This window comes from Streptomyces sp. NRRL S-455, from assembly GCF_000717875.1.
Taxonomy (GTDB): Bacteria; Actinomycetota; Actinomycetes; order Streptomycetales; family Streptomycetaceae; genus Streptomyces.
In genome coordinates this window covers 282,786-395,530 of the sequence record NZ_JOCT01000004.1, presented here as the reverse complement: position 1 = coordinate 395,530, position 112,745 = coordinate 282,786, and the positions used below count along the sequence as shown (strand labels likewise).

Here is a 112,745-nt window from a genome sequence, read left to right as displayed (position 1 = left end):
GCGGCGGACCGGGGCCTCGCCGTGGTTGCGGCTGTGACCGCCGAAGCGGCGCTGGTCGATGGTGCCGTTCGGGGTGCGGTTGAACGGCAGGCCCATCTTCTCCAGGTCGAGGACGGAGTCGATGGCCTCCTTCGCGAGGATCTCGGCGGCGTCCTGGTCGACCAGGTAGTCACCGCCCTTGACCGTGTCGAAGGTGTGCCACTCCCAGTTGTCCTCCTCCACGTTGGCGAGCGCGGCGGCCATGCCGCCCTGCGCCGCGCCCGTGTGGGAGCGGGTGGGGTAGAGCTTGGTGAGCACGGCGGTGCGGCTGCGCTTCGTCGACTCGATGGCGGCGCGCATACCGGCGCCACCGGCGCCGACGATGACGGTGTCGTACTTGTGGATCTTCATGATTCTCGCAGCCCCGTGCCTAGCGGATGTTCGGGTCGAAGGTGAAGATCACCAGCGTGCCCAGCAGGATGGTGAACACCGTGGCGGTGTAGAGCAGAGCCTTCAGCCACAGCCGGGTGTTCGCGCGCTCCGCGTAGTCGTTGATGACCGTGCGCAGGCCGTTGGCGCCGTGCAGCATCGCGAGCCAGAGCATCAGCAGGTCCCAGACCTGCCAGAACGGCGAGGCCCAGCGGCCGGCCACGAACGCGAAGCCGACCTTGGAGACGCCGCCGTCCAGCACGAGCTGGATCAGCAGGTGGCCGATGACGAGGACGACCAGCACGACGCCGGACAGGCGCATGAACAGCCAGGCGGCCAGCTCGAAGTTGCCCCGGGTGGTCTTCGGGGTCTTCTTGGTGCGCTTGCGCGGGGCCTCGATGAGCGGGGCCGGGTTGTCGACGGTGTAGACGGCGCCGCCCTCGACGGGGCCGACGCCGGCGGTCTTGTCAGTCGTGGACATTGGCGTCAGCTCCCGAACAGTTCACGAGCGGCGTGGCCGAGGACGGGGTAGATCGCCCCCAGCATCAGCACGACCCATACGGCGACGACGGTCCAGAGCATCTGCTTCTGGTACCGGGCCCCCTTGATCCAGAAGTCGACGGCGATGACACGCAGGCCGTTGAGCGCGTGGAAGAGGATGGCGGCGACGAGGCCGTACTCCAGTAGCGCGACGATCGGCGTCTTGTACGTGGCCACGACGTTGTCGTAGGCCTCCGGGGACACACGGACGAGTGCGGTGTCCAGCACGTGAACGAACAGGAAGAAGAAAATGAGGACGCCGGTGACTCGGTGAGCCACCCAGGACCACATTCCTTCCCGGCCGCGGTACAGCGTTCCAGCCGGCACGGAAGTTTCCTCCGGGAGCGGGGATTGGGGCCGCGCCGGCTTGGTGTGTCGGTCGGGCCCGGCCGGGTACGGTCCACCGGCCCCCAGCATCGTAGCGAGGCGCTGCCGCCGGGCTGAGCGGGGGTCTGGCTGTGTGATCAAACTGGCATGCGTACGGGCTAGCCTCGCGGCTTCTGAGGTGGGGTGTCCTCTTATCGACCGGGTGCGGGTTCGTCGTGGTCGCTCGCGCCCACACGGCGGTAGCCGCATATCGATTACAGCCCCGCGCCCCTGAGGGCGTCCACCAGCCGTTCCCTGGCCAGGCGCCGGAGCTCGTCCGCCACCACCACCCGTTCCTCCTCGGGATCGTTCGTCAATCGTGACCGGATCCCTTCCAGGAGGTGGTCCAGAACCTCGTTCGGTGCCACACCGTCCAGGCAGATGACGAACACGTGTCCGAAGCGGGCCTCGTAGGCGGCGTGGGCCGCGCTCAGGGCCGTGTGGGCCGCCGAGTAGGTGTCCTCGGGGAGGCGCGGGAGGGGCTCGGCCGCCAGGGCCTCGATCAGGTCGGGCCAGGTCAGGTCGTAGGCCGCCTCGTCCGCCGCGGCCAGCAGGGAGTCCAGGTCCGGATAGGGGCGGTGTTCCGCGACGCGGCTGGACCACCGGGGGCTGTGCAGGCAGCTGAGGAGGATCTGGTGCAGGTCCTCGTCGGAGGCCGCGTTGACGTGCTCAACCGGTATGGCGAGTCGGCCGGGGAGGTCTGGGAGACGGTGCGCGGGCAGCGTGGGTCCTCGTGGGCGTCACGTGTGTCGGAAGGGCAATGTTGTGAGAGTTGTGGCGTCACGCTATCGAGTACGACCATGACGTGTCCGTCGGATGCCCGAATTTCACCCGGGAGAGAGAGTTTCGGAACCCAGGGTGGACGCGCGTGGTGGACGCGCGCCGGGACGCCGGGGGTTTTAGGTTGGCGGTGTGAGTCAGCACAGGCGTCGGATACCGGCGAAGCAGACGAAACAGCGGCAGGTGCTGGTCGTGGCCATGGCCGTCGCCCTGGTCGTGGTGGCGGCCGGGGTGAGTCTCGGGCTCTGGGCGGCCACGGGTGGCGACGGCGGGTCCACGGAACCGGAGGCCAGACCCTCCCAGGGCGGGACCGCCGCCGCCCCGCGGGGCACCTCGCCGGAGGACGGCCCCAGTCCGAGTCCGAGCCGCTCGTACGCCCTGTCCGAGGCGCCGCGGACGATCCCCGCCGTGCGCGACCACACCCCGGCGCGCGGCCCGGGCTGGCAGCCCGAGGACGGCAACCGCGTGGTCGTGGACGATCCGGCGCTGGCCGACGAGGGGCGGCTGGTCGCCGGTGAGCTGGGGCTGACGTACGCGGGGGAGAAGAACGACAGCCGGGCCGGGGACCTGCGCCTGACGCTCGACGGCGACAAGAAGGCGAACCCCGAGTCGTACGTCATGACCGTGCGCGACGGGCGGGTGGAGATCAGCGGGCCCGCCGACGCGGGCGTCTTCTACGGCACCCGCACCCTCAAGCAGGAGGTGCACGACGGCGGCACGGCCCCCGAGGGCGTGGTGCGGGACGAGCCGGCCAAGGAACAGCGCGGGTTCATGCTGGACATCGCGCGCAAGAACTTCACGGCCGGCTGGATCGAGGACCGGGTCCGGGAACTGGGCGACCTGAAGTTCAACCAGCTCGGCCTGCACTTCTCCGACGACCAGGGGTTCCGGATCGAGTCCGACTCGCACCCGGAGGTGGTGTCCCAGCAGCATCTGACCAAGGCGCAGGTGCGGAAGATCGTCGACCTCGCGGAGAGCCGGCACATCACCGTCGTGCCCGAGATCGACTCGCCCGGGCACCTCGGCGCGGTCCTCGACGCCCATCCCGACCTCCAGCTGCGCACCGCCCAGGGATCGGCGGTGCAGGGCGCCATCGACATCTCGAAGACCGAGAGCGCCGAGATCGTCGACGACCTGCTGAACGAGTACGCGGGCCTCTTCCCCGGCCGGCCCTGGCACCTCGGCGGCGACGAGTACCAGGCGCTGGTCCGCTCCGACCCGGAGGCGTCCTTCCCGCAGCTGGCCGCCGCCGCGCGGGAGAAGTACGGCTCCGGCGCCACCGTCGCCGACCTCACCACGGGCTGGCTGAACGACCGGGCTGCCACCGTCCGCGAGAACGAGCGGACTCCGCGCGCCTGGAACGACGGCTTCTTCCGCGGCACCTCCGTCGAGGCCGACGAGGACATCCAGGTCGCCTACTGGACCGGCAAGGAGATCGGCGCCCGGGAGCCGGCCGAGTACCTGAGCGCGGGCCGGAAGGTGATCAACTACAACGACGAGTTCCTGTACTACGTGCTCGGCGAGCCGCAGACCTTCGTCTATCCGACCGGGCAGCGGATCTACGAGCAGTGGACACCGCGGGTGCTGCGCGGCACCACGGCCGTCCCCGAGCGCTACGACGGCCAGATCCTCGGCGGGTCCTTCGCCGTCTGGTGCGACCTCGCGAACTCCCAGACGGAGGACCAGGTGGCGGCCGGGATCCGGATGCCGCTGCGGGCGACCGTCCAGAAACTGTGGGACCCCGGCGAGCCCCGGATGTCCTGGGCGGAGTTCCGGGCCCTGGCGAACCGGCTCGGCTAGCCCGCCCGAATCGACCCGTACGGCTGCGGACTCCGCTGCCGCTGTGGTGGTCTTCTCAGGCGAGCCGAATCGAATATGCCGGGGGGAACCGGGACATGGGCTACTGGGGATACTTCGTCGTGGGCCGGGGGGAACGGCCACTGGCGGAGCTGGACGCGCTGGCGGGGGCCGCGGACGGGATGACGCGGCGCGCCTCGGCGCCGGGTGGGTGGCAGGTCTGGGAGTACCCCAGCAACGACGGCGACATCGGCACCATGAACGCCGTCGCCCGGGAGACCGGGGCGCCCGCGCTCTTCGGATACGTCATGAACAGCGAGTGCGTGGCGCTGGAGGCCGCGGCGCCGGAGAGCGGGGCCTGGACGACCTGCCTCGGGCGGGCCGCGATGGCCGGGTATCTGGGGGCCGGCCGGGAGGGACTGACGATTGAGGACTACTTCCTGGAGCCCCGTGACGCCGCCGAGCACGCCGTCCGCTGGGCGGCCGAAGCCGGCCATGAGGTGAACGCCGGGGTCGTCTTGGACGTACTCACTTCAGACCCTGATTCCCTGGCCGAAAACCTCTTCTTCCGCTTGCTCGACAGACTGGGTGTGGTGCCCCTGTGACACTCCGGGGCCGTCGCGCGCAGTAAGGGGAAGTGCGGGTTCCGTGAGGGGTGAGGGCTGGTAGCGGCCTGACAGGGCCCCGGAGAAGGCCCGCGGAGGGAGGCGTGGATGAGCCTGGTGGAGTTGATCGCACAGGCCGACGAACGCGGGCTGGCCGCGAGCGGGCTGGCTTGTTTGGATCGGTGCGTGCCCCTGCTGGGCGGCGACGACGAACTCCTGCGACCGTTGTGGGCGAGCCTCACGGACGACGCCGACGCCGACGCATGGGGCGAACGGCTGGAGCAGACGCGCGCGAAGCTCGACGCCGCCGCCAGCGAGGACGAGGCGGTCGTGCTCGCCCACCGGATGCTCGAGGCCGCTCCCGCCGAGCGGTCCGCCGCCGAGGTACGGATCTGGGCCGACGCCTGCTCCGTCGCCTCCCTCCAGATCCACCGCCTCCTCGACACCCTCGCGGACGACGCCTCGTCCGTCGACGCCCGCCGTGAGGGCCGCACGGACGGCATGTCGCCGCTCGTCGCCGCCGAACTGCGCCGGCAGATCGTCGTCCTGGAGGTCCTGGCCGGACACGGCCCGGCCGGGCTGCGGCGGGCGCTGGAGGTGTCGGTGGAGGGCCGCCGGGTGCTCCGCGCGGTCGTCTCCCGCCGGAGCCGGCAGCAGGGCTGAAGGTATCCGGCCCCGGGAGTGCCGCCGAACGCCCCGCCAGAGCGCCTGACCGGCCTAAACCCCCCTCCTGGGGGAGTCCTGTGACTGTCGTGAGGCCGCGTTGGGGCGGTCCTGCGCCGCTTCGGGGAAGCCGCCGATTCCGGGTGACGAAACGCTTCTCCGCAGCGCTTTCCCGGATGTGACGACTCAAGCGGAAACCAGGCCCTCGGCTGCGGCGAAGCCGCTGCGGTGGGCGGCGGACACGGTGGCCACGATGCGCGAGGGAGCACGGCTGCGTCTCGACTACTCGGCACAGAGTCTGTGGAGCATCGACCGGATGATCGAGGGGATACGCCGGGAAGGAGCCCCGGCCGCCGCCGTGCAGGAGGTGCTGCGCGGGTTCGGGGCCTACGCCGGTGAGGTGATGGCGCGTCAGACCGGGGCCGAATGGTGGGCCACCGGCGGCGACCACTGGATCCGTACCCCCGACGGCCGCCTCTTCGACCCGATCGACGAGGCCCGCCGCTGCTACGCCGGGCACGGCTCGCTGCGGCTGCTGTGCCGGGACGCCACCAGCGGCGCGCCCCGGGCGTAGCGTCAGCGCCCGGACAGACCTGCGGACCCGGGCCCGGCCGACACCGGCAGACCCTCGGACCCGGGCCCGGCCGTCGCCGACAAGCCATCGACCCCCGGCTCGGCCGGCTCCAGAACGGGCGCGGTGACTGTGCTCGCGTTCCCCGCGAGGGTGCGGATCTCCGGCAGGTCGCCGTAGAGGTTCTTCCCGGGGCACTCGGTCGGGTAGCCGTCGCGGTGCCCCGAGACGCGGTGCAGCGTGACCTTCTGGCCAGACGTGTACTTGCCGTTGTCCGCGCCGGCCGTCAGCACCACCGTCCCGGTCGGGTCGATGCCGTACAGGCCGAGCTTCCAGGCCGCGACCTTGGCGATCGACGCGCGCACCGCGGAGTTCACGGTCGTCTTGCCGTAGTCCCCGAGTACCGAGACGCTGCTGGTCGCGGTGTTGAAGCCGTAGGTGTGCGCGCCGAGGACAGGCTTGTCGATGCCGCCCGCCCGGCCCTCGAAGACGGTGCCGCACTTGTCGACGAGGAAGTGGTAGCCGATGTCGTTCCAGCCGTTGCTGCGCACGTGGTAGAGGAACACGCCGCGTACGACCGACGCCGACTCGGAGCAGGTGTAGTCGTTGGTGCCCGCCGTGTGGTGGACGAACATCGCCTTGGTGGCGCTGGTGTAGGTCGGCGGGTCCTTCACCAGCGACTCGTCGGCGCCCCAGGCGGAGCGCGACGTCACCGGGGGGCGTGGTGCGGCCAGGGGCACTCCGGCGGCCGGCCGGACGACGTCCGGGTCGACGACCGTGGTGTGCACGGTGTCCGGACCGCCGTCGGGGTCGACCAGTTCGACGCGCAGCCCCTCGGGCAGGGCCGGGCCCGAGACGCGTACCTGGATGCCGTCCGAGGGCCCGGTCCACAGCGGCTGGGTGCCGCCGCGCACCCCGGCACGGTCGCGGTCGGGCCCCGACTCGGGCGTACGGACATCGGTGTCCAGTGCGCGCCACGCGCTCCACACGCCGCTCTCCCGCGAGCGGGTGCGCACGTGCACGGTGCCGTGCAGGGCGGCGTCCGGATCGTCCCAGGTGACACCGATCATGCTGAACGGCTCGGTGGTGCGCGGGGCGAGGGACCGCTCGTGCGGATCACCGTCCGGCACCCGGAGGGTGTGCACGCCGTCCGAGGAGGCCCGGGCGGGCTGGGCCAGGCCGAGGGCACCGAAGGCCAGGGCGGTGGCGACGGCGGTGCGCAGGAGCAGGGACGGCATACGGCGCTCGCCTTTCGTCGGGCGGTGGTGTCGCGTGCAGAGCTCCCCGGTACGTCGCTCGGCACAAACCTCCCCGGGCCCGCGCTCCCGAGGACGGCGGCCCGGGATGACCCGAACGGTGGCGGGCGCCGGGCGGGCTGCCTGGGCGCGGCCGTCGCGCGGGCGCAGCAGGGCGACGAGGCGGCCTTCGCGGTCGCCTACCGGCTCGTGCAGCCCGGCCTGCTCGGCTATCTGCGCGGGCTCGTCGGGGACGACGCGGAGGACGTGGCGTCCGACGCCTGGCTGGAGATCGCCCGGGACCTCGGGCGGTTCAAGGGCGACGGGGCCGGGTTCCGGGGCTGGACGGCGACCATCGCCCGGCACCGGGCACTGGACCATCTGCGCCGGCAGCGGGTACGGCCCCGGTCGTCCGCGCTGGAACAGGACCTCCTGGACCTGCCCGGGCCGCAGAGCACGCACGACCAGGCGCTGGAGGCCATCTCCACCGAGCGCGCCCTGGAGCTGGTCCGCGGGCTGCCGCGCGACCAGGCCGAGGCCGTGCTGCTGCGTGTCGTGGTCGGCCTCGACGGCCCCGCCGCCGCGCGGGTCCTGGGCAAGCGGCCGGGCGCGGTACGCACGGCCGCGTACCGGGGGCTGAAACGTCTCGCCGGGCGGCTCGGAGCGGAGGGTGTGACGGAAGAGGCTCCCCGGACGCTGGGTGAGTCGACGTGAACATTGTTCACCTTCGCGGGCCCGGGCCGGCGGGACCGCGCGGACGCGGCGCCGTGAACGAGGCGGACGTGCGGGACGTACTGGTGGGGCCGGACGGGCCGTGCGGGGCAAGTGGATCGAGCAGGGACGGAAACGGACATGGGTGAGCGGCAGAGCGAGGGCGGGCTTGCCGGCCGTGATCCCCGTCATGCCCTTCTCGAATCCGAGGTCGAGGCGCTCATCGTCGCCTCCCTCGTCCGCGACGGCGTGGACGCCGAGTCCGAGCGGCGGGCCGTGGCCGCGTTCCGGGTCGCCCGGGGCGCCGGGGTCCGGAGGGCGCGCACCCGCCGCCGGGACGACTGGCGTCCCCGGGAGCATCGGCGGTACCTCGGACGGTCGCTGAGGACGACGCTCGGCGTGCTGCTCGCGAGTCTCACGCTGGGCGGTGTCGCCGTGGCGGCGATCGGCGCGGCGGGATCCTCGGCGGACGGTCCGGGCGACGACGGCCGCGAGCACCCGCCCGCCTCCAGCAGCGCCCCGCGCGACCCGGCCCGGACCCCTCCCCGCGACGGCGACGCCGGCCACAGCCCCGGAACCGGCACCGGCTCGGCCCCGGCACGTCCCGACCGCCCGGCCCCCGCCCAGGACACCGAGGCCCACTGCCGCGCCTACCAACAGGCCGATGGCCGGGGCAAGGCCACGGACGCGACGGCCTGGCGGCGTCTCGTCGACGCCGCGGGCGGTGAGAGCAAGGTCACGGAGTACTGCGCCGAGCAACTGGCACCGGCCACGCCCGAGCCCAAGCCGGGCAGGAGCGGCGGTTCGGAGAACCCGGAGAACAAGGGGCCGGCCGAGAACGACGGCACGGGCGAGAGTCGCGACAAGGACACCCCTGCCCGGCCCAACGGCCGTTCCCGATAAGGGATCCGGCGAACCCGACGGCGCCGCCATGGCAACGGCCGGGGCCGCCACCCCCCACAGGAGAGGCCCCGGCCGTCGCACGGCACGGGCCGCGCGGCGACCCGTACTTCCTACAGCGCCCGGTGTGCGCTTTGTGTCACACCCCGCCGTGTCACGGCATGGTTCCATCTCCAGCGGACATGGACGGGGAGTGGTTTGAGGTCGTAACGTGCCATTCGCGCCAACAGCGGAGGCGGCAAGACCACCGCAACCACCTGCGGCCTTGCAAACCGCAACCACCAATTGAGCAACCACGACGGCGAGAACCCGGTCCGCGAGAGCGGCGCCGGTTGAGGCGCAGAAGGGCGCGCGGTGCTGGGGGACGACGCGGAGCTGACCACCGCGGTGCGTGCGGCACAGGACGGAGACGAGAACGCGTTCCGGACTGTGTACCGCACCGTGCACCCGCGGCTGCTCGGGTACGTACGGACGCTGGTCGGCGACCCCGACGCCGAGGACGTGACGTCCGAGGCGTGGCTTCAGATAGCCCGTGACCTGGAGCGGTTCACCGGCGACGCGGACCGCTTCCGCGGCTGGACCGCCCGTATCGCCCGCAACCGGGCGCTGGACCACATACGGATGCGCGGGCGCCGGCCCGCGATCGGCGGTGACGAGACCGAACTGACCAGCCGGGCCGCCGAGTCCGACACGGCGGGTGAGGCCATCGAGGCGCTCGCCACCGACGGCGCCTTCTCCCTCATCTCCCGGCTGCCGCAGGACCAGGCCGAGGCGGTCGTGCTGCGGGTGGTCGTCGGACTCGACGCGAAGACCGCCGCCGAGACCCTCGGCAAGCGCCCGGGCGCCGTGCGGACGGCGGCACACCGGGGCCTGAAGCGGCTCGCGGAGCTCCTCGGTGACGGCCCGGAGGCCGATCCGGAGTCGGCCGGGGTGCTCGACGCGCTGCCGCCCCAGCGAGCACCGCGCGGTGGTGCCATGACGTCCGCACGTGTGACGCACAGCGTCGCGCGGACGCAGAAGGATGTGTGATGGCCGACGAGCAGTACAGGTGGCTGGACCGCGAAACGGCGGAGCGCTTGCTGAACGGAGAGCCACTCGAAGGCGTCGACGGCGCCGACCGCACCCGGGCCGAAAGGCTCTCCAGGACACTCGGCGCGCTGTCCGCGTCACCCCCGCTGACCAGCGAGGAACTCCCCGGTGAGGCCGCCGCGGTGGCCGCCTTCCGCAAGGTGCGTGCGGAACGCGCCGACGCCGGGGCGGCCCGTTCCGGCACCGGCGGGCAGACCGGCGATGAGGTCGTCGAAGCGGGCCTGGTCCGGATCGGCACCCGGCACGGCAGTGGCTCCGGCGATGTCCGGCGGCCTCGTCGGGCCCGTCCCGCGCGCTTCGTGCTGGCCGCCGTGCTGGCCGTCGGCATGGTCGGTGGTGTCGCCGTCGCGGCCGGAACCGGAGTCCTGAGAGCGCCGTTCGGCGGCGACCGGCCCGACCCCGGCGCCTCCGTCTCGGCCGCTGTCACTCCGTCCGGGCGTCCGCTGGTGTCGCCCTCGCCGAGCGTCGACGGACAGGGCGGGTCCCAGCACGGCAACACACCGAGCGGCACCGCGACGGGCGGATCCCGCGACCCCGGACGGACCGAGGCCCGCGACGACCCGGCGCGGAAGCCGGGTTCCGGCGCTGAGGGCGACCGTCCCGGCGACGGCCGCGGGAAGATCGCGTCCGCCTGCCGCGACCTGCGCGACGGCAAGCGGCTGACCCCAGACCGCCGGCGTGCCCTGCGCGACGCGGCGGACGGCACCCGGGTGCGCGGGTACTGCAAGGGCCTCCTGGCCGGCATCGACGGCCGCTCCGCGCAGCGGCACGACGAGGACGCCGACCCGGGCAAGCGCGAGGGCGAAGCTCAGAAGCACGACAGGAAGCAGGACAAGGCCGAGAGGCGGGCCGAGCGGAAGGCCGGGAAGCGGGCCGAGCGGAAGGACGAGCGGCACGGCGACGACGCTCACGACGCCGACCGCACCCGGTCCACACGGTCTCTGCAGCCCCTCCGACCTGCGATTTCGTACCCCGCGAAAATCTCCTGGCCGAGGGTGTGACGTTTTCTGCGGCCCCGGCGCAGTAATAAGTGGGCCGACTGGTCATCGGCCGTCGCACTGAGCCGGGGTTCCCCCCGTACCTACGGCTCGTGCACCTGAGCGCGGGCGGGACACGTTCCCCCGGTCCCGCCCGCGCCCCAATCTCCCGCACGCCTTGCTCACCAGGACACGACGACCTTGTCGCCGTCCCGGACCTGCGCGTACAGCTCCGCGATCGCCTGCTCGTCCCGTACGTTGACGCAGCCGTGCGAGGCGCCGGCATAGCCCCGGGCCGCGAAGTCGGGGGAGTAGTGCACGGCCTGGCCGCCGCTGAAGAACATCGCGTAGGGCATGGGCGAGTCGTAGAGCGTCGACACGTGGTCGCGCGACTTCCAGTAGACGGAGAAGGCGCCCTCCCGGGTCGGCGTGTACTGGGAGCCGAAGCGCACCGCCATCGTCGACACGGTCCGCCCGTCGACCATCCAGCGCAGTGTCCGGCTGGTCTTGTCGATGCACAGCACCCGGCCGGTTCTGCAGCGCGCGTCCGGCGGGTCGGCGGGCTGGCCGCCCATCAGATACAGGTCCCACCGGCCGGGCTGGCGCGTCATCCCGAGCAGCCGCTGCCAGGTGACGGTGTCGGTCCGCCCGGTGCGCGGCAGTCCGCGCTTGCCCTGGAAGCCGCTGACCGCCCGCTCCGTCGCCTCGTCGTACGTCCCGGTCGGCCCGTCGAAGAGCCAGGCGACCTGCCGCAGCCGGGCCTGCAGCTCGCGGACGTCCCGGCCGGTGTCGCCGGGGGACCACAGCACACGGGCGGGCGCGGGGGCGGTTCTCGGTTTGTCGTCGCCGGTGGGGCTGCGCGGGGGCGACGGTGTCCCGCTCGGCAGCTCGATGTGCACCGGCGAGCGGGGCTTCCCGCCCCCGTCGGGAGCCTGCACGGTACAGCCGGTCAGCGTGGCCAGCACGGCCAGTCCCGCTGCGACCGCCCTCCCCATACCCGTGGTACGCACACGACCCCCCTGTCGTCTCACCGGTGTACCCGGATGCCACCCGAGATGTTCCCCGGGCGTGACCCCTCGCGAACCAGGGGGCATGGTGGTGAGCGAGGCACTGCTCTGCGGGAGGCATCAACCATGACGCGTGAGTCGGAGTCCGGACTGCCCATCGCACCGGTCTACGGGCCGGAGGACCTCCAGGGCTGGGACCCCGCGCAGAAGCTCGGAGAGCCGGGGGCGTACCCGTTCACCCGCGGCGTGTACCCGAACATGTACACGGGCCGTCCGTGGACGATGCGCCAGTACGCCGGTTTCGGCACGGCGACGGAGTCCAACGCCCGCTACCGGCAGCTGATCGCCCACGGCACGACGGGCCTGTCCGTCGCCTTCGACCTGCCCACCCAGATGGGCCACGACTCCGACGCCCCGATCGCACACGGCGAGGTCGGCAAGGTGGGCGTGGCGATCGACTCGATCGAGGACATGCGGGTGCTGTTCGGCGGGATCCCGCTGGACCAGGTCTCGACGTCCATGACGATCAACGCCCCGGCCGCGCTGCTGCTGCTCCTGTACCAGCTGGTGGCGGAGGAGCAGGGGATCCCGGCGGACCGGCTCACCGGCACGATCCAGAACGACGTGCTGAAGGAGTACATCGCCCGGGGCACCTACATCTTCCCGCCCAAGCCCTCGCTGCGCCTGACCGCCGACATCTTCAAGTACTGCAAGGCCGAGATCCCGCGCTGGAACACCATCTCGATCTCCGGCTACCACATGGCCGAGGCGGGCGCGTCCCCGGCGCAGGAGATCGCCTTCACCCTCGCCGACGGTGTCGAGTACGTGCGCACCGCGGTCGCGGCCGGCATGGACGTCGACGACTTCGCGCCCCGCCTGTCGTTCTTCTTCGTCGCCCGGACGACGATCCTGGAGGAGGTCGCCAAGTTCCGTGCGGCGCGCCGTCTCTGGGCCCGTGTGATGCGCGAGGAGTTCGGCGCGAAGAACCCCAAGTCGCTGATGCTGCGCTTCCACACACAGACGGCCGGCGTGCAGCTGACGGCCCAGCAGCCCGAGGTCAACCTGGTGCGGGTCGCCGTCCAGGGGCTCGCGGCGGTCCTCGGCGGCACCCAGTCCCTCCACACCAACTCCTTCGACGAGGCCATCGCCCTGCCCACCGACAAGTCCGCCCGCCTGGCACTGCGCACGCAGCAGGTCCTGGCGCACGAGACGGATGTGACGGCCACGGTGGACCCGTTCGCGGGTTCCTACGTCGTCGAGACGATGACCGACGACATCGAGGCCGCGGCCGTCGAGCTGATGCGGAAGGTCGAAGAACTGGGCGGCGCGGTCAACGCCATCGAGCACGGCTTCCAGAAGAACGAGATCGAGCGCAACGCCTACCGCATCGCCCAGGAGACCGACTCCGGCGAGCGGATCGTGGTCGGCGTCAACCGCTTCCAGCTGGCCGAGGAGGAGCCCTACGAGCCGCTGAGCGTCGACCCGGCCATCGAGGCCCGGCAGGCCGAACACCTGGCCAAGCTGCGCGCCGAACGCGACCAGCCGGCCGTGGACGCGGCCCTGGTGGCCCTGAGGAAGGCCGCCGGGGGCGAGGACAACGTCCTGTATCCGATGAAGGAGGCGCTGAAGGCCCGGGCGACGGTGGGCGAGGTCTGCGACGCGCTGCGCGAGGTGTGGGGGGCGTACGTCCCGTCGGACGCCTTCTGACCACGGTCTGTGCCATGGCGTGAACGAACGCGCCCGCCTGACAACCGACATTTCCTTGTCGGCCCAGGCGGGCGCGGAGATCTTCGAGGACTACGAACGGCACTACGAGGAGGGGCTGGCCCTCGTCGTCGAGGGGATCGGGGCGCGCTACGGCGTCTCATGACGCCCGGCGTCAGGAGCGCTTCGCGCGGGCCCGGCGCACGGCCCGGGTGACCACGGGCGGCAGCAGGTCCTTGGCGATCCGGCGGGCCCGGGACGGGGCGGGGCGGGCCGGGCGTGCCGCGCGGGACTCGGTGACGCGGGCGGCCGGGACGCTCGCCGGCGCGGGGGCCACGTAGTGCCGGGAGGTCGGGAAGGGCGGCGGCTTCATGCCCCTGGACCGGGCGCGGACCAGCCGGTGTCCCGCCGCCTCCTGCACGCTCAGCCCGCAGTCCTGGCGCTGCCTGAGCATGTCGAGCAGCTCCTCCTGGATCGGCCCGGGGTCGCCCCAGGTGCCGTACAGCTTCTGCGTGCTGAGGCAGATCGGGCGCAGCCCCCGGTTGAGGACGGCCTCCCAGGCGGCGACCGAGACGCCCGGCGTGTGCTCGGAGCGGAAGTCGTCGAGGACCACGATGCCGTCGGGCAGCAGGATGTCGTGGGCCGCGCCGATGTCGCCGTGCACGTGCTCGTACAGGTGCGAGGCGTCGATGTGGACGAAGCGGCAGGTGTCCGGGGCCACCTTCTCGGACACCACGGAACTCGGGGCCGCGATCACCGTCGGCAGGGTGTCGTGGAAGGAGAGGTAGTTCCGCTCGAAGGCCTGCTGGGTGAGCGTGGCGTAGGACTTGGTGGACTCCGCCTGGTTGGCCTCGTCGGGGGCCTCGCCCTCGAACAGATCGCAGACCGTGAACTTCTCGCCGTCCTGGAGGTGGTGGCCGAGGAGGATCGCGCTCTTGCCCATGTAGACACCGAGTTCCAGCAGGTCACCGCGCATGCCCTGGGCCTTCTGCCGCTCCAGGAACCAGGTGAACAGTATCTGGTCCAGCGGCGGGAACCAGCCCGGGACGTCCGCGAGTTCGCCGGGGTGCTTGTCGGTCGCTTGTGCGTTGGTCATGAGGCGAGCCTTCTCCCTCAGCGTTGCCGGAACCGACGGTTGGTTGAACGCCGCATGAACAGCCTCAGCGGGCTTTGGTCAGCACCCCACGCAGCCGGGGGGTCAGCGGCTTCTCCACATAGTGGTTCAGCAGCCACGCCACCAGCAGCATTGAGGCGGTGGTCAAGGCGAATGTCGCCCCGGATGGCAGGTCCAGGCCCCGGTGCAGGGCGTGGATCACGACCCAGCCGAGGTGCTCGTGGACGAGGTAGAACGGATAGGTCAGCGCCCCGGCGACCGTCAGCCACCGCCAGTTCGCCCAGCGCAGCCAGCCCAGCGCGATCGCCGCGACCGCCACGAAGCCGAAGGTCACGACGGCGACGATGCCGAGCGAGGAGCGGTACGAGAAGCCGTCCGCGTCGGGCGCGTGCCACAGGCTCTGCACCGCGTAGTGCTGCCCGATCAGCCAGCTCACGGCGACGATGCCCCAGGCGTAGGCGTCCCGCCGGTCCTGGTGGACGAGGTAGAGGCCGACGCCGCCGATGAAGAAGGGCGCGTACTCGGGCATCACGACGATGTCGAGCAGCGGCATGCTCGCGTTCTCGGTGATCACCGTCGCCAGCATCCAGACCGCGCAGAACATGATCACCCGGCGGCGGTTCGCCCCGGGAAGCACGACACACAGCGCGAACAGCGCGTAGAAGCGGACCTCCGCCCACAGCGTCCAGCAGACGCCGAGCACCCGGTCCACGCCGAGCGGCATCTGAAGCATGGTCAGGTTCACCAGCGCGTCGCTCGGCGACACCGCCTGGTACGTCACCACCGGCAGGGCGAACACCGCCGTCACGAGCAGGACCGCCACCCAGTAGGCGGGCAGCAGCCGGGAGGCGCGGGAGGCGAAGAACGACTTCAGCGGCCGGCCCCAGCCGCTCATGCAGATCACGAACCCGCTGATCACGAAGAAGACCTGGACGCCGAGGCAGCCGTAGGCGAAGTACTCGTGGAGGGTCGGGAACTGCTCCTTGGGCGAGGTGCCCCACGCCTCGCCCACTTCACCGTCACGGCCGCCGTAGTGGTACGCCGCCACCATCAGCGCCGCCACCAGCCGCAGCCCGTCCAGGGCCCGCAGCCGCCCGCCGGAGCCGCTCCGGCGGCGCGGGACGGTCGTGACGCCCGGTGGTTCGACCAGCACGGCGACACCGGGCTGGGGCTTACGGGTGCTGACGACCGTCTCGGTCACGCTGAAAACCTCTGTAGCTCGTCTGTCCTTCACCTGAGCCGCCTGTGGGCGGGCAGGGCGCCGGGTGTCACCCTAGGACGAAGATTGACGCTAAAACGTTCGACAGAGGCAGGCTTCGCCTTACGGTCTCCGTGGGTTCATCTGGATGTCGCCGATTCAGCGCCGTACCGCCTTGCGCAGTGCCCGGGCCCGGCGCACCACCCTGCGGGCCGTTGAATTGCGGGGCAGGAACGCAAGCCGCTGCGGAATTCCGCCGGGAAGTCCGAGCGCGGTGAGGCGGCGCTTCTTGAAATAGCGACGCGTGCGCGGACCGAGGTGCCGGGAGAGATACTGCTCCGCCCGTGGACGCAGGTCGGGGTAGATCTGCGGCTGCATCGTGAATCCGACGGCGGTGACCAGGTCGGACAGCCGGCCGGCCGGCAGGACGTCGCCTTCCTCGCCGTCCTCCAGGCCGGGCAGCAGCGCGTCCGCCAGGGTGGTGGGGATCCGGTTGCTGTTCTGGTAGGGCGTCAGCCGCTCCAGCAGCAGCTCGGTGCCGATGCGGGCGACCGGCAGGTCGTAGAGCGCCGAGGCCGTGAACAGCGCCGTCGAGAAGCAGCCGATGACCAGGGCCGGCCGGGCCCGGTCGAACAGCACCTCGGCGAGCACGGGCGTGTCCAGCACGGTGAGGCCGACGCCGAGCCTCTCGGCCTCCGACTCCAGGGCTCGGCTGTACCGGGCCGGTGCGGTCGGGTGCGGCTTGAAGACGACCGTGCGGTGGCCGCGGGCGACGGCGCCCCGCAACATCCGCACGTGCAGGTCCTCTTCCTCCTCCGGGGAGAGGATGTTCAGCGCCGACAGGTACTGGCCGAGCAGCAGCGCCGCGTCGCCCGGCACGTCGGGCAGCTCCGCGACGGTCTCGGTGACCTCGCCCAGCACCTTCAGGAACGCGGGCGTCGGCACCAGGTGCGCCGGCACGTCGAACTCGGTCAGCAGCATCGGCGTGAGCCCCGGCACCAGATCCAGGTGCAGCAGGCGCCGCACGCGCGTACCGACCAGCGGGTCGATCTTGTTGCGGGTGGGGCCGTAGCTCATCAGCCCGTCGGCGTACACGTCGACGGGCGCGTCGGTGAACAGCTGGGCCACCGTGAGGGCGGGCGCGACCTGGATGGACTCCAGGACCAGGCTCACCCGGTCGTCGCCGAGGCCCCACAGCATCCGCAGGTAGCGCTCGAAGAGCGGGATGTCGTCGGAGCGCGGCGTCCAGGCCCCGGGGTGGAAGGGGCGGATGGCCTCGTTCCAGGACAGCACCTCGTCGAAGTGCTCGCGCAGCGGAGCGAAGCCCGGCATCTCGTCCAGGGCCGGGGTGGTCTCCGGGTTCGCCGAGTTGTTGAACACCAGCAGCACCCGGCGGTCCGGCTCGTCGAAGAGGTCGGAGTCGATCGCGGCGGCCAGAGTGGCGACGCCGTACAGCGTCGAGGCGCAGAAGATCTGTGTGGTCCCGGGCATCAGGCCGCCGCTCCCGTCGTGGTCACCCGGCGCCGCAGCCGCCGCAGCTTGGCCGAGCGGTCCATGTCCATGGCCTCCAGTGCGTCACTGAGCACGTCCTGCGGCATGCGCTTGATGGCCGCCGCGCTCATCGACCGCAGCTGTCTGGCCACGGCCGGTTCGAACCTGTCCTCGTTGGACAGGTGGTGGGCGATGATCGCGCAGTACGTCCGTACCGCCTTGGGCAGCAGCCGGCCGGCCTCGCGGTCCGCGGCCGTCTCCTCGATCACCTGGTCGAAGGCGCGGATGAAGTCGAGCTGGCGGACGTCGCCGATCTGGGTCAGGGACGAGGCCACCCCGCGCCGGTAGAACACGCCCAGCAGGCTCACCACGGCGAACGACTCCGCCTCGCGGTGCAGCTTCCAGATCCACGGCCGGTCCTCGGCCGTGCGCAGCCCGTCGGTGAAGTGCAGCACGCCCTTGTCGAGCAGGCGCCGGTGGTAGGCGCCGGCCCAGGCGTACGCGTAGTCGACGGAGGTCGAGCGGTGGGCGGGCAGGATGGCGTCCCGCGGGCTGAACGCCTCCCAGCGCCGGCCGACCGGGACCCGGCTCACGGAACGGGCCCGGGCGGTCGCCTGCACATGGTCGGTGCGGACGAAGTCGCAGCCCAGCTCGTCCATCGCGGACACCAGTTCGGTGAGATAGCCGGGCGCCAGCCAGTCGTCGCCGTCCAGGAACGTCAGGTACTCGCCCTGCGCCGCGTCCAGGCCGGTGTTGCGGGCCGTGGCCAGCCCGCCGTTCTGCTCGTGGCGGATGTAGCGCACGCGCGCGACATCCGAAAGGTCCTCGGCCGCCCGTTCCAGGATGGCCGGTGTTTCGTCCTTCGAATGGTCGTCGACCAGGATGAACTCGAAATCCCGGTCGGCGTTCAGCCGAAGGCTTCTGAGGGTGTCCGGGGCGTATTGCTGCACGTTGTAGAACGGCACGATCACGGAAAGCTTAGGCACCCGCAAAACGTTAGGAGCCCGTCCGGCAGTGGAACTTTCCGGTGAACATACACTGGGTGAACTCAATGTGTCGGAACGGTGCACCGCGTGTACTTCCCGCTTTCCAGCAGGCCAGTTCGGCTCTCGGTGGGGTGTTGTTAACTTTTCGTTGAGTCCCGGTTCCGCCATACCTAGGAATTGCTTCCTAGCGTCATCGACGTGCCAGCAAGTACACCGAAGCGTCCGCGCATCGCGGTCCTCGCCGACTCCGACACCCGGTGGAAATGGGGTGCGCTCACCGCGCGCCGCATCGCCCCGGGACCGTCCATGGAAACCGGAGCGCGCGAGGACGCGCAAGTGGACGCCGTCCTCGACGGCTTCCTGCTGCGCGGCCGGGCCACGCCCACCCCGCGCCAGCTGGAAGAGGTGGGCGTACGCGCCGACTCGCTGCGGGAGGTCACCGCCGTCGAGTTCCTGCGCACCATGGCCGAGGAGCCGTACGACCTCCTGGTCCTCTCCCTCGTCGGCGGCGGTGTGCAGGCGATGCTGCACGGCCTGAAGCGGGTCTGGGAGAACCGGACCTCGCGCCCCGTGGTGGTCACCGGCTACGTCGGGGTCGTCTACGAGAAGCTCGCCGACGGCCTGCTGCTGCGGCACGGCGCGGACCTCGTCCTCGCCAACTCCCGCCAGGACGCGGACCGTTTCCGGGCCGTCTACGAAGGGGTGGGCGCCGACGCCTCGTCGGTGACCGAGGTGGCCCTGCCGTTCCTCGGCGGCGCCGCCTACGAAGGTGAACACGACCCATACACCGTCGTCTTCGCGGCCCAGCCCTCCGTGCCGGACAGCCGAAGGGACCGTACGTACCTGCTGAACCGGCTGGTCCAGCACGCCCGCAAGCACCCCGAACGCGAGGTGCTGCTGAAGCTGCGCTCCAAGCCGGGCGAACACACCACCCACATCGAGGAACTGCCCTACCAGAAGCTGGTGCAGCGCCTCGATCCGCCGGCCAACTTCCGCCTGGTGTACGGCAACATGGGCGAGGTCCTCGACCGCACCGACCTGCTGGTCACGGTCAGTTCCACGGCCGCCCTGGAGTCGCTGCACCGCCGCATCCCGACCGTCGTACTGACCGACCTCGGCGTACGCGAGTCCCTCGGCAACCACCACTTCGTCGGCTCCGGCTGCCTCGCCTCCTGGGACCAGCTCGACGCCGGACACCGACCGGTTCCCGACGAGGAGTGGGTGGCCCGGCAGGGCGTCGTCGCGGACGGCTCCTACGAGTCCGCCTTCGACACGGCGCGCGAGCGCATCGCCAAGCTGCTCGACCGGCCCGGCGGCCTGCCGCCGCTGACCCCCTACTACACACCCGTCACCGCGCCCGGCTACCTGCCCGGGATCCTCGCCCGCCACCACCTCGGCCCGGACGGCACCCCGCTGCCCGGAGCGCCCGCCGCCGACAAGGAGCCCGGACCGGTCCGGCAGATCGTGCGCCGGGCGGCGCGCGGCGCCTACCGGCACGGCGTGCAGCGCGTGGCGCCCGTCATCCGGCGGATGGGCGAGCTGTGAGCCGCCCGATCCCACGTCAAGGAGCTAAGACCATGTCCAACCCGGAAGCGGGCCACAGCGCTTCGGTTCGCCGCGTCCTCGCGGTGATCCCCGCGCGCGGCGGCTCCAAGGGCGTGCCCGCGAAGAACCTCCTGCCGGTCGGCGGCGTCCCGCTGGTGGCCCGCGCGGTGCGCGAGTGCCTCGCCTCCCGGCGGGTGACCGACGTCGTCGTCTCCACGGACGACCAGGCCATCGCCGCTGCCGCCCGCGAGGCCGGCGCCGAGGTCGTGCTGCGCCCCGCCGCGATCGCCGGGGACACGGCGACCTCCGAGGCCGCGGTGCTGCACGCCATGGACGCCCACGAGGCCCTGCACGGGGCGCCGGTGGACGTGGTGCTGCTGGTGCAGTGCACCAGCCCGTTCATCATCCGCGAGGACGTCGACGGAGTCGTCGAGTCCATCGCCGAGAACGGCGCCGACACCGCGCTGACCGTGGCACCGTTCCACGGCTTCGTGTGGCGCGACGCGGACGACGAGGCCACAGCCGGGAAGGTCGCGGAGGCCGACGCGGCCACCGGCGGCGGCTACGGCGTCAACCACGACAAGTCCTACCGCCCGCGCCGCCAGGACCGCCCCCAGGACTTCCTGGAGACCGGCGCCGTCTACGGCATGGAGGCGACCGGCTTCCGCAAGCACCAGCACCGCTTCTTCGGCCGCACGGAGCTCGTGCGCACCGACCCCGCCCGGGTCCTGGAGATCGACGATCCGCACGACCTGGCCCGCGCCCGGGCCCTCGCCCCGCTCTTCGACGCGGACCGGCCCGGCGCCCTCCCGACCGCCGACGACATCGACGCGGTCGTACTCGACTTCGACGGCACCCAGACCGACGACCGGGTGCTCGTCGACTCCGACGGACGGGAGTTCGTCTCCGTGCACCGCGGGGACGGACTCGGCATCGCGGCCCTCCGCAGGAGCGGCCTTCGGATGCTGATCCTGTCCACGGAACAGAACCCTGTGGTCGCCGCCCGGGCCCGGAAGCTGAAGCTCCCGGTGCTGCACGGCATCGACCGCAAGGACCTCGCGCTGAAGCAGTGGTGCGAGGAGCAGGGCATCGCGCCGGAGCGCGTGCTCTACGTCGGCAACGACGTCAATGACCTCCCGTGCTTCGCCCTCGTCGGCTGGCCCGTGGCGGTCGCGAGCGCCCACGACGTCGTACGCGGCGCCGCACGCGCGGTCACCACCGTCCCCGGTGGCGACGGCGCGATCCGAGAGATCGCCGGCTGGATCCTCGGCCCCTCTCTCGAAGTCCCCGCCAAGTCCCACACGTAAGGACATCTCTGCCATGAGCACCAACTCCCGTATCCGCCGGTTCGGTTCGCGCGAAGTCGGCCCGGGCCGTCCGGTCTACGTCTGCGGTGAGATCGGCATCAACCACAACGGCGAGCTCGAGAACGCCTTCAAGCTGATCGACGCCGCCGCCGAGGCCGGCTGCGACGCCGTCAAGTTCCAGAAGCGCACCCCCGAGATCTGCACCCCGCGCGACCAGTGGGACATCGAGCGCGACACCCCCTGGGGCCGGATGACCTACATCGACTACCGCCACCGCGTGGAGTTCGGCGAGGACGAGTACCGCGCGATCGACGACTACTGCAAGTCGAAGAACATCGACTGGTTCGCCTCCCCGTGGGACACCGAGGCCGTCGCCTTCCTGGAGAAGTTCGACGTCCCCGCCCACAAGGTCGCCTCCGCTTCCCTCACCGACGACGAGCTGCTGCGCGCCCTGCGCGCCACCGGCCGCGCGGTCATCCTCTCCACCGGTATGTCGACGCCGAAGCAGATCCGCCACGCGGTCGAGGTCCTCGGCTCCGACAACATCCTGATGTGCCACGCCACGTCGACCTACCCGGCCAAGGCCGAGGAGCTCAACCTGCGCGTGATCAACACCCTGCAGCAGGAGTACCCGAACGTCCCGATCGGCTACTCCGGCCACGAGACCGGCCTGCAGACCACCCTCGCCGCGGTCGCCCTGGGCGCCACCTTCGTCGAGCGCCACATCACCCTCGACCGCGCCATGTGGGGCTCGGACCAGGCCGCCTCCGTGGAGCCGCAGGGCCTCACCCGCCTGGTCCGTGACATCCGCACCATCGAGGCCTCCCTCGGTGACGGCGTGAAGAAGGTCTACGAGTCCGAGCTGGCCCCGATGAAGAAGCTGCGCCGCGTCGCCGGTGTGGTCGCCGAGGCGGAGATCGCCGACGCGGCGGGCGAGCCGGTCGGCGTCTGAGCGCACACCCCCCACATCCCCCATACGACGGGACGGTCGTACGTCGATGAGCCCCCGCGCCGGGAACGCCGGCCCCCACACTCTCGCGTTCGTCGAGAGTCCGGTACAGCTGCTGAACGTGCTGGAGTGGGCGCACGCGCATGCGCCCGGCGTGGGGCTCACCCTCGTGGTGCTGTCACCCGTCGACCCGATGACGCGTGGCCAGCTGCGGCGGATGTCCGACCTGGCCCGCGACGAGGGGCACCAGGTCCGCTGGGAGGAGGCGCGCGGCGGCCCGCTCGCGCCCTTCCAGACCGTCGGCGGCCTCTCCGGCCTGCTCCGCAGGGCCCGCCGGGTGGTGCTGGGGGACCCCTTCTCCCGCTACGTCCAGCTGCTGCTGACCATCACCCGCGCCCGTGACCTGGTCGTCGTCGACGACGGCACGGCCACCATGGAGTTCGTCGGCCAGCTGGCCCGGGGCGAACGGCTGGTGCGCTGGCACCGCAAGGGCGGCCGCCCCGGCCCACGGGATCTGATCTTCGCGCCGGTCTCCTCCTCGGCCCGCCGCCGGCTGACCCCCGGGGGCAAGCGCCGGGTGGAGATCTTCTCCTCCATGCCGATGCGGGAGACCCCCGAAGGCGTCACGGTCAGTGCCAACGCCTTCGCCTGGACCCGCGCCCGCTTCGGCCCGCCCCGCATCACCAAGGGCGCCGACATGGTCGGCACGTCCCTGGTGGAGACGGGCGTCGTGGACGACGACCACTACCTCGAGGCGGTCCGTGCCCTGGCCGCCGCGCACGGCGCCACCCGCTACTTCGCCCACCGCCGCGAGAGCCCGGACAAGCTGCGCCGCCTCGCGGCCGAGACGGGCCTGGAGATCGTCCGCCCCGAGCTCCCCCTGGAACTGATAGCCCGCCGGGGTCCCGTCGGCAGCACGATCCTCAGCTTCCCGTCCACGGTGGTCCACACCCTGCCGCTCGCCCTGTCCGGCACGGAGGTACGCGTCGCGGTGTGCGACATCGACCCCTCGTGGCTGACCCAGCACGCGTCCCCGCGGGCCCAGGGCTTCCTGTCGGGAGTCACGGGGACGGCGCGGGACGTGCAAAGCACTGGCCCGGCGGACGCGGCCGGGGCGGCGGGCTCGCCGCGATCGGCCGGTTCAGCGAGCATGGCCGGCCCGGCAGGTGCCGCGGGCGCGGTGGCCGCGGGTTAGGTGCCGGGCGCCGGGTGCTGCGGGCGGGGGTGGTCGTGGGCTGGGTGTCGGGTGGCGCGGCGTGGTGGCCGCAGGCTGAGTCTCGGGTGCCGCAAGCACTGGCCCGGCGGACGCGGCCGGGGCGGCGGGCTCGCCGCGATCGGCCGGTTCAGCGAGCATGGCCGGCCCGGCAGGTGCCGCGGGCGCGGTGGCTGCGGGTTAGGTGCCGGGTGCCGGGTGCCGGGTGCTGCGGGCGGGGCGGCTTGGTGACCGCAGGGCGGCCGTCCGGTGCCGTCGGCGCGGTGGCCGCCGGCCGGCTCTCACGACTCCCCGGTGACCACGGCCGGCCTGCGTGCCAGCAGGAACGTGCGAGGACGCTTCTCCCCGTCCACGGCCTCTCGCAGCACACAGGCGTGCAGCTCCAGGCCGGCCCGCGTGAAGTGCGACGCGACGGTGTCCGGGGTGCGCCAGTAGTAGTCGAGCGAGATCTCCTGCCCGAAGCGCTCGGTCAGCCGCTCATGGCCGTCCTCGTCGCCGCTCTGGAAGCCGAGCAGCACGGGCGCGCCCGGCACCAGGACGCGGTGGAACTCGGCGAAGACCGCCGGCAGATGCCCGTCCGGCACATGGATGATCGAGTAGAGCGCGATGATGCCGCCGAGCGTCTCGTCCGGCAGGTCCAGGGACGTCATCGAACCGACGTGGAACCGCAGCTCCGGGTGCGCCTTGCGGGCCAGGGCCACCATGCGGGGTGAGACGTCGACCCCGAACACCGGCAGCCCCAGCTCGTGCAGCCGCGCCGCCACGTGTCCGGGACCGCTGCCGATGTCGGCGACCGGGGGCTGCTTCGGCGCCCCGGCGGCCCGGACCAGATCGACGAAGGCCGTGAGGAGGGCCCGCTCCAGGGGTCTGCCCGCCAGGCTGTCCGGGAACTCGGCGGTGTAGGCCTCGGCGATGGCGTCGTACGAGGTCTGGGTTGCCTGGAGGAACTCGGGAGAGTCGGCGCGCACGGGGCGCAGACTATCGGGGCGGGCGTCCGCCGGACGAGCGCGGCGGTGTTCCCCGCGCAGGGCGTGGTATCCGTGGAGGAGGATGGATGGATACCGGAGCCGTGACTCAGACGGTGTGGTCGATGTCACACTCCGGGGGATGTGGTGACTTGCCCGGCCCAAAAGGCAGGCAGCTTACCCGTCTCAGTTGATAGCTATGCGCCCGGCGGTCATATTTTCTTCCCCCAACGGGTTGAAGTTTTGTTGATCGAGGGTCAGCCGACCGCCCCGGCGCCCTACCCTTCAGAGGGTGAAGCAACTGATGTCACTGGAGTCCGAGGTCGATCTTCCCGGGGGAGCCGTGCTTCCCGGTGCGCTGCCCGACGCTCTGCGCGCCGAGCTCATCGCGTTCCGGCGCGACCTGCACATGCACCCGGAGCTGGGCAACCAGGAGTTCCGCACGACAGCCGCGATCAAGGAGCGGCTCGAGAGGGCCGGCCTCAAGCCGCGCGTACTCGACGTCGGAACCGGGCTCGTCTGTGACATCGGCGTGTCGGGCGAGCAGTGGGACGGAGGGCCCAGCATGCTCGCCCTGCGGGCCGACATCGACGGCCTGCCCATCCCCGACACCAAGGCCGAGTGCCCGTACCGCTCGACCGTGCCCGACCGGGCGCACGCCTGCGGCCACGACGTGCACACCACCGTGGTCCTCGGCGCCGGCCTCGTCCTCGCGGAACTGCACAAGCAGGGCCTGCTGCCGCGCCCCGTCCGGCTGATCTTCCAGCCCGCCGAGGAGGTGCTGCCCGGCGGCGCCGCCGACGCCATCAAGTGCGGGGCGCTGGAAGGGGTCGGCGCGATCATCGCGGTGCACTGCGACCCCCGGGTGGACGCGGGGCAGATCGGTCTCCGCGAGGGGCCCATCACCTCCGCCTGCGACCGGCTGGAGATCGCCCTGAACGGCCCGGGCGGCCACACCGCACGCCCTCACCTCACGACCGACCTGGTCACCGCCGCCGCCCGCGTCGTCACCGACGTACCCGCCCTGGTCGGCCGCCGCTTCGACAGCAGGAGCGGAATCGCCATCACCTGGGGCCGCGTCGAGTCGGGGCACGCGCCCAACGTGATCCCGCAGCACGCCGAACTCTCCGGCACGGTGCGCTGCCTCGACATCGAGGCGTGGCGGCAGGCCCCCGACGCCGTGGTCGCCGCGATCGACGAGATCGCCAACCTGTACCGCGCGAAGTCGGAGATCAACTATGTGCGTGGCGTCCCGCCCGTCGTCAACGAACCGGGCGTGACCGAGCTGCTGCGGGACGCCATGATCGCCCGGCGCGGTGTCGACTCCGTCGTGGGCACCGAGCAGAGCCTCGGCGGCGAGGACTTCTCCTGGTACCTGGAGCACGTCCCCGGCGCCATGGCCCGCCTGGGCGTCCGCACCCCCGGCGAGCGTCACGTGCGAGACCTCCACCAGGGTGACTTCGACGTCGACGAGTCCTCGATCACGGTCGGCGTGGAACTCTTCACCGCCGCGGCCCTGGTCAACGGTCTCCGGTAGCTCCCTCCTGCCCCCTCGGGCCGCAGCCGGAGGGGGACAGGGACGGCCCCTCCGTCGTGGCGCGGACGTCGCCGCTTCCCCGGTGCACCTTTCGCCCCCGTTCGATCCCGTGGTTCACGCGGGCGTAACGCCCATCGGCACGAATGGATAACGGCCCTACGGCACCCCGTTCCCAGGAGTTTCTACGCGCGTTAATGTGCGCCGGACCGAGCTCCCACTGCAGGGGCTTTGGAGAATGGGGAACTTCAGATGCGTCGGATATCCAAACTGACCCGGGTCGCGGTGGGGGTCGCGTCGCTCGGGCTCGTCGCCACGGCCTGTGGTGGCACCAGCAGTGAGAGCGGCGGCGACAGCGGCGACGGCGGCGACAAGGGCCTCGCCATCGCCTACGACGTCGGCGGCAAGGGCGACCAGTCGTTCAACGACGCCGCGTACACCGGCCTCGAGAAGGCGAAGCAGGAGTTCGGCTACAAGACCGCCGACATCGAGCCCACCGAGGGCGAGACCGACGCCGACAAGGAACAGCGCCTGTCCTCGCTGGCGAAGCAGGGCTACAACCCGGTCATCGGCGTCGGCTACGCCTACGGCACGGCCATGAAGGCCGTGGCCGCCAAGTACCCGAAGACCACGTTCGGCATCGTGGACTCCGAGGTCGAGGGCAAGAACGTCGCCTCCCTCGTCTTCGCCGAGGAGCAGGCCTCCTACCTCGCCGGTGTCGCCGCGGCCAAGGCCACCAAGTCGAACGTCGTCGGCTTCGTCGGCGGTGTCGACATCCCGCTGATCCACAAGTTCGAGGCCGGCTACAAGCAGGGCGTGCAGGACACCAACCCCAAGGTGAAGGTCCTGTCGCAGTACCTGACGCAGACGGCGGAGGAGGGCGGCTTCGCCAGCCCCGACAAGGGCAAGGCCGCCGCCGAGGGCCAGATCGAGAAGAAGGCCGACGTGGTCTACGCCGCCGCCGGCCTGTCCGGTCAGGGCGTCATCGAGGCCGCCGCCAAGGCGAAGGTCTGGGCGATCGGCGTCGACTCCGACCAGTACAAGCAGGAACCCCTCGCCAAGTACAAGAACTCCATCCTCACCTCCGCCCTCAAGGACGTCGGCGGCGCCGTCTACGCGCTGGCCAAGTCCGTGCACGACGACAAGCCGCTGAACGGCACCCGGACCTTCGATCTGAAGGTCAACGGGGTCGGCCTGTCCGAGTCGAACCCGGAGTACGCCAAGGTCCCGGGCCTCGCGGACGCGGTGAACAAGGCCAAGGAAGGCATCACCGGCGGCTCCATCAAGGTCAAGACCGAGTAGCGGCCACCAGGCGCTGAGCGGTCCGAGCGGGCGGGCACCAGGGGTGCCCGCCCGCTTCCTGCTCTGCCGGACGTCAAATCACCCAGCGCCACCCCTCGTTTGCGGTCGGCAACGCCCGGCCAAGGCGTGGTGAGGGCTTGGCCACGGGCGCATAACAAGGTGGACAGAAGGGGTTTTCAGGCAGGTCTACGCGCGTTAATCTGCGGCGAAACCAGCGCCGTAGCTTTCAGCTGTCCGTCCGGCGCTTGTACGACAGGAGCCCCACACATGCGCCGGATTTCCCGGATCACGGTCGCAGGCGCAGCGACCGCTTCCCTGGCCCTCGCTCTCTCCGCCTGCGGCGGCACCTCGACCTCCGCCGGGTCGTCCGACTCGAAGGGCGACAAGGGCCTCGCCATCGCCTACGACGTCGGCGGCAAGGGCGACCAGTCCTTCAACGACGCAGCCTACGCGGGCCTGGAGCAGGCGAAGAAGGAGTTCGGGTACGAGACGGCCGACGTGGAGCCCACCGAGGGCGAGACGGATGCCGACAAGGAGCAGCGCCTGGTCTCGCTCGCCAAGCAGGGCCACAACCCGGTCATCGGCGTCGGCTACGCGTACGCCTCGGCCGTCAAGGGCGCCGCGGAGAAGTTCCCGGACACCACCTTCGGCATCGTCGACGACTCCACGATCAACGCCAAGAACGTCGCCGACCTGGTCTTCAACGAGGAGCAGGCCTCCTACCTGGCCGGTGTCGCCGCCGCCAAGAGCACCAAGTCGAAGGTCGTCGGCTTCGTCGGCGGTGTGGACATCCCGCTGATCCACAAGTTCCAGGCGGGCTTCGCGCAGGGCGTCAAGGACACCGACCCGAAGGTCAAGGTCCTCTCGCAGTACCTCACCCAGACCGCCGAGGAGGGTGGCTTCGCCAGCCCCGACAAGGGCAAGACGGCCGCCGAGGGCCAGATCGAGAAGAAGGCCGACGTGGTCTACGCGGCCGCCGGTCTGTCCGGTCAGGGCGTGATCGAGGCCGCCGCCGCCAAGAAGGTCTGGGCGATCGGCGTCGACTCCGACCAGTACAAGCAGGAAGCCCTCGCCAAGTACAAGGACTCCATCCTCACCTCGGCGATGAAGGACGTCGCCAAGGCCGTGTACAGCCTGGCGAAGTCCGTTGAGGACGGTAAGCCGGAGACCGGTATCGTTCGTGGCGATCTGAAGACCGGCGAGGTGAGCCTGTCGAACTCCAACCCGAAGTTCGCGGACGACGCCGAGCTCCAGGAAGCCATCAAGACGGCCAAGGAGAAGATCATCAGCGGCGAGATCAAGGTCAAGAGCAGCTGACGAGCGACTGCCTCGAGCAGGTAGTAACCCGGGGGTTACGCCTGCGGGGCGGGGTACGGGGAGGCTGCTCCCCGTACCCCGCTGCCGCGGGGCGCGGCCCCTTTGTATGCCGTAGGGGCGCTACGCGCGTAGACGACCCCCGTCCCCAGGAGAGTGCGTTATCAACGCGTCCAGCAGCCCTCCGGCCGGAGCGGCGGTCAACGGATCGGTGACCGCCGTCGAACTCGCCGGGATCACCAAGCGTTTCCCGGGCGTCGTGGCCAACCACGACATCCACCTCAGCGTCCGCAAGGGCACCGTCCACGCCCTCGTCGGTGAGAACGGCGCCGGCAAGTCGACACTGATGAAGATCCTCTACGGCATGCAGAAGCCGGACGAGGGCACCATCGCCGTCGACGGCGAGCAGGTGAGCTTCTCGTCGCCGGCCGACGCCATCGCCCGCGGCATCGGCATGGTCCACCAGCACTTCATGCTCGCCGACAACCTCACGGTCCTCGAGAACGTGGTGCTCGGCAGCGAGAAGCTCCACGGCATCGGCGCCAAGGCCCGCCGCAAGATCAGGGAGCTCTCCGAGCGCTACGGCCTCGGCGTCGAGCCCGACCTCCTGGTCGAGGAGCTGGGCGTCGCCGCCCGCCAGCGCGTGGAGATCCTCAAGGTCCTCTACCGCGGCGCCACCACCCTCATCCTCGACGAGCCCACGGCCGTCCTGGTGCCGCAGGAGGTCGACGCCCTCTTCGCCAACCTGCGCGAACTGAAGTCCGAGGGCCTGTCGGTCATCTTCATCTCCCACAAGCTCGGCGAGGTGCTCTCCGTCGCCGACGAGATCACCGTCATACGCCGCGGCACCACCGTCGGCACGGCCGTCCCCGCCGAGACCACCCCGCGCCAGCTCGCCGAGATGATGGTCGGCAGTGAGCTGCCCACCCCCGAGACGGCCGAGTCCACCGTCACCGACCGCGCGGTCATCACCGTCGACCGGCTCCGCCTGACCGCCCCCGGCGGCAAGGCGCTCCTCGACGACATCAGCTTCACCATCCACGCGGGCGAGGTCCTCGGCATCGCCGGCGTCGAGGGCAACGGCCAGACCGAGCTCGTCGACGCGCTCATCGGCCTGCGCCATGCCGAGTCCGGCACCATCCGGCTCGCCGACGAGGAGATCACCGCCTGGCCCACCCGCAGGCGCCGCGAGCAGGGCATCGGCTACATCCCCGAGGACCGGCACCGCCACGGCCTCCTCCTGGAGGCGCCCCTCTGGGAGAACCGCATCCTCGGCCACGTCACCGAGAAGCCCCTCGCCAAGGGCGTCTGGCTGGACCCCAAGGCGGCCCAGGAGGACACCCGCCGCATCGTCGAGACCTACGACGTGCGCACCCCCGGCATCGACGTCACCGCCGCCTCCCTCTCCGGCGGCAACCAGCAGAAGCTGATCATCGGCCGCGAGATGAGCCACAAGCCGCGCTTCCTCATCGCCGCGCACCCCACCCGCGGCGTGGACGTCGGCGCCCAGGCCGCCATCTGGGACCACATCCGCGAGGCCCGCCGCGAGGGCCTGGCCGTGCTGCTGATCTCCGCCGACCTGGACGAGCTGATCGGTCTGTCCGACACGCTGCGCGTGATCTACAACGGCAAGCTGGTCGCGGACGCCGACCCGGCCACCATCACCCCCGAGGAACTCGGCTCGGCCATGACCGGTGCCGCGACCGGGCACCTCGAGCACGAAGAGACCCCCGAGATCTCGAAGGCCGACGCCCCCGAGTCTCCGGAAGACGAGGCCCGCTGATGAAGAAGTTCGACAAGGAGCGCGTGCTCCTCGCCGTGGCCGGACCGGTCATCGCGCTCGCCGTGGCCTTCGTGCTCAGCGCGATCGTGCTGGTCGCGTCGGGCAAGAACCCGGTCGAGCCGTTCGCCGTGATGTTCGAGCAGGCCGGCTTCTCGGACATCCAGGTGCTGATCATCAACCAGGCCTCGATGTACTACATCGCGGCGCTCGCGGTGGCCATCGGCTTCCGGATGAACCTGTTCAACATCGGTGTCGACGGCCAGTACCAGCTCGCCGCCATGATGGCCGCGGTCGTCGGCGCCCACGCCGACCTGCCGGCCGCCCTCCAGGTCCCGCTGCTGCTCCTGACCGCCGTCCTCACCGGCGCCTTCTGGTCCGGCATCGCCGGTGTCCTCAAGGTCACCCGCGGCGTCAGCGAGGTCGTCGCCACCATCATGCTCAACGCGATCGCCACCTCCGTGATCGCCTACATGTGGCTGCCGGACGTCTTCGGTGTGAAGGTCGGCAACAACAACACCACCGGCGAGATGTACGAGTCCGGCTGGATCCCCGGCATCGACCTGGGCGCGGCCGGCGAGATCTACGGCCTGGTCCTGCTCGCCGTCCTGCTCGGCATCGGCTACTGGGTCGTCCTCAACCGCACCCGCTTCGGCTTCGACCTGCGCGCCTCCGGCGCCTCGTCGACCGCCGCGGCCGCCAGCGGCGTCGACCCCAAGCGCATGGTGCTCACCGCCATGCTGCTCTCCGGCGGCATCGCGGGCCTCGCCGGTCTGCCGATCCTGCTCGGCGACACCCACACCTACAGCCTGAACTTCCCCACCGGCATCGGCTTCCTCGGCATCGGCATCGCCCTGCTGGGTCGCAACAGCCCCGTCGGCATCGCGTTCGCCGCCCTGCTGTGGGCCTGGCTCGACAAGGCCTCGCCCGAACTCGACTTCCACGGCTACGACAAGGAGATCGCGGTCATCATGCAGGGCCTGATCGTGCTCTCGGTCGTCGTCTCCTACGAGGCCGTCCGCGAGTGGGGCCTGCGCCGCCAGCAGCGCCGGGTCGGCGCCGAACTGGCCGCCGGTCACGTCCTCGGCGCCCACAACAACACCACGAAGGAGGTGGCTGGCCGATGACCGCCCCCGTTACGGCGACCGACCTCAACCAGCCCACGCTGCAGCCCGCGGCGCCCACCGGCCGCCGGCTGTCGTGGCCCGTCCTGCTGCTGATCATCGCCGCCGGCCTGGCACTCACCTCGATGGTCCGCCTCATCACCGGCGCCGACGGCATCACCAACGTCAGCCAGATGTCCACCGCTCTCCAGCTCGCCGTGCCGATCGGCCTCGCCGGCCTCGGCGGCCTGTGGGCCGAGCGCGCGGGCGTGGTCAACATCGGCCTCGAGGGCATGATGATCCTCGGCACCTGGTTCGGCGCCTGGGCCGGATTCCAGTGGGGCCCGTGGACCGGTGTCCTGGTGGGCATCGTCGGCGGTGCGCTCGGCGGTCTGCTGCACGCTTTCGTCACCGTCACCTTCAACGTCAACCACATCGTCTCCGGTGTGGCCATCAACATCCTCGCCCTCGGCGCCACCCGCTACCTCGCGCCCCTCGCCTTCGAGGGCCACACCGGCGGCTCCGCCAAGCAGTCCCCGGCGATCGACTCCCTCGGCCACTTCACGGTGCCGGGCCTGTCCGACGCGCTCCGGGACCTGAACAACCAGGGCTGGTTCTTCGTCTCGGACATCGCCGGACTCCTCGGCGGCCTCGTCACCAACGTCTCCTGGCTGACCCTGATCGCCGTGGCACTGATCCCCGCGACCTGGTGGATCCTGTGGCGCTCGGCGTTCGGCCTGCGGCTGCGCTCCTGCGGCGAGAACCCGGTCGCCGCCGAGTCCCTCGGCGTCAACGTCTACAAGTACAAGTACATCGCCGTCGTCATCTCCGGCGGCCTGGCCGGCCTCGGCGGTGCCTTCCTGTCGATCGTCGCCAACCCCTTCTACCTGGAGGGTCAGGTCAGCGGCCGCGGCTTCATCGGCCTCGCGGCGATGATCTTCGGCAACTGGATGCCGGGCGGCCTCGCCCTCGGCGCGGGCCTGTTCGGCTACACCGACAGCCTCAACCTGCGCGGCGGCTCCGCCAACGTCCACGCCCTGCTGCTGCTCGGCGCGCTGCTGCTGATCATCGGCGCGATCTGGCTGGCGGTCCGCAAGAAGTACGTCCCGGCCGTGTGCACGCTGATCGCCGGTGCCCTGGTGCTCACCTGGTACGCGACCACCGACGAGGTGCCCAACCAGGTCGTCTCCGCCACGCCGTACGTCATCACCCTGGTGGTCCTCGCACTGTCCGCCCAGCGCCTGCGCATGCCGAGGGCGAACGGCATGCCGTACCGGAAGGGGCAGGGCAAGTGACCGGCACCGGCCCCGCCGTCGACTGGGAGCGGCTGCGCGCGGTGGCCCGGGACGCCATGTCCCGGGCGTACGCCCCGTACTCCGGCTACCCGGTCGGCGTGGCGGCCCTGGTCGACGACGGGCGGATCATCTCCGGCTGCAACGTCGAGAACGCCTCGTACGGACTGGGCCTGTGCGCCGAGTGCGGTCTGGTGTCGGAGCTGCACAACACCGGCGGCGGCCGTCTGACGCACTTCACCTGCGTCGACCGGGACGGGGAGTCGCTCGTCCCGTGCGGCCGCTGCCGCCAGCTGCTGTACGAGTTCGGCGGCCCGGACCTCCTGCTGGACACTCCGGCGGGCATCGTGCCGCTGTCGGAGATGCTGCCCCAGGCCTTCGGCCCCGGCCACCTCGGCAACTGACTCCGTACGGCCCCTCCCAGCCGCTCAGGAGGGGCCGTACGGCTTTTTGAAACCTCGGAAGGAAGCCCACCCCATGGCCATGGACGCCATCTCCGTCATCCGCACCAAGCGGGACCGCGGCGAGCTCAGCGACGAGCAGATCGACTGGGTCATCGACGCGTACACCCGCGGGGAGGTGGCCGACGAGCAGATGTCGGCCCTCGCGATGGCCATCCTGCTCAACGGCATGAACCGCCGTGAGATCGCCCGCTGGACGGCCGCCATGATCGCCTCCGGCGAGCGCATGGACTTCTCGTCCCTGTCCCGCCCGACGGCGGACAAGCACTCCACCGGCGGTGTGGGCGACAAGATCACTCTCCCGCTGGCCCCGCTGGTGGCCGCCTGCGGCGCGGCCGTCCCGCAGCTGTCGGGCCGCGGCCTCGGCCACACCGGCGGCACTCTGGACAAGCTGGAGTCGATCCCCGGCTGGCGTGCCCTGCTCTCCAACGACGAGATGCTGTCGGTGCTGGACGGCACCGGCGCGGTGATCTGCGCGGCGGGCGACGGCCTGGCCCCCGCGGACAAGAAGCTGTACGCGCTCCGGGACGTCACGGGCACGGTCGAGGCGATCCCGCTGATCGCCTCGTCCATCATGTCCAAGAAGATCGCGGAGGGCACGGGCTCGCTGGTCCTGGACGTGAAGGTCGGCACGGGCGCCTTCATGCGGACGCTCGATGATGCCCGCGAACTGGCGTCCACGATGGTCGGCCTGGGCACCGACCACGGCGTGAAGACGGTCGCGCTGCTCACGGACATGTCCACCCCGCTCGGCCTCACCGCGGGCAACGCCCTGGAGGTCCGCGAGTCGGTGGAGGTCCTGGCGGGCGGTGGCCCGTCGGACGTCGTCGAGCTGACGATCGCCCTGGCCCGCGAGATGCTCGACGCGGCGGGCGTCAAGGACGCGGACCCGGCGAAGGCCCTGGCCGACGGCTCGGCGATGGACGTCTGGCGCCGCATGATCAAGGCACAGGGCGGCGACCCGGACGCGGCCCTGCCGGTGGCCCGCGAGCAGCACGTGATCAAGGCCCCGGCCACGGGCGTCCTCACCCGCCTCGACGCCTACGACATCGGCGTCGCCGCCTGGCGCCTGGGCGCGGGCCGTGCCCGCAAGGAGGACCCGGTCCAGGCGGGCGCGGGCGTGGAACTGCACGCCAAGCCGGGCGACACGGTGCGCGAGGGCGAGCCCCTGCTGACCCTGCACACGGACACGCCGGAACGCTTCGAGTACGCGTTGCAGGCGGTGGAGGGGGCGTACGACGTCGCGGCCCCGGGGACGGACTTCACGGCGACGCCGGTGCTGCTGGAGCGGATTGCCTGACCAGGCGCTTTCCCATTCGGGTGAACGGGATCGGTGGACCCCCGCGGGTCCCGTTCGGCATGCTGGGATCGGTGACGCACCGATTGGAGAACCGCCATGAGCGCACTCACCGTCGACCACTCCACGGCCAGCGGCCACGAGTGGGACGACCTCGTCCGGATCTGGCAGGAGACGGACGCGCCGGAGGGCTGCAAGGTGGAGATCATCGAGGGGATCGTCACCGTGGCACCACCGCCGTCCAATGCCCACAACGACATCGCTGACTTGGTTCAGCGAGCCCTGTACGAGGTCATCCCCAGGCACTGGGGCATTTATCAGACCCTGGGTACGGCGGTCCCGTCGCGTGACGGGCTCTACATCCCTGATCTCGCAGTCGCCCCCAGGCAGGTGCTGCGTGACGAGGTAGGCAACTTCATCTCAGCGGCCGCCGCCGAACTCATCGTCGAGATCACGTCCAAGTCCAATGCGGCGCACGACCGGATCAAGAAGGCTGCGGGCTATGCCCAGGCCGGTGTCCCGCTGTACCTGCTCATCGACGGCTGGGCCCCCGGCGGCCCCACCATCACGCTTTACGGCGAACCGCAAGGAGACGTCTACCGGGTGTTGCACGCGGGGAAGTTCGGCGAGCAGATCGAGTTGCCGGAACCCTTCGACCTCAAGCTCGACACAGACGACTTCCTCGCACGCTGAGGAGCACGACCTCACGCGCCAGAAGGTCCCCACCCAGGCAGCCGACATCCCCCGGAACCGTCACCACGCACCGTCGCGATGAGTTACCGCCGCCCGCGCGGTCTACCGATCGTGGACGCCATGACACCGCCCGTGCTCGTACTGCCCGGACCCGTCACCCGGGACGAGGTGAGAGGGCTGAGCGACGACGTGCGAGCACTGCTGGGAGCCGGCCGTGCCCGGGTCGTGGTGTGCGATGTCGGGGGCCTGGGGCCGCCGGGACTCGCCACCGTCGATCTGCTCGCGCGGCTTCAGCTGGCCGCCCGCCGGGCGGGAGGCCGGATACGGCTGCGTGACCCCGACCCGGCCCTATGCGCTCTGCTCGACCTGGTCGGTCTCCGCTTCGAGGTGGAGGGGCAGGCCGAAGAGCGGGAACCAGCGCTTGGTGTCGAGGAAGCAGTGGAACCCGGTGATCCGGCCGTCTGAGATCTCCAGCACCTGGACCGCCCAGGGCGTGAAACCACCGCCGCCCTCCGGGTCGGGCTTGTACTGGGCGAAGCCGGGCAGGCCGTTGACCTGGACGGGGACGAGCCGGGAGCCCGCGCAGGGCGCGCCGAGCGTGGTCATGAACCCGGTGATGTCCCGCGCTCCGGTCAGCCACAGGTCGAACGGCGGCATCGTCATGATCGCGTCCTCGTGCAGCAGGGCCGTCAGCGCCGTCATGTCGTAGCCCTCGAAGGCCGCCACATAGCGGTCCAGCAGCTTCTGCTGGTCCTCGTCCAGCGGGTCGGAGACGGCCGCGTCGGCGCCCGGCTGCTGCCGCTCGGCCAGGGTGGCGCGGGCCCGCTGCAGGGCGCTGTTGACCGATGCCACCGAGGTGTCCAGCAACTCGGCGACCTCGCCGGCCTTCCAGGCGAGCACCTCGCGCAGGATCAGCACGGCCCGCTGCTTGGCCGGCAACTGCTGCAGCGCGGCCATGAAGGCGAGCCGCACCGACTCCTTGGCGACCGCCGCCTCGGCCGGGTCGTCGGTCGTGGGCAGCACACGGCCGTCCGGCATGGGCTCCAGCCAGGTGTTGTCCGGGCGGGGGGAGAGGGCCGCCTGGGCGAGCGGCGTGGAGTCGGTCAGGTCCATGGGCCGGGCACGCTTGTTGCCCGCGGTCAGCATGTCCAGGCACACGTTGGTCGCGATGCGGTAGAGCCAGGAGCGGAGGCTGGAGCGGCCCTCGAACTTGTCGTAGCTGCGCCAGGCCCGGACCATCGTGTCCTGCACCGCGTCCTCGGCCTCGAAGGAGGAGCCGAGCATCCGGTAGCAGTACCCCGTCAGCTCGGTGCGGTACGCCTCCAGTCTGGTGTCCAGGTCCGTCGGTGTCGCCGTGCCGTTCGTCATCGCCCACCCACCCCTGTGGAATCTCTGTCACGCGCCATCGCGCCCAGCACTTCGGAAGCTACCGCACGGCACTGACAACGGCCCCCCGAGCGCACGAACGCGCAGGTCGAGCAGCCGGTTCAGACCAGTTGCTTCACCGACATGAGCAGGTGCCGGTGCTCGTCGGCCGCCCCCTCCCCGGCGCCGCCCGGCACCGCGTGCAGCAGCGCCCGCTGCCCCGCCCCCAGCAGCTCCAGCCGTACGCGCGTGCTCTCGAAGGACGTCAGCGCGTCCAGCAGGTAGGCCGGGTTGAACGCCACCGGCATCTCCTCGGCGCCGGTCAGCGTGGCCGGGAGCCGCTGGACCGCCACGTCGTCCCCGTATCCGGCGCGCAGCAGCACGGATCCGTCGGCCGAGAAGTCCAGCCGCACCGGACTGTTCGCCTCCGCCACCACCGCGACCCGCCCAACCGCCTCCGCGAGCCCTTCGCGGTCCACCTCGGCGACCGCGGCGCCGGCCATGTCGAACAGCGACCTGTACGTGGGCAGCCGCCCGTCGAGCAGCCGCAGCGCCGTCCGCGTCCGTCCGCCCTCGAACCCGATCAGCCCGCTCCCGGACGGGTCCCAGCCGATCCGCACGTCCCCACCGCGCCCCAGCGACCGCGCGAGGTCCAGCAGCCGCCGCGCGGGCAGCAGCGCCTCCACGGCGTCCTCGGAAGCCGCCGCCTCCGGCTTCCACTCCAGCCGCCGCACGGCATACCGATAGCGGTCCGAGGCCGCCAGCGTCATGTCCCCGCCCTCCAGCTGCAGCTGGACGCCCGTCAGCAGCGGCAGCGTGTCGTCACGGCCGGCCGCGACCGCGACCTGGGCGACGGCCGTCGCGAACGCGCCGGCGTCCACCGTCCCGTACGGCGGGGGCGGCGCCGGCAGGGCCGGGTACTCGGCGAGCGGCAGCGTCGACAGCCCGAACCGGGTACCGCCCGCCTCCACCGTGAACCGCGACGCCTCCAGCGCACAGCTCACCGGCCCGTCCGGCAGCACCCGGCAGACATCCTGCAGCCGCCGCCCCAGGACGAGCACCCGCCCGGGCGCCGTGACCTCGGCGTCGGCCTCCACCCGTACCGCCGCCTCGAAGTCGAAGCCCGTCACGGCCAGCCGCCCCGCGTCCGCGTCCAGCAGCAGCCCGCCCAGCACCGGCACCGGCGTCCGCGCCGGAAGTGCCCGTACGGCCCGCCCCACGGCCTCGGCGAACGCCGTACGGTCGATGCGGAAGTCCATGAAAAATCCCCCTGCCCGGTCCGGTGGTCAGCAGACGCGGACGTTATCCGCGCCCACTGACAACCGGCCCCGACCAGGGGGAACAGCTGGGCTTCGGGCTCAGGCGGCCGTGGCCAGCCGTCGCTGCAGTCGCGCCGCCCGCGTTCCGAAGACCGTGATCGTCACGACGCCCAGCACCGCCAGCAGGCCGACCCCGACCGTCCCGGCCCAGCCGCCGACGTGGAAGGCGATCGCGCCGACCGTGCTGCCCGCGCTGGAGCCGATGTAGTACGCGGACTGGTACAGCGCCGAGGCCTGCGCGCGACCGTGCGCGGCCGTCTTGCTGACCGCCGAGGAGGCCACCGCGTGGCCCGCGAAGAAGCCCCCCGTGATGAGGACCAGGCCCAGCAGGACCAGCGGGAGCGAACCGGCGAGGGACAGCAGCAGGCCCGCCGCCGTCGTACCGCCCGCCGCGTACAGCGCGCCCCGGCGGCCCAGCCGGCCCACCAGGCGGCCGGCCGTCGACGCCGACACCGTACCGACGAGGTACACGAGGAAGATCGAGCCGATGATGCCCTGGGGCAGGGAGAACGGGGCCTCGGTCAGGCGGTAGCCGATGACCGTGTACACGCCGCCGAACACCGTCATGAACAGCGCGCCGATCGCGTACAGCCGGCACAACAGCGGGTTGGACAGGTGGTCACGGACCGTACGGGCCAGGACGCGAGGACGCAGCGAGCCCGCCTTGAAGTTCCTGGGGGCCGGAAGCAGCGCCCGGAAGGCCACCGCGCAGGCCACGGCGATCGCGCCGATCACACCGACGGCGATCCGCCAGCCCCACTCCTGCGCGACCCAGCCGGTGATGACCCGGCCGCTCATCCCGCCGACACTGTTGCCCGCGACGAACAGCCCGATCGCGGTGACCAGGGCCTTGGGGCTGACCTCCTCGGCGAGGTACGCCGTCGCCGACGCCGGCAGCCCGGCCAGCGCCGCGCCCTGCAGCGCCCGCAGCGCGACCAGGACGCCCAGCGACGGGGCGAAGGGCACCAGCAGTCCGATCGTCACCGCCACGGCCAGCGAGGCCGTCATGACCGTACGCCGCCCGAAGCGCTCCGACAGGGCGCTCATCGGCAGTACGAACAGCGCCAGCCCGCCCGTCGCGGCGGCCACGGTCCAGCTCGCGTCGCTCGCCGCCACCCCGAACTCGCCGGAGATCAGCGGGAGCAGCGCCTGTGTGGAGTACAGCAGCGCGAAGGTCGCGACACCCGCGAGGAACAGGGCGAGGCTCATCCGGCGGTAGCCGGGCCCGCCCGGTGACATACGTGAGTCGGAAGCAGAAGGGACAGAGGCGTCGGCGCCCACGGTGGTGGACGCCCCGGTACTGGCGGGAGACATGCCTCGAAATTACGTACGCCCCTACTGATCCGTCCAATGCATGGAACCCCCATAATCGTTCCCATGGTGCATCAATACAGTTCAGCGGCTCGGCTGTCACCATCCAGTGACACAGAAGACATGGTGATGTTGCTGGCGCCACGCCTCGCGTACTTCGCCGGCGTGGCCCGCACCGAGCACGTCACCCGCGCCGCCCAGGAGATGAGCGTCCCCCAGTCGACCCTGTCCCGGTCCATGGCCCGCCTGGAGCAGGACCTGGGCGTGGACCTCTTCGCCCGTCGCGGCCGCACCGTCTCCCTCACCCCGGCCGGCCGCACGTTCCTCACGTCCGTCGAGCGCGCCCTGGCCGAGATCGAGCGCGCCGCCGAGGAGGTGCGCGCCGACGCCGATCCCACCACCGGGAAGGTCGCCTTCGGCTTCCTGCACACCATGGGCGCGGAGACCGTACCCGGCCTCCTCCAGGCCTTCCGCGCCGCTCACCCGCGGGTCCGCTTCAGCCTCGTCCAGAACTACGGCGAAGCCATGCTCGAGCGGCTGCGCGCCGGCGAACTGGACCTGTGCCTGACGTCCCCCGTCCCCGACGCCCCCGACCTGGTCGCCCGCCGCCTCGACGAGCAGAAACTGCGCCTCGTCGTCCCCGCCGACCATCCCCTCGCCACCCGCCGGCGCGTCCGTCTCGCGGAAGCGGCCGACGAAACCTTCGTCACCCTCGAACCCGGCTACGGCATGCGCCGCATCACCGACGACCTCTGCAAGGAGGCCGGCTTCAAGCCCCGCATCGCCTTCGAGGGAGAGGAGGCGGAAACGCTGAGGGGCCTGGTGGCGGCGGGCCTCGGCGTCGCCCTCCTGCCCCCACCGGCCGTCCCCCGCCCAGGAGTGGTGGAACTGACGGTCACGGCCCCCCGAGCGGTGAGGGAGATCGGCGTCGCCTGGCTGGAGGGCCACCCGGACACACCCCCGGTGGCAGCCTTCAAGAAGTTCCTGCTGTCAAGGAGGGGAAGCCTGCTGCCCTGATCTTGGGGGCGCGGGGCTGTATCGATCTGCGGCTCCGCCGCGTGGGCGCGAACACCCCCCCACGACCCGCACCCCGAAAGCCACAGGCGCCCCGATCGGCGCTACCGCCTCGAAGACCCGAACCCCGCGGCCAACGGCATCCGCAACCCCAGCGGCGGTGGCGCGGCAAGCGCGTCCCGCACCGGCCGGGAAACAGCCCTACCGAACAGAGCCCCCATCACGAAATCCTCAGCCAGCGCCAGCACTTCGTCCCGGTACTGAGTCAGCCCGTGCCCGTCCGCATGCACCTCGAACCGGCACACGTCCCGGTTCGCCTTCTTCGCCCGCGCCGCCAGCCGGAACGACAACTCGGGATCCGTCCGCCCGTCGTTCGTGCCGTGCACGATCAGCACCTGCCTGCCCACCAGCTGCTTCACCGGTTCGGGTGATGCCTCCGTGCCCTCCTCCGGCAGCCAAGGGGCGAGCGCCAGCACGGAGTTGACGGCCTCGTGGCCCCCCGCGCGCAACCCGGCCCGGCCGCCCATGCCGATACCGGCGAGGCAGACCGGGACGTCACCGTAGCGCCGTACGACCTCGTCGGCCGCCCAGGCCGCGTCGCGCGCGAGGTTGGCCTCGCTGCCGTTCCAGCCGCGGCAGCGGTAGTGCACCACGTGCGTGACGAGGCCCTCGTCCCGGCCCGCGCGGGCCAGGCGGCGCCCCAGGGCGCGAACGGAGGCGGTCGCCAGCAGGGGGGACGGTCTGCGGCCGGAGACCTCGTCACCGCCGGGGAGCAGCAGCACCGCGCCGCTCACCGCCGTCGGTTCCGGACCGAACGTCCTGCCCAGCCGGGCCCTGCGAACCGGCGTCGCTTGGAGTGCCATGACAGAACAGTGTCAGAAGCGCGGGTGTACTCAACCCGTCCTCGGGGTCACCGTTACGTATCGGCGAAAATGTAAAGGGAACGGGAACGTCCCATCTACGCGCGTAGGAGTTAGAGTGCGGAAATGACGAGCCAGACCATCGCGAACACCCCGACACCGGACCAGATCCGCCGGGCGCCCAAGGTTCTGCTGCACGACCACCTCGACGGCGGACTGCGCCCCGCGACGATCGTCGACCTCGCCCGCGCGAGCGGATACACCCAGCTCCCCGACACCGACCCCGAGAAGCTCGGCGTCTGGTTCCGGGAGGCCGCCGACTCCGGTTCCCTGGAACGGTACTTGGAGACCTTCTCGCACACCGTCGGCGTCATGCAGACCCGCGACGCCCTGGTGCGGGTCGCCGCCGAGTGCGCCGAGGACCTCGCCGCGGACGGCGTCGTCTACGCCGAGGTGCGCTACGCCCCCGAGCAGCACCTTGAGGGCGGCCTGAGCCTCGAGGAGGTCGTCGAGGCGGTCAACGAGGGCTTCCGGGAAGGGGAGCGGCGCGCGCGGGCCGACGGGCACCGCATCCGCGTCGGTGCCCTGCTCACCGCCATGCGGCACGCCGCACGCGCCCTGGAGATCGCCGAACTCGCCAACCGCTACCGGGACCTCGGAGTCGTCGGTTTCGACATCGCGGGCGCCGAGGCCGGCTACCCGCCCACCCGGCACCTGGACGCCTTCGAGTACCTCAAGCGCGAGAACAACCACTTCACCATCCACGCCGGCGAGGCCTTCGGACTGCCGTCCATCTGGCAGGCCCTGCAGTGGTGCGGCGCCGACCGGCTCGGGCACGGGGTGCGGATCATCGACGACATCCAGGTGCACGAGGACGGCCGGGTCGAACTCGGGCGGCTCGCCTCGTACGTCCGGGACAAGCGCATCCCGCTGGAGCTGTGCCCGAGCTCCAACCTCCAGACCGGGGCGGCGTCCTCGTACGCCGAGCACCCCATCGGGCTGCTGCGCCGGCTGCACTTCCGCGCCACCGTCAACACGGACAACCGCCTCATGTCCCACACCAGCATGAGCCGGGAATTCGAGCACCTTGTCGAGGCGTTCGGTTACACGCTCGACGACATGCAGTGGTTTTCTGTCAATGCGATGAAATCGGCGTTCATTCCTTTCGATGAAAGGCTGGCCATGATCAATGACGTGATCAAGCCAGGATATGCCGAGCTGAAATCCGAATGGCTGTTCCGCCAGACCTCTCCCACCAGCGGTTCTTCCGCTTCGGATGGCTGATCCGGGGGTAACTGGCACACGGGGAATGCGGGCGGCGTTCACAAGCCGTCCGCATTTCGATGTTTGCGGCGGACGGAGTCGCGTGTCTACGGTCGCCGGACCGCCACACACCACGTCATCCCATTGCGAGGACGCGTTTTCATGAAGCAGTCTGCTGCCAAGTCCCTCGGTGTCGCCGCTCTCGGTGCCGCCTTCGCCGCCGCCGGTGCGGGCGTCGCCAACGCCGCCCCGGCCGTCCCCGACACCGCCCGGACGCTGGAGACCGTCACCCAGGCGCTCCCGGCGGAGCAGCTCTCCCGCACGGTGCCGGACTCGGGCGAGGCGCTGGGCCAGGGCAAGACCTTGGCCGGCGGCGGTCTCGCCGGCGCCAAGCCCTCCGGCAAGCAGGCGCTCCCCAAGGACCCGACCGGCCAGGCCGGCAAGCTGCTCGGCGGGCTGCCGACCAAGGGCGTCCCGGCGAAGGGGCTGCCGGTGAAGGGCCTTCCGGTCGCCTGAGCCTCCCACCCGCGGACACACGCCGATGGGGCGCACCCCTGGAGACAGGGTGCGCCCCATCGGTGTTTCCGCGACGGGCGGCTACCAGGCCGTCTGGGCCTTGCTCTGCACCTTGCTCTCCGAAGGCAGCAGGATCCACAGCGCGATGTACAGCAGGAACTGCGGCCCCGGCAGCAGGCACGAGACCAGGAAGATCACCCGCATCGTTGTGACGGAGGTGCCGAAGCGCCGTGCCAGTGCGGCGCACACTCCGCCGATCATGCGGCCGTCGGTGGGGCGGGTGAGGCGGGACATGTGCGACTCCTTCGTGAGCGTCGGTGTGAGGCCTCTCATCCGAGTACCCCATCTGCACTCCACGCTACGGGGACGAAGGGGGTAAAGCGTCACTCCACGGGGCGATCCCGACCCTGGGAATCGTCGGGGTCCGACCCTGAGCCGGCTCCTCCGGAGGGAGCGCCGTACGCGGCAGGCGCGCGAGGGTACGGCGGCGCAGCCAGGAACGTCCGGCCGGGACGAGCGCGACGTGCGCGAGGGCCACGCCCGCGGTGTTCAGGAACAGCGAGTCGATGTCGACGACCTGGCCGGGAACGCCGGTCTGGAGCAGTTCGATGCCCAGCGACAGCAGGGCGCCGGCGGTGACGGTGTTCAGCAGGGACGCCCACGGTGAGGCGGTCAGTCTGCCGCTCGCCATGGGCAGCAGCACGCCCAGCGGAGCGAGCAGGACCAGTCCTCCGCCGATCCGGCGGGCCGCCTCGGCCCAGCCCAGGGCGAGATCGGCCCGCAGGCCGTCGAACGGCCGCAGATTGGCGGGCATCACCCAGGGCACGTCCAGTGGCCGCAGCGTGAACCAGGCGACGAACGCGAGGTGTGCGACAAGGAGGACACCTCCTGTCACACGGATGCGGAACGCGGCGCTGCCGCCGATGGAGCCTTGACGCTGCACGTCCCCCTAGACGCGGTCTCCGGCACGATCGGTTCCGGGACCACCCCCGGCAGCCCTGTGAGGCATGCGCCACAGCCCGGCCGTGTCACTCCCCGGCCACGTCCCTGGACGGCGGTTCCTTGCTGCCCGGGCGGGCCCGTACCTCGTCGGTGCACTCGTAGCGCCGCGGGGGCCCCGTGCCCGGGCCGCCCAGCACCACGGAGCCGTCGCCCTCGGCGGCCGTGGAGTCGGAGAAGGTGCAGACGATCTGGGCGAGGGCGTACGAGGTGAGGCGGCCCGGGGCCATGCTCAGCCGCAGCGTGTCCTCCGGCTCGCCGCCCCGGGGGCCGCCGACGGTGATGCCGTCGCGTACGTCCGTGCTGTAGCCGGCCTCCTTCTCCGCGGGTGACGGCGGTGCCGCGAGCTCGTCCAGCAGGCCCTGCGCCACCAGAACGCGCCGCTCGGAGTCGGCCGCGCCGCCCGGGACCCGCACGGTCCGGTCGACGGTCACGAGCGAGGACCCGCACAGCAGGAACACCTGCACCGGCAGCCCCCGGGCGGCCTGCGCCGCCAGGTCCGGTTCGCCGAGCGAACACCGCACCCGCGACGGGGCGGGCCCGTAGTTCGTCGGCACCTCCGTGGCCCGTATCCCGCACCCGGCGAGCAGCACGGCCAGCCCGGACACGGCACCGAGCCGCGCGGCGGCCACGAGACGCTTCCGTGGGATCCGCGCGGCAGGGGAGGCGGTCGGTGAGCGGCGTACGGTCATCAGGCGTCCCTCTTCGCGTCCTCGCCGCCCGTCCGGCCGGCGTCGGCGTCTTCCCCGGGCTGCCGCTCGCCCTCGGCGGGCCGCTCCTCCGGAGCGACCGTGCCGCGCGGGAGCCGCAGCGTGAACACCGCGCCCGAGTCGGCTGAGTTGGCCGCGGTGATCTCACCACCGTGGATGTGGGCGTTCTCCAGGGCGATGGACAGACCCAGGCCGCTGCCCTCGGAGCGCGGCCGGGAGGCGCTGGCCTTGTAGAACCGGTCGAAGACGTGCGGCAGGACGTCCTCGGGGATGCCGGGCCCGTGGTCCTGCACCTCGATGACGAGCGAATCGTCGTCCTCGCGTACGGACACCCGGACCGGCGAGCCGCCGTGCTTCAGCGCGTTGCCGATCAGGTTGGCCAGGATGACGTCCAGCCGGCGCGGATCCAGGCGGGCGTGGATGCCGCGCTCGGCGTCCAGTTCGACCGCGTCCAGCCAGGCCCGGGCGTCGATGCACGCGGTGATCTGGTCGGCGATGTCGACGTCGTCCAGGACCAGCCGGGCGGTGCCCGCGTCGAAGCGGGTGACCTCCATCAGGTTCTCCACCAGGTCGTTCAGGCGCCGGGTCTCGCTGACCACCAGCCGTACGGCCGGTTCGATCATCGGGTCCATGCTCCCGGTCTCCGCCTCCAGCTCCTCCTCCAGCACCTCCGTCACGGCGGTGATCGCGGTGAGCGGCGTCCGCAGCTCGTGGCTCATGTCCGCCACGAACCGCCGGGACGCCTCGTCCCGCGCGGCCATGTCGGCGACCCGCTTCTCCAGTGCCTCGGCCGCGTTGTTGAACGTCCGGGACAGATCGGCGAGTTCGTCGGTCCCGGAGACCCGCAGCCGGGTGTCCAGCTTGCCCTCGCCGAGCCGCCGCGCGGCCGTCCCGAGCCGCTGCACCGGCTTCAGCACCGTCGTCGCCGCGGCCTGCGCGAGCAGCGCCGAGCCGATCAGCGCGAGCCCCGTGGCGATCCCCAGCGACCAGGCGAGCGAGTTCAGGTCCTTGGCCTCGGGTTCCAGCGACTTCAGCATGTAGCCGGTCGGACCGCCGCCGATCACCCGGGACCCGGCCACCAGGTACGGGGTGTCGTGGTCGACGACCCGCTGCCAGTACAGGTGGTACGGCTGCTTGTTGCCCCCGTCGACCTCCTGCTTCTTGTTCACCGCCGTGCGCAGCGAGGCCGGAACGTCCCGCAGCGAGAAGCTGTTCAGTCCGCCGGAGCTGCCGTAGACGGACCTGCCCTCGGCGTCCGTGGCGACCAGCAGCACGCTGAAACGCTGGTCGCTGCCCGCCATCTGGCCGGCGGTGTGCTGCAACTCGTCCTGCGTCGGATGCCCGGGCAGCGCGCCCGCCCGGTTCTGCATCTCCTGCTCGAAGTCGCGCAGCACCGCGTCCTGGGCCCGCGTCAGCACGGCCTCACGGTTGAGCCAGTACGCGATGCCGGACGCGGACACGGCGGCCGTCAGCGCCACCAGTCCGAACACGACGACCAGCCGCAGTCGCAGGCTGGTGAAGCGCAGCCGCGACCAGACCCCCTTGCGCGCCGCGGTCCAGCCGCGGGCCCCCCCTTGGTGCCCCTGTGTCACTGAGGCGCGTCCAGCCGGTAGCCGACCCCACGCACGGTACGGATCAGGGTCGGTGAGGACGGCACGTCCTCGACCTTGGCGCGCAGCCGCTGGACGCAGGCGTCCACCAGCCGGGAGTCACCCAGGTAGTCGTGCTCCCACACCAGCCGCAGCAACTGCTGCCGGGACAGCGCCTGCCCCGGCCGCCGGCTCAGCTCCAGCAACAGCCGCAGCTCGGTCGGCGTGAGCTGGAGGTCCTCGCCGTTCTTCGTCACGGTCATCGCCGAGCGGTCGATGACGAGACTGCCGAACGTCGCCGCGTCGTTGGACTCCCGTTCGCCGCGCCGCAGCACGGCCCGGATCCGGGCGTCGAGCACCCGCCCCTGCACCGGCTTGACGACATAGTCGTCGGCACCGGACTCCAGTCCGACGACCACGTCGATGTCGTCGCTGCGCGCGGTCAGCAGAATGATCGGCAACTGGTCCGTGCGCCGGATACGCCGGCACACCTCGAACCCGTCGATGCCGGGCAGCATCACATCCAGCACGATCAGATCCGGCCGCTGCTCGCGAAGCAGCTTCAGACCGTCCTCACCGCTGGCAGCGGTCGCCACACGGTGCCCCTGGCGCGTCAGAGAGAGCTCCAGGGCCGTCCGGATGGCGTCGTCGTCCTCGATCAGCAACAGGGAAGGCACGGGCTCATTCTGGCCCATGGAGGGGGCGGGGTTCGACCCGTGGGCCGAGATGACGGCCGCGCCTGCCGCCGGCGCCTGTGTACGACCCGGGGCCACCCTGTGGCCGGGCCCTGTGACAGCTCTGTGACAGTCGGCGGACACGGCGATGAAAGTGCCGCGGCAATCTATTCGGCACAAGCAGGAAAGCCCGCCCGGACGGCGGGCCGCACACCGGAAGTCCACGACGGGGGGCGCGAGATGAGCACACTGCACGGCACCACGACCAGCGCAGTGATCACGCGTCTGCACGACGTGAACGGGGGCCGGGGGACAGAGAAGTCCGGTGCCGTGAGCGGGCGGGGGTGCGCTCGCGGCACCGGGCGTCAGCACACCGGGTTCATGACGGTGGTTGACGCTCGTACGGGGGACGGCAAGGGGGCTCACGGGGGAGCCGCGTACAGGGAGGACCCGGGGGAGCGCCGCTCGCTGTCGGAGGCGGAGTTCACCGCCTACGTCCAGGAGCGCCGCGCCTCCCTGTACGCCACCGCCTACCACCTCACCGGCGACCGCTTCGAGGCCGAGGACCTGCTGCAGAGCGCGCTGTTCTCGACCTACCGGGCGTGGGACCGGATCAGTGACAAGGCCGCGGTCGGCGGATACCTCCGCCGCACCATGACCAACCTGCACATCAGCGCCTGGCGGCGCCGCAAGCTCAACGAGTACCCGACCGAGGAACTGCCGGAGACGCCCGGCGACACGGACGCGATGCGCGGCACCGAGCTGCGCGCGGTCCTGTGGCAGGCGCTGGCCCGGCTGCCCGAGCTCCAGCGCACCATGCTGGTCCTGCGTTACTACGAGGGCCGCACGGATCCGGAGATCGCGGAGATCCTCGACATCAGTGTCGGCACGGTGAAGTCCAGCATCTGGCGGTCGCTCCGCCGGCTGCGCGAGGACGAGGTCCTCAGCTTCGGCCGTGACGAGGAGGACGCCTTCGGCGAGCTCGTCGCCTGAAGGCTGGGGGAAGCACCAAGAGGGGCCCACGGGGGAACGAGGGTCCACGGGGGACCTGAAGAGACGCTGGGGGGCGTCACCTTCGGGAAAGTGCAGGAAAGCGGGGGAATCGGGGGAGGACAACGGGGGAACACAGGAGCGGGACTGGAGGGCCGGGGGGTCCGTCCAGTCCCGCTTCCTTTTCGTCCGTGCGCCGCTCGCTCAGGCCGCCGTACGCAGACTCGCGCACCGGCCCGCCGCTGCCGCCGCCAGCCGGCCCATCGCCTCGTCCCGGTCACAGGCGTACGCGCCGAGCGCGGTCTGCCTGGCGATGATCGAACGCTCCTCACGCATCAGCCGCCAGCCGCGCCGCAGCAGGAACGGCACCGACTTGCGGCCTTCCCTGAGGTCCCGCAGGAAGCGGCGGCGGAACGTCTTCACCGGGCCGCGGCTCAGGCACAGCGCGTCGGCGAGGACCCCGAGGTCCCGGCAGCGCGTGACGATCTCCGCGGCGAAGATGCCCTCCGCGATGAACAGCGGGGTCCGTCCGATGTCGAGCGTCTCCTCGCCGGTCCGGGCGCTGAGCGCGATGTCGTAGACGGGCACGTCCGTACGGCCCGTGCGGCACAGCCGGGTGATCGCGGCGACGGCGGTGTCCGCGTCCCACGAACCCGGATGATCCCAGTCGATGTCGGAACTCCCCGCCACCAGCGGCAGCGTCGGGTCGTCGCCCTCCTTGTAGAAGTCGTCGAGCCGCAGCACCGGGAGGCCGGAGCGGGCCGCGAGGAGGGACTTGCCGGAGCCGGAGGGGCCGCAGAGCAGCACGACTCGCGTCGGTATGGGGAGAGGGGAACTCACGGGACACCAGTGTGAGGCATCCACCGGGCACCGTACGACCCCGCGGGGTGCCTTTGATGCGCGCGTCACATCTCAACTACGCTGTGTGCCGCTCCGATCACCCCGTGCGTCAGAAGGTGGCAGCGATGGCCCGACACGACTCTCCCGGGAAGCCGGCCGCCCGGCACGCCCTGGCCGTCCTCGCGCTCGCGGGCGCGGCACTGGGGGCGGGCGCGGCGACGGCCGCGGCGGACGCCGCCCGGACCGCGACCGACACCCTGGGCCACATCACCGGCCCGGTCGCGGACCTCAAGCCCAACCCGCTCGCCGGCACGGGAGTCGACCCGCTCGACAACGGGGTCGGCACCCAGGTCGCGGACTTCAAGCCGGTGGAGTCCCGGGCGGTGACGGGGCCGGTGGCGCAGGCTCCGTCGATCGGGAGTGTCCCGGTGGCGGGGCAGGTCACCAAGCCGCGCTCGCGGTAGTTCACCGCCCCGGCGGGGCCTCTGACGGGCAGCGCTCGCCCACGCGAGAGTCCCGGCTCTCCTGGACGGCGGAGGGCCGGGACTTCCCTATGGAGGCGGCGGACGCGGGGCTAGTACGAGGAACCGGACGCGCCCAGTGACCCCGTGGGGTGCCAGACCGTTTTCGTCTCCAGGAACGCCGTCATGCGCTCGATACCGGGCGTCTCCGCGTAATCCACAGGCTGTGGACGGAGAACGCGCTTGAGGTTGTCGGTGGCCGCGATCTCCAGTTCCTTCGCCAGCTCCTCGTCGGCGCCCGCCAGGTCGATCGCGTTGACGTCCTGGTGGGCCGCCAGCGGGGTGGCGATCTCCGCCGTGCGGCCCGAGAGGACGTTGACGACGCCGCCGGGGACGTCCGAGGTGGCCAGCACCTCGGCCAGGGACAGGGCCGGGAGCGGGGCCTTCTCGCTCGCCACCACGACCGCCGTGTTCCCCGTGGCGATCACGGGGGCGAGCACCGACACCAGGCCCAGGAACGACGACTCCTGCGGGGCCAGCACCGCGACCACGCCCGTCGGCTCGGGGGAGGAGAGGTTGAAGAAGGGGCCCGCGACCGGGTTGCCGCCGCCGATCACCTGGGCGATCTTGTCGGTCCAGCCCGCGTACCAGACCCAGCGGTCGATCGTGGCGTCCACGACCGCCGCGGACTTGGACTTCGACAGCCCTTCGGCCTCGGCCACCTCGCGCACGAACTGGTCGCGGCGGCCCTCCAGCATCTCGGCGACCCGGTAGAGCACCTGGCCGCGGTTGTACGCCGTCGCGCCCGACCAGGCGCCGAACGCCTTGCGGGCCGCGACGACCGCGTCCCGGGCGTCCTTGCGGGAGGAGAGGGGGGCGTTGGCCAGCCAGTTGCCCTTCGCGTCGGTCACCTCGTACACCCGGCCGCTCTCGGAACGCGGGAACTTGCCGCCCACGTACAGCTTGTAGGTCTTCAGGACGGTGAGCCGATCAGACATCGAGGTACGCCTCCAGGCCGTGGCGGCCGCCCTCGCGGCCGAAGCCCGACTCCTTGTAGCCGCCGAACGGCGAGGTCGGGTCGAACTTGTTGAACGTGTTGGACCAGACGACGCCCGCGCGCAGCTTGTTGGCGACCGCCAGGATGCGGGAGCCCTTCTCCGTCCAGATGCCGGCGGACAGGCCGTACTGCGTGTTGTTGGCCTTGGCGACCGCCTCGTCCGGGGTGCGGAAGGTCAGCACCGACAGCACCGGGCCGAAGATCTCGTCGCGGGCGATCCGGTGCGCCTGGGTGACGTTCGTGAACACCGTCGGGGCGAACCAGTAGCCGCTCTCCGGCAGTTCGCACGCCGGCGACCAGCGCTCGGCACCCTCCGCCTCGCCCTGCTCGACGAGGGAGGTGATGCGGGTGAGCTGCTCAGCGGAGTTGATCGCGCCGATGTCCGTGTTCTTGTCCAGCGGGTCGCCGAGACGGAGGGTGGACAGGCGGCGCTTGAGGGAGTCGAGGAGTTCGTCCTGGATCGACTCCTGCACCAGCAGGCGGGAGCCCGCGCAGCAGACCTGGCCCTGGTTGAAGAAGATGCCGTTGACGATGCCCTCGACGGCCTGGTCGATGGGGGCGTCGTCGAAGACGATGTTGGCGCCCTTGCCGCCCAGTTCGAGCGTGAGCTTCTTCCGCGTGCCGGCGACCGTGCGGGCGATCTCCTTGCCGACGGCCGTGGAGCCCGTGAAGGCGACCTTGTTCACGTCCGGGTGGGCGACCAGCGCCGCGCCCGTGTCGCCGTAGCCCGGCAGGATGTTGACGACGCCCTTCGGCAGGCCCGCCTGGCGGCAGATGTCCGCGAAGAACAGCGCCGAGAGCGGGGTGGTCTCGGCCGGCTTCAGGACGACCGTGTTGCCGGTGGCGAGGGCGGGGGCGATCTTCCACGCCAGCATCAGCAGGGGGAAGTTCCAGGGGATGACCTGGCCGGCCACGCCGAGCGGCTTCGGGGCCGTCCCGAACCCGGCGTGCTCCAGCTTGTCGGCCCAGCCCGCGTAGTAGAAGAAGTGCGCGGCGACCAGGGGCAGGTCGGCGTCCCTCGTCTCCTTGATCGGCTTGCCGTTGTCGAGGGTTTCGAGGACGGCCAGCTCGCGGGAGCGCTCCTGGATGATCCGCGCGATGCGGAACAGGTACTTGGCGCGCTCCGAGCCGGGCAGCGCCGACCACTTCTCGAAGGCCCTGCGCGCGGCCTTCACCGCACGGTCGACGTCCTCCGCACCGGCCTGCGCGACCTCGGAGAGGACCTCCTCGGTCGACGGGGAGACCGTCTTGAAGACCTTGCCGCCGGCGGCGTCGGTGAACTCGCCGTCGATGAACAGGCCGTACGAGGGCGCGATGTCGACGACCGAGCGGGACTCGGGGGCCGGGGCGTATTCGAATGCGGATGCCATGGTGATCAGTCCACCGTCACGTAGTCGGGGCCGGAGTAGCGGCCGGTGGCCAGCTTCTGGCGCTGCATCAGCAGGTCGTTCAGCAGCGAGGAGGCGCCGAAGCGGAACCAGTGGTTGTCCAGCCAGTCCTCGCCCGCCGTCTCGTTGACCAGGACGAGGAACTTGACGGCGTCCTTGGAGGTGCGGATGCCGCCGGCCGGCTTCACGCCGACCTGGATGCCGGTCTGGGCCCGGAAGTCCCGTACGGCTTCCAGCATCAGGAGGGTGTTGGCGGGGGTCGCGTTGACGGCGACCTTGCCGGTCGAGGTCTTGATGAAGTCCGCCCCCGCCAGCATGCCGAGCCAGCTCGCGCGGCGGATGTTGTCGTAGGTCGACAGCTCGCCCGTCTCGAAGATGACCTTCAGGCGGGCGGACGTCCCGCAGGCCTCCTTCACGGCGGTGATCTCGTCGTACACCTTCAGGTACCGGCCCGCGAGGAACGCCCCGCGGTCGATGACCATGTCGATCTCGTCGGCGCCCGCGGCGACGGCCTCACGGACGTCGGCCAGCTTGACGCCGATCGGGGCGCGGCCCGCCGGGAACGCCGTGGCGACGGAGGCGACCTTCACGCCGGAACCGGCCACGGCCTCCTTGGCCACGGGCACCATGTCGGGGTAGACGCAGACGGCGGCCGTGCTGGGCGCCGTACGATCGGTGGGGTCGGGGTTGACCGCCTTCGCGCCGAGCGCCCGGACCTTGCCCGGGGTGTCCGCTCCTTCCAGCGTCGTCAGGTCGACCATCGAGATGGCGAGGTCGATGGCGTACGCCTTCGCGGTCGTCTTGATCGAACGGGTACCGAGGGAGGCCGCACGCCCCTCCAGTCCGACCGCGTCGACGCCGGGGAGCCCGTGGAGGAAGCGGCGCAGCGCGCTGTCGGACGCGGCGACGTCCTTGAGGGGGTGAGCTGCGGTGAGTGCAGTACTGGGCATGGTCACCAGACGAGCATATCTACGCGCGTAGCGGCTGTACAGCCCTCCGGTTCTCTCGGGGCGATGACCGACGTACGGACGGGTCCGGCAGAATCGAGGCATGACGAGCCCCGAGTCCCAGTCGCCAGCGCCGCAGCCTTCGGAGCCCGAGTCCAAGGACCGGGTGTACCGGTCGGTCCCGGCCATCGCTGGCGGTGTGCTGCTGCTCGCCATCACCGCATGGCTCGGCCTGGACGCGGTGTTCTCCGGTGATGGCCGCACACCCTGGCTGGCGCTCGCGCTGATGCTGCTCATCGTGCCGCTGGTGACCGCCTTCACCCTGCGGCCCGCGGTGTACGCGGGCTACGACCGGCTGCGCATCCGCAACCCGTTCCGCGTCATCGCGCTGCCCTGGGGGCAGGTCGCCATGCTGAAGTCCACCTACTCCAACGAAGTCATCACCGAGTCCGGCACCAAGTACCAGCTCTGGGCCGTCCCCGTCTCGCTGCGCGCCCGCAAGAAGGCCGCGCGGCGTGAGATGCGGGAGACGGCCGACGCGCGGCGGGCCATGGGACGGGACGACGGGCGGGGCAGTGCGCGCGGGATGGGTGCCGGGGCGGGGGCCGGGGCGGGGACCAGGGGGCGCCCGGGCCACGTGTCCGACGGGCCGGTGCGGGCGGAGACCGACCGGATCATGGACGAACTGCGCGGGCTGCACGAGGCGCGGCATGGGGCGCCGACGGCGCAGGGCGAGGTGAGCGTGCGGTGGGCCTACGAGGTGATGGGGCCGGCGGGTGCCGGCGCACTGCTGACGCTGATCTTGCTGTTGGTGGGGTGACCCCGGGGGGATCACCCGGGGGGGGAGGGGGGAGCTGAAGACCCTCGAAGACCACTGGGGTGCCTGTTCGGGCACCCCAGTGGTCTTTTTGTTCCGGGCGTTCTCAGATTCCTGCCGCCGTCGACAGGTCGCGCTTGATCGACTCCAGCAGTGTCGTCGCCCGGGTGCGGGACGCGGGGAGGTCGGTGTGGGCCGTGACCGGGACGATCACCTCCAGGTAGCACTTCAGCTTCGGCTCCGTGCCGCTGGGGCGGACGATCACGCGTGCGCCGTCGAGGGTGTAGCGCAGGCCGTCGGTGGGCGGGAGGCTCTCCGTGCCCTGGGTGAGGTCCTCGGTGCGGGTGATCGGCAGGCCGGCGAGCTCCGTCGGGGGCTGTTCGCGCAGGCGGCGCATCGCGGCCGTGATGAGGGAGAGGTCCTCGACGCGGACCGAGAGCTGGTCCGTGGCGTGCAGGCCGTGTTCCACGGCCAGGTCGTCGAGGAGGTCGAGGAGCGTGCGGCCCTCCTCCTTCAGGACGGAAGCGAGTTCCGTGATCAGGAGCGCGGCCGTGATGCCGTCCTTGTCGCGTACGCCGTCGGGGTCGACGCAGTAGCCGAGGGCCTCCTCGTAGCCGTAGCGCAGGCCCTCGGCCCGGGCGATCCACTTGAAGCCGGTGAGGGTCTCGACGTGCGGGAGGCCCGCCTTCTCGGCGATCCGGCCGAGGAGGGAGGACGACACGATCGACTCGGCGAAGGTGCCGGTCGCTCCGCGGCGGACCAGGTGGGCGGCGAGCAGCGCGCCGACCTCGTCGCCGCGGAGCATGCGCCAGGCGTCGTCGCCGTCCCGCACCGCGACGGCGCAGCGGTCCGCGTCCGGGTCGTTGGCGATGACCAGGTCGGGGGTGGTTTCGCGCGCGGTGGCGAAGGCCAGGTCCATCGCGCCGGGTTCCTCCGGGTTGGGGAACGCGACGGTCGGGAAGTCCGGGTCGGGTTCGGCCTGCTCCGTGACGAGCTCAGGCTCCGGGAAGCCGGCGCGGGCGAAGGCGGCGAGGAGGACGTCCTTGCCGACGCCGTGCATCGCCGTGTACACCGTGCGGGCGGTACGGGGGGAGTCCTTGGCCAGGACCGCGTCCGTGCGGGCGAGGTAGGCGTCGAGGACGGCGTCGTCGAGAGTGTCCCAGCCTTCGGTGGGGCGGCGGACGGTGGTGAGGGACGGGATCGCGGCGATCTCCGCGGCGATGTCGGCGTCGGCGGGCGGGACGATCTGGGAGCCGTCGCCGAGGTACACCTTGTAGCCGTTGTCGCGGGGCGGATTGTGGCTGGCGGTGACCTCCACGCCGGCGACCGCGCCGAGGTGCCTGATGGCGAAGGCCAGGACGGGGGTGGGGAGGGGGCGGGGGAGGACGGCGGCGCGCAGGCCCGCGCCGGTCATGACGGCGGCGGTGTCCCGGGCGAAGTCGTGTGACTTGTGGCGGGCGTCGTAGCCGATGACGACGAGGCCGTTCTCGTGGCCCTGCTTCTTCAGGTACGCGGCGAGACCGGCGGCGGCGCGGATGACGACCGAGCGGTTCATGCGCATGGGGCCGGCGCCGAGTTCGCCGCGGAGGCCGGCGGTGCCGAACTGGAGGGTGCCGGAGAAGCGGGCGGCGAGTTCGGTGTGGTCCTTGGCGTCGATCAGGCGGGCGAGCTCGGTGCGGGTCTCCGGGTCGGGGTCCTCGGTGAGCCACGCCTGGGCCTGTGCGATGAGTTCGTCGTGCACGGTTTGGGGTCAGCCTCTCCGTTGTCGGTGGGTGCGGTGCCTGCGGCGGCCTGTGGCTGTCGGATACCGACTGACTGTCCGTTGACGCGCCAACCAGCTGCGGGCGGACACCCCCCGACACGTCCCCTTCCGTGCGACGGCGGCTGCGGGTGCGCGGGCCTCCAGCCCGCTTAGCTGCGGGCAGTCGTGCCGCTGGGGGCGGCACGGGTGGGCGTGGGGGTCCCCCCTGTTCGAGCGAAGCCGAGAACTTGGGGGAGGCACCCCGTACCGCCGGGCTGCGGACCCACCCGGCCTCAGCGTGGACGCCGGGTTGCTTACAGGCGTTCCAGGACCTGGGCGAGCAGCGAGCCCATGCGCGTCGCGGAGTCGCGGCCGGCCTGGAGGACCTCCTCGTGGTTCAGGGGTTCCCCGGTCATCCCGGCCGCCAGGTTGGTGACGAGGGAGATGCCGAGAACCTCCGCCCCGGCCTCACGCGCGGCGATCGCCTCCAGGACCGTCGACATGCCCACCAGGTCCGCACCGATGACCCGGGCCATCCGGATCTCGGCCGGAGTTTCGTAGTGCGGGCCGGGGAACTGGGCGTAGACGCCCTCCTCCAGCGTGGGGTCGACCTCCTTGCACAGGGCGCGCAGGCGCGGGGAGTAGAGGTCGGTGAGGTCGACGAAGTTGGCGCCGACGATGGGGGAGGTGGCGGTGAGGTTGATGTGGTCGCTGATCAGGACCGGCTGGCCGGGGCGCATGCCCTCGCGCAGGCCGCCGCAGCCGTTGGTGAGGACGATCGTCTTGCAGCCGGCCGCAACGGCGGTGCGGACACCGTGGGCGACGGCGGCCACGCCGCGGCCCTCGTAGTAGTGGGTACGGCCGAGGAAGACCAGGGCGCGCTTGTCGCCGGTCCGGTAGGAGCGGATCTTGCCGCCGTGCCCTTCGACCGCCGGCGGCGGGAAACCGGGCAGCTCGGTCACCTGGAGCTCGGCCTCGGGAGCGCCGAGGGCGTCCACGGCCGGGGCCCAGCCGGAGCCCATCACGAGGGCGACGTCGTGGGTCTCGGCGCCCGTCAGTTCGCGCAGGCGGGCCGCGGCGGCGTCGGCGGCGGCGTGCGGGTCGCCCTGGATGTCGTCCGGAAGAAGAGATGCGTTCACGCCGTCGAGGGTAGCCGGTGATTGCCTACGCGCGTAGATGGTGGAGCTCACGGGGTAGCGATCGTTGTCTTGTCGTTTCCAACGAGGAGAGGGGAGGAGGGGGAGGTGTCAGCAGGGGCGCTTGCGGAGTTCCATGACGTAGTCGTGGGGGGCACCGGCCGATTCGGCCGCGTCGGCGATCTCGCCCAGGTAGCGGGCGGAGGGCAGGCCGCCCTCGTACGCGTTCAGGGTGAAGGCCCACGCCTGCTCGTCGCCGTCCAGGGTGTGCACCCGTACGCGGGTGCGGCGGTAGATGTCGAGACTCACGCCCTCCCAGCGGTCGAGTGACTCCTCGTCCATGGGGGCGATGTCGTACAGCGCGACGAAGACCTGGGAGGCGGGGTCCTCGACGATCGTCGGCAGGGCGCCCTCCCAGCCCATGTGCTCGCCGCCGAACGTCAGCCGCCACCCGTTCAGCCAGCCGGTGGCGCGCAGCGGCGAATGCGGGGCGCGGCGGGACATCAGCCGCGCGTCGAGGTTGCCGGCGTACGCGGCGTAGAGCGACATGGGGAGAGGGTACGGCAGGTGGCCCGGCGTCACTCGCGTAACAGAGCCGCATCGGGGGCGGGCCCCGGGGCGGTGTCCCGTTGATGGGTGCGGGACAATGGAGTACGTGACTCGGATCGTGATCATCGGTGGCGGACCCGGCGGATACGAAGCGGCGCTGGTGGCCGCTCAACTCGGCGCGGAGGTGACCGTCGTCGACAGCGACGGTCTGGGCGGGGCGTCGGTGCTCACCGACTGCGTACCGTCGAAGACCTTGATCGCCACGGCCGAGGTGATGACCACCTTCGACTCCTCGTACGAGGAGCTGGGGATCATCGTCGCCGACGACACCCCGCACGTGGAGCAGGCCGCCCGGGTGGTGGGTGTCGACCTGGGGAAGGTCAACCGGCGTGTGAAGCGGCTGGCGCTCGCCCAGTCGCACGACATCACCGCCTCCGTGACGCGGGCCGGCGCGCGGGTCATGCGCGGGCGCGGGCGGCTGGAGGGCATGCAGGCGCTCGACGGGTCGCGCAAGGTCGTGGTGCGTGCCGCCGACGGCAGCGAGGAGACGCTGACGGCGGACGCGGTGCTCATCGCCACCGGTGGGCATCCCCGTGAGCTGCCCGACGCCCTGCCCGACGGTGAGCGGATCCTGAACTGGACCCAGGTGTACGACCTCCACGAGCTCCCCGAGGAGCTGATCGTGGTCGGGTCGGGTGTGACGGGTGCCGAGTTCGCGGGTGCCTACCAGGCGCTGGGGTCGAGGGTGACGCTCGTCTCGTCGCGGGACCGTGTGCTGCCGGGCGAGGACCCGGACGCGGCCGCCGTGCTGGAGGACGTCTTCCGTCGGCGCGGTATGAACGTCATGGGGCGGTCCCGGGCGCAGTCCGCCAAGCGCGTCGGGGACCGGGTCGAGGTGACCCTCGCCGACGGGCGGGTGATCACCGGGTCGCATTGCCTCATGGCCGTCGGTGCCGTTCCCAACAGCGCGGGCCTGGGCCTGGAGGAGGCCGGGGTCAGGCTGCGCGAGTCCGGTCACATCTGGACCGACAAGGTGTCGCGTACGACCGCTCCCGGCGTGTACGCGGCCGGTGACGTGACGGGTGTGTTCGCCCTCGCCTCGGTGGCCGCCATGCAGGGACGTATCGCCATGTACCACTTCCTGGGCGACGCCGTGGCCCCGCTGAACCTGAAGACCGTCTCGTCGAACGTCTTCACCGACCCGGAGATCGCCACCGTCGGCTACACCCAGGCCGACGTCGATGGCGGGAAGATCGACGCCCGGGTGGTGAAGCTGCCGCTGCTGCGCAACCCGCGGGCGAAGATGCAGGGCATCCGCGACGGCTTCGTCAAGATCTTCTGCCGGCCGGGGACCGGGATCGTGGTCGGTGGTGTGGTCGTGGCGCCGCGCGCCTCGGAACTGATCCACCCCATCTCGCTCGCGGTCGACAACAACCTGACGGTCGAACAGATCGCGAACGCCTTCACTGTCTACCCCTCGCTGTCGGGCTCGATCGCCGAGGTGGCACGGCAGTTGCACACGCGCAAGGAGACCGCCGAGAGCTGAGGCCGAAACCGACTCCCCGCTGGTCACGGGGAGTGTTCGACCTTGTGTGCGACGCGGGCGGCCTGGCTAGGCCCTATATCACTTGGCGCTGCTCCGTGCGAACATCTTCTGCTATTCAGCGCAAACTGCTGAAAGCAGACGGTCGTCGGCGTTACTGTCAGTTTCGTGTTCGCTGCAGAACGTCGCCAATTGATCCTCGAAATGGTGCGAGCGAACGGGGCTGTGTCGCTCCGTGAGCTCGCCCGCGTCGTCCAGACCTCCGAAGTGACCGTACGGCGGGACGTGCGCGCTCTGGAGGCAGAAGGACTCCTCGACCGCCGGCACGGCGGTGCGGTACTGCCGGGCGGTTTCACGCGGGAGTCCGGCTTTCCGCAGAAGTCTCATCTCGCGACCGCCGAGAAGACCGCCATCGCCGACCTCGCCGCGAATCTCGTGGAGGAGGGCGAGGCGATCGTGGTCGGGGCGGGTACGACGACCCAGGAGCTGGCCCGCCGGCTCGCCCGGGTGCCCGGGCTGACCGTCGTCACCAACTCACTGCTGGTGGCGCAGGCCCTGGCCCACGCCAACCGGGTCGAGGTCGTGATGACCGGCGGGACACTCCGCGGTTCGAACTACGCCCTGGTCGGCAGCGGTGCCGAGCAGTCCCTGCACGGACTGCGGGTGTCGCGGGCCTTCCTCTCCGGAAGCGGTCTGACCGCGGAGCGCGGGCTGTCCACGTCCAACATGCTGTCGGCGTCCGTGGACCGGGCGCTGGTGCAGGCCGCGGCGGAGGTGGTCGTGCTCGCCGACCACACGAAGCTCGGTACGGACACCATGTTCCAGACCGTGCCGACCGATCTCATCACCCGCCTCGTGACGGACGAGCCGCCCGCGCATGACGAGCGCGCGGCTACGGAGCTTCAGGCTCTGGCCGACCAGGGCGTGCAGATCGCCGTGGCCGGGGGGCAAGGGGGTTCGGCGGGGGCGGCGGCCCCTGGGGGTGAATCCGTCCCCGGGCGTCAGCATCGGCGGGATGTGCCGTTGCCGGGGCCTCGGCGGCAGGTGCCGGGGGGTGGGGGCCAGGGGGGATTGAGGTCCGCCGCGATGCTCGGGGAGCAGGGGGGCGGGGCTGAGCGGGCGCGGGTGGCTGATCTGCGGAGGCGGTGACGGGGGCCGGCGGTGGGGTGAGCCGCTGTTGGCTGATAGGTACCCGGTGTTGCTGTCGGCACGGGGCGTCCGCAGCTGGTTGGCGCGTCAACGGACAGTCAATCGGTCTCCGACCCCATCGCGCCGTTCCGAGGACGGACACCCCCCGGCGCGGCCCCGACCCACCACCAGTGGGCAGGCGCTCGCGCCAGGGGACAAACGGCGTCAGTCCTTGATCTCGCAGATCGCCCCGCCCGAGGTGACCGACGCGCCGATCTCGGCCGACAGGCCCTTGATCGTGCCGGACTTGTGGGCGTTGAGGGGCTGCTCCATCTTCATGGCCTCGAGGACGACGACCAGGTCGCCCTCCTTGACCTCCTGGCCCTCCTCGACCGCGACCTTGACGATGGTGCCCTGCATCGGCGAGGCGAGGGTGTCGCCGGAGGCGACGGGGCCCGACTTCTTCGCCGCGCGGCGCTTGGGCTTGGCCCCGGCCGCGAGGCCGGTGCGGGCCAGGGACATCCCCAGCGAGGACGGGAGGGAGACCTCCAGGCGCTTGCCGCCGACCTCGACGACGACCGTCTCGCGGCCCGGCTCCTCGTCCGTCTCCGTGTCGGCCGGCGCCGCGAACGGCTTGATCTCGTTGACGAACTCCGTCTCGATCCAGCGGGTGTGGACCGTGAAGGGCGCGTCCGAACCCGTGAGTTCAGGGGCGAACGCCGGGTCCTTCACCACCGTGCGGTGGAACGGGATCGCCGTGGCCATGCCTTCGACCTGGAACTCCTCCAGCGCTCGCGCGGCCCGCTCCAGGGCCTCCTTGCGCGTGCGGCCGGTGACGATCAGCTTGGCCAGCAGCGAGTCCCACGCGGGGCCGATGACCGAGCCCGACTCGACGCCCGCGTCCAGACGGACACCCGGGCCGGACGGCGCGTCGAACTTCGTGACCGTGCCGGGGGCCGGCAGGAAGTTGCGGCCCGGGTCCTCGCCGTTGATGCGGAACTCGAACGAGTGGCCCCGGAGCACCGGGTCGTCGTAACCCAGCTCCTCGCCGTCGGCGATACGGAACATCTCCCGGACGAGGTCGATCCCGGCGACCTCCTCGGTGACCGGGTGCTCCACCTGCAGGCGGGTGTTGACCTCCAGGAAGGAGATCGTGCCGTCGTTGCCGACCAGGAACTCGACCGTGCCGGCGCCGACGTAGCCGGCCTCCTTCAGGATCGCCTTCGAAGCGCTGTACAGCTCGGCGACCTGCGCCTCGGAGAGGAACGGCGCGGGCGCCTCCTCGACCAGCTTCTGGTGCCGGCGCTGCAGGGAGCAGTCACGGGTGGAGACCACCACGACGTTGCCGTGCTGGTCGGCGAGGCACTGCGTCTCCACGTGCCGCGGCTTGTCGAGGTAGCGCTCGACGAAGCACTCACCCCGGCCGAACGCGGCGACCGCCTCACGGACGGCCGAGTCGTACAGCTCCGGGACCTCTTCCAGCGTCCGCGCCACCTTCAGGCCGCGACCGCCGCCACCGAAGGCCGCCTTGATCGCGATCGGCAGACCGTGCTGCTCGGCGAAGGCGACGACCTCCTCGGCACCCGAGACCGGGTCGGGCGTGCCGGCCACCAGCGGGGCACCCGCGCGCTGCGCGATGTGCCGGGCCGCGACCTTGTCGCCCAGGTCGCGGATCGCCTGCGGCGGCGGGCCGATCCAGATCAGGCCCGCGTCCAGGACCGCCTGCGCGAACTCCGCGTTCTCGGAGAGGAAGCCGTAGCCGGGGTGGATCGCGTCCGCCCCGGACTCACGGGCGGCGCCCAGCACCTTCTCGATGTCGAGGTAACTGGTGCCCGGGGTGTCACCGCCCAGGGCGAACGCCTCATCCGCGGCGCGGACATGCAGAGCGTCCCGGTCCGGGTCGGCGTAGACGGCAACGCTCGCGATCCCGGCGTCCCGGCAGGCCCGGGCCACGCGGACAGCGATTTCGCCACGGTTGGCGATGAGCACCTTGCGCACGATTGAGGCTCCCTCCTTGAAACAAGCCGAGTTTAGGGACTGCCGACACGGCACTTCGACCCGTCCCCAGTGGTGAGCTTGCCCACACGGAGCGTGATGCGAGGCTCGCTCGACCCGCAGAATCCCTTGTCGCACCGTGGTACGCAGCACTCCTCCGGGAAACCCTAGCCGTCCCCTGTGGTCAAGGTCTCTGTCATCACGTGCTGCGGGCCACTCGGTTTCTTTGTGGAGTCCCTACGAATGGCCCAATGATTCTTTGCCGGCCGCCGAGCCCTTGTCCCTGGGATTACTGGTTAGTAGCCTTCGCGGCGTTCTCGAACGTACTAGGGGTAAGTGGGTGGGCCCGGTGGTGCGCAGGCCGGTGGCGTGGATCGTGGCGGTGGTGCTCTTCGGCGAGGCGTTCGGCATCGCCGCGCTGAACTGGTTCCTCGGAGTTGTCGTCGACCGGCAGGACATGTCCCTGGCCGGGCTCGACCCGCACATGATGTCGGTGTCGTCGAAGATCGGCGGCGTCGTCTTCGGCCTCTACTTCGCGCTGTGCGGCCTGGTCGCCCTGCTGGTGGCACTGCGGAACCGGCGCCCGGCGGGCCTGGGGCGCGTGCTGCTGATCAGCGCGGCGGTCGTGCACGGGCTGCTGGGCGCGTTCACCTGGGGGCCGGTCGGCTGGCCGGCGTTCGTGTACATGGAGCTGGTGCTCGGCCTGATCGTGCTGCTGCTGATGACGTACGACGGTCCGGCCGAACCCGCCGACGCCGAGCCCGCCGACGCCGTGCCCGGGGACGGGGCGGGCGACAGCGGGGCCCCGGTCACTTCTCCGCCGGCGCCCACAGCTCCGTGATGCCGACGCCCAGGTCGGCGAGGAGCCGCCGGACGAGGGGCAGGCTGATGCCGATCACGTTGCCGTGGTCGCCGTCGATGCCGTCGATGAACGGCGCCGAGCGGCCGTCGAGCGTGAATGCCCCGGCGACGTAGAGGGGTTCTCCGGAGGCGACGTACGCGGCGATCTCCTCGTCGGTGGGGTCGCCGAAGTGGACGACCGTGGACGCGGTGGCGGAGGCGTACCGGCCGGTGACCGTGTCGTAGACGCAGTGGCCGGTCTGGAGGGTCCCGGCCCGTCCGCGCATCGCCTTCCAGCGCGCGGTGGCCTCCTCGGCGTCCGCCGGCTTGCCGAGGGCCTGGCCGTCCAGGTCCAGCACCGAGTCGCAGCCGATCACGATCGCGCCCCCGACGTCGGGACGGGCGGCCACGACGGAGGCCTTCGCCTCGGCGAGGGCGAGCGCCAGCTCGGCGGGGGTCGGGGCGGTGACGGCGTCCTCGTCGACGCCGCTCACGATCACCTCGGGGGCGAGTCCGGCCTGGCGGAGCAGTCCCAGCCGGGCGGGGGACTGGGAGGCGAGGACGAGTCGGCGGCGCGGCTGATCTGTCATGCGTTCAGCGTATCGGCGTCACCTGACGCCGATCACGAGCATGGCCAGGAACATGGCCAGTGCCATGAGAACGCCCAGTCGCCGAAGCTTGTCCTGCATGTCGCGCAGTTCTTTCGGCGGTTCGTTCTCGGGGTCGGACCACAGCATGTCACCAGCGTGCGGCGGGTCCGGGCCCGAGCGCCTGAGTACGAGTACTCAAGTTGCCGGCCCGCAGCCGGTTGGTGCTCCGGCTGCGGGCCGCGGGACTGTCAGGCCGGCCAGTAGGTGCGGCCCCACGACGCGGGCCCCGGCTGGGGCAGGCGGTGTGCCGCGATACGGGACGGGTCGGACCAGGAGTCGCGGGTTGCCGGCGCGCCGGGCGGCGTTGCCGCTGCCGCCGCGGCGCGGGCCCTGACCACCGCCAGGGCGGCGGCGAGCTCCTCCGGGGTCGGGTTGCCCCGTACGACCTTGATCGTCATCTGGGCTCCTGGTGGCTAGAGGGGGATGTTTCCGTGCTTCTTCGGAGGCAGGGATTCCCGCTTCGTCCGCAGTTGACGCAGACCCCGTACGACGTGCCGACGGGTCTCGGACGGCATGATCACCGCGTCGACGTAGCCGCGCTCGGCCGCGACGTACGGGTTGAGGAGCGTGTCCTCGTACTCCTGGATCAGCCGGGCCCGGACCGCCTCCAGGTCCTCGCCGCCCGCCTCCGCCTCGGCCAGGGTGCGGCGGTGCAGGATGTTGACCGCGCCCTGGGCGCCCATGACGGCGATCTGGGCGGTGGGCCAGGCGAGGTTGAGGTCGGCGCCCAGGTGCTTGGAGCCCATGACGTCGTACGCCCCGCCGAACGCCTTGCGGGTGATGACGGTGATGAGCGGGACGGTCGCCTCGGCGTACGCGTAGATCAGCTTGGCGCCGCGCCGGATGATGCCGTCGTGCTCCTGGCCCACGCCGGGCAGGAAGCCGGGGACGTCGACGAAGGTGATGACCGGGACGTTGAAGGCGTCGCAGGTGCGCACGAAGCGGGCCGCCTTCTCGCTGGCCTTGATGTCCAGACACCCGGCGAGCTGCGTCGGCTGGTTGGCGACGATGCCGACCGGGCGCCCCTCGACCCGGCCGAAACCGGTGACGATGTTCGGCGCGAACAGCGGCTGCGTCTCGAAGAACTCGGCGTCGTCCAGGACGTGCTCGATCACCGCGTGCATGTCGTACGGCTGGTTCGCGCTGTCCGGGACGATCACGTCCAGCTCGCGGTCCTCGTCGGTGAGCTCGAGGTCGGCCTCCTCGGGGAAGGACGGCGGCTCGGAGAGGTTGTTGGACGGCAGGTACGACAACAGCTGCTTGATGTACTCGATCGCGTCCTTCTCGTCCCCGGCCATGTGGTGGGCCACACCGGAGGTCGAGTTGTGCGTCCGGGCGCCGCCCAGCTCCTCGAAGCCGACGTCCTCGCCGGTGACGGTCTTGATGACGTCGGGCCCGGTGATGAACATGTGCGAGGTCTGGTCGACCATGACCGTGAAGTCGGTGATGGCGGGGGAGTAGACGGCCCCGCCCGCACACGGGCCGACGACCAGGCTGATCTGCGGGATCACACCGGAGGCGTGGGTGTTGCGGCGGAAGATCTCGCCGTAGGCGCCCAGCGAGGCCACGCCCTCCTGGATACGGGCGCCACCGGAGTCGTTGATGCCGATGACCGGGCAGCCGGTCTTCAGCGCGAAGTCCATGACCTTGACGATCTTCTGCCCGTAGACCTCGCCGAGGGCTCCGCCGAAGACGGTGAAGTCCTGCGAGAACACGGCGACGGGGCGGCCGTCGACGGTGCCGTACCCGGTGACGACCCCGTCCCCGTACGGCCGGTTGCTGTCGAGGCCGAAATTGGTGGAGCGGTGCCGGGCGAACTCGTCGAGTTCGACGAAGGAACCCTCGTCGAGCAGGAGCTCGATCCGTTCACGGGCCGTCAGCTTGCCCTTGGCGTGCTGCTTTTCGACGGCGCGTGCGGAGCCGGCGTGCGTCGCTTCCTCGATGCGGCGCTGCAGATCCGCGAGCTTGCCCGCGGTCGTGTGAATGTCAGGCTGCTGCTGCTCTTCCGGCTCGGACATCGGGATGCGGCTCCCTGCCTGCTCAAAAGGGGGGACGGTTACTCATCCGTAGACTAGTGGGGTGCCTTCGCATCGGCAGTGCGGCGTTTACCACACCGTCCCTGTCTTCCCAGGAACGCCGATGAGATCTACGGGGCCGGGCTGGGATCCGTTCCCTCTGCGGGATGGGGGATGTCAAACCTAGGGTGGCTTGCATGAAGACGCCACCAGGTGCAGATGGAAACCCCCCGGACGGGCCCCGTGAGCCGAGGCCCAGCCGATGGTCCGACCTCGATCGCCCGCCCCTCAACGCCACCGCCCTGCGCCGGGGCCTGGTGCGCGAGGGAGCGCTGTGGTCGGAGGTGGACGTGGTGCAGTGCACCGGCTCCACCAACTCCGACCTGGTGGCCCGGGCGGGCGAGGGCAGGGCCGCGGAGGGTGCGGTGCTGGTCGCCGAGGAGCAGACCGCCGGGCGGGGGCGCCTCGACCGGCAGTGGACGGCTCCGCCGCGCTCGGGCCTGTTCTTCTCCGTGCTGCTCACGCCGGGCGAGGTACCGGTGGCGCGGTGGGGGTGGCTGCCGCTGCTCACGGGGGTGGCGGTGGCGACGGGGCTGTCCCGGGCGGCGGGTGTGGACACGGCGCTGAAGTGGCCGAACGACCTGCTGGTCACGGTGGGGGGAGAGGAACGCAAGGCCGGGGGCATCCTGGCCGAGCGGGCCGGGGACGGCGGGGTCGTGATCGGCGTCGGCGTCAATGTGTCCCTGAAGGCGGACGAGCTGCCGGTGCCGACGGCGGGGTCGCTGGCGCTGGCGGGGGCCGTGAGTACGGACCGGGATCCGTTGCTCCGGGGAGTGCTTCGTTCGCTGGAGGAGTGGTACGGGAAGTGGCGTGCGGCCGGGGGTGATGCGGGGGCATGCGGGCTGCAGGAGGCGTATGTGGCGGGGTGCGCGACGCTTCGGAGGGAAGTGCGGGCGGAGTTGCCGGGGGATCGGGCCGTTGTGGGGGAAGCGGTGGCTGTGGACGGGGACGGACGATTGGTGCTGGCTACCGGGGAGGGGGTGCAGGAGCCTGTCGGGGCCGGGGACATCGTGCACCTGAGGCCGGTATGAGCTGAAGTGGGGGTGGGGCCGCAGCCCGGCGGAACGGGGTGCCGCTGCGCCCACCCGTGCCGCCCCAGCGGCACGACTGCCCGCAGCTAAGTGCGCCGATCAGCGTCATTCAGGCCGATCGGGGGTCCAGGGGGCGGAGCCCCTTGGGGGCGGTGGGGCAGCGCCGAGTGCCTTCCCAGCGCCGGGCGCGCACCCATCGGCTGAACCTAACGGAGTGAGCTGGCGCACACCTGCCGTAGAGTTGAGGCCGGTCGATACATGACCGTGACAGATCGGAAGGGCAACACGCGTGACCGTCGACGACTCGGGTTCCGGCGAGGACGCGCAGGGCGCCGACTCCGGCGAGGATCCGCTCGCCCTGCGCCTCGAAGGGCTCATCCTGGGCGCCGAGCGCCGCTACACCCCGTTTCAGGCGGCCCGCAGCGCCGGCGTCTCCATGGAACTGGCGTCCCGCTTCTGGCGGGCGATGGGTTTCGCCGACATCGGGCAGGCCAAGGCCCTCACCGAGGCGGACGTCCTGGCCCTGCGGCGGCTCGCCGGCCTCGTCGAGGCGGGCCTGCTGAGCGAGGCGATGGCCGTACAGGTGGCCCGGTCCACCGGGCAGACCACCGCGCGGCTCGCCGAGTGGCAGATCGACTCCTTCCTGGAGGGGCTGACCGAGCCGCCCGAGCCGGGCATGACGCGCACCGAGGTGACGTACCCGATCGTCGAGCTGCTCCTGCCCGAGCTGGAGGAGTTCCTTGTCTACGTCTGGCGTCGTCAGCTCGCCGCCTCGGCCGGACGGGTCGTGCAGGCCGCGGACGACGAGGAGATGGTCGACCGGCGGCTCGCGGTCGGTTTCGCGGACCTGGTCGGATTCACCCGGCTGACCCGCCGGATGGAGGAGGAGGAGCTCGGAGAGCTGGTCGAGGCGTTCGAGACCACGGCCGCCGACCTGGTGGCCGCGAACGGCGGTCGGCTGATCAAGACCCTCGGTGACGAGGTCCTGTACGCCGCCGACGACGCGGGCACGGCCGCCGAGATCGCCCTGCGCCTGATCGAGACCATGGCGCACGACGAGACGATGCCGGAGCTGCGCGTGGGCATGGCGTTCGGGACGGTGACCACCCGAATGGGCGATGTCTTCGGTACGACCGTGAATCTGGCCTCCCGGCTCACCTCGATAGCCCCGAAGGACGCCGTCCTCGTCGACAGCGCCTTCGCCGAGGAGCTGATCCGCACGCGGGACGCCCCGGCCTCCGAGGCGGAGGCGGCCGAGGAGGCCGCCGCGGCGGAGAAGGAGGGCGAGGAGCCGCCGGTGTACCGGTTCGGGTTGCAGCCGATGTGGCAGCGGCCGGTGCGCGGGCTGGGCGTCGTGGAACCGTGGCTGCTCACGCGGCGGGACGGCGGCTGACGGGGGTCCGTCGGGGGCGTTTCCGCGACGCGGCAAGGACCCCTCAGTCACGGCGCCACGGGCTGTCCACGCACAGGCCGATGGCCGGGAAGCACAGTCCGGGGTCGTGCGGCTTCTTCGGCTCGCCGGGCTGCTTCGGTGCCGGGGTGGGAGCCGTTCTGCCCGGTGGCGGAGCTGGTGCCGGCGCCGGGGGCGTGCCCGGGGTTTTCGGCACCGGGGCGTTCGTCGTGTCCGGGACGGTCGTGGTGTCCGGGGTGGTCACGGGCGGGTGAGCCCCGGCCGTACGTGCCTCTCGGGTGCCGGTCGCCTGGGACCTGGTGACCGGGACGGCGGCGGCCGGGCCCCGGGTGACCGGTGACGGGGTCAGGCCTCCCAGTGCGGTGGGCGACGAGGGGCTCGCGTCGGGGCCGGCCGGGACGATGGTGGCGGCGGTGCTGGTGGCCTGGTCCGTGGTGGTGGTGACCGGGTCCGGGCGGGGCCCGGCCTCGACGGTGCCGGCGCCCTCGGAGCCGGGACCGGCGGTCAGGCGTACGAGGCTCAGGGCTCCCGCGGCCAGGGCGAGGCCGCCGACGGCGAGCAGGGCCTTGCGGGGGCGGGGCTTGCGGTGCCGGCCCCGGACGCGGGGAGCGACCCCGGTGTCCCGCTCCGGCCTCATCAGCGTGTTCGTCGTCCTCACGGTCCCTCCCGATGCGCAAGCGCCCCCTGTGCGCCGTGGCGGACGCACGCTATGCGCTCCCATGGGCGTTCAGGGTGGAGTTGGGTGGATGTCACTCGAACGGGTGGCCGGGCGGTGGTGGGGGAACCGCTCGCGTCCGCTCTTTCGCCGGTGAGGTGCGGCTGCGATGATCGGAGCGGCGATGCAGTTAACCCGCGTTAACCGGAGGGTGTCATGAGTGAGGAACGGTTCGGGGAGTTCGTGCTGGTGCGGCGGCACGAGCAGGGACATGTGGCGGAGCTCGTCCTCGACCGGCCGAAGGCCATGAACGCGGTGTCGACCGAGATGGCCCGGTCCATCGCCGGGGCGTGTGCGGCGCTGGGGGAGGACCGGGACGTGCGGGTGGTCGTCCTGACCTCGACGCATGAGCGGGCTTTCTGTGTCGGGGCCGACCTGAAGGAGCGGAACTCGTTCAGTGACGCGGATCTGGTGCGGCAGCGGCCGGTGACCCGGGGGGCGTACACGGGGGTGCTGGAACTGCCGGTGCCGACGGTGGCGGCGGTGCACGGGTTCGCGCTGGGGGGCGGGTTCGAACTGGCGCTGGCGTGTGACGTGATCGTGGCGGACCGTACGGCGGTGGTGGGGCTGCCGGAGGTGTCCGTGGGGGTGATTCCCGGGGGCGGGGGGACGCAGTTGCTGCCGCGCCGGGTCGGCGCGGCGCGGGCCGCGGAGCTGATCTTTTCCGCGCGGCGGGTGGAGGCCGTCGAAGCGGGGGAGTTGGGGTTGGTCGACCAGCTCGTGGAGGAGGGACGGGACCGGGAGGTGGCGCTGGAGCTGGCCGCCCGGATCGCGGGGAACTCGCCGGTGGGGTTGCGGGCGGCGAAGCGGGCGTTGCGGCTCGGGCAGGGGCTGGAGTTGCGGGCCGGGCTCGAGGTGGAGGACGCGGCTTGGCGGGCGGTGGCGTTCTCCGGGGACCGGGCGGAGGGGGTGGCGGCGTTCAACGAGAAGCGCAAGCCGAAGTGGCCGGGGGAGTGAGCCCGGGTCCGACTGCCCGCGGTTTCGCATCCCCGTTCGCGTCGTAAACAGGTCAGTCTGGCTGGAAACTCCCTAGCCTGGAGTGATGGGTGAGGACAGACGGCTGGTGGCCGTCGTCGCGTTGGCTCAGGGGATGGCGGCTGCGCACGGCTCACGTGAGGCGTGGCGTGCGGCGGCTGTCGGGGCGTGCCGGGCGCTGGGCGGGAGTTTCGCCGCGCTGTCGGTGTGGGAGCGGGAGCTCGGGCGGCTGAGGGTTCTCGTGAACGTGGGTGAGCTGGCCGAGGGGGAGGAGGAATTCCCGGAGGACGAGGCCTACCCGGTGCACCAGTTCGCCGAGATCACCGAGTTCCTGCACGAGCAGTGGGCGGGCGGCGGGGAGCCCGGGGCGTGGGTGGAGACCGCCGAGGGGCCGGCCGCGGGGCGGCGTCCCGGGTATTGCCACCAGCGCGTCGCCGCCCTGCGTCGCCGTGGCCGCGGCTGCTGCGTGGTCGCGCCCATCGTGCTGCACGGCCGGGCCTGGGGCGAGCTCTACGTGGCCCGGCCGGCCGACGAGCCCGTCTTCGAGCGGGCCGACGCCGACTTCGCCACCGTCCTGGCCGCCGTCGTGGCCGCCGGCATCGCCCAGACCGAGCGGCTCGAGGAAGCCAGGCGCCTGGCGTACACGGACGCGCTGACCGGGCTCGCCAACCGCCGTGCCGTCGACGTGCGCCTGGAGCGGGCGATCGAACGGCACCGCCGGGACGGGGCCGTCGTCAGCCTCGTGGTGTGTGATCTGAACGGGCTCAAGCGGGTCAACGACACGCACGGGCACGCCGCCGGCGACCGGCTCCTGGAGCGCTTCGGCTCGGTGCTGTCGCTGTGCGGGGCCATGCTGCCGGGGGCCCTGGCGGCACGGCTCGGCGGGGACGAGTTCTGTCTGCTCGCGGTCGGGCCGCCCGCGGACCAGGTCGTGAAGGCGGCCGAGGAACTGTGCCGCCGGGCCGCCGAGTTGGAGCTCGGGGACGGCGTTGCGTGCGGGATCGCCTCCACCGAGGACCCGATCGGGCCGGTGCGTTCGGCCCGCCGGCTGTTCCGGCTCGCGGACGCGGCTCAGTACCGGGCCAAGGCGGAGCGGGCGTCCCGTCCGGTCGTCGCCGGCCGGGCCGGGCCCGACGATCCGGTCGTGCGGCTCGCGGACGAGCCGTCCCAGGAGGCCGACGGCGAGCGCCGGCGGTTCCGCGGGCGGCACGCGCCCTGACAGGGCCCGGGCGGTGTGACGCATCGGTAAGGGGCGCAGGCCGTCCCCAGTGGTGACATCGTCGAATTCACTGCGTACGCTCCTGAATATGGATATGCACACTGTGGTGGTGGGGACGTCCGGCGTGACCGCGTCCGACGTGCTCGCCGTGGCGCGCGGCGGCGCCCGCGTCCGGCTCTCCGAGGAGGCGGTGGCCGCCCTCGCCGCGGCCCGCGAGATCGTGGACGCACTGGCGGCCAAGCCGGACCCCGTGTACGGCGTGAGCACCGGCTTCGGGGCCCTGGCGACCCGGCACATCAGCCCCGAGCTGCGCGCACAGCTCCAGCGCAACATCGTCCGCTCGCACGCCGCCGGGATGGGGCCCAGGGTGGAGCGTGAGGTCGTGCGCGCCCTGATGTTCCTGCGGCTGAAGACCGTCTGCTCGGGGCGCACCGGCGTCCGGCCCGAAGTCGCGCAGACCATGGCCGACCTGCTCAACGCCGGGATCACCCCGGTCGTGCACGAGTACGGCTCCCTCGGCTGCTCCGGCGACCTCGCCCCGCTCTCCCACTGCGCGCTCGCCCTCATGGGCGAGGGCGACGCCGAGGGCCCCGACGGTGACGTACGCCCGGCCGCCGAACTCCTCGCCGCGCACGGCATCCAGCCGGTCGAACTGCGCGAGAAGGAAGGCCTGGCCCTCCTCAACGGCACCGACGGCATGCTCGGCATGCTGGTCATGGCCCTGGCCGACCTGGAGACGCTCTACCGGTCCGCCGACGTCACGGCCGCCCTGTCCCTGGAGGCCCTGCTCGGCACCGACAAGGTCCTCGCCCCCGAACTGCACGCCATCCGGCCGCACCCGGGGCAGGCCGCCAGCGCCGCCAACATGCTGGCCGTGCTGAAGGGTTCGGGCCTGACCGGGCATCACCAGGACGACGCCCCGCGCGTCCAGGACGCCTACTCGGTGCGCTGCGCCCCACAGGTCGCCGGCGCCGGGCGGGACACCCTGGCGCACGCCCGGCTGGTCGCCGACCGCGAGCTGGCGTCGGCTGTGGACAACCCGGTCGTGCTCCCCGACGGGCGTGTGGAGTCCAACGGCAACTTCCACGGGGCGCCGGTCGCCTACGTCCTGGACTTCCTCGCCATCGCCGCAGCCGACCTCGGCTCCATCGCGGAGCGCCGCACCGACCGGCTGCTCGACAAGAACCGCAGCCACGGCCTGCCGCCGTTCCTCGCCGACGACGCCGGTGTGGACTCGGGCCTGATGATCGCTCAGTACACGCAGGCCGCGCTGGTGAGCGAGCTGAAGCGGCTCGCCGTACCGTCGTCCGCCGACTCGATCCCGTCCTCCGCCATGCAGGAGGACCACGTCTCGATGGGCTGGTCGGCGGCGCGCAAGCTGCGCACGGCCGTCGACAACCTCACCCGTGTCCTCGCCGTCGAACTGTACGCGGCCACGCGCGCGATCGAGTTGCGCGAGGGGCTGGCCCCGGCGCCCGCGACGCGGGCGGTCATCGACGCCGTACGGGAGGCGGGAGTTCAGGGGCCCGGCCCGGACCGGTTCCTGGCGCCCGACCTGGCCGCCGCGGACACGTTCGTGCGGGAGGGGCGGCTGCTCGCGGCCGTGGAGACGGTCACCGGGCCGCTCCGGTAGGACCCCGGTGGGAGAGGACGGCGGCCGGGGCCCTGCCGGCAGGGCCCCGGCACGTGACGTCAGAGACCGAGCCGTTCCCGGCGGACCGAGTACACGACGAAGCCCGCGCCCAGCGTGAGGCAGAACGTGCCGCCGACCACGTACGGCGTGCTGTCGAAGCTGCCCGTGTCGGCGAGGCGGGTGCCGGCGACGGAGGCGTCCGCGGTCGTGGCCGCGATCCGCGCCTGCTCCGTGACCTGCGGGGACGGGTTCGTCGAGACCACGTCTCTCACTGGGGAGTCCGACGTCGCGTTGGCGGACGGGACGAACCACAGGGCGCCGAGCAGAGTCGCCGCGGCGGTGGCGGTCAGCAGCGGACGGCGAGCGGATGACACGGAATATCGATCCCCTTGTGGCGCTGGCGAATTGGCCGTGTGGGGCGATGTTAATGAAAGTCGCGGGTCACGGGAAAGTCACGGGAGGTTTTGGATTTACTCTCGCGGGATGAGCACTGCAGAGACATCACGGTTTGTACGGGTTCGGGTGGAGCTGGTCCTCGAGGTCGAGGACGCGGACGCGGTCACCAAGTCCGCGCTGCGCCGGATCGCCGGCGAGGCGGAGATGCCGCCGGCGGAACGGGCCCACGTCGAGAGCACTGTGACGGAAGACACCGCGGAGGCCCTCGCCTACCTGGTGGATCCGTTCGACCTGGTCAGCCAAGTGCCAGGGGTGGAGCTCCAGCAGGCATCCTGGAGCAGCGAGCGGATCGAGTACGACCCCGACTCGCCGGACTGGGACCTCGACGAGGATGATGTCGAGGACGAGGACGACAACGGCGGCTGAGGCTGTCCGGGAAGATCCAGGGACCCCGGACGGCAACCGCCCTCCGGGGTTTCCGCGTCTCAAGTCGCGCACCGGCCGCACCGGCACCGCCCGCACCACGCGTCGCGGAGGTGTTGATCACCACACCTGTGCGGCATGGGGAACCGGACGAACCGGTCGTAGCGTTGAACGTTCCGACGGGGACTCACGAGTCCCGACGGGGGCACTTGACTGTGACGGGGACACTCGGGGTTTGGGGAAATCGGCAACGATGGAGAAGCGTGTGATAACGGTCAGTAAGCGGCGCAAGGGCCTGACGGTCGCGTCCGCACTGCTCGGCGGAGTTCTGGTGCTCTCGGCCTGTTCCGGCGGCGACGACAAGGCGTCCGGCGGCGGTGACAGCTCCCAGTCGAAGGTCGACGAGGCCGCGGCCGAGAAGGCCTCCGAGGCCCAGATCAAGATCACGCCCGAGGACGGCTCCGACAACGCCTCCATCAACAACTCCGCCTCCGTCACCGTGAGCAAGGGAACGCTCACGAGCGTGAAGATGACCACGAGCGACGGCAGCGAGGTCGGCGGCGAGATATCCGCCGACAAGAAGAGCTGGAAGCCCAGCGCACAACTGGAGCGGTCCACCACCTACAAGCTGGCGGCGGAGGCGAAGGACTCGGACGGCCGTGTGGCCCACGAGAACGCCTCGTTCACCACCGTCTCCCCGGCCAACAGCTTCATCGGCAACTTCACCCCGGACGACGGCACCACCGTGGGCGTCGGCATGCCGGTCTCGATCAACTTCGACAAGGCGATCACCAACAAGGCCGCCGTCCAGAAGGGCATCACGGTCAGCACGACCAGCGGCCAGGAAGTCGCCTGCCACTGGTTCAACGCCAACCGCATGGACTGCCGCCCCGAGGAGTACTGGAAGGAAGGCTCCACCGTCACGCTGAAGCTCGCGCTCGACGGTGTCGAGGGCGCCAAGGGCGTCTACGGCGTCCAGCAGAAGACGGTCACCTTCAAGGTCGGCCGCAACCAGGTCTCGTACGTCGACGCGAAGACCAAGCAGATGAAGATCACGCAGGACGGCAAGGTCGTCCGGACGATCCCGATCTCCGCCGGCGCGCCCGAGAACAAGACGTACGAGGGCCAGATGGTGATCTCCGAGAAGTTCAAGGAGACCCGGATGAACGGCGCCACTGTCGGCTTCACCGACGACGACGGCAAGGGCGAGTACGACATCAAGGACGTGCCGCACGCCATGCGCCTGTCCACCTCCGGCACCTTCATCCACGGCAACTACTGGGGCGCGAAGTCCATCTTCGGCAACGTGAACACGAGCCACGGCTGTGTCGGCCTCCAGGACGCGAAGGGCGCCGACGACCCGAACACCCCGGGCGCGTGGTTCTTCAAGAACACGATGATCGGTGACGTGGTGGTCGTCCAGAACACCGGCGACAAGACCGTCGCACCGGACAACGGCCTCAACGGCTGGAACATGGACTGGGCCCAGTGGAAGGCCGGTTCGGCAGTCTGACGATTCGGCAGCGGCACGCGAACAGAAACCGCCGCCCGCCCCGGGAAGGGGCGGGCGGCGGTTTCTGTTCGCGGAGCGATGTCAAGGAGAAAGCGGACACGTAACCGCCCAACCCTGTAACGGAGTTCCGGCAGCCGTGTAACAGTCGGCCGACGGCTTCCCCGCCTTCCGCTCATCTATTGAGCACCTGATCACCCCTCGGCATACTGCGTGTTCCGGGGGGTGTACGGCCACACGTACGAGACCACCCCCGGCCGGGTGAACGGGGAATTCACCCGGTTCTTCTGCAAGGGGGAAACTTGCGCAGACAAGTGAAAAGGGCGTGCGCGGCCACGGTCGCCACAGCGGCAGCCGTAGCCCTGGCGGCGGGTATGACCAGCCCGGCGTCGGCGAACGGCGAACAGCCGGCCGCCACCGCCAAGCAGGCGTCGGTCACCGCCAAGCAGCGCATCACACTGATCACCGGCGACCGGGTCGTGCTGGACGCCAAGGGGCGGGTCGTCGGCCTGGAGCGGGCCAAGGGCCGTGAGGACATACCCGTCCAGGTCCGCAAGCTCGACGGCCACACCCTCGTGATCCCGGCCGACGCGGCCCGACTGGTCGCCACCGGCAAGCTCGACCAGCGGCTCTTCGACGTCACCGAGCTCAACAAGTCAGCGACCCGCAAGGCCCAGAAGAAGGGCCTGAAGGTCATCGTCGGATACAAGGGCAGCGCCGCGGCCGCCAAGGCCGACGTCCGGGACGCGGGCACCCTCAAGCACACCCTGAAGACGCTGAACGCGGACGCGGTGCAGGCGCCGCGCGAGGACACGCCCGAGCTGTGGGACGCGGTCACCAACGGCGACAAGACCGCCTCCGGCATCGCCCACGTCTGGCTCGACGGCGTCCGCAAGGCCAGCCTCGACAAGTCCGTCCCGCAGATCGGCGTCCCCAAGGCGTGGTCCGCCGGGTACGACGGCAAGGGCGTCACGATCGCCGTCCTGGACACCGGTGTCGACGCCACCCACCCGGACCTCAAGGGCCAGGTGATCGGCGCCAAGAACTTCACCACCTCGCCCGACACCTCCGACAAGGTCGGCCACGGCACGCACGTCGCCTCCACCGCCGCCGGCACCGGCGCGAAGTCCGGCGGCAAGTACAAGGGTGTCGCGCCCGGCGCGAAGGTCCTCAACGGCAAGGTGCTCGACGACAGCGGCTTCGGCAGTGACTCCGAGGTCCTCGCCGGCATCGAGTGGGCCGCCGCGGAGGGCGCCGACGTCGTCAACATGAGCCTGGGCGGCGGCGACACGCCCGCGATCGACCCGCTGGAAGCGGCGGTGAACAAGCTGTCCGAGGAGAAGGGCGTCCTGTTCGCCATCGCCGCCGGCAACGAGGGCGAGTTCGGCGAGCAGACCATCGGCTCCCCGGGCAGCGCCGCCGCGGCCCTGACCGTCGGCGCGGTCGACGACAACGACAAGCTCGCCGACTTCTCCAGCCGCGGCCCCGGCATGGACGGCGCCCTCAAGCCGGACGTGACCGCGCCGGGCGTGGACATCACGGCGGCCTCCGCCCCGGGCAACCAGATCGCCGCCGAGGTCGGCGAGAACCCGGCCGGCTACATGTCGATCTCCGGTACGTCGATGGCGACCCCGCACGTGGCGGGCGCGGCGGCGATCCTCAAGCAGCAGCACCCGCAGTGGAAGTACGCCGAGCTGAAGGGCGCCCTCACCGGCTCCACCAAGGGCGGCAACTACACGCCGTTCGAGCAGGGTTCGGGCCGGATCCAGGTCGACAAGGCCATCAAGCAGTCCGTGATCGCCGAGCCGGTCTCGGTGAGCTTCGGTACGCAGCAGTGGCCGCACACCGATGACAAGCCGGTCACCAAGCAGCTCACGTACCGCAACCTCGGTACGAAGGCCGTGACCCTGAAGCTGACGTCGACCGCCACCAACCCGAAGGGCCAGGCCGCCCCGGCCGGCTTCTTCAAGCTCGGCGCCACGTCGGTGACGGTCCCGGCGGGCGGCGAGGCCTCCGTCCCCTTCACCGTCAACACCAAGCTGGGCGGCACGGTCGACGGCGCGTACTCCTCGTACGTGACGGCGACGGGCGGCGACCAGACCATCCGCACGGCCGCGGCGGTGCAGCGCGAGATCGAGTCGTACGACGTCACCGTCAAGCACCTCGGCAGGGACGGGCAGCCGACAGACGGCTATGACACCCTGCTCGCGGGCTACGAGGGCCTGGCCAAGGACCGCTTCTACCAGGTGCCCGTCGCCACGACCGGCACGACGACCCTGCGCCTGCCCAAGGGCACCTACCTGCTGAACGGCTTGGTCGCCGAGAGCATGGAGGACTTCGAGGGCGGCGTCGACTGGTTGGTCCAGCCGAAGCTGGCCGTCACCAAGAACACCTCCGTGACGATCGACGCCCGTAAGACGAAGGCGGCCGACATCAGGGTGCCGGACGCGCAGGCCAAGCCGCTGTCCGCGATGATCGAATACAGCTACGCGTCGGTGGGCGGCTTCGGTGTCGGTCTGGACTCGTTCGCCGATCTGCGCATGGCCCACCTGGGCCCGGAGGCGGTCTCCGGACTGAGCCAGACCTGGAGCGGCCAGTGGACCAAGGGCGACAACGCCGAGTACAACGTGGCCACCACCGCCAAGCTCAAGAAGATCGAGGGCAGCAAGGTCCGGCACTTCAAGGCCGGCGAACTCGCCACCGTGAAGCACGACATGGGTGCGGCGGCGTCCGGTAAGACCGGAGACATGTTCACCGCCGGCATGCTTCCCGAGACCGTCACGTTCGGCGTTCCCGTGTCGCAGAAGCTGCCGAGTTCCCGCACGATGCACCTCTCGACGTCGGACAGGATCCAGTGGACGTTCGACTTCACGCAGTACAAGGGCAGGGACGCGGACGGCAACCCGATCCCCGAGGCCGGCTACACGCTCGGTGACCCGCAGACGTTCAAGGCGGGCCAGAAGTACACGAAGACCTACAACACGGCGGTCTTCGGCCCGCGCCTGAACGGGGACTTCGGGATCTTCCGCCGGGGCAACGCCCTCTACGGCTCGCTGCCGCTGTTCGCGGACGGCGCCGGCCACGCCGGCTCGTCCGACTTCACGTCGGTGGCCACGACCCTCTACCGCAACGGCAACAAGGTCGGCTCCAACGCCGACCCGCTGTTCGGCGAGGAGTTCACGGTTCCGTCCGCCGACGCCGAGTACAAGCTGACGACGTCCGTCAAGCGCAGCGTCAAGCTCGCGGCGGCCTCCACCCGCATCGACGGCAGCTGGACGTTCCGCTCCAAGAAGACGTCCGGCGACACGGGCGTGAAGCTGCCCGCCTCGACGGCCCGCTTCCACGCCAAGACCGGTCTGGACAGCCGTGTCGAGGCCGGCAAGAAGGTGTCGGTCCCGGTCACCGTCGAGGGCGCGGCCAAGGGCAGCAACCTGAAGTCGCTGGCGGTGTACGTGTCGTACGACTACGGCAAGACCTGGAACAAGCTGACGGTCAAGGACGGCAAGATCACCGTCAAGAACCCGGAGAAGGGGAAGGCCATCTCCTTCCACGCCAAGATCGCCGACAAGCAGGGCAACAAGTCGACGATCTCGATCTACAACGCGTACTACGGCAAGTAAGCCGTAGGACCAGGTGCCGAGGTGCCCGCCGGAAGCAGTGGTTTCCGGCGGGCACCTCGTGTTCAGTGCGGCGAACTCTGGGATCCCGCCCGGGTCGCGTCCGCCCCCCAGCTCGCCAGCAGCCTCAGCGCCTCCGCCGACGGGGTGCCCGGCTCGGCGTGGTACGTGATCAGGGACTGCTCGGCGTCGTCGACGAGGCGGAACGTCTCGAAGGACAGGGTCAGCTCCCCGACCAGCGGGTGCCGCATCCGCTTGACGCCGTAGCTCTTCTCCTTGACGTCGTGCGCGGCCCAGAGGCGGCGGAACTCCTCGCTCTTCACCGACAGCTCGCCCACCAGGGCGGACAGCTGCGGGTCGTCCGGGTGACAGCCCGCGTCCAGGCGCAGGTAGCCGACCATGTCCTTGGCCTTCTGGTCCCACTCGACGTACAGGTCGCGGTACTCGGGCCGCAGGAACACCAGCCGCGCCCAGTTGCGCTCCGCCGGCGGCAGCTCCGCCCAGTCGCCGAAGAGGGCCGCGGCCATCCGGTTCCAGGCCAGGACGTCCGAGCGACGGCCCACGATGTACGCCGGGACGCTGTCGATCGAGTCCAGCAGGTGCCGAAGCGCCGGCCGCACCTGCTGGCTGCGCGCCGGCGGCTTCTTCTTGTGCTGCTTCGGCTTCGCCAGGTGCGTCAGATGCGCGTGCTCGGCGTCGCTCAGCCGCAGGGCGCGCGCGATCGCGTCCAGCACCTCCGCCGAGACGTTGCGGCCGTTGCCCTGCTCCAGGCGCGTGTAGTAGGCCACGGACACCCCGGCCAGCTGCGCCAGCTCCTCGCGGCGCAGCCCCGGCACCCGCCGCCGCCCGAAGTCGGGCAGCCCGACGTCCTCCGGCTTCAGCCGGGCCCGCCGGGTGCGCAGGAACTCGCTGAGCTCGGCACGCCGGTCCAGGCCGCCACCGGCCGTCTGTGCGGGTTCGGGCTGTTCGTCCATGCCCTCCAGTATTCATGGTCGTACGCACACGAGCCTGACCCCGCCAGTGGTACGCACGCTGTGCGTACGCAAAACCGTGGTCTGGGTAACCGCTCGCGGCCGGGGCACGCTGGTGATCGTGCCCGGACAGATACATCCCGAAGGCAACCGGGCACGGAACCTGCTAGGAGAGACCCCGGCATGACCACTGTCGCCGCGTACGCCGCACCCGCACCGAAGGCTCCGCTGGAGCGCACCACCATCGAGCGCCGCGAGGTCGGCGAGTTCGATGTACTGATCGACATCAAGTTCGCCGGAATCTGCCACTCCGACATCCACCAGGCCCAGGAGGGCTGGGGCGAAGGGATCTTCCCGATGGTCCCCGGCCACGAGATCGCCGGCGTCGTCTCCGAGGTCGGTCCGGGCGTCACCAGGTTCGCCGTCGGCGACCGCGTGGGTGTCGGCTGCATGGTCGACTCCTGCCGCGAGTGCGAGAACTGCAAGGCCGGACGCGAGCAGTACTGCGTCGAGGGCAACGTCCCCACCTACAACGGCATAGGCAAGGACGGCGAGCCCACCTATGGCGGCTACTCGCAGAGGGTCGTCGTCGACGAGAACTTCGTCGTCCGCATCCCCGACGGCCTCTCCCTCGACGTCGCCGCCCCGCTGCTCTGCGCCGGCATCACCCTCTACTCCCCGCTGAAGCGCTGGAACGCCGGCCCCGGCAAGAAGGTCGCGATCGTCGGCCTGGGCGGCCTCGGCCACATGGGCGTGAAGATCGCGCACGCGCTCGGCGCCGAGGTGACCGTGCTGTCGCAGTCCCTGCGCAAGCAGGAGGACGGCCTGCGGCTGGGTGCCGACCACTACTACGCCACCAGCGACCCGAAGACCTTCGAGGAGCTGGCGGGCACCTTCGACCTGATCGTGTCCACGGTGTCGGCCCCGCTGGACTTCAACGCCTACCTGTCCCTGCTGAAGACCGAGGGCACCCTGGCGAACGTCGGCGCCCCCGAGGAGCCGGTCGCCCTCAACCTGTTCTCGGTGATCGGCGGCGGCAAGACGCTCGCCGGTTCCATGATCGGCGGCATCGCGGAGACCCAGGAGATGCTGGACTTCTGCGCCGAGCACGGCATCGGATCCGAGATCGAGCTGATCCGCGGTGACCAGATCAACGAGGCGTACGACCGCGTGGTCGCCAGTGACGTGCGCTACCGCTTCGTGATCGACACGGCGACGATCTGACGCTCCGCTCCGGACGCTCCGGCACGAACCAGGGCTGGTCTGCCCCGGTTCGTGCCGGAGTATCGTGGTTGTGGAGGGGAGGCCCGCCATGACCGTGCAGCTGAACCACACCATCGTCGTCGCCCACGACAAGCGCGCCTCGGCCCGGTTCCTCGCCGACATCCTGGGACTCGAGGTGAGCCCGCCCTACGGTCCGTTCCTCCCGGTCGAGATCCCCAACGGGGTGACGCTCGACTACATGGACAGCCCCGGCGCCATCACGCCGCAGCACTACGCCTTCCTCGTCACGGAGGACGAGTTCGACCAGATCTTCGCCCGGATCCAGCAGGCCGGTCTGACGTACTGGGCGGACCCCTTCCACAGCCGTCCCGGCGAGATCAACCACCACGACGGCGGCCGCGGAACGTACTTCGACGACCCGGACGGCCACCGCCTGGAGATCATCACCCGGCCGTACGGCAGCGGCGGCTGAGCTCCCTCCCCCTCCCGGCCGGGCCTTACCGGGCCCCTGGGTCAGGCTCCTTGGTCCAGAGCCCTTGGCCGGGCTCCTGCCCGCCCTGGTCGAGCCGGAAAGGCGGGTACCGGTCGGTCATCAGGGAGGCGTAGGCGACCACGCGCGCGCACCAGCGGACGAGGCCGAGCAGGAAGTCGAACAGGTGCCGCGGGTAGCGGGCCGTGAACAGCAGCACGACCACCGCGACCAGGGACAGGAACGAGATCAGTCCACCGCCCTGCCAGCCGCCCTCCTCGCCGCCGCCCCAGCCCCAGCCGCCGCTCACGAAGATCCCGACGACGATGTACTGGGGGATCGCCAGCAGCCACCACTTCACCAGCACCAGCCCGCGCGACAGCCGCTCCGGGTACGCGACGTCGAAGCGCGCCGGATAGTCGGGCACGTCGGCGAGGGTGAACGGCGGGTACCGGTCGGTGCCGAGTGCGGTGTGGGCGTAGTAGCCGACCCTCCAGTTCCACCGCAGGACGCCGACGTTGAAGTCGAACAGGGGCCGGGGGTACCGGGCGGTGAACAGGATGGCGAAGAAGGCGACGACGGTCACGACGGCGAAAGCGATCCACAGGAAGCACAGCACGATGTAGTGCGGGATGGCGAGCAGCCACTTCACCAGCCACATCCATCGGGACAGCCGGGCGTCGACAGACGCCTCGAGACGCACGGGCGACGCGGTGACAGGAATCATGGGGCGGCACTCCTTCCGCCTGCAGACTCGCAAGCGAGGAGGAGCCCCGCGACCTGGGCGCGGCCGTTCGCGCGCCCTGGTGCGTCACGAGGAACGCGTCAGGGACCGCTAGGGGGATTCGGGCGTGCCCGTGCCGGACGGGTCGTTCCCCGGCTCTTCGGCCGGATCTTCACCGAGCTGCTCTCGGATGTAGTTCCAGACCACGGCGATCAGCGCGGCGACGGGAACGGCGAGCAGACTGCCGACGATGCCGGCGAGACTGCCGCCCAGGGTCACCGCCAGCAGCACCACGGCCGCGTGCAGGCCGAGCCCGCGGCTCTGGATCATGGGCTGGAAGACGTTCCCCTCGAGCTGCTGCACCACGATGATGATGGCCAGCACGAGCAGGGCGTCCGTCAGGCCGTTGGAGACGAGGGCGATGAGGACCGCCACGAACCCGGCGAACAGGGCGCCGATGATCGGCACGAACGCGGAGACGAAGGTCAGCACCGCCAGCGGCAGCACCAGCGGCACACCGAGGATCCACAGGCCCAGCCCGATCAGGACGGCGTCGATCAGCCCGACGGCCGCCTGGGAACGCACGAACGAGCCCAGGGTGGTCCACCCGCGGTCGAACACCGTGGGGACGTCGGTGGCCAGCCGGCCGGGCAGCTGGCGGGACAGCCACGGCAGGAACCTCGGTCCGTCCTTGAGGAAGAAGAACATCAGGAACAGCGCCAGTACGGCGGTGACCACGCCGTTCACCACGGTGCTCACGCCCGTGACGACCGCGCCGACCATGCTGCCGACACCTTCCTGAGCGCGGGCGACCGCGGAGTCGAAGGCCTTGTTGATCTGCGCGTCCCCGATGTTCAACGGCGGCCCCGCGGCCCACTCGCGCAGCCTCTGGATCCCCTCGACCACCCCGTCGGTCAGCTCCCCGGACTGCGACGCCACCGGCACGGCGATCAACGCCACGACCCCCGCGGCCACCAGCAGGAACAGCACGGTCACGACCGAGGCCGCGACTGCCGGCGGCCACCCCCGCCGACGCAGGAACCGGGCCACGGGCCAGGTCAGCGTGGTCAGCAACAATCCGACCACGAGCGGCCACACGATCGACCACATCCGCCCCAGCAGCCACAGAGCCACCGCAAGCATCACCAACACCAGCAACAACTCCGCGGAGACGCGTGCCGATATCCGGAGCGCGTCGCGGGCCTTCGTGGAACTCAAGGGGGCAGTCACGGGAGCACCCTATTGCCAAGCCAAGGAATCGCCAGGGGCCCCCGTGCGTTGAGGAGGGTGGACACGAGTGAGTCGGCTGACGGAGATGGGAGAGCCGCACATGGCTGAGCAGACGCAGAGGGCCGTGCTGGCGGGCGGATGCTTCTGGGGCATGGAGGAACTGATCCGCCGGCTTCCTGGCGTGACGGCGACCCGGGTGGGATACACCGGGGGTGACGTGCCGAACGCGACGTACCGCAACCACGGAACGCACGCGGAAGCCATCGAGATCCTCTTCGACCCCGCGAAGACCGACTACCGCACGATCCTGGAGTTCTTCTTCCAGATCCACGACCCGACCACGAAGAACCGCCAGGGCAACGACATCGGCCTCAGCTACCGCTCGGCGATCTACTACGTGGACGACGAGCAGAAGCGGATCGCCGAGGACACGATCGCGGATGTGGACGCCTCCGGCCTGTGGCCGGGCAAGGTCGTCACCGAGGTGGAGCCGGTCGGTCCCTTCTGGGAGGCCGAGCCCGAGCACCAGGATTACCTGCAGCGCTACCCGGACGGCTACACCTGCCACTTCCCGCGCCCGAACTGGAGGCTGCCCGCCCGCGCCGAGGGCTGACCGCGAGCACCGGGCGTTTCAGAGCCGGCTGTACTTGTCGATGTCTTCCTCGAACTCTTCGATCGCCTGGGCGGTGAGCGTCGGCCGGGTGTCGGCGATGGCGTTCATGTAGTCCTCGGTCGTCGCCGGTTGCCCCCGGCGGAGGGTGACTTCGCGCTCGAACGCCGCCTGCGCCCCCTTGCGGGCCGCGAACTCGATGTCGGCCGGGGTGAACAGGTCGCTGGCCTGGACGAGCCGGTCGATGTCCACGGACTCGGCGGAGTCCGTGAGGTAACGGGTCCAGATCGCCGCGCGTGCCGACGCGTCCGGCGGGCCGACGGGGATGACGTAGTCGAACCGGCCCGGCCGCAGGAACGCCGCGTCGAGAGAGCGAATCGAATTGGTGGCACAGGCCAGCAGCCGCGCGTCGTGCTCCCGGAAGAGGGGGATGAGCTTGAGCAGCTCGTTGGTCACTCCGTGCCCCGGATCCACAGCCTTCCCGGAGCGCGCGCCGGCGATCTCCTCGACCTCGTCGATGAAGAGCAGCACCGAGTCGAGCTCCGCCAGGTCCGCGAAGCTCTCCCGCAGAGCCGCGGCCAGGCCCTCGCTGGTGTCGGCCGCGAGCCGGGACGGGAAGAGCTCCACGAACGGCCAGCCGAGCCGCGAGGCGACAGCTTTGGCGAAACTGGTCTTCCCGGTACCCGGCGGGCCGAACAGGATGACCGCCTTGGGCGGGGCGACGCCGTACCGGTCCGCCAGCGCCGGCTCCGTCAAAGGGAGCACGACATGGCGCTCGACGACCTGCTTCTCCTCCTCCATGCCGGCCATGGCGTCCCACAGGCCGTCGGGCAGCATGCGGCCGCCCAGTGCCGTGAGGACCTCCGTGTTGGCGGCTCCCGGGAGTTCGACCTTCTCGTAGTAGGTGAGATCGTCGCGGTACCGGTAGCCGGAGTTCTCCAGGGCCTTGGTCCCCGCGGCGCCGGCGGGAAGCAGCGCGCTGATGTGGCTCACGCCCAGGGCACGCAGCCGCCGCTCGAGATCGGCGAGGAGAGCACTCCCGATCCCTCGCTCGCGCCAGCGGGAGGCGAGCGCCACCAGGAGGATCCACGCCCGTTTGCCGTGTGCCTGTGCGACGGCCACGCCGACCAGTTCGTCGCCGACCACCGCGACGACGGCCGTTTGGCCGACCTTGGCCGCCGCCATGACCTCGGAAATCGCGAACACCCGGTTCTCGTCGGTCCGGCGGCTCTGGTCCCAGATCTCGATGGCCTGGTCGAGATCGTCGTCGTGATAGTCACGCAGATGCCATGCGGGCATCGCCACCACCTCACCACGCGGGAGCCCCATTCTTCCCGCCTGAGCGCCGGGTGACGAGCGGGGCGGCCCCGCGGTGAGGCCGGTCGTCAGCCGTTGCGGCTCCCGAGACCGCCCACGCTGAAAGCACCCGCCGACATCTTCCCGCCGACCGTCACCCTTCGAGCCTGTCGAGCCCTTCGAGTCCTTCGATCCGGTCGAGCCGGTCCAGAGCGTCGGCCACGGTGGCCTTGCCGGCGGGCAGCAGGGGCAGCCGTACGTCCGGCGTGGGGATCAGGCCCCGCTCGTGGAGTACGCCCTTGATCACGGTCGGATTGGTCTCGCGGAACAACGCGGCCGACAGCCGGGCCAGCGCGTGTCCCAGGGGGCGGGCCCGCGCCACGTCTCCGGTGTGCCAGGCGTCCGCGAGGTCGGCGAACCGGCGGGTCGCCAGGTGTGCGGAGGCCAGGATGCCCCCGGAGGCACCCATGGCCAGCATGGGGGAGGCGAAGAGGTCGTCGCCCGCCAGCACGCTGAAGCCGGAGGGAAGGTCACCGAGGAGTTCCACGGTGTCCTGCCCGATGAGGCCGCCTGCGTACTTGACGGCGATGACGCCCGGCACCTCGCCCAGCGTCCGCAGCGTGGCCGCGCTCAGCGGGAGGGCCGTGCGGTAGGGGATGTCGTACACCACCAGCGGCACCGGGCTGACCGCCGCCAGCCGGGTGAAGTGGGCGATCACGCCCTCCTGGGACGGGCGGGTGAAGCTGGGCACGGTGACCAGGGCGGCGGTCAGCCCCGGCCATTGCCGCAGCTCCGAGAGGGCGGCCTCACTGGCCCGGGTGTCGTTGGAGCCCGCGCCGACGGTCAGCGGCGCGCCGTGCTCCTGGCAGACACGAAGACAGGTCTCCACCACGGTCCGCCGCTCCTCCCCGTCCAGGGTGGCGACCTCGGCCGTGGTCCCCAGTGCCACGATGCCGGCCGCCCCGGCGGTCAGGACCCTGTGCGCGAGCCCTTCGAGCGCTTCCTGTGCCACGTCCCCTGCGGCGGTGAACGGAGTGATGAGGGGGACGTGGATTCCCTGTGGATACGCCTGCTCTGTCATGGGCAAGAGCGTGCCCCGGCCGGAACCGCAGGTCCAGTTCGTCTTTCTGAACCGAGGAATAAGCTGAGCTGATGCTCGATGTCCGACGTCTGCGGCTGTTACGGGAACTCTGCTACAGGGGCACCATCGCGGCAGTCGCCCAAGCGCTCTCCTTCACCCCGTCCGCCGTTTCGCAGCAGCTCAACATCCTTGAGCGGGAAGCGGGCGTACCGCTGCTGGAGCGCACCGGCCGCGGCGTCACCCTCACGCCGGCCGGTCACCGTCTCGTCGTCCACGCGGAGGTCGTACTCGAGCGGCTGGAACTGGCCGCCTCCGAACTCGTCGACCTCCGCACCGGCCCGACGGGCCCTGTCCGCATCGGGGCCTTCCCCACCGCCGTCAGAAGCCTGCTGCCCCCCGTCCTCACCGCACTCGCGGAGCACCACCCGGGTCTGGAGCCGTTGATCTCCGAGATCGACCCGGCGGGAGTCGCCCACGCGCTGCGGGTCGGCGAGCTGGATGTGGCGCTCCTGCACGAGTACGACTTCGTCCCCTCGCCCACCGAGCCCGGTCTCAGCTCCGAGCCCCTGCTCACCGAGCCCATGTACCTGGCCTCCCCCGTCACCCGGGACGAGGTCCGGAGCGCCCAGCCCGTGATCACCCATTGGCGGGACGCCTCCTGGATCACCGCGACCTCCGAGACGCTCTGCCACGCGATGACCATCCGGGCGTGCCAGGCGGCGGGCTTCACTCCTCGCATCCGCCACCAGGTCGACGAGTTCGCCACCGTGCTGCTCCTGGTGGCGGCCGGGCAAGGAGTGGCGATGGTGCCGCACCTGGGGATCGCCGACGCACCGCCGAACGTGGCGCTCACACGCCTGCCCATCGAGCGGCGCACCGTCGTCGCCCACCGCAGGGGAGCGGCCGGGCACCCCGCCGTCGAAGCGACGGTCGCGGCGCTGCGCACGGCCGTTCCGCCGGAACTAGTGAAAGAGGGGTGACCGCCACAGCGCGGTCCCTCCATGCGGTGGCGCCGGGCAGCGCCCGGGAACAGGCGGCGCCACCCGGGGCCAGGCGGCTCCACCCCGCACCAGCGAGTTCGCGCACGGTGGGGAGTGAGGCGTCGAGGACGGCGGCGGGCGCGTCTCAGTGCGGGAGGCTCGCCGGGCTGCCGCCGTTCGCCTCGTAGCCCGCCACGGCCAGAGCCCGGTACACCGCGAACTCCGCCGCCGGGTCGGCGGACAGCGTCCAGGGCAGGGCGCCGACGTGGCCGTCTATGTGGACCAGCTGGTTCATGGCCTCCGACCAGCGCTCGCCGCGGACCAGGAAGTAGACCAGCATGTGCCGCACATGCGCCAGCATCGGGTCGTCGGGGCGGGCCGAGTGCACCGCGTGCAGCGCGCCGTGCACCGCCTTCGTGACGACTTCGGTCTGCCAGAAACCGCTGACCAGGGTCACCTCGGGCAGGTGCTCGAACACCGCGAAGAGCGGCATCGCCGCCAGCAGCGAGCCCTGGGGGGCCCGGGCCGCCGCTGCCTCCGCGAACGAGTACGCCAGCTCACGCGAGCCGTGCCACTTCTCGCACCAGTAGTGCAGGGCGGCCAGATGCGCTCCCATGTGGGCCGGAGCCCGGTCCAGGATCTTCAGCCAGAGCTGCTCGAAGTCCTTCTGCGAGTAGTTCAGCCCGCGGGCCACCGACAGCTCGACGATGTACGGGACCGGGTCGCCGGGGGCCAGCAGCGCCGCGTCGCCGCACGCCGCCTTCGCCTCCTCCATGATGATCCGGAACTCGTCCGTCCCGGGCGACGCCGTCCGCCACGCCTGCTGCACCAGGAACTCGGCGTGCACCGCCGCGCCACCCGCGTCCTTGGGCGCCTCGGCCCGCCACACCCGCAGCCACTGCCCGCCGGGCGACTCGCCCACCCCGCCGGGCCGCTGCTGCAGCTCCAGCGAGGCCGCGCCCGCGAAGGCCTGGACGCGCTGCCAGCGCCGCTCACCCTCGGTCTCCGTGCCCGCGAGGAGCTGCTGGGCGGCGCGGTAGTCCTGCGTGCGCTGCACCACGTCCAGGACGTCCAGCAGGTCCTGGTCGGGTCCGGGCATGCGGATGTCGAGCTCCTCCTCGCGGACGAAGCCGTAGTTCGCCGGATCCGCGGCGTCCGGGTGGTCGGGCGAGACCAGGCCGATCGCACCGCGCCTGCGCCGCAGGAAGGGAAGCAGCACGAAGCCCAGCATGACCAGTGCCATCAGGACCCAGAGAATCTCCATGCAACAAGCGAACCAGACCGCGCCGACAATTGGCCAACGTGGTCCCCGAACCTGTGGAAAACCCCGCCGCACCGCACAGGGGCCGGACCCGGCCCGCGTCGCATTCCCGGGCACTCCTCGCGTCGGCGCATTACCCTCGGTGCCCATGAGCGACAGGCACATCAGTCAGCACTTCGAGACGCTCGCGATCCACGCGGGCAACACCGCCGACCCCTTGACGGGCGCGGTCGTCCCGCCGATCTACCAGGTCTCCACCTACAAGCAGGACGGTGTCGGCGGCCTGCGCGGCGGCTATGAGTACAGCCGCAGCGCCAACCCGACCAGGACCGCGCTGGAGGAGAACCTCGCCGCCCTGGAGGGCGGCCGCCGCGGTCTCGCGTTCGCGTCCGGACTGGCGGCCGAGGACTGCCTGCTGCGTACGCTGCTCAGTCCCGGCGACCACGTGGTCATCCCCAACGACGCCTACGGCGGCACGTTCCGCCTCTTCGCCAAGGTCGTCGCCCGCTGGGGTGTGGAGTGGTCGGTCGCCGACACCAGCGACCCGGCCGCCGTACGGGCAGCCATCACCCCGAAGACCAAGGCCGTGTGGGTGGAGACCCCCTCCAACCCGCTCCTCGGCATCACCGACATCGCCGCCGTCGCTCAGGTGGCCCGGGACGCCGGCGCCCGCCTCGTCGTCGACAACACCTTCGCCACGCCCTACCTCCAGCAGCCTCTCTCCCTCGGCGCGGACGTCGTCGTGCACTCGCTGACCAAGTACATGGGCGGCCACTCCGACGTCGTCGGCGGCGCACTGATCACCGACGACGCCGGCCTGGGCGAGGAACTGACCTTCCACCAGAACGCGATGGGCGCCGTCGCCGGGCCCTTCGACTCCTGGCTGGTGCTGCGCGGCACCAAGACCCTCTCCGTGCGGATGGACCGGCACAGCGAGAACGCCACCAAGATCGCCGACATGCTCACCCGGCACCCGCGCGTGACGAGCGTGCTCTACCCGGGCCTGCCCGAACACCCCGGCCACGAGGTCGCCGCCAAGCAGATGAAGGCGTTCGGCGGCATGGTCTCGTTCCGTGTCCAGGGCGGCGAGCAGGCGGCCGTCGAGGTCTGCAACCGCGCCAAGGTGTTCACGCTGGGCGAGTCCCTGGGCGGCGTCGAGTCGCTGATCGAGCACCCCGGCCGCATGACACACGCCTCCGCGGCCGGCTCGGCCCTCGAGGTCCCCGCCGACCTGGTGCGGCTGTCCGTCGGCATCGAGAACGCCGACGACCTGCTGGAGGACCTGCAGCAGGCGCTCGGCTAGTCCGGGCGTCGCGACGGGGCGAACGCCGCCTGATGCGGCACTAGGCACCGGAGCCCCGCGCGCGGTCACCAGCCGGTGAGGGGTGGGGTCGTCTCCGAGGGCGGCTCCACCCACGGGCGGGCCGTCAGTGCCCACACCGTGAACGCCACGACCGCCGCGAACACCAGCAGCCACAGCACGCGGCGGGCGAGCGCCCGGCGCCGCAGCATGCGTCCGCCCCGGCGCACGGCCTCCGAGTGGATCTCGGACGGCACGGGCCGCGGCGCCTGCTCCATGAGCCGCCGTATGGCGGCCTCACGATTCCCACTCATGTATGCCTCCGCTCGCCGGGGTGGCCCGCGTCGCGGGGGCCGGGGGCGTCGCTGCTTCCGGGTATGGAGTCTGGTGCGGCCGGGCGGGAGCCGGTGGTGCTGTTCGCTTCGCCTGCCGGGCGTCGGGCGTCGCTGCTTCCGGGTATGGAGTCTGGTGCGGCCGGGCGGGAGCCGGTGGTGCTGTTCGCTTCGCCTGCCGGGCGTCGGGCGTCGCTGCTCCCGGGTATGGAGCCCCGTGCAGTGGCGCTTTCGCCGGTCCTCCTCGCTCCGCTGCGCGGGCGTCGGGCGTCGCCGATTCCGGGTGTGGCGGGTCGTGCGCCGGTGGCGTTGCTCATGACGGCACCGCCTTCGCGGTCGACACCGCTGCTGCGGGGGTCCGGGACCGGTGCAGCAGGGTCGTCGTCGCCCGGTGGCAGATGGCCCGGACACGTTCCGCGGACAGGCCGAGCAGGGCCGCCGTCTGCTCCTCGCCGACGCCTTCGTAGAGCCTGAGCACCAGGATCAGCCGCTCCTGCGGGGTGAGCGGCGCCAGGGGGCTCGCGGGGTGCGGGCGGGAGCGGCCGACACCGCCGTACTGGTGCCACGCGCCGCGGGCGAAGCGGGTCGCCAGGTACTGGCGGGCGCGGTCGTACGGATCCTCGCCGCGCAGCCGGTCCCAGCACGCGTACGTATGAGCCAGCGACAGGGTCAGCAGGCGCCGGGCGCGCGGGTTGTCGTCCGGGGCCTCCGCGGTGAGCAGCGTGGCGGCGTGCAGCAGCCGCCCGGCCGCGCCCGCGACGAACGCCTCGAACTCCCGGGACCGACGCGTCGCCCGGGACGCATGCCGCTGTCGCACCGCACCTCCCGCCGGCCGGCGACCCTGTGGATGCGGGCCCGGCCGGACACGGACGCGACGCCCGCGTACGACGGGACCCGGTCTCATATCAGGCCAAGGGCGGCCCCGTGGTCAAGAGCCGCGCACAGGGTCGGCACAGCGGATGCCGCGGCCGGTACCGGCCCGGCCGCCCCGCTGCGGGGCCGCAACACCGAGTGGGGCAGCGGATGGCGCGGGCCGGGCGGAGGGCGACGCCGTCGGCGTGGGCCACCCGGCGGCCGGATCCGCGCCCGGAAGTCCGCGCCGAACCGTGTTCAGGAGCCGGACTGCGTCTCCGGCTCCGGCACCCCGGGCACCGCCATCCGGGCGGACAGCGCACTGTTGAAGCGCGTGAGGAGCGAGCAGAACGCCTCGCGTTCCTCCGGATTCCAGTCCTGGGTGAGTTCGGCCATCAACTGCCGCCGGGACGAGCGCACTTCCTCCAGCCGCGCCTGCCCACGCGGGGACAGCTGGAGCACCACCGCCCGCCCGTCCTCCGGGTGCGAGGTGCGCTTGACCAGACCGGTGTCGACGAGCGGAGCCACCTGCCGGGTGACCGTCGACGAGTCGATGCCCATGCTCGCGGCGAGCGCCTTGACGCCCATCGGGCCTTCCTTGTCGAGCCGGTTGAGCAGCAGGTACGCGGCGCGGTCCATGGAGTTGCGCACCTGCCCGACCCCGCCGAGCCGGGTCTGTTCGGCACGGCGGGCGAACAACGCCACCTCGTGCTGCAGCGTGTCGAGAAGACCGGTGTCACCGACGGTCGACATGTCCATCGACATTTCAGGTGTTGTGGGCATGGCCGGGGGCTCACTTCGTGGAGGGCTGGCTGATTGGGGGACAGGGTACGCGGCCGGGGGGCGGGCCGTACCGGGGCTGCGCAAAGCGGGTCTCGGAGCTTGGTCACAACGGCCGTTCCCGACCGTGAACTGCGATGCTGGAGTCATGAGCTACAGCACGGCTGACTCCTTGCGCCGCGTCACCCTCGACGACGTGCGCGGAGCGCAGAAGATGCTCTCGGACGTGGCGCGGGTGACCGCGATGGAGGGCAGCAGGCACCTGTCCCAGATGGTCGGCGCGCCGGTGCACCTCAAGTGCGAGAACCTCCAGCGCACCGGTTCGTTCAAGCTGCGCGGCGCATACGTCCGGATCGCCGGCCTGCTGCCCGAGGAGCGCGCCGCCGGTGTCGTCGCCGCGAGCGCCGGCAACCACGCGCAGGGCGTCGCGCTGGCGTCCACGCTGCTCGGCGTGCGGTCCACGGTGTTCATGCCGAAGGGCGCCCCGCTGCCCAAGGTCAGCGCCACCCGTGACTACGGGGCCGAGGTACGGCTGCACGGCCAGGTGGTCGACGAGACACTGGCCGCCGCACAGGAGTACGCGGCCGAGACGGGCGCGGTGTTCATCCACCCCTTCGACCATCCCGACATCATCGCCGGTCAGGGCACGGTCGGCCTGGAGATCCTCGAGCAGTGCCCCGAGGTGCGCACGATCGTCGTCGGCATCGGCGGTGGCGGGCTGGCCGCCGGGATCGCCGTGGCGGTGAAGGCTCTGCGGCCGGACGTGCGGATCGTGGGCGTCCAGGCGGAGGGCGCGGCGGCCTACCCGCCCTCGCTGGCGGCGGGCCGGCCCGTCACGGTCGAGAACCCGGCGACGATGGCCGACGGCATCAAGGTCGGCCGGCCCGGTGACGTGCCGTTCGGGATCGTCGGCGCGCTGGTCGACGAGGTGCGCACGGTCAACGAGGACGAGCTGTCCGCCGCGCTGCTGCTGTGCCTGGAGCGCGCAAAGCTGGTCGTGGAACCGGCCGGGGCCAGCCCGGTCGCGGCCCTGCTGAGCGAGCCCGGCTCCTTCGAGGGCCCGGTCGTGGCCGTCCTGTCCGGCGGCAACGTCGACCCGGTGCTGATGCAGCGGGTGCTGCGGCACGGCATGACCGCGCAGGGCCGCTACCTGGCCGTCCGGCTGCGGCTGACGGACCGCCCGGGCGCTCTCGCCACACTTCTGGGCGTGTTGTCAGTGGTCGACGCTAACGTCCTCGATGTGAGCCATGTACGGACCGACCCACGGCTCGGGCTCACGGAGGCGGAGGTCGAGCTGCACCTGGAGACGAAGGGCCCGGCGCACTGCGCCGAGGTGGGTCAGGCGCTGCGCGAGGCGGGCTACACGGTCATGGGCTGAGCCGGCGCGCCGGCCCGTCAAGATCCTTTCTCTCCCCGGAACGAGACGCGGAAAAACCGATTGTGAGACGCGATACATCGCGTTATGGTGTGTCGGTGCGACGCATCACTCACCACTTGTCCGGCGATCCCCGAAGACGTGGAGACTCATATGCCAGGCGCCATCTATGCCGAAGGTCTGGTCAAGACCTTCGGTGACGTCAGGGCCTTGGACGGCGTCGACCTCGACGTGCCCGAGGGCACGGTCCTCGGCCTGCTCGGGCCGAACGGCGCGGGCAAGACGACCACCGTCCGCTGCCTGACCACCCTGCTGCGGCCCGACAGCGGACGGGCCGTCGTCGCGGGCATCGACGTGCTGAAGCAGCCCGACGCCGTCCGCCGCTCCATCGGCCTGTCCGGCCAGTTCGCCGCCGTCGACGAGTACCTGACCGGCCGCGAGAACCTGCAGATGGTCGGCCAGCTCTACCAGATGAGGGCGAAGGCGGCGAAGGAGCGTGCGGCCGAGCTGCTGGAGCAGTTCCACCTCGCGGACGCCGCCGACCGCCCCACCAAGACCTACTCCGGAGGCATGCGCCGCCGGCTCGACCTCGCCGCGGCCCTCGTCGTCTCACCGCCCGTGATGTTCATGGACGAGCCGACGACCGGCCTCGACCCGCGCAACCGCCAGCAGCTGTGGGAGGTCATCAAGCAACTGGTCTCCGGCGGTACGACGCTGCTGCTGACCACCCAGTACCTGGAGGAGGCCGACCACCTCGCGCACGACATCGCGGTGGTCGACCAGGGCCGGGTCATCGCCCAGGGCACCTCCGACCAGCTCAAGGCCCGCACCGGCGGCGAACGCGTCGAGGTCGTGGTGCACGAGCGCGAGCACATGCGGACCGCCGCGGAGGTCCTCGCCGGGTTCGGCAAGGGCGACACCACGGTCGAGGAGCACATGCGCAAGCTCACCGTGCCCGTGACCGGCGGCGCCAAGCTCCTCGCCGAGATCATCCGCGACTGGACACGCGGGGCATCGAGATCGACGACATCGGTCTGCGCAGGCCGACCCTCGACGACGTCTTCCTGTCCCTGACGGGACACGTGGCCGAGGCGAAGGACGAGGACAACGCCAAGGAGGCCGTGAAGTGAGCGCCGTCACCGACGCCGTGCGGGTCGCGCCGGCCGCGAACCCGGTCAGCCAGTCGATCCGGGACTCGATGGTCGTGGCGAAACGCAACCTGATCCGCATGTCCCGGATCCCGGAGATGATCATCTACGGGCTGATCCAGCCGATCATGTTCGTGGTGCTGTTCACCTACGTCTTCGGCGGTTCCATGCAGATCGGCAGCAGCACCAGCGCCGCCGACTACAAGAACTTCCTGATGGCCGGCATCTTCGCGCAGACCGTCACGTTCGCCACCGCGAGTTCCGGCGCCGGCATCGCCGACGACATGCACAAGGGCCTCATCGACCGCTTCCGCTCCCTGCCCATGGCACGCGGCGCGGTGCTCACCGGACGCACCCTCGCCGACTCCGTGCAGACGGCCCTCACCCTGGTCGTCCTCGCGGTGGTCGCCCTCCTGGTCGGCTGGCGCGTCGGGTCGGACGGCGACACCAACGCCGCCAGGGTCCTCGCGGCCTTCGGCCTGCTGCTCCTGCTCGGCTACGCGTTCACCTGGATCGGCGCCCTGATCGGCATGTCCGTCCGGACCCCCGAGGCGGCCACGTCCAGCGGGCTGATCTGGCTCTTCCCGGTCACGTTCATCTCGAACGCGTTCGTGGACACCAGCCATATGACGCCCTGGCTGCGGCACATCGCCGAGTGGAACCCCTTCAGCGCCACGGTCCAGGCCTGCCGTGTGCTGTTCGCCAACCCGGGCCAGTCGGCGTCGGACGCCTGGCCCATGCAGCACCCCGTCTGGGCCTCGCTGATCTACTCGGTGCTGATCCTGGTCGTCTTCCGGACACTGGCGGTGCGCAAGTACCGGTCCGCGACGGCGTGACGATGCCCCCGGCGCCCTGAGGACGCCGGGGGCACGCCAAAGCTCGTTGGGGGGCCGGTCAGCCCTCGTACGGCTCGGCCTTGAGGATCTTGACCGAGGCCTTCTTGCCGTTCGGCAGCTCGTACTCCGCGTCCTCGCCGACCTTGTGGCCGATCACGCCGGTGCCCAGCGGAGACTGCGGGGAGTACGTCTCGATGTCGGCGCTCGCGTACTCGCGGGAGGCGAGGAGGAACGTCAGCGTGTCGTCCTCGTCGCCGTCGAACGCGATGGTGACGACCATGCCGGGAGCCACCGCACCATTCGCCGCAGGCGCTTCGCCGACCTTGGCGCTCTCGAGGAGCTGGGTGAGCTGGCGCACACGGAGTTCCTGCTTGCCCTGCTCCTCCTTGGCCGCGTGGTACCCGCCGTTCTCACGCAGGTCGCCCTCCTCGCGCGCAGCGGCGATCTTCGCGGAGATCTCCGCCCGCGCGGGACCAGTAAGGTACTCAAGCTCAGCCTTGAGCTTGTTGTACGCCTCCTGGGTCAGCCAGGTGACGTTCTCGCTGGTCTGGGTCACAGGTGCTCCTCGTAGGTACTGGGAATACAAAGCATCGCCCTACCCAGAAGCATGTTCCTTCACGGATGGGCGAAACCACGAGCCTAACAATTCAGGGGCCCAAGGGGGAGGACATAAGCGACCAGATTCACGTCAACGCAGGTCAGGCCCTACGTATTCCAGGTGACCTGTTGTCGTCAACCGGCGTGGCAGCCCAGTAGCTCGGCCGTCGTCCCCGGAGAGGTCGTACGCAGCGTGACGACCTTGTCGACGCGGGTGGCGTCCCCGTCGAAGCGGAAGTCGGCACGGCCCACCTCGGCGCCGTCCTCGGCCTGGGAGCGCACCGTGCAGTAGCCGTCCGTGCCGGCGTCCTTGCGGACCTCCAGGTGCACCCGCACGGACTCCTTGCCGGGCTCGAAGCTGATCACCTCGGCGCTGATCTCGTTCTTGGCGACGTAGTGGTAGCCGAACCAGCCGACGAGCCCCAGCAGCGCCGCGGCGAGGACGGCGCCGACGACCTTGAGCGTGCGGTCGGCGCGCTCGTCCGAGGTACGGCCGTACCGGCCCTCGGGCGGTCTCGTGCTCGCCGTCGTCATGATCGTCCTCCAGAACGGGGCCGGGACAAGCGTCCCGAAAAGGCTCCCGGGACCCGGTCCCGGAATTATTCGCCCTCCGGTTCGGTCACTATAGAAGCCGCTGATTGCGCCGACGCACACAGGGCGCCGACTTACTGAGGATTGAGTCTTGACTGACCAGTTGCGACTGATGGCCGTTCACGCCCACCCCGACGACGAGTCGAGCAAGGGCGCGGCGACCATGGCGAAGTACGTGTCCGAGGGGGTGGACGTGCTGGTCGTGACCTGCACGGGCGGGGAGCGCGGCTCCATCCTCAATCCGAAGCTGCAGGGCGACAAGTACATCGAGGAGCACATCCACGAGGTACGCAAGAAGGAGATGGACGAGGCCCGGGAGATCCTCGGCGTCAAGCAGGAGTGGCTCGGCTTCGTCGACTCGGGCCTGCCCGAGGGCGACCCGCTGCCGCCGCTGCCGGAGGGCTGCTTCGCCCTGGAGGACGTCGACCACGCGGCCGGCGAGCTGGTGCGGAAGATCCGCTCCTTCCGCCCCCAGGTGATCACCACCTACGACGAGAACGGCGGCTACCCGCACCCCGACCACATCATGACCCACAAGATCTCGATGGTGGCGTTCGAGGGCGCGGCGGACACCGAGAAGTACCCGGAGGCGGAGTACGGCCCCGCTTACCAGCCGCAGAAGCTGTACTACAACCAGGGCTTCAACCGCCCGCGCACCGAGGCGCTGCACCAGGCGCTGCTGGACCGGGGCCTGGAGTCGCCGTACGGGGAGTGGCTCAAGCGCTGGGACGAGTTCGGCCGCAACGAGCGCACGCTGACCACGCACGTCCCCTGCGCCGACTTCTTCGAGATCCGCGACAAGGCGCTGATCGCGCACGCCACGCAGATCGACCCGGACGGGGGCTGGTTCCGGGTGCCGATGGAGATCCAGAAGGAGGTCTGGCCGACGGAGGAATACGAGCTGGCGAAGTCCCTCGTCGATACCTCCCTCCCCGAGGACGACCTCTTCGCGGGCGTCCGCGACAATGCCTGACATGAGCGCAAGCGCAAGCCTGGCAATGACGCACCTCGTCTCCCTCGCCAAGGAGGTCGACGAGGACAAGGTCACCCCCGGCGTTCTCGGCTTCATCGTCTTCGCGGTGATGGCACTGGCGGTGTGGGGCCTGATGAAGTCGATGAACCGGCACATGAACCGGGTCGACTTCACCCAGGCCCCCGACCCGAAGGCCGAGCAGGCGGAATCCGGGCCTGCCGAGTCCGGGCCCGCCGAGTCCGGGCCCGCCGAGTCCGGGCCTGCCGAGTCCGCGGGCGCCGAGGCCTCCGGCCAGGGCAAGAAGCAGGGCTGACGCCCCTCACCGGGGCGAAACCCGTCGGTGGCCGTCCGCCGCCGACGGGTGCCGCATGCGCTACGCCTCCGGGTCCACCGGCACGCCCATCACCTCCCGCGCGTGCCGGCTGGGTGTCATCCCGAGCCCCCAGGCCTGCCACCCGGCCTCCAGGCTCACTCCCCGCTCCAGCAGCAGCGCCCAGGCGTCGATGTACTCGTCGAGCTTCTCGTCCCGCAGTGGATGGGCCGCCCGGGACAGCCGGGCCAGTTCCTCCTGGGCCACGGCCGTGCCGACCTCGAAGCCGCCGGGTGCCGCGTAGGGGAGGAGGGTGCAGCGCAGGAAGCGCGCCCAGTCCTCACCCCGGCGGTCCCCGTACGACGTGAAGAGCCCGACCGCCTCGTCACACAGGGCCAGCGCCTGCTGGGTGCGGGCGTTGCCCGCGTCCACGACCGCCAGTTCCAGGCAGGTCCAGGCCTCGCCGTGGGCGACACCGATGCGCTGGAAGTCGGCGCGGGCGTCGACCAGGAGCTGGCGGGCGAAGCCCGAGTTGCGCAGGGAGCCCGTCTGGGCCGCGCGCTGGTCACGGGTGACGCGGGCCGAGTGGTGGCGGGCGCAGGCCAGACCGTAGACGTCCCGCATCCGGGAGAACATCGTCCGGGAGCGTTCCAGCTCGCGGACCGCCTGGTCGAGGTCGCCCGTCTCCTCCAGCGCCTGGCCCAGGTAGTAGAGGGTCCAGGCCTCGCCGCGCGCGTCCTCGTTGTCCCGGTGCCGGGCGGCCGCCCCGCGCAGTTCCTCCACCGCGGGGGAGGCGTCCCCGTCGACCAGCCGGGCCCGGGCCAGCTGCGTCAGCGCCCAGGCCTCGCCACGGGCGTCGCGGGTCCGGCCGTACAGGTCGAGCGCCGCACGCAGCTCGGACTCGGCGCGCGGGACGTCGCCCATGCGCAGGCCCAGCTGACCGAGCTGGAAGTGGGCCCAGGCCTGACCGTGCACGGACTCGCCCCGGCGGTGCAGCACCAGGGACTCGGTCAGCAGCTCCAGAGCCTCCGCCACCCGGGCCCGGTCCCGCTCGACGGCCGCCAGGGCGTGCATCGTCCAGGCGCGGTCCGTCGCGAGCTCGGGTGGGGCCTGCAGCGTCAGGGCCTCGCGGAGCTTCGCCGACGCCTCCGTCAGATTGCCCTGGTGGTGCAGGGTGATGCCGAGGGAGCACAGGGCCCGGGCGGCCCCCGCGTCGTGGTGGGCCTCCCGGTACAGGTCGACGACCGAGGCGAGGGTCGTACGCGCCTTGTCCAGCTCGCCGAGCTGCCGCGCCGCGATACCGGTGCGCCACTGCACCGAGCGGACCAGCAGCCCCTCGTCGACCGCCTGCGCGAGTTCGCTGATCTCGCCCAGGCGGTACAGGTCGCCGCGCAGCAGGCAGTAGTCGCACAGGGCGCCCAGGAGGTTGAGGACCGCCGCCTGGTTCACGCCCTCGGCGTGCCGCAGCGCCGCCGTGATGAAGCTCGACTCGTCGTCCAGCCAGCGCAGCGCCTCGTCGAGGGAGGTGAAGCCGTACGGGCTGAAGCGGTTCGTGCGGGTCGACATGTTGCCGTCGACCATGCGCAGTACGGAGTCGGCCAGCTCGGCGTAGTTCACGATCAGCCGTTCCTGCGCCGCCGCGCGCTCGGCCGGGTCCTCCTCGTCGAGGAGCCGGGCCTGGGCGAAGACACGGACCAGGTCGTGGAGCCGGTATCGGTCACCTCGCACGGGGTCGATCAGGCCGGCGCGGCTCAGGGCCTGCAGATGGCGTGTGGCCTCCGCCTCGTCGGTGGCCAGCAGCGCGGCGGCCGCCGCCGCGCCGAGCGAGGCCCGGCCGGCCAGGGCGAGGCGGCGCAGCAGCCGCCGTACGGTCTCCGACTGGTCGGTGTAGCGCAGCCACAGGGCGCGCTCGACCGGCTCGACCGGCCCGTACGCGCCGAGGTCCGTGGCCAGCACGCGTGGGGAGCGCGGGCCGAGGCACGACCCCGCGACGCGCAGCGCCAGCGGCAGCCCGCCGCACAACTGCCGGACCCGGTCGGCGGACTCGGCGTCGTACGGCCCGGAACGGTCCTGCGCCACCGCGCCCAGCAGCTCCTCCGCACCCGCCGCGTCCAGCGGCTCCACCGCGAGCTGGTGCACCCGCGCGGGCAGGTCGCCCAGCTCCAGCGGGCCCCGCGCGGTCACCAGCACCAGACTGTCGGACCGCTCCGGTACCAGGGCGCGGACCTGCTCGGCGTCCGAGGCGTCGTCGAGGACGATCGTCACCGGCAGGCCCGTCAGATGCTGGTGGTACAGCTCGCTGAGCCGTTTGACCTGCTGGTCGGGGGAGGAACGCTCGCGGAACAGCAGCTGCTCACGGGGCGCGCCGAGCCGGTTGAGCAGGTGCAGCAGGGCGTTGCGGGTGGACAGCGGCGGCTCGCCCGGGCCTTCGGCACGCAGGTCGACAACGCAGGCGCCACGGAAGTAGTCCCTCAGATCGTGGGTGGCGTGCACCGCGAGGGTGGTCCGGCCGCTGCCGGGCGTGCCGTGCAGGACGACCACGGCCGGCTGGGTCCCCGCGCTCGCCCGGGCCGCCTGCACCCACTGCCGGATCTGCGCCAGCTCCCGCCGCCGCCCCGCGAACGGCTGAGCCGGCCCGGGAAGCTGCCCGAAGGACTGCTCCAGCACGTTGCGCCCGCGCGCCGCCGCGCTCTTGTCGGCGCCCCGCAGCCGCGGGCCCGTCTGCTTCGGCCCGGTGGACGCGGCGAGCACCCGCTGCTGGTCCAGGAACGGCCGGATGCCCCGCACCTCCAGCGCCGTCAGCCACTGCAGCCGCAGCTGCTGCGGACCGCCCGGCTGGCTCACGGCGCCGGCCCGGCGGTGCGCGGCCGGCAGATGCGAGCCGACCACCTTCACGACCGTCGCCGCGGCGCCGACGACCCCGACGGTCACGCCCGCGCCGACCGCCGTCCCGGCACCCGTGCCCAGGGCCAGGTCGGCCACGACCGCCGTGAGCGCCGCGACCCCCGCGACCAGCAGCGGCGTCCCGGCGCCCTCCCGGGCGTACCGCTGCCCGAAGGTCAGCTGTCCGGCCGCCGCCTCGTCCAGGGCCCGCGTGTAGGCCTCGTACTCCTCGGCCGCGCTCTGCGCCATCGCGTCGAGCGCTCCACGCGCCCGTGCGAGCAGCACTTTCCCGTCGGTGCGCCCGCCCGTGCGACGCACCTCTTCCTCCACGGCCCGCGCCAACAGCCGCTCGGCCTCCGCCCGATGACCGTCCCGCATGTCACGTCCCCCTCCGGCGAAACACCGTTTTCTGGTCGTTTCCTTGGTCAAGTGTGCTGTGGACGGCGCATCGGGGCGAGGGGGCGTGCCCGGACCGATTATGTGAAGAGGTTCGGGCGTTGGGGTGCGGCGCGAGCGTCGGCCGGGCGTCGGGAGCGGCGCCCGCGCGCCGCCTGACGCGTGCCGGGCGGGGTACTGCGGCAGGATGGACACCATGCCGAACCGACTGGCGCACGAGACGTCCCCCTACCTCCTGCAGCACGCCGACAACCCCGTCGACTGGTGGCCCTGGTCGGCGGAGGCCTTCGAGGAGGCCCGCAAGCGGAACGTGCCCGTGCTGCTCAGCATCGGTTACAGCAGTTGTCACTGGTGTCACGTGATGGCTCACGAATCCTTCGAGGACCAGCCAACCGCCGAGTACCTCAACGATCACTACGTGAGCGTGAAGGTCGACCGCGAGGAGCGCCCCGACGTCGACGCCGTCTACATGGAGGCCGTGCAGGCGGCGACCGGGCACGGCGGCTGGCCCATGACCGTCTTCCTCACCCCGGACGCCGAGCCGTTCTACTTCGGCACGTACTTCCCGCCCGCCCCGCGCCAGGGCATGCCCTCCTTCCGACAGGTGCTGGAGGGCGTGCACCAGGCGTGGGAGGAGCGGCGGGACGAGGTCACCGAGGTCGCCGGGAAGATCGTGCGGGACCTGGCCGGCCGGGAGATCTCCTTCGGTGACGACCGGACGCCCGGTGAGCAGGAGCTCGCACAGGCGCTGCTCGCGCTCACCCGCGAGTACGACCCGCAGCGCGGCGGCTTCGGCGGGGCGCCGAAGTTCCCGCCGTCGATGGTGCTGGAGTTCCTGCTGCGCCACCACGCCCGCACCGGCGCCGAGGGCGCCCTGCAGATGGCGAGCGACACCTGCGAGCGCATGGCCCGCGGCGGCATCTACGACCAGCTCGGCGGCGGCTTCGCCCGCTACTCCGTCGACCGCGACTGGATCGTGCCGCACTTCGAGAAGATGCTCTACGACAACGCCCTGCTGTGCCGGGTCTACGCCCACCTCTGGCGTGCCACCGGCAGCGAGCTCGCGCGCCGCGTGGCGTTGGAGACCGCCGACTTCATGGTGCGCGAACTGCGCACGAGTGAAGGCGGGTTCGCCTCCGCGCTGGACGCCGACAGCGACGACGGCACCGGCAGGCATGTCGAGGGCGCGTACTACGTGTGGACGCCGGAGCAGCTGCGCGAGGTGCTCGGCGAGGAGGACGCCGAACTCGCCGGCCAGTACTTCGGCGTGACCGAGGAGGGCACCTTCGAGCACGGCCAGTCGGTCCTCCAACTGCCTCAGCAGGACGGGGTGTTCGACGCCGAGAGGATCAGCTCGATCCGGGAGCGTCTGCTGGCGAGGCGGTCCGAGCGGCCCGCCCCCGGCCGGGACGACAAGGTCGTCGCCGCCTGGAACGGCCTCGCGATCGCCGCGCTCGCCGAGACCGGCGCCTACTTCGACCGGCCCGACCTCGTCGAGGCCGCTGTCGCCGCCGCCGACCTCCTTGTCCGGCTGCACCTCGACGAGCAGGCTCGCCTCACCCGCACCAGCAAGGACGGGCACGCGGGTGCCAACGCGGGTGTGCTGGAGGACTACGCCGACGTGGCGGAGGGCTTCCTCGCGCTGGCGTCCGTCACCGGGGAGGGGGTCTGGCTGGAGTTCGCCGGCTTCCTGCTCGACCATGTCCTGGTCCGTTTCACCGACTCGGAGTCGGGTGCCCTGTTCGACACCGCCGCCGACGCCGAGCGGTTGATCCGCCGCCCGCAGGACCCGACCGACAACGCCGCCCCGTCCGGCTGGACCGCGGCGGCGGGCGCCTTGCTGAGCTATGCCGCGCACACCGGCTCCGAGCCTCATCGCACGGCCGCCGAGAGGGCGTTGGGTGTCGTGAAGGCGCTCGGGCCGCGCGTGCCCCGCTTCATCGGCTGGGGGCTCGCCGCCGCCGAGGCGGTGCTGGACGGGCCGCGCGAGGTCGCCATCGTGGGACCGTCCCTCGATCACGAGGAGACGAAGGCCCTGCACCGCACGGCACTTCTGGGCACCGCGCCGGGTGCCGTGGTCGCCGTCGGCGCCCCGGAGAGCGACGAGTTCCCGCTGCTCAGGGACCGTCCGCTGGTCGGCGGTGAACCGGCCGCGTATGTCTGCCGCGATTTCACGTGCGACGCGCCGACCACGGACGTCGAACGTTTGCGTGCGGTGCTGGGCGACTGAAGAAGGGTGCGCCCGAAGGGGCGCGGGGAACTGCGCGACCAGCCACGACGGTCCCGCAGCTCCCCGCGGCTCTCAAGAATCAAGGGCGCTCCGCGCGGAGCGCGAGCGCCCGCTCCACGATCGCCTCCAGCTGCTCGTGGTGCGCCCCCTTCCAATACGCCCGGCCGCACTCCGCGCACCGAGCGAACACGTCATACGTCCGATGCGTGCCCTGTTCGAGCTGCTTCGCGACCTCGTCCTTGGAGGCCTCGCGGAGCACCCCGTTGCAGGCCGTGCACCGCGTCCACGGGAACAGCTCGGGATCGAACCGCTCCAGGACGTCACGCAGCTGTTCCTCGGGCCGGGTGCTGTACACGAACGCCCCCGCCCACAGCTCGCGCCTGCGCAGCAGCCCCCGGTCCCGGCTCAGCATGACCCGCTGCTCCGCCGCCGAACGAGCGGCCAGCGCCGGGTCGCCGATGTCGGTCGACTCGTAGGCCGTGTCCACGCCGAGGAGGCGCAGCCGGCGGGCCAGTGTGCCGAGGTGCACGTCGAGGAGGAACCGCAGAGGCGCGCCCGGCACCTGCTGGGGCCGGGCGACCGGCCGTACGGTCACCGACTCGCCGGCCGCCGGGACGTGTGAGACCGGCACCTCGCGGCCGTCCACGGCCAGCGCGCCCACCTCGGTCAGCGGTACGCCCAGCGACTCGATGACGTGGCCGAGGCTGGAGAGGCCGTCGGTGGCGGCCCGCACCGCGCCGTCCCGCCGGGCCCGGGGGACGAAGACGTGCAGCTCGGCTGCGAACTCGACGTGGATCTCGGGACCGTTCACCACGTCAGGATGTCACGGCGGCGGACTGCCGGGGTGGTGAGTTTTCCCGGACGGTGCCCCGTACCGGCCTCACCGGCGGGGCAGGTCCTTGAAGGTGGCGAGGGTGCGGTCGAGCAGCTCCGGCAGGTCCTGGCGGAAGTTCCCCTCGGCCCAGTACCGCGTGGCCTCCAGCAGGGCGCCCATGAGTCCCATGGCGTAGACCCGGACCTCCAGGTCGTTCTCGTCCCGGCCGGTGCGCTCGGCCAGGGCCCGGCACAGCAGGCGGCCGGTGACGGACATGCTCTCCAGCAGCCGGGAGCGCACCGCGGGCACGTCGGCCATGAGCCGGAACCGGAGCATCGTCTCGTCCGGCCCGGAGTCCGGGTTGTCGGCCAGGGCCAGGGTCATCGCCTCGCGGATCGCCCACCGCAGCGACTCCAGCACGGGCTCGTCGGCCGGGCGCTCGCGCAGCAGGTCCTCCAACACGGGGTCGTACTCGTCGGTGAGGACGATGTCCTCCTTGGTGGGGAAGTACCGGAAGACGGTGCTCGGTGAGACCTCGGCGCGCTCGGCGATCTGCTCGACGGTGGTGGCGTCGTACCCCTGCTCCCGGACCAGGGCGTAGGTGGCCTGCCTGATCGCGTGCCGGGTCTTGATCTTCTTGCGCTCCCGCAGGCCCAGAGGGCGGGCGGCCTCGGGAACAGGGGAGGTTCGCGCCGTGGTCATGTTGGTCATTGTCGGCCATGAGCCTGCTCGCGGACCACGTCCGGGGAGCCGGGCGCCGGGGCCGGGCGCCGGTCGGGCAGCAGCAGCGCCGTCAGCACCGCGGTCAGCAGAGCGGCGACCGCGCAGACCACCAGGACCGTGCCCATGCCGTCCACGTATGCCGCGTCGGCGGACCGGGCGAGCCCCGGCAGCCCCAGCCGCTCGGCCACGGCGTGCGCGCCGCTCAGCGACTCGTCGGCCGTGTTCGCCGCGCCGGCGGGGAGCCCGGTGGTGTCCAGCCGGCCGGCGTAGACATCCGCGAGCAGGCTGCCGTGGCCCGGTGCTGCCCCTCGGGTGGCGTCAGGCGTGCTGGTACGCCACCAGCGAGATCCCCACGTAGTGCGCGATGAAGGCCGCCAGGGTGAAGGTGTGGAACACCTCGTGGAAGCCGAACCAGCGCGGTGACGGGTTGGGTCGCTTGATCCCGTAGACCACGCCGCCCGCGCTGTAGAGCACGCCGCCGATGACGATCAGGACCAGGACGGCGATGCCGCCGGTCCGCATGAAGTCCGGCAGGTAGAAGACCGCTGCCCAGCCCATCGCGAGGTAGCACGGCGTGTAGAGCCAGCGCGGGGCGCCGACCCAGAAGACGCGGAAGAGGATGCCGGCCGCCGCGGCGGCCCAGATGCCCCACAGCAGCCACTGGCCCTTGGCGCCCGGCAGGAGCAGCATGGTCAGCGGCGTGTACGTGCCCGCGATGATCAGGAAGATGTTGGCGTGGTCCAGTCGGCGCAGGACGCCGTCCATGCGCGGGCTCCAGTCGCCCCGGTGGTACAGCGCGCTCACGCCGAACAGCAGGCAGGCGGTCAGCGCGTAGACACCGCAGGCGATGCGCCCTCTGGTCGAGTCGGCGAGGGCGGTCAGCACCAGGCCCGCGACGAGGGCGGCCGGGAACATGCCGAGGTGCAGCCAGCCGCGGAGCTTGGGCTTCACGGGGTGTGGCAGGGAGAGCGCCTGCGGACCGCTGCCGTCGGCCGGCGTGTCCGTGGGCGCGTCGGGGACGAACGCAGTCATGGCCGAATGGTAGCTACGGAACCGTAAGTGACGTATCAGTCGCGCTGATTGACCGGCGAAGAGTGGCCATCCTCTCACCCTGGCAGACCGGTGGTTACGCAAACGGACGGTCAGGTGAACCCAACGTGCACGCAAAGCGGGCGCGAGAAACCGTGGCGATCCTCACGTCGCTCACCTGTGCGCTCCTCTGGACAGATGGGCGCGAGCGTCGGATGATCAAATGAGTGCGGTCGGCACCGGATGAGCGCCGAGCTCCACGTGAAGCATCCGGGTCGCAGCCCCCACGGGGCCTCCAAAGTCAAAAAAATCCCTCATTTAGGAGCAATCGTGGCGCGCGACATCGCGGCTCCCACCGTCCCCACCACTCATCAGGGGCTGATCTCGTGGGTGAACGAGATCGCCGAACTGACCCAGCCGGACAACGTGGTCTGGTGTGACGGATCCGAGGCCGAGTACGAGCGACTGTGCGAGGAGCTCGTCCAGAAGGGCACCTTCCGGAAACTCGACCCGATCAAGCGCCCCCACTCCTACTACGCCGCCTCCGACCCCACCGACGTCGCGCGCGTCGAGGACCGGACGTTCATCTGCTCCGAGAAGGAGGAGGACGCCGGCCCCACCAACCACTGGAAGGCCCCCGCCGAGATGCGGGAGATCTTCCAGGGCTCCGGGGGCCAGGGCGGTCTGTTCCGCGGTTCGATGCGGGGCCGGACCATGTACGTCGTGCCCTTCTGCATGGGCCCGCTCGGTTCGCCGCTGTCCGCGCTCGGTGTGGAGATCACCGACTCGGCGTACGTCGCGGTCTCCATGCGCACCATGACCCGCATGGGACAGCCCGTGCTGGACGAGCTCGGCGACGACGGCTTCTTCGTCAAGGCCGTGCACACCCTGGGCGCCCCGCTGGAGCCCGGCCAGGAGGACGTCCCCTGGCCCTGCAACCAGACCAAGTACATCTCGCACTTCCCCGAGGATCGCGAGATCTGGTCCTTCGGCTCCGGCTACGGCGGCAACGCCCTGCTCGGCAAGAAGTGCTACGCCCTGCGCATCGCGTCCGTCATGGCGCGTGACGAGGGCTGGCTGGCCGAGCACATGCTGGTCCTGAAGCTGACCCCGCCGCGCGGCGAGGCCAAGTACGTCGCCGCGGCCTTCCCGAGCGCCTGCGGCAAGACCAACCTCGCCATGCTGGAGCCGACCATCCCCGGCTGGACGGTGGAGACCATAGGCGACGACATCGCCTGGATGCGCTTCGGCGAGGACGGCCGGCTCTACGCCATCAACCCCGAGGCCGGCTTCTTCGGTGTCGCGCCCGGCACCGGCGAGCACACCAACGCCAACGCGATGAAGACGCTGTGGGGCAACTCCGTCTTCACCAACGTCGCCCTCACCGACGACAACGACGTGTGGTGGGAGGGCATGACGGAGGAGGCCCCGGCCCACCTCACGGACTGGAAGGGCAACGACTGGACCCCGGACTCCGGCGTCCCGGCCGCCCACCCCAACGCCCGCTTCACCGTCCCGGCCTCGCAGTGCCCGATCATCGCGCCGGAGTGGGAGGACCCCAAGGGCGTGCCGATCTCGGCGATCCTCTTCGGCGGCCGCCGCGCCACGGCCGTGCCGCTGGTGACGGAGTCCTTCGACTGGAACCACGGCGTCTTCCTCGGCGCCAACGTGGCTTCCGAGAAGACCGCCGCAGCCGAGGGCAAGGTCGGCGAGCTGCGCCGCGACCCGTTCGCGATGCTGCCGTTCTGCGGCTACAACATGGGCGACTACATGGCCCACTGGGTCGACGTGGCCAAGGGCAAGGACCAGTCGAAGCTGCCCAAGATCTACTACGTCAACTGGTTCCGCAAGGACGACGAGGGCAAGTTCGTCTGGCCCGGTTTCGGTGAGAACTCCCGCGTCCTGAAGTGGATCGTGGGCCGCCTGGACGGCACGGCCGAGGGCGTCGAGACCCCGATCGGCATCCTGCCGACCAAGGACGCCCTCGACACCGACGGCCTGGAGCTGGCCGACTCCCAGCTGGAGTTCCTGCTCACGGTCGACAAGGAGGTCTGGCGCGAGGAGGCCGCCCTGGTCCCCGACCACCTCAACACCTTCGGCGACCACACCCCGAAGGAGCTGTGGGACGAGTACCACGCGCTGGTGCGGCGCCTGGGCTGAACCCCACCCCGACTCCGCGGCCGGTCAGGACCGGGATGTGCCCTGACCAGCGATCGTCACGTCACGACCGGCCGCGGAACACACCGGCGGGCCCCGCACAACGGCGTGCGGGGTTCCGGGCCGTCACCGCTCTCCGTCCGCCCCGACGGGGCCGGCGGCGACAGGCTCACTCCCGCCCCCTCGGCGCGGCTCGCCCAGCGGGCTCACGAACGTGCCCGGGGATGACGGAGCGCTCCGGCCGACGGCCCACGTCTGCCGGAGCGCTCGGTCTTTTCCCGGCGGCCATGAACCTCGGGCACCTGCAACGTCTGCGTCGCGTCCTGGAGTTGCCGGAGTCGCTGGAGTCGAGAGGCGTGGACACCAGCCGATCCAGACCCGCCTGCGACCTGCGACGGCTGTACCACGGTTTCTGAATCGAACATGGTGGCACCCGGCCCGCGCGTCGCTGCGGGTGCGCGCGGACCGGGGCCGTCAGGGGGAGCCCGACGGGGCTCAGTGGGACGCGAGTTCGCGCGGCTCCAGAGCCGCCGTGTGGGCGTCCATCCGCTCGGCGGCCAGGATCGCGGCCGCCGTGTCGGCGCGGGAGGCGGCGACGACCAGCGCACGGCCCGCCAGGGCGTGCGCCCGCCGGTGCAGGGCCGCGGCGCCGCGCTCGCGCCGGGTGCCGCTCAGCGGGGCGCGGGCCGGGGTCCGTCCCCCGCGCAGCCGGGCCACCTGCTCCGCGAGCCGTTCCGCCGCGGTGTCCAGGTCGGCGGAGGCCTCCGTCGACCGCAGCTCGTCCGTGACGGCGAGCAGGGCGGCGAGATGCCCCGCGAGCTGGATGTCCAGCTCTTCCTCACGCGAACGGTGCGGGAAGTCGGGGCTCGGGCCGTCCACCGTGCTGTGGACCGACTTGGTGCGGATCGGTTCGTACATGGGAGGGCCTCCTGAGCTCTTGCAGGAAACCATCCTAGCTTAGATTTCGTCTAAAGTTGAGTTGTTCACAAAACCGGACCGCCTGCGCACATAGTGTGAGCAGGCGGTCCGTGGTCGTCCGTGATGCGGGGCGGCGGGTCAGGTCTGGCTGTAACCGTCCAGGAACCGGCCGATGCGGCCCACCGCGTCCCGCAGGTCGGTGGCCGTCGGCAGGGTCACGACCCGGAAGTGGTCCGGCTCCGGCCAGTTGAAGCCGGTGCCCTGGACGACCATGATCTTCTCGCGCCGGAGCAGGTCGAGGACCATCCGCCGGTCGTCCTTGATCTTGAAGACCTTGGGGTCGAGGCGCGGGAAGAGGTACAGCGCCCCCTTCGGCTTCACGCAGGTCACGCCCGGGATCTGGGTCAGCAGCTCGTAGGCGATGTCCCGCTGTTCGCGGAGCCGGCCGCCCGGCAGGACCAGGTCGTTGATCGTCTGCCGTCCGCTCAGCGCGGCGACGACGCCGTGCTGCCCCGGCATGTTGGCGCACAGCCGCATGTTCGCCAGGATCGTCAGACCCTCGATGTAGGAGTCGGCGTGCGCGCGCGGCCCGGAGATCGACATCCAGCCCACCCGGTAACCGGCCACCCGGTACGCCTTCGACATGCCGTTGAAGGTGAGGGTCAGCAGGTCGGGGGCGACGGCGGCGGTCGGGGTGTGCACGGCCTCGTCGTAGAGGATCTTGTCGTAGATCTCGTCCGAGCAGACCAGCAGGTTGTGGCGGCGGGCGATGTCGGTGAGCCCCTTGATCATCGCCTCGTCGTAGACGGCGCCGGTCGGGTTGTTCGGGTTGATGATCACGATCGCCTTGGTGCGGTCCGTGACCTTGCGCTCGACGTCGGCGAGGTCCGGCATCCAGTCGGACTGCTCGTCGCAGCGGTAGTGCACGGCGGTGCCGCCGGACAGGGAGACGGCGGCGGTCCACAGCGGATAGTCCGGGGCGGGTACGAGGACCTCGTCCCCGTCGTCCAGCAGGCCCTGCATCGCCATCACGATCAGCTCGGAGACGCCGTTGCCGATGAAGACGTGCTCGACGTCCGTCTCGATGCCGAGGGTCTGGTTGTGCATGACCACGGCTCGGCGCGCGGCCAGCAGTCCCTTCGCGTCCCCGTAGCCATGGGCCGAGGACACGTTCCGCAGGACGTCCTCCAGGATCTCGGGCGGACACTCGAAGCCGAACGCGGCCGGGTTTCCGGTGTTCAGCTTGAGGATCCGATGCCCGGCCGCCTCCAGCCGCATCGCCTCCTCGAGCACCGGCCCCCGGATCTCGTAACAGACGTTGGCGAGCTTGGTCGACTGGATCACCTGCATATCTGGGAGCTTACGGCCCGGTAACGCCTCGCGGGTCGTGTTTTCCGCCACGTGAGACGCGTCGGTTTGAGTGGATATCGCCGCTGGCTGTCCCACCAGCACCGTTGGTGCCTACAATGCGCCGCCATGTCCAAGCCATCCGAGTACGCCGACGGAGTGACGGGAGGCGAGCCGCAGGGCCCGCCGCCGAACGTGTACCTCCCGCAGGCCGCACCGCCTCCGGTGTACGACGCGTACGCCGATCCGGCCGCGGCGCACGGATGGCAGGTCCACTACGACGACGCGCGGACCACGGACGGCACGGGCGACACACGTGAGCTGCCGCCGGTGCCGGCGCGTGGCAGGGCCGGTCGGGGCGGCCACCGCTCCCGGCGCAGGCCGAGCCCGTGGCGTACCCGCCGGGTGGCGGTCGCCGCCGGAGCCGTGGGCGCCGCTGCGGCGGCCGCGCTGATCGCCGGGTTCTTCCCCTCGGACGCGCCCTCCGGTGGGGCGCCGAGTGGCGAGGGCGGCCGGGCGGGTACGTCGGCGGGGGATCCCGCGACCCCAACGGGCGCACCCGGCACGTCCTCCCGCGCCCCGGCCACCGGGGCGCCCGCCGCCGGCCGGCCGTCAGCCGCGGAGGACCCGTCGTCCGGGACGGCGTCGGCGAGCCCGGACGACGGGACGAGCCGTCCGCCCGCCGAAGGCGGGGCGAACACGAGAGAGCCCTCGGCCGGGGGCCCCACCTCCGCCACCACGGCCCCGGTCACGCCCACCGACCCCGCCACCACGTCCGCGCCGGGCAACTCCGGCCGCAAACCCGGACACGGTCAGGGCGGCTCCAAGGGCCCAAGTGGCGGGCGGACTGGGTAGGTTGGGCCTGCCTACCGCACGGGGGAGGGACAGGACATGGACTTCGCGCTGCTCAACGACGAGCCGGTCACGGCCCTGGAGGCCGACCTGCTGGGCACCGCTCGGGCCGCGCGCGAGCTGGCGGGACTGCTGCACACCTCGCGGACGGCCACGCCGTTCACCCTCGCGGTGGACGCCGGCTGGGGCATGGGCAAGAGCAGTCTGATGCGGCTGGTCGAGGCGGAGCTGCGGCAGCACAGGGACGTGGCGACCGTCTGGTACAACGCCTGGACCTCCACGGGATCCGACGCGCTCGAAGGACTCATCAAGTCGGTCCTGTCGAGCTTCGACCGACGGCTGCTGCGGCGGGCGCTGCATCACGCCTCCGAGCGGGGCACGCTGATCCGGGCGGTGCGCGCGACGCTGACGGTGGCCGCGGCGCCGTTCGGGGCGGCCGGGGTGGTCGACCAGTTCTGGCGCGACCTGTCCGTCGACGCCAAGGCCCGCAACGACCTGCGGGAGGCGCTGCGCGACCTCGCCACCGAGTGGGCCGAGTCGGCCGCGTACGAGCCGCGGCGGCTGCTGGTCGTCTTCATCGACGATCTGGACCGCTGCTCGGAGGAGACCGTGCTCGCGGTCTGCGAGGCGGTGAAGGTCTACCTCGACGTGCCGGGGCTCGCCTTCGTGATCGGCTGCGACCGGTCGGCCCTCGGGCCGCAGGGGCTGCTGCGGGACCTGGGGCCGGCCGGGTCGGCGTTCATGGAGAAGATCTTCCAGACGAGTTACCGGCTGCCGGTCCCGGGCCGTGATGAGGCCGAGGGCTACGTCCGTCACTGGGCCGATCGCTCCGGTCTCCGGGACCTGCTGGACGACGACCTGGTCAGGCTGATCGCCGACCGCTGCGCCCGCAACCCGCGCCGGATCAAGCGGCTGATGAACGGCTTCGGCCTGGAGTGCTCGCTCAACCCCGTGTGGGCGGACTTCAGCGCTGAGGCGGTGGTCAGGACGCTGCTGCTGCAGCACCTGTACGCCGAGTTCTACCGGCTCCTCGTGACCGGTGACGGCACCTACGCGCACGCGGCCCGTGAGTTCCTCCAGTACCGGGTGGCCCGGAGGGTGCTGAGCCAGACGGCCCCCGCGGACCGGGAGTCGTGGCGGATCACGGTGGACTCGCTGACCGGGCACGAGCTGGCGGCGCCGGAGCCGGAGGACGTCGACAACCGGGCGACGGTCCTGGCCCGGCTGGAGGAGGAACTCCCCACCGCCTTCCCCGCGCTGGCGCGCGACCAGGGTTTCGTCCACCTCGTCGAAGAGTGGATGCGGCTCCCGCAGGTGGACGAGCTGGTGAGGCAGCTTCAGGAGGGCGGCGTGACCCCGGTGGCCCCGGTATCGGACGACGAGGAGCGCGGACGCGGAGAGCCGGACGGCCGGGGCGAGTACGAGGGCATCCGGGTCCTCTGGGTCGATGACCAGCCACAGAACAACACGACCTACGCCCGCTTCCTGGAGGAGCGCGGCGCCGACGTGCTGGTGGCCGTGGACGGGCGGGAGGCCGAGCATCTGCTGCGCACCGTCCCCGTCGACCTGCTGATCTCCGATGTCGCGCGCGGCACCGACCGGCACGCCGGGTTCAGCGACCTCCAGGGCTGGCGGGAGCGTGGACTCTTCGACGGCCCGGCCGTGTTCTTCGCCGGCCGGGTCACTCCGGCCCGGCAGCAGCGGTGCCGCGAGCTGGGCGCGCGGATCACGGTCGGTGGCGCGACGCTCATGACGTACATCGACGCGGCGGTCGCCGACATCCGCCAACAGCGGGCCTGATAGAACTACTTGGGCCGGGTGCGCCGCTCCGCGGGCGGAGGCGCCGCCGTCCGCGCCGGATGCCGCTCCTTGTGTCCCGGCGCTGTACCCCTTCACAATGCGCATGACAACACTGCGGGCGGCCGGAGGATTTCCGGCCGCCTCCGTCGCAAGAGGGGACCCCCCATGAGAAAACCTCTCGCCGCCGCGTTCTTCGCCCTGGCGATAGCCGGGGCCGGCGCGGCTCCCGCGACCGCTGCCGATGCCGCCCCCACGGGCGTCGGCAAGGCCGCGGACGCGGGCAAGGTCACGTCCGCCGTCACGGACGTGGTCACGTCCGCGACGGAGACCCTGTCCGGGATCACCAACCCGACGGCCAAGGGCGTCAACTTCGCCGGCACCGTGGCGCTCAGCAACTGCTCCGGCTCCGTCGTCCGCATGCCGGACTCCGAGGAGAACGACCCGGCGCTGGTGATGACCAACGGCCACTGCCTGGACGGCGGCTTCCCCGCCCCCGGCGAGGTCCGCGTCGACCAGGCCTCCAGCCGCACCTTCGGCCTGCTCAACGCATCCGGCTCGCGCGTGGCGACCCTGCGCGCCGCCAAGCTCGCGTACGGCACGATGACCGACACGGACGTCGCGTTCTACCAGCTCACCACCACGTACGGGCAGATCAAGAGCTCGTACGGCATCAACGCGCTGACCCTGAACGACACGCACCCGGTCGCCGGCACCGCCATCAGCATCCCCTCCGGCTACTGGAAGCGGATCTACAGCTGCGACATCGACGGGTTCGTGCCCACCCTGAAGGAGGGCGGCTGGACCTGGAAGGACTCGGTCCGTTACACCTCCGCCTGCAACACCATCGGCGGCACGTCGGGCTCGCCCGTCGTCGACCAGGCCACCGGCAAGGTCGTCGCCATCAACAACACCGGCAACGAGGACGGCGAGCGCTGCACGGTGAACAACCCCTGTGAGGTCGACGCGAACGGCGAGGTGACCGTCCGCAAGGGCATCAACTACGCCCAGCAGACCTACCAGATCCCGTCCTGCTTCGGCATCGACAACAAGCT

The 112,745-nt window shown here is 71.3% G+C and carries 106 protein-coding genes and 1 pseudogene (2 of these 107 cut by a window edge); 55 read left to right on the top strand and 52 right to left on the bottom strand.

Annotated features, from left to right (window positions below; genetic code table 11):
• The 4 genes from sdhA to IE97_RS0107435 all read right to left on the bottom strand — a co-directional run.
• Window positions 1–390, bottom strand: the 5' end (the start) of a protein-coding gene (gene sdhA / locus IE97_RS0107450) for a succinate dehydrogenase flavoprotein subunit (protein WP_030233327.1). The gene continues 1,365 nt to the left of window position 1, outside the view; the window shows 390 of its 1,755 coding nt (coding positions 1–390); the start codon lies at window positions 388–390; its stop codon lies off the left edge, out of view.
• 19 nt (window positions 391–409) lie between these two features.
• On the bottom strand, window positions 410–889 hold the full coding sequence (locus IE97_RS0107445; RefSeq protein ID WP_030233325.1) for a succinate dehydrogenase hydrophobic membrane anchor subunit: 480 nt from the start codon (window positions 887–889) through the stop codon (window positions 410–412).
• Window positions 890–894: 5 nt separating this feature from the next.
• Window positions 895–1,275: a succinate dehydrogenase, cytochrome b556 subunit gene (sdhC, locus tag IE97_RS0107440; RefSeq protein WP_030233323.1), complete on the bottom strand. Its 381-nt coding sequence runs from the start codon at window positions 1,273–1,275 to the stop codon at window positions 895–897.
• Window positions 1,276–1,529: 254 nt separating this feature from the next.
• Window positions 1,530–1,994, bottom strand: coding sequence for a 2-oxo-4-hydroxy-4-carboxy-5-ureidoimidazoline decarboxylase (locus IE97_RS0107435; protein WP_030894741.1), 465 nt, complete (start codon window positions 1,992–1,994; stop codon window positions 1,530–1,532).
• Between the two features lie 298 nt (window positions 1,995–2,292).
• Here IE97_RS0107435 and IE97_RS0107430 point away from each other — a divergent pair, with 298 nt between their 5' ends.
• The 4 genes from IE97_RS0107430 to IE97_RS0107415 all read left to right on the top strand — a co-directional run bounded on the left by IE97_RS0107430 (window position 2,293) and on the right by IE97_RS0107415 (window position 5,733).
• On the top strand, window positions 2,293–3,894 hold the full coding sequence (locus tag IE97_RS0107430) for a beta-N-acetylhexosaminidase (protein WP_030233318.1): 1,602 nt from the start codon (window positions 2,293–2,295) through the stop codon (window positions 3,892–3,894).
• A 95-nt stretch (window positions 3,895–3,989) separates the two neighbouring features.
• Entirely contained in the window at window positions 3,990–4,496 is a 507-nt protein-coding gene (locus tag IE97_RS0107425) for a hypothetical protein (RefSeq protein WP_030233315.1), read from the top strand.
• A gap of 108 nt (window positions 4,497–4,604) precedes the next feature.
• Entirely contained in the window at window positions 4,605–5,159 is a 555-nt protein-coding gene (locus tag IE97_RS0107420; protein ID WP_030233312.1) for a hypothetical protein, read from the top strand.
• Window positions 5,160–5,337: 178 nt separating this feature from the next.
• On the top strand, window positions 5,338–5,733 hold the full coding sequence (locus tag IE97_RS0107415; RefSeq protein WP_078919121.1) for a hypothetical protein: 396 nt from the start codon (window positions 5,338–5,340) through the stop codon (window positions 5,731–5,733).
• Between the two features lie 2 nt (window positions 5,734–5,735).
• Here IE97_RS0107415 and IE97_RS0107410 read toward each other — a convergent pair whose 3' ends face one another.
• Entirely contained in the window at window positions 5,736–6,968 is a 1,233-nt protein-coding gene (locus IE97_RS0107410) for an N-acetylmuramoyl-L-alanine amidase (protein ID WP_030233307.1), read from the bottom strand.
• A gap of 141 nt (window positions 6,969–7,109) precedes the next feature.
• Between IE97_RS0107410 and IE97_RS0107405 the strand changes: the two genes are divergently transcribed.
• The 4 genes from IE97_RS0107405 to IE97_RS0107390 all read left to right on the top strand — a co-directional run bounded on the left by IE97_RS0107405 (window position 7,110) and on the right by IE97_RS0107390 (window position 10,666).
• Window positions 7,110–7,679: an RNA polymerase sigma factor gene (locus tag IE97_RS0107405; RefSeq protein ID WP_030233304.1), complete on the top strand. Its 570-nt coding sequence runs from the start codon at window positions 7,110–7,112 to the stop codon at window positions 7,677–7,679.
• A 138-nt stretch (window positions 7,680–7,817) separates the two neighbouring features.
• Window positions 7,818–8,579 carry a hypothetical protein gene (locus IE97_RS0107400; RefSeq protein ID WP_030233301.1) on the top strand — a complete coding sequence of 254 codons (762 nt, stop codon included), beginning with the start codon at window positions 7,818–7,820 and terminating at the stop codon, window positions 8,577–8,579.
• Window positions 8,580–8,930: 351 nt separating this feature from the next.
• On the top strand, window positions 8,931–9,605 hold the full coding sequence (locus IE97_RS0107395) for an RNA polymerase sigma factor (protein ID WP_030233298.1): 675 nt from the start codon (window positions 8,931–8,933) through the stop codon (window positions 9,603–9,605).
• Window positions 9,605–10,666, top strand: a complete 1,062-nt coding sequence (locus IE97_RS0107390) for a hypothetical protein (protein WP_051704870.1) — start codon at window positions 9,605–9,607, stop codon at window positions 10,664–10,666. Before IE97_RS0107395 ends, IE97_RS0107390 begins: the two co-directional genes overlap by 1 nt.
• 158 nt (window positions 10,667–10,824) lie before the next feature.
• On the opposite strand, the gene IE97_RS0107385 is transcribed toward IE97_RS0107390, so the two are convergent.
• Window positions 10,825–11,637: a L,D-transpeptidase family protein gene (locus IE97_RS0107385; RefSeq protein ID WP_030233292.1), complete on the bottom strand. Its 813-nt coding sequence runs from the start codon at window positions 11,635–11,637 to the stop codon at window positions 10,825–10,827.
• Window positions 11,638–11,775: 138 nt separating this feature from the next.
• Between IE97_RS0107385 and IE97_RS0107380 the strand changes: the two genes are divergently transcribed.
• On the top strand, window positions 11,776–13,356 hold the full coding sequence (locus tag IE97_RS0107380; RefSeq protein ID WP_030233289.1) for an acyl-CoA mutase large subunit family protein: 1,581 nt from the start codon (window positions 11,776–11,778) through the stop codon (window positions 13,354–13,356).
• A gap of 172 nt (window positions 13,357–13,528) precedes the next feature.
• Here the strand turns inward: IE97_RS0107380 and IE97_RS0107370 are convergent, their stop codons facing one another.
• The 4 genes from IE97_RS0107370 to IE97_RS0107355 form a co-directional block, all read right to left on the bottom strand.
• The gene (locus IE97_RS0107370; RefSeq protein ID WP_030233286.1) at window positions 13,529–14,449 is read right to left on the bottom strand and encodes a class I SAM-dependent methyltransferase; all 921 of its coding nucleotides are present in this window, start codon (window positions 14,447–14,449) and stop codon (window positions 13,529–13,531) included.
• 64 nt (window positions 14,450–14,513) lie between these two features.
• Window positions 14,514–15,668, bottom strand: coding sequence for an acyltransferase family protein (locus tag IE97_RS0107365; protein ID WP_030233283.1), 1,155 nt, complete (start codon window positions 15,666–15,668; stop codon window positions 14,514–14,516).
• A 156-nt stretch (window positions 15,669–15,824) separates the two neighbouring features.
• Entirely contained in the window at window positions 15,825–17,156 is a 1,332-nt protein-coding gene (locus IE97_RS0107360) for an alpha-2,8-polysialyltransferase family protein (protein WP_030233280.1), read from the bottom strand.
• Complete coding sequence (locus IE97_RS0107355; protein WP_030233277.1) at window positions 17,156–18,142, bottom strand: glycosyltransferase family 2 protein; 987 nt, start codon at window positions 18,140–18,142, stop codon at window positions 17,156–17,158. The genes IE97_RS0107360 and IE97_RS0107355 overlap by 1 nt, the downstream gene beginning before the upstream one ends.
• A gap of 198 nt (window positions 18,143–18,340) precedes the next feature.
• On the opposite strand from IE97_RS0107355, the gene IE97_RS0107350 reads away from it, so the two are divergent.
• Genes IE97_RS0107350 through IE97_RS0107335 form a run of 4 tightly spaced genes read left to right on the top strand, consistent with a single transcriptional unit; the run spans window position 18,341 to window position 23,138 of the window.
• A complete protein-coding gene (locus tag IE97_RS0107350) occupies window positions 18,341–19,687 on the top strand; it encodes a DUF6716 putative glycosyltransferase (RefSeq protein WP_030233275.1) in 1,347 nt (448 codons plus the stop codon).
• A gap of 32 nt (window positions 19,688–19,719) precedes the next feature.
• Window positions 19,720–20,994, top strand: a complete 1,275-nt coding sequence (locus IE97_RS0107345) for an N-acylneuraminate cytidylyltransferase (RefSeq protein WP_030233271.1) — start codon at window positions 19,720–19,722, stop codon at window positions 20,992–20,994.
• A gap of 13 nt (window positions 20,995–21,007) precedes the next feature.
• Complete coding sequence (locus IE97_RS0107340) at window positions 21,008–21,946, top strand: N-acetylneuraminate synthase family protein (RefSeq protein ID WP_030233269.1); 939 nt, start codon at window positions 21,008–21,010, stop codon at window positions 21,944–21,946.
• 46 nt (window positions 21,947–21,992) lie between these two features.
• Window positions 21,993–23,138 carry a hypothetical protein gene (locus tag IE97_RS0107335; RefSeq protein ID WP_030233267.1) on the top strand — a complete coding sequence of 382 codons (1,146 nt, stop codon included), beginning with the start codon at window positions 21,993–21,995 and terminating at the stop codon, window positions 23,136–23,138.
• Window positions 23,139–23,437: 299 nt separating this feature from the next.
• Here IE97_RS0107335 and IE97_RS0107330 read toward each other — a convergent pair whose 3' ends face one another.
• Window positions 23,438–24,124 carry a class I SAM-dependent DNA methyltransferase gene (locus IE97_RS0107330; protein ID WP_030233265.1) on the bottom strand — a complete coding sequence of 229 codons (687 nt, stop codon included), beginning with the start codon at window positions 24,122–24,124 and terminating at the stop codon, window positions 23,438–23,440.
• A gap of 301 nt (window positions 24,125–24,425) precedes the next feature.
• Here IE97_RS0107330 and IE97_RS0107325 point away from each other — a divergent pair, with 301 nt between their 5' ends.
• The 10 genes from IE97_RS0107325 to IE97_RS39950 all read left to right on the top strand — a co-directional run bounded on the left by IE97_RS0107325 (window position 24,426) and on the right by IE97_RS39950 (window position 35,362).
• A complete protein-coding gene (locus IE97_RS0107325; RefSeq protein WP_030233263.1) occupies window positions 24,426–25,658 on the top strand; it encodes a M20 family metallopeptidase in 1,233 nt (410 codons plus the stop codon).
• A 249-nt stretch (window positions 25,659–25,907) separates the two neighbouring features.
• On the top strand, window positions 25,908–26,957 hold the full coding sequence (locus IE97_RS0107320; protein ID WP_030233260.1) for a BMP family lipoprotein: 1,050 nt from the start codon (window positions 25,908–25,910) through the stop codon (window positions 26,955–26,957).
• 267 nt (window positions 26,958–27,224) lie between these two features.
• Window positions 27,225–28,274, top strand: a complete 1,050-nt coding sequence (locus tag IE97_RS0107315) for a BMP family lipoprotein (RefSeq protein WP_030233258.1) — start codon at window positions 27,225–27,227, stop codon at window positions 28,272–28,274.
• A gap of 208 nt (window positions 28,275–28,482) precedes the next feature.
• Window positions 28,483–30,054, top strand: coding sequence for an ABC transporter ATP-binding protein (locus IE97_RS0107310; RefSeq protein WP_030233255.1), 1,572 nt, complete (start codon window positions 28,483–28,485; stop codon window positions 30,052–30,054).
• Window positions 30,054–31,178, top strand: a complete 1,125-nt coding sequence (locus IE97_RS0107305) for an ABC transporter permease (RefSeq protein ID WP_030233252.1) — start codon at window positions 30,054–30,056, stop codon at window positions 31,176–31,178. The genes IE97_RS0107310 and IE97_RS0107305 overlap by 1 nt, the downstream gene beginning before the upstream one ends.
• Window positions 31,175–32,449 carry an ABC transporter permease gene (locus IE97_RS0107300; RefSeq protein WP_030233250.1) on the top strand — a complete coding sequence of 425 codons (1,275 nt, stop codon included), beginning with the start codon at window positions 31,175–31,177 and terminating at the stop codon, window positions 32,447–32,449. Before IE97_RS0107305 ends, IE97_RS0107300 begins: the two co-directional genes overlap by 4 nt.
• Window positions 32,446–32,850 (top strand): cytidine deaminase, encoded by a 405-nt coding sequence (locus IE97_RS0107295; RefSeq protein WP_030233247.1) that lies wholly within the window; start codon window positions 32,446–32,448, stop codon window positions 32,848–32,850. The genes IE97_RS0107300 and IE97_RS0107295 overlap by 4 nt, the downstream gene beginning before the upstream one ends.
• 79 nt (window positions 32,851–32,929) lie before the next feature.
• Window positions 32,930–34,207 (top strand): thymidine phosphorylase, encoded by a 1,278-nt coding sequence (locus tag IE97_RS0107290; RefSeq protein WP_030233244.1) that lies wholly within the window; start codon window positions 32,930–32,932, stop codon window positions 34,205–34,207.
• A 96-nt stretch (window positions 34,208–34,303) separates the two neighbouring features.
• A complete protein-coding gene (locus IE97_RS0107285; protein WP_030233241.1) occupies window positions 34,304–34,897 on the top strand; it encodes a Uma2 family endonuclease in 594 nt (197 codons plus the stop codon).
• A gap of 78 nt (window positions 34,898–34,975) precedes the next feature.
• The gene (locus IE97_RS39950; RefSeq protein ID WP_158708253.1) at window positions 34,976–35,362 is read left to right on the top strand and encodes an STAS domain-containing protein; all 387 of its coding nucleotides are present in this window, start codon (window positions 34,976–34,978) and stop codon (window positions 35,360–35,362) included.
• On the opposite strand, the gene IE97_RS0107280 is transcribed toward IE97_RS39950, so the two are convergent.
• The 3 genes from IE97_RS0107280 to IE97_RS0107270 form a co-directional block, all read right to left on the bottom strand.
• The gene (locus tag IE97_RS0107280; RefSeq protein WP_030233238.1) at window positions 35,246–36,265 is read right to left on the bottom strand and encodes a sigma-70 family RNA polymerase sigma factor; all 1,020 of its coding nucleotides are present in this window, start codon (window positions 36,263–36,265) and stop codon (window positions 35,246–35,248) included. The genes IE97_RS39950 and IE97_RS0107280 overlap by 117 nt on opposite strands.
• A gap of 119 nt (window positions 36,266–36,384) precedes the next feature.
• Complete coding sequence (gene dnaN, locus IE97_RS0107275) at window positions 36,385–37,521, bottom strand: DNA polymerase III subunit beta (RefSeq protein WP_030233235.1); 1,137 nt, start codon at window positions 37,519–37,521, stop codon at window positions 36,385–36,387.
• 99 nt (window positions 37,522–37,620) lie between these two features.
• Complete coding sequence (locus IE97_RS0107270; protein WP_030233233.1) at window positions 37,621–38,895, bottom strand: MFS transporter; 1,275 nt, start codon at window positions 38,893–38,895, stop codon at window positions 37,621–37,623.
• A 63-nt stretch (window positions 38,896–38,958) separates the two neighbouring features.
• Here IE97_RS0107270 and IE97_RS0107265 point away from each other — a divergent pair, with 63 nt between their 5' ends.
• Window positions 38,959–39,909, top strand: coding sequence for a LysR family transcriptional regulator (locus tag IE97_RS0107265; protein ID WP_030233230.1), 951 nt, complete (start codon window positions 38,959–38,961; stop codon window positions 39,907–39,909).
• A 101-nt stretch (window positions 39,910–40,010) separates the two neighbouring features.
• Here the strand turns inward: IE97_RS0107265 and IE97_RS0107260 are convergent, their stop codons facing one another.
• A complete protein-coding gene (locus tag IE97_RS0107260; RefSeq protein ID WP_030233227.1) occupies window positions 40,011–40,769 on the bottom strand; it encodes an alpha/beta hydrolase in 759 nt (252 codons plus the stop codon).
• A gap of 123 nt (window positions 40,770–40,892) precedes the next feature.
• On the opposite strand from IE97_RS0107260, the gene IE97_RS0107255 reads away from it, so the two are divergent.
• Together IE97_RS0107255 and IE97_RS0107250 are read left to right on the top strand one after the other, a co-directional pair.
• The gene (locus tag IE97_RS0107255; protein WP_030233224.1) at window positions 40,893–42,050 is read left to right on the top strand and encodes an adenosine deaminase; all 1,158 of its coding nucleotides are present in this window, start codon (window positions 40,893–40,895) and stop codon (window positions 42,048–42,050) included.
• Between the two features lie 141 nt (window positions 42,051–42,191).
• Complete coding sequence (locus IE97_RS0107250) at window positions 42,192–42,545, top strand: hypothetical protein (RefSeq protein ID WP_030233220.1); 354 nt, start codon at window positions 42,192–42,194, stop codon at window positions 42,543–42,545.
• Between the two features lie 81 nt (window positions 42,546–42,626).
• Here IE97_RS0107250 and IE97_RS0107245 read toward each other — a convergent pair whose 3' ends face one another.
• The 5 genes from IE97_RS0107245 to afsQ1 form a co-directional block, all read right to left on the bottom strand.
• The gene (locus IE97_RS0107245) at window positions 42,627–42,839 is read right to left on the bottom strand and encodes a PspC domain-containing protein (protein WP_030233218.1); all 213 of its coding nucleotides are present in this window, start codon (window positions 42,837–42,839) and stop codon (window positions 42,627–42,629) included.
• Between the two features lie 64 nt (window positions 42,840–42,903).
• Complete coding sequence (locus IE97_RS0107240; protein ID WP_030233215.1) at window positions 42,904–43,488, bottom strand: VanZ family protein; 585 nt, start codon at window positions 43,486–43,488, stop codon at window positions 42,904–42,906.
• Between the two features lie 85 nt (window positions 43,489–43,573).
• A complete protein-coding gene (locus tag IE97_RS0107235; RefSeq protein ID WP_063756318.1) occupies window positions 43,574–44,236 on the bottom strand; it encodes a hypothetical protein in 663 nt (220 codons plus the stop codon).
• Window positions 44,236–45,846, bottom strand: a complete 1,611-nt coding sequence (locus tag IE97_RS0107230; protein ID WP_030233210.1) for a sensor histidine kinase — start codon at window positions 45,844–45,846, stop codon at window positions 44,236–44,238. The genes IE97_RS0107235 and IE97_RS0107230 overlap by 1 nt, the downstream gene beginning before the upstream one ends.
• Window positions 45,843–46,520 (bottom strand): two-component system response regulator AfsQ1, encoded by a 678-nt coding sequence (gene afsQ1, locus IE97_RS0107225; protein ID WP_030233207.1) that lies wholly within the window; start codon window positions 46,518–46,520, stop codon window positions 45,843–45,845. Before afsQ1 ends, IE97_RS0107230 begins: the two co-directional genes overlap by 4 nt.
• A 237-nt stretch (window positions 46,521–46,757) precedes the next feature.
• Here afsQ1 and IE97_RS0107220 point away from each other — a divergent pair, with 237 nt between their 5' ends.
• Entirely contained in the window at window positions 46,758–47,510 is a 753-nt protein-coding gene (locus IE97_RS0107220; protein WP_030233205.1) for a SigE family RNA polymerase sigma factor, read from the top strand.
• 201 nt (window positions 47,511–47,711) lie between these two features.
• On the opposite strand, the gene IE97_RS0107215 is transcribed toward IE97_RS0107220, so the two are convergent.
• Complete coding sequence (locus IE97_RS0107215; RefSeq protein WP_078603121.1) at window positions 47,712–48,416, bottom strand: uridine kinase; 705 nt, start codon at window positions 48,414–48,416, stop codon at window positions 47,712–47,714.
• 56 nt (window positions 48,417–48,472) lie between these two features.
• Here IE97_RS0107215 and IE97_RS0107210 point away from each other — a divergent pair, with 56 nt between their 5' ends.
• A complete protein-coding gene (locus IE97_RS0107210; protein ID WP_030233199.1) occupies window positions 48,473–48,811 on the top strand; it encodes a hypothetical protein in 339 nt (112 codons plus the stop codon).
• A gap of 110 nt (window positions 48,812–48,921) precedes the next feature.
• Here the strand turns inward: IE97_RS0107210 and IE97_RS0107205 are convergent, their stop codons facing one another.
• The 3 genes from IE97_RS0107205 to deoC are packed head-to-tail and all read right to left on the bottom strand — an operon-like array spanning window position 48,922 to window position 52,203.
• Window positions 48,922–49,806 carry an aldehyde dehydrogenase family protein gene (locus tag IE97_RS0107205; protein WP_030233196.1) on the bottom strand — a complete coding sequence of 295 codons (885 nt, stop codon included), beginning with the start codon at window positions 49,804–49,806 and terminating at the stop codon, window positions 48,922–48,924.
• Window positions 49,799–51,235 carry an aldehyde dehydrogenase family protein gene (locus IE97_RS0107200; protein WP_030233193.1) on the bottom strand — a complete coding sequence of 479 codons (1,437 nt, stop codon included), beginning with the start codon at window positions 51,233–51,235 and terminating at the stop codon, window positions 49,799–49,801. Before IE97_RS0107200 ends, IE97_RS0107205 begins: the two co-directional genes overlap by 8 nt.
• 5 nt (window positions 51,236–51,240) lie before the next feature.
• Entirely contained in the window at window positions 51,241–52,203 is a 963-nt protein-coding gene (deoC, locus tag IE97_RS0107195; RefSeq protein ID WP_030233187.1) for a deoxyribose-phosphate aldolase, read from the bottom strand.
• Between the two features lie 100 nt (window positions 52,204–52,303).
• On the opposite strand from deoC, the gene IE97_RS0107190 reads away from it, so the two are divergent.
• Window positions 52,304–53,020, top strand: a complete 717-nt coding sequence (locus IE97_RS0107190; RefSeq protein WP_030233185.1) for a PH domain-containing protein — start codon at window positions 52,304–52,306, stop codon at window positions 53,018–53,020.
• Between the two features lie 103 nt (window positions 53,021–53,123).
• Here IE97_RS0107190 and IE97_RS0107185 read toward each other — a convergent pair whose 3' ends face one another.
• The 3 genes from IE97_RS0107185 to IE97_RS0107175 all read right to left on the bottom strand — a co-directional run bounded on the left by IE97_RS0107185 (window position 53,124) and on the right by IE97_RS0107175 (window position 56,443).
• On the bottom strand, window positions 53,124–54,758 hold the full coding sequence (locus IE97_RS0107185) for a phospho-sugar mutase (protein WP_030233182.1): 1,635 nt from the start codon (window positions 54,756–54,758) through the stop codon (window positions 53,124–53,126).
• 314 nt (window positions 54,759–55,072) lie between these two features.
• The gene (locus IE97_RS0107180; RefSeq protein ID WP_030233168.1) at window positions 55,073–55,897 is read right to left on the bottom strand and encodes a purine-nucleoside phosphorylase; all 825 of its coding nucleotides are present in this window, start codon (window positions 55,895–55,897) and stop codon (window positions 55,073–55,075) included.
• Between the two features lie 108 nt (window positions 55,898–56,005).
• Window positions 56,006–56,443, bottom strand: a complete 438-nt coding sequence (locus IE97_RS0107175) for a gamma-glutamylcyclotransferase (protein ID WP_030233165.1) — start codon at window positions 56,441–56,443, stop codon at window positions 56,006–56,008.
• Between the two features lie 97 nt (window positions 56,444–56,540).
• Between IE97_RS0107175 and IE97_RS0107170 the strand changes: the two genes are divergently transcribed.
• Complete coding sequence (locus IE97_RS0107170) at window positions 56,541–57,989, top strand: NAD(P)H-quinone dehydrogenase (RefSeq protein ID WP_030233163.1); 1,449 nt, start codon at window positions 56,541–56,543, stop codon at window positions 57,987–57,989.
• 165 nt (window positions 57,990–58,154) lie between these two features.
• The gene (locus tag IE97_RS0107165; RefSeq protein ID WP_078603120.1) at window positions 58,155–59,135 is read left to right on the top strand and encodes a DeoR/GlpR family DNA-binding transcription regulator; all 981 of its coding nucleotides are present in this window, start codon (window positions 58,155–58,157) and stop codon (window positions 59,133–59,135) included.
• A 204-nt stretch (window positions 59,136–59,339) separates the two neighbouring features.
• Here the strand turns inward: IE97_RS0107165 and IE97_RS0107160 are convergent, their stop codons facing one another.
• Window positions 59,340–61,112, bottom strand: coding sequence for an acetyl/propionyl/methylcrotonyl-CoA carboxylase subunit alpha (locus tag IE97_RS0107160; RefSeq protein WP_030233157.1), 1,773 nt, complete (start codon window positions 61,110–61,112; stop codon window positions 59,340–59,342).
• 346 nt (window positions 61,113–61,458) lie between these two features.
• On the opposite strand from IE97_RS0107160, the gene IE97_RS0107155 reads away from it, so the two are divergent.
• The gene (locus IE97_RS0107155; RefSeq protein ID WP_037844099.1) at window positions 61,459–61,950 is read left to right on the top strand and encodes a hypothetical protein; all 492 of its coding nucleotides are present in this window, start codon (window positions 61,459–61,461) and stop codon (window positions 61,948–61,950) included.
• On the opposite strand, the gene IE97_RS0107150 is transcribed toward IE97_RS0107155, so the two are convergent.
• The 4 genes from IE97_RS0107150 to IE97_RS0107135 form a co-directional block, all read right to left on the bottom strand.
• Window positions 61,919–62,539 carry a Maf family protein gene (locus IE97_RS0107150; protein ID WP_030233150.1) on the bottom strand — a complete coding sequence of 207 codons (621 nt, stop codon included), beginning with the start codon at window positions 62,537–62,539 and terminating at the stop codon, window positions 61,919–61,921. The two genes, IE97_RS0107155 and IE97_RS0107150, sit on opposite strands and share 32 nt — an antisense overlap.
• An 18-nt stretch (window positions 62,540–62,557) precedes the next feature.
• A complete protein-coding gene (mmpB, locus tag IE97_RS43425) occupies window positions 62,558–62,686 on the bottom strand; it encodes a morphogenic membrane protein MmpB (RefSeq protein WP_267881697.1) in 129 nt (42 codons plus the stop codon).
• Between the two features lie 101 nt (window positions 62,687–62,787).
• Complete coding sequence (locus tag IE97_RS0107140; RefSeq protein ID WP_030233147.1) at window positions 62,788–62,997, bottom strand: acyl-CoA carboxylase epsilon subunit; 210 nt, start codon at window positions 62,995–62,997, stop codon at window positions 62,788–62,790.
• Between the two features lie 15 nt (window positions 62,998–63,012).
• Window positions 63,013–64,617 (bottom strand): acyl-CoA carboxylase subunit beta, encoded by a 1,605-nt coding sequence (locus IE97_RS0107135; protein WP_030233144.1) that lies wholly within the window; start codon window positions 64,615–64,617, stop codon window positions 63,013–63,015.
• Window positions 64,618–64,811: 194 nt separating this feature from the next.
• Between IE97_RS0107135 and IE97_RS0107130 the strand changes: the two genes are divergently transcribed.
• Entirely contained in the window at window positions 64,812–65,705 is an 894-nt protein-coding gene (locus IE97_RS0107130; RefSeq protein WP_030233140.1) for a biotin--[acetyl-CoA-carboxylase] ligase, read from the top strand.
• 289 nt (window positions 65,706–65,994) lie between these two features.
• Window positions 65,995–67,098: an adenylate/guanylate cyclase domain-containing protein gene (locus tag IE97_RS0107125; RefSeq protein WP_030233138.1), complete on the top strand. Its 1,104-nt coding sequence runs from the start codon at window positions 65,995–65,997 to the stop codon at window positions 67,096–67,098.
• Between the two features lie 43 nt (window positions 67,099–67,141).
• Here the strand turns inward: IE97_RS0107125 and IE97_RS0107120 are convergent, their stop codons facing one another.
• Window positions 67,142–67,774, bottom strand: a complete 633-nt coding sequence (locus IE97_RS0107120) for a hypothetical protein (RefSeq protein WP_199809795.1) — start codon at window positions 67,772–67,774, stop codon at window positions 67,142–67,144.
• Between the two features lie 213 nt (window positions 67,775–67,987).
• On the opposite strand from IE97_RS0107120, the gene IE97_RS0107115 reads away from it, so the two are divergent.
• From IE97_RS0107115 to hutH, 3 genes are all read left to right on the top strand, one after another.
• Window positions 67,988–68,788 carry an enoyl-CoA hydratase/isomerase family protein gene (locus IE97_RS0107115; protein ID WP_030233132.1) on the top strand — a complete coding sequence of 267 codons (801 nt, stop codon included), beginning with the start codon at window positions 67,988–67,990 and terminating at the stop codon, window positions 68,786–68,788.
• Window positions 68,789–68,873: 85 nt separating this feature from the next.
• A complete protein-coding gene (locus IE97_RS0107110) occupies window positions 68,874–70,025 on the top strand; it encodes a GGDEF domain-containing protein (protein WP_030233129.1) in 1,152 nt (383 codons plus the stop codon).
• A gap of 94 nt (window positions 70,026–70,119) precedes the next feature.
• Window positions 70,120–71,658: a histidine ammonia-lyase gene (hutH, locus tag IE97_RS0107105; RefSeq protein ID WP_030233127.1), complete on the top strand. Its 1,539-nt coding sequence runs from the start codon at window positions 70,120–70,122 to the stop codon at window positions 71,656–71,658.
• A 59-nt stretch (window positions 71,659–71,717) separates the two neighbouring features.
• Here hutH and IE97_RS0107100 read toward each other — a convergent pair whose 3' ends face one another.
• Complete coding sequence (locus IE97_RS0107100; RefSeq protein ID WP_030233125.1) at window positions 71,718–72,032, bottom strand: hypothetical protein; 315 nt, start codon at window positions 72,030–72,032, stop codon at window positions 71,718–71,720.
• Window positions 72,033–72,141: 109 nt separating this feature from the next.
• Here IE97_RS0107100 and IE97_RS0107095 point away from each other — a divergent pair, with 109 nt between their 5' ends.
• The 3 genes from IE97_RS0107095 to IE97_RS0107085 all read left to right on the top strand — a co-directional run bounded on the left by IE97_RS0107095 (window position 72,142) and on the right by IE97_RS0107085 (window position 77,607).
• On the top strand, window positions 72,142–72,480 hold the full coding sequence (locus IE97_RS0107095) for a hypothetical protein (protein ID WP_051704868.1): 339 nt from the start codon (window positions 72,142–72,144) through the stop codon (window positions 72,478–72,480).
• A 250-nt stretch (window positions 72,481–72,730) separates the two neighbouring features.
• A complete protein-coding gene (locus tag IE97_RS0107090) occupies window positions 72,731–73,990 on the top strand; it encodes a L,D-transpeptidase (protein ID WP_030233118.1) in 1,260 nt (419 codons plus the stop codon).
• 299 nt (window positions 73,991–74,289) lie between these two features.
• Window positions 74,290–77,607, top strand: coding sequence for a S8 family peptidase (locus IE97_RS0107085; protein WP_030233114.1), 3,318 nt, complete (start codon window positions 74,290–74,292; stop codon window positions 77,605–77,607).
• 62 nt (window positions 77,608–77,669) lie between these two features.
• Here the strand turns inward: IE97_RS0107085 and IE97_RS0107080 are convergent, their stop codons facing one another.
• Window positions 77,670–78,578, bottom strand: coding sequence for a helix-turn-helix domain-containing protein (locus IE97_RS0107080; protein WP_030233109.1), 909 nt, complete (start codon window positions 78,576–78,578; stop codon window positions 77,670–77,672).
• A 180-nt stretch (window positions 78,579–78,758) separates the two neighbouring features.
• Here IE97_RS0107080 and IE97_RS0107075 point away from each other — a divergent pair, with 180 nt between their 5' ends.
• Both IE97_RS0107075 and IE97_RS0107070 read left to right on the top strand, forming a co-directional pair.
• A complete protein-coding gene (locus tag IE97_RS0107075; protein WP_030233104.1) occupies window positions 78,759–79,799 on the top strand; it encodes an NAD(P)-dependent alcohol dehydrogenase in 1,041 nt (346 codons plus the stop codon).
• Window positions 79,800–79,887: 88 nt separating this feature from the next.
• Window positions 79,888–80,271, top strand: coding sequence for a VOC family protein (locus IE97_RS0107070; protein WP_030233101.1), 384 nt, complete (start codon window positions 79,888–79,890; stop codon window positions 80,269–80,271).
• Between the two features lie 25 nt (window positions 80,272–80,296).
• On the opposite strand, the gene IE97_RS0107065 is transcribed toward IE97_RS0107070, so the two are convergent.
• Complete coding sequence (locus IE97_RS0107065; protein WP_030233096.1) at window positions 80,297–80,995, bottom strand: DUF4389 domain-containing protein; 699 nt, start codon at window positions 80,993–80,995, stop codon at window positions 80,297–80,299.
• Window positions 80,996–81,103: 108 nt separating this feature from the next.
• A complete protein-coding gene (locus tag IE97_RS0107060; protein WP_030901700.1) occupies window positions 81,104–82,210 on the bottom strand; it encodes an AI-2E family transporter in 1,107 nt (368 codons plus the stop codon).
• Between the two features lie 112 nt (window positions 82,211–82,322).
• Here IE97_RS0107060 and msrA point away from each other — a divergent pair, with 112 nt between their 5' ends.
• Window positions 82,323–82,835 (top strand): peptide-methionine (S)-S-oxide reductase MsrA, encoded by a 513-nt coding sequence (gene msrA, locus IE97_RS0107055; RefSeq protein ID WP_030233086.1) that lies wholly within the window; start codon window positions 82,323–82,325, stop codon window positions 82,833–82,835.
• 18 nt (window positions 82,836–82,853) lie between these two features.
• Here msrA and IE97_RS0107050 read toward each other — a convergent pair whose 3' ends face one another.
• Together IE97_RS0107050 and IE97_RS0107045 are read right to left on the bottom strand one after the other, a co-directional pair.
• The gene (locus IE97_RS0107050; protein ID WP_420706067.1) at window positions 82,854–84,140 is read right to left on the bottom strand and encodes an ATP-binding protein; all 1,287 of its coding nucleotides are present in this window, start codon (window positions 84,138–84,140) and stop codon (window positions 82,854–82,856) included.
• Window positions 84,141–84,282: 142 nt separating this feature from the next.
• Window positions 84,283–85,209: a dihydrodipicolinate synthase family protein gene (locus tag IE97_RS0107045; protein ID WP_030233080.1), complete on the bottom strand. Its 927-nt coding sequence runs from the start codon at window positions 85,207–85,209 to the stop codon at window positions 84,283–84,285.
• 71 nt (window positions 85,210–85,280) lie between these two features.
• Here IE97_RS0107045 and IE97_RS0107040 point away from each other — a divergent pair, with 71 nt between their 5' ends.
• Window positions 85,281–86,189: a LysR family transcriptional regulator gene (locus tag IE97_RS0107040; RefSeq protein WP_030233076.1), complete on the top strand. Its 909-nt coding sequence runs from the start codon at window positions 85,281–85,283 to the stop codon at window positions 86,187–86,189.
• A 145-nt stretch (window positions 86,190–86,334) separates the two neighbouring features.
• Here IE97_RS0107040 and IE97_RS0107035 read toward each other — a convergent pair whose 3' ends face one another.
• Window positions 86,335–87,453 (bottom strand): hypothetical protein, encoded by a 1,119-nt coding sequence (locus IE97_RS0107035; RefSeq protein WP_030233073.1) that lies wholly within the window; start codon window positions 87,451–87,453, stop codon window positions 86,335–86,337.
• A gap of 145 nt (window positions 87,454–87,598) precedes the next feature.
• On the opposite strand from IE97_RS0107035, the gene IE97_RS0107030 reads away from it, so the two are divergent.
• Entirely contained in the window at window positions 87,599–88,753 is a 1,155-nt protein-coding gene (locus tag IE97_RS0107030; RefSeq protein WP_030233068.1) for a cystathionine gamma-synthase, read from the top strand.
• A gap of 65 nt (window positions 88,754–88,818) precedes the next feature.
• Here IE97_RS0107030 and IE97_RS0107025 read toward each other — a convergent pair whose 3' ends face one another.
• From IE97_RS0107025 to IE97_RS0107015, 3 genes are all read right to left on the bottom strand, one after another.
• A complete protein-coding gene (locus IE97_RS0107025) occupies window positions 88,819–89,064 on the bottom strand; it encodes a hypothetical protein (RefSeq protein ID WP_030233066.1) in 246 nt (81 codons plus the stop codon).
• Between the two features lie 331 nt (window positions 89,065–89,395).
• A complete protein-coding gene (locus tag IE97_RS0107020) occupies window positions 89,396–89,899 on the bottom strand; it encodes a sigma factor-like helix-turn-helix DNA-binding protein (RefSeq protein ID WP_030233062.1) in 504 nt (167 codons plus the stop codon).
• Window positions 89,900–90,192: 293 nt separating this feature from the next.
• Window positions 90,193–90,699 (bottom strand): MarR family winged helix-turn-helix transcriptional regulator, encoded by a 507-nt coding sequence (locus IE97_RS0107015; RefSeq protein WP_030233058.1) that lies wholly within the window; start codon window positions 90,697–90,699, stop codon window positions 90,193–90,195.
• Window positions 90,700–90,862: 163 nt separating this feature from the next.
• On the opposite strand from IE97_RS0107015, the gene ilvA reads away from it, so the two are divergent.
• The 3 genes and pseudogenes from ilvA (at window position 90,863) to IE97_RS0107000 (ending at window position 94,073) form a co-directional block, all read left to right on the top strand.
• Window positions 90,863–92,092, top strand: a complete 1,230-nt coding sequence (ilvA, locus tag IE97_RS0107010) for a threonine ammonia-lyase (RefSeq protein ID WP_030233055.1) — start codon at window positions 90,863–90,865, stop codon at window positions 92,090–92,092.
• Window positions 92,093–92,242: 150 nt separating this feature from the next.
• Window positions 92,243–93,219 (top strand): annotated as a pseudogene (locus IE97_RS38265) (ATP-binding cassette domain-containing protein).
• Window positions 93,216–94,073, top strand: a complete 858-nt coding sequence (locus IE97_RS0107000; RefSeq protein ID WP_030233051.1) for an ABC transporter permease — start codon at window positions 93,216–93,218, stop codon at window positions 94,071–94,073. Before IE97_RS38265 ends, IE97_RS0107000 begins: the two are co-directional and overlap by 4 nt.
• 58 nt (window positions 94,074–94,131) lie before the next feature.
• On the opposite strand, the gene greA is transcribed toward IE97_RS0107000, so the two are convergent.
• Both greA and IE97_RS0106990 read right to left on the bottom strand, forming a co-directional pair.
• Window positions 94,132–94,629 (bottom strand): transcription elongation factor GreA, encoded by a 498-nt coding sequence (gene greA, locus IE97_RS0106995; protein ID WP_030233047.1) that lies wholly within the window; start codon window positions 94,627–94,629, stop codon window positions 94,132–94,134.
• Window positions 94,630–94,805: 176 nt separating this feature from the next.
• The gene (locus tag IE97_RS0106990) at window positions 94,806–95,204 is read right to left on the bottom strand and encodes a DUF4307 domain-containing protein (protein ID WP_030233043.1); all 399 of its coding nucleotides are present in this window, start codon (window positions 95,202–95,204) and stop codon (window positions 94,806–94,808) included.
• Between the two features lie 148 nt (window positions 95,205–95,352).
• Between IE97_RS0106990 and mca the strand changes: the two genes are divergently transcribed.
• Both mca and IE97_RS0106980 read left to right on the top strand, forming a co-directional pair.
• Window positions 95,353–96,234, top strand: coding sequence for a mycothiol conjugate amidase Mca (mca, locus tag IE97_RS0106985; protein ID WP_078603117.1), 882 nt, complete (start codon window positions 95,353–95,355; stop codon window positions 96,232–96,234).
• Window positions 96,227–96,547: a hypothetical protein gene (locus tag IE97_RS0106980; RefSeq protein WP_030233036.1), complete on the top strand. Its 321-nt coding sequence runs from the start codon at window positions 96,227–96,229 to the stop codon at window positions 96,545–96,547. Before mca ends, IE97_RS0106980 begins: the two co-directional genes overlap by 8 nt.
• 60 nt (window positions 96,548–96,607) lie before the next feature.
• Here the strand turns inward: IE97_RS0106980 and IE97_RS0106975 are convergent, their stop codons facing one another.
• Window positions 96,608–99,805, bottom strand: coding sequence for a tetratricopeptide repeat protein (locus tag IE97_RS0106975; RefSeq protein WP_030233034.1), 3,198 nt, complete (start codon window positions 99,803–99,805; stop codon window positions 96,608–96,610).
• A 214-nt stretch (window positions 99,806–100,019) separates the two neighbouring features.
• Here IE97_RS0106975 and IE97_RS0106970 point away from each other — a divergent pair, with 214 nt between their 5' ends.
• Window positions 100,020–102,053 carry a thioredoxin domain-containing protein gene (locus IE97_RS0106970; protein ID WP_030233032.1) on the top strand — a complete coding sequence of 678 codons (2,034 nt, stop codon included), beginning with the start codon at window positions 100,020–100,022 and terminating at the stop codon, window positions 102,051–102,053.
• Window positions 102,054–102,132: 79 nt separating this feature from the next.
• Here IE97_RS0106970 and IE97_RS0106965 read toward each other — a convergent pair whose 3' ends face one another.
• The 4 genes from IE97_RS0106965 to trhA all read right to left on the bottom strand — a co-directional run bounded on the left by IE97_RS0106965 (window position 102,133) and on the right by trhA (window position 104,622).
• The gene (locus IE97_RS0106965; protein WP_030233030.1) at window positions 102,133–102,864 is read right to left on the bottom strand and encodes a Mut7-C RNAse domain-containing protein; all 732 of its coding nucleotides are present in this window, start codon (window positions 102,862–102,864) and stop codon (window positions 102,133–102,135) included.
• 69 nt (window positions 102,865–102,933) lie between these two features.
• The gene (locus IE97_RS0106960) at window positions 102,934–103,569 is read right to left on the bottom strand and encodes a TetR/AcrR family transcriptional regulator (protein WP_030233028.1); all 636 of its coding nucleotides are present in this window, start codon (window positions 103,567–103,569) and stop codon (window positions 102,934–102,936) included.
• A 5-nt stretch (window positions 103,570–103,574) separates the two neighbouring features.
• A complete protein-coding gene (locus IE97_RS42805) occupies window positions 103,575–103,778 on the bottom strand; it encodes a hypothetical protein (protein ID WP_030233025.1) in 204 nt (67 codons plus the stop codon).
• Window positions 103,779–103,908: 130 nt separating this feature from the next.
• Window positions 103,909–104,622, bottom strand: coding sequence for a PAQR family membrane homeostasis protein TrhA (gene trhA / locus IE97_RS0106950; RefSeq protein WP_030233020.1), 714 nt, complete (start codon window positions 104,620–104,622; stop codon window positions 103,909–103,911).
• Window positions 104,623–104,949: 327 nt separating this feature from the next.
• Between trhA and IE97_RS0106945 the strand changes: the two genes are divergently transcribed.
• Complete coding sequence (locus IE97_RS0106945) at window positions 104,950–106,779, top strand: phosphoenolpyruvate carboxykinase (GTP) (protein ID WP_030233017.1); 1,830 nt, start codon at window positions 104,950–104,952, stop codon at window positions 106,777–106,779.
• Between the two features lie 492 nt (window positions 106,780–107,271).
• On the opposite strand, the gene IE97_RS0106940 is transcribed toward IE97_RS0106945, so the two are convergent.
• Window positions 107,272–107,694 (bottom strand): hypothetical protein, encoded by a 423-nt coding sequence (locus IE97_RS0106940; RefSeq protein WP_030233012.1) that lies wholly within the window; start codon window positions 107,692–107,694, stop codon window positions 107,272–107,274.
• Between the two features lie 138 nt (window positions 107,695–107,832).
• Window positions 107,833–109,044, bottom strand: a complete 1,212-nt coding sequence (locus IE97_RS0106935) for a pyridoxal phosphate-dependent aminotransferase (protein ID WP_030233007.1) — start codon at window positions 109,042–109,044, stop codon at window positions 107,833–107,835.
• A 126-nt stretch (window positions 109,045–109,170) separates the two neighbouring features.
• Between IE97_RS0106935 and IE97_RS41980 the strand changes: the two genes are divergently transcribed.
• The 3 genes from IE97_RS41980 to IE97_RS0106920 all read left to right on the top strand — a co-directional run.
• On the top strand, window positions 109,171–109,896 hold the full coding sequence (locus IE97_RS41980; protein ID WP_158708252.1) for a hypothetical protein: 726 nt from the start codon (window positions 109,171–109,173) through the stop codon (window positions 109,894–109,896).
• Between the two features lie 36 nt (window positions 109,897–109,932).
• Complete coding sequence (locus IE97_RS0106925) at window positions 109,933–111,693, top strand: P-loop NTPase fold protein (protein ID WP_030232999.1); 1,761 nt, start codon at window positions 109,933–109,935, stop codon at window positions 111,691–111,693.
• A 165-nt stretch (window positions 111,694–111,858) separates the two neighbouring features.
• Window positions 111,859–112,745 carry the 5' portion of a S1 family peptidase gene (locus IE97_RS0106920; protein ID WP_030232994.1) on the top strand. It continues 40 nt past the right edge of the window, so 887 of the gene's 927 nt are visible here — the first part of the coding sequence; its start codon is at window positions 111,859–111,861; the stop codon falls past the right edge of the window.

Bases quoted from the DNA above. Each gene is read 5' to 3' on its own strand.
- IE97_RS0107325 (WP_030233263.1), top strand. From the start codon at position 24,426: ATGTCACTGGAGTCCGAGGTCGATCTTCCCGGGGGAGCCGTGCTTCCC.
- IE97_RS0107200 (WP_030233193.1), bottom strand. From the start codon at position 51,235: ATGGCATCCGCATTCGAATACGCCCCGGCCCCCGAGTCCCGCTCGGTC.
- IE97_RS0107065 (WP_030233096.1), bottom strand. From the start codon at position 80,995: ATGATTCCTGTCACCGCGTCGCCCGTGCGTCTCGAGGCGTCTGTCGAC.
- IE97_RS0107090 (WP_030233118.1), top strand. From the start codon at position 72,731: ATGGAGAAGCGTGTGATAACGGTCAGTAAGCGGCGCAAGGGCCTGACG.
- IE97_RS0107130 (WP_030233140.1), top strand. From the start codon at position 64,812: ATGAAGACGCCACCAGGTGCAGATGGAAACCCCCCGGACGGGCCCCGT.
- IE97_RS0107170 (WP_030233163.1), top strand. From the start codon at position 56,541: ATGGAGTACGTGACTCGGATCGTGATCATCGGTGGCGGACCCGGCGGA.
- IE97_RS0107190 (WP_030233185.1), top strand. From the start codon at position 52,304: ATGACGAGCCCCGAGTCCCAGTCGCCAGCGCCGCAGCCTTCGGAGCCC.
- IE97_RS0107075 (WP_030233104.1), top strand. From the start codon at position 78,759: ATGACCACTGTCGCCGCGTACGCCGCACCCGCACCGAAGGCTCCGCTG.
- IE97_RS0107115 (WP_030233132.1), top strand. From the start codon at position 67,988: ATGAGTGAGGAACGGTTCGGGGAGTTCGTGCTGGTGCGGCGGCACGAG.
- IE97_RS0107380 (WP_030233289.1), top strand. From the start codon at position 11,776: ATGACGCGTGAGTCGGAGTCCGGACTGCCCATCGCACCGGTCTACGGG.
- mmpB (WP_267881697.1), bottom strand. From the start codon at position 62,686: ATGCTGTGGTCCGACCCCGAGAACGAACCGCCGAAAGAACTGCGCGAC.
- msrA (WP_030233086.1), top strand. From the start codon at position 82,323: ATGGCTGAGCAGACGCAGAGGGCCGTGCTGGCGGGCGGATGCTTCTGG.
- IE97_RS0107205 (WP_030233196.1), bottom strand. From the start codon at position 49,806: ATGTCTGATCGGCTCACCGTCCTGAAGACCTACAAGCTGTACGTGGGC.
- IE97_RS0107290 (WP_030233244.1), top strand. From the start codon at position 32,930: ATGGACGCCATCTCCGTCATCCGCACCAAGCGGGACCGCGGCGAGCTC.
- IE97_RS0107420 (WP_030233312.1), top strand. From the start codon at position 4,605: ATGAGCCTGGTGGAGTTGATCGCACAGGCCGACGAACGCGGGCTGGCC.
- IE97_RS0106970 (WP_030233032.1), top strand. From the start codon at position 100,020: ATGCCGAACCGACTGGCGCACGAGACGTCCCCCTACCTCCTGCAGCAC.
- IE97_RS0107270 (WP_030233233.1), bottom strand. From the start codon at position 38,895: ATGTCTCCCGCCAGTACCGGGGCGTCCACCACCGTGGGCGCCGACGCC.
- IE97_RS0107255 (WP_030233224.1), top strand. From the start codon at position 40,893: ATGACGAGCCAGACCATCGCGAACACCCCGACACCGGACCAGATCCGC.
- IE97_RS0107280 (WP_030233238.1), bottom strand. From the start codon at position 36,265: ATGACGAACGGCACGGCGACACCGACGGACCTGGACACCAGACTGGAG.
- IE97_RS0107035 (WP_030233073.1), bottom strand. From the start codon at position 87,453: ATGGAGATTCTCTGGGTCCTGATGGCACTGGTCATGCTGGGCTTCGTG.
- IE97_RS41980 (WP_158708252.1), top strand. From the start codon at position 109,171: ATGTCCAAGCCATCCGAGTACGCCGACGGAGTGACGGGAGGCGAGCCG.
- IE97_RS0107305 (WP_030233252.1), top strand. From the start codon at position 30,054: ATGAAGAAGTTCGACAAGGAGCGCGTGCTCCTCGCCGTGGCCGGACCG.
- IE97_RS0107040 (WP_030233076.1), top strand. From the start codon at position 85,281: ATGCTCGATGTCCGACGTCTGCGGCTGTTACGGGAACTCTGCTACAGG.
- IE97_RS0107210 (WP_030233199.1), top strand. From the start codon at position 48,473: ATGGCCCGACACGACTCTCCCGGGAAGCCGGCCGCCCGGCACGCCCTG.
- hutH (WP_030233127.1), top strand. From the start codon at position 70,120: ATGCACACTGTGGTGGTGGGGACGTCCGGCGTGACCGCGTCCGACGTG.
- IE97_RS0106925 (WP_030232999.1), top strand. From the start codon at position 109,933: ATGGACTTCGCGCTGCTCAACGACGAGCCGGTCACGGCCCTGGAGGCC.
- IE97_RS0107175 (WP_030233165.1), bottom strand. From the start codon at position 56,443: ATGTCGCTCTACGCCGCGTACGCCGGCAACCTCGACGCGCGGCTGATG.
- IE97_RS0107220 (WP_030233205.1), top strand. From the start codon at position 46,758: ATGAGCACACTGCACGGCACCACGACCAGCGCAGTGATCACGCGTCTG.
- IE97_RS0107030 (WP_030233068.1), top strand. From the start codon at position 87,599: ATGAGCGACAGGCACATCAGTCAGCACTTCGAGACGCTCGCGATCCAC.
- IE97_RS0107315 (WP_030233258.1), top strand. From the start codon at position 27,225: ATGCGCCGGATTTCCCGGATCACGGTCGCAGGCGCAGCGACCGCTTCC.
- IE97_RS0106990 (WP_030233043.1), bottom strand. From the start codon at position 95,204: ATGACGACGGCGAGCACGAGACCGCCCGAGGGCCGGTACGGCCGTACC.
- IE97_RS0107340 (WP_030233269.1), top strand. From the start codon at position 21,008: ATGAGCACCAACTCCCGTATCCGCCGGTTCGGTTCGCGCGAAGTCGGC.
- IE97_RS0106975 (WP_030233034.1), bottom strand. From the start codon at position 99,805: ATGCGGGACGGTCATCGGGCGGAGGCCGAGCGGCTGTTGGCGCGGGCC.
- IE97_RS0107045 (WP_030233080.1), bottom strand. From the start codon at position 85,209: ATGACAGAGCAGGCGTATCCACAGGGAATCCACGTCCCCCTCATCACT.
- trhA (WP_030233020.1), bottom strand. From the start codon at position 104,622: ATGACTGCGTTCGTCCCCGACGCGCCCACGGACACGCCGGCCGACGGC.
- IE97_RS0107070 (WP_030233101.1), top strand. From the start codon at position 79,888: ATGACCGTGCAGCTGAACCACACCATCGTCGTCGCCCACGACAAGCGC.
- IE97_RS0107015 (WP_030233058.1), bottom strand. From the start codon at position 90,699: ATGTCGATGGACATGTCGACCGTCGGTGACACCGGTCTTCTCGACACG.
- IE97_RS0107445 (WP_030233325.1), bottom strand. From the start codon at position 889: ATGTCCACGACTGACAAGACCGCCGGCGTCGGCCCCGTCGAGGGCGGC.
- IE97_RS0107150 (WP_030233150.1), bottom strand. From the start codon at position 62,539: ATGACAGATCAGCCGCGCCGCCGACTCGTCCTCGCCTCCCAGTCCCCC.
- IE97_RS0107135 (WP_030233144.1), bottom strand. From the start codon at position 64,617: ATGTCCGAGCCGGAAGAGCAGCAGCAGCCTGACATTCACACGACCGCG.
- IE97_RS0107400 (WP_030233301.1), top strand. From the start codon at position 7,818: ATGGGTGAGCGGCAGAGCGAGGGCGGGCTTGCCGGCCGTGATCCCCGT.
- ilvA (WP_030233055.1), top strand. From the start codon at position 90,863: ATGAGCTACAGCACGGCTGACTCCTTGCGCCGCGTCACCCTCGACGAC.
- IE97_RS39950 (WP_158708253.1), top strand. From the start codon at position 34,976: ATGAGTTACCGCCGCCCGCGCGGTCTACCGATCGTGGACGCCATGACA.
- IE97_RS0107285 (WP_030233241.1), top strand. From the start codon at position 34,304: ATGAGCGCACTCACCGTCGACCACTCCACGGCCAGCGGCCACGAGTGG.
- IE97_RS0107095 (WP_051704868.1), top strand. From the start codon at position 72,142: ATGAGCACTGCAGAGACATCACGGTTTGTACGGGTTCGGGTGGAGCTG.
- IE97_RS0107370 (WP_030233286.1), bottom strand. From the start codon at position 14,449: ATGACCAACGCACAAGCGACCGACAAGCACCCCGGCGAACTCGCGGAC.
- IE97_RS0107265 (WP_030233230.1), top strand. From the start codon at position 38,959: ATGGTGCATCAATACAGTTCAGCGGCTCGGCTGTCACCATCCAGTGAC.
- IE97_RS0107250 (WP_030233220.1), top strand. From the start codon at position 42,192: ATGAAGCAGTCTGCTGCCAAGTCCCTCGGTGTCGCCGCTCTCGGTGCC.
- IE97_RS0107025 (WP_030233066.1), bottom strand. From the start codon at position 89,064: ATGAGTGGGAATCGTGAGGCCGCCATACGGCGGCTCATGGAGCAGGCG.
- IE97_RS0107385 (WP_030233292.1), bottom strand. From the start codon at position 11,637: ATGGGGAGGGCGGTCGCAGCGGGACTGGCCGTGCTGGCCACGCTGACC.
- IE97_RS0106960 (WP_030233028.1), bottom strand. From the start codon at position 103,569: ATGACCACGGCGCGAACCTCCCCTGTTCCCGAGGCCGCCCGCCCTCTG.
- IE97_RS0107140 (WP_030233147.1), bottom strand. From the start codon at position 62,997: ATGACGATCAAGGTCGTACGGGGCAACCCGACCCCGGAGGAGCTCGCC.
- IE97_RS0107430 (WP_030233318.1), top strand. From the start codon at position 2,293: ATGGCCGTCGCCCTGGTCGTGGTGGCGGCCGGGGTGAGTCTCGGGCTC.
- IE97_RS0107260 (WP_030233227.1), bottom strand. From the start codon at position 40,769: ATGGCACTCCAAGCGACGCCGGTTCGCAGGGCCCGGCTGGGCAGGACG.
- IE97_RS0106980 (WP_030233036.1), top strand. From the start codon at position 96,227: ATGCCTGACATGAGCGCAAGCGCAAGCCTGGCAATGACGCACCTCGTC.
- IE97_RS0107320 (WP_030233260.1), top strand. From the start codon at position 25,908: ATGCGTCGGATATCCAAACTGACCCGGGTCGCGGTGGGGGTCGCGTCG.
- dnaN (WP_030233235.1), bottom strand. From the start codon at position 37,521: ATGGACTTCCGCATCGACCGTACGGCGTTCGCCGAGGCCGTGGGGCGG.
- IE97_RS0107235 (WP_063756318.1), bottom strand. From the start codon at position 44,236: ATGACCGTACGCCGCTCACCGACCGCCTCCCCTGCCGCGCGGATCCCA.
- IE97_RS0107390 (WP_051704870.1), top strand. From the start codon at position 9,605: ATGGCCGACGAGCAGTACAGGTGGCTGGACCGCGAAACGGCGGAGCGC.
- IE97_RS0107110 (WP_030233129.1), top strand. From the start codon at position 68,874: ATGGGTGAGGACAGACGGCTGGTGGCCGTCGTCGCGTTGGCTCAGGGG.
- deoC (WP_030233187.1), bottom strand. From the start codon at position 52,203: ATGCCCAGTACTGCACTCACCGCAGCTCACCCCCTCAAGGACGTCGCC.
- IE97_RS0107245 (WP_030233218.1), bottom strand. From the start codon at position 42,839: ATGTCCCGCCTCACCCGCCCCACCGACGGCCGCATGATCGGCGGAGTG.
- IE97_RS0107335 (WP_030233267.1), top strand. From the start codon at position 21,993: ATGAGCCCCCGCGCCGGGAACGCCGGCCCCCACACTCTCGCGTTCGTC.
- IE97_RS0107300 (WP_030233250.1), top strand. From the start codon at position 31,175: ATGACCGCCCCCGTTACGGCGACCGACCTCAACCAGCCCACGCTGCAG.
- IE97_RS0107410 (WP_030233307.1), bottom strand. From the start codon at position 6,968: ATGCCGTCCCTGCTCCTGCGCACCGCCGTCGCCACCGCCCTGGCCTTC.
- IE97_RS0106940 (WP_030233012.1), bottom strand. From the start codon at position 107,694: ATGTACGAACCGATCCGCACCAAGTCGGTCCACAGCACGGTGGACGGC.
- IE97_RS0107425 (WP_030233315.1), top strand. From the start codon at position 3,990: ATGGGCTACTGGGGATACTTCGTCGTGGGCCGGGGGGAACGGCCACTG.
- IE97_RS0107080 (WP_030233109.1), bottom strand. From the start codon at position 78,578: ATGGACGAACAGCCCGAACCCGCACAGACGGCCGGTGGCGGCCTGGAC.
- IE97_RS0107360 (WP_030233280.1), bottom strand. From the start codon at position 17,156: ATGCCCGGGACCACACAGATCTTCTGCGCCTCGACGCTGTACGGCGTC.
- IE97_RS0107345 (WP_030233271.1), top strand. From the start codon at position 19,720: ATGTCCAACCCGGAAGCGGGCCACAGCGCTTCGGTTCGCCGCGTCCTC.
- IE97_RS0106935 (WP_030233007.1), bottom strand. From the start codon at position 109,044: ATGCAGGTGATCCAGTCGACCAAGCTCGCCAACGTCTGTTACGAGATC.